Source organism: Paraburkholderia bannensis (assembly GCF_014200455.1).
Taxonomy (GTDB): Bacteria; Pseudomonadota; Gammaproteobacteria; order Burkholderiales; family Burkholderiaceae; genus Paraburkholderia; species Paraburkholderia bannensis_A.
Map to the genome: position 1 here is coordinate 1 of NZ_JACHBW010000022.1, position 105031 is coordinate 105031.

Annotated in this window: 96 protein-coding genes; 54 read left to right on the forward strand and 42 right to left on the reverse strand. The window is 64.8% G+C overall.

Annotation, left to right across the window (positions count from 1 at the left end):
• The 5 genes from F4827_RS28870 to F4827_RS28890 all read right to left on the reverse strand — a co-directional run.
• On the reverse strand, positions 1-206 hold a 206-nt coding region (locus F4827_RS28870), incomplete at its 3' end, for an NAD(P)-binding protein (protein WP_183730453.1).
• Positions 203-847, reverse strand: coding sequence for a HutD family protein (locus F4827_RS28875; RefSeq protein WP_183730456.1), 645 nt, complete (start codon positions 845-847; stop codon positions 203-205). The genes F4827_RS28875 and F4827_RS28870, both read right to left, overlap by 4 nt.
• Positions 844-1794 carry an electron transfer flavoprotein subunit alpha/FixB family protein gene (locus F4827_RS28880; protein WP_183730459.1) on the reverse strand — a complete coding sequence of 317 codons (951 nt, stop codon included), beginning with the start codon at positions 1792-1794 and terminating at the stop codon, positions 844-846. The genes F4827_RS28875 and F4827_RS28880 overlap by 4 nt, the downstream gene beginning before the upstream one ends.
• A gap of 2 nt (positions 1795-1796) precedes the next feature.
• Positions 1797-2570: an electron transfer flavoprotein subunit beta/FixA family protein gene (locus tag F4827_RS28885; RefSeq protein WP_183730509.1), complete on the reverse strand. Its 774-nt coding sequence runs from the start codon at positions 2568-2570 to the stop codon at positions 1797-1799.
• 22 nt (positions 2571-2592) lie between these two features.
• Positions 2593-3780: an FAD-binding oxidoreductase gene (locus F4827_RS28890; RefSeq protein ID WP_183730512.1), complete on the reverse strand. Its 1188-nt coding sequence runs from the start codon at positions 3778-3780 to the stop codon at positions 2593-2595.
• A gap of 177 nt (positions 3781-3957) precedes the next feature.
• On the opposite strand from F4827_RS28890, the gene F4827_RS28895 reads away from it, so the two are divergent.
• Both F4827_RS28895 and hutG read left to right on the forward strand, forming a co-directional pair.
• Entirely contained in the window at positions 3958-4926 is a 969-nt protein-coding gene (locus tag F4827_RS28895) for a LysR family transcriptional regulator (protein WP_183730515.1), read from the forward strand.
• A gap of 587 nt (positions 4927-5513) precedes the next feature.
• Complete coding sequence (gene hutG, locus F4827_RS28900; protein WP_183730518.1) at positions 5514-6323, forward strand: N-formylglutamate deformylase; 810 nt, start codon at positions 5514-5516, stop codon at positions 6321-6323.
• A 221-nt stretch (positions 6324-6544) separates the two neighbouring features.
• Here the strand turns inward: hutG and F4827_RS28905 are convergent, their stop codons facing one another.
• Positions 6545-7147: a helix-turn-helix domain-containing protein gene (locus tag F4827_RS28905; RefSeq protein WP_183730521.1), complete on the reverse strand. Its 603-nt coding sequence runs from the start codon at positions 7145-7147 to the stop codon at positions 6545-6547.
• Between the two features lie 260 nt (positions 7148-7407).
• Between F4827_RS28905 and glnT the strand changes: the two genes are divergently transcribed.
• The 6 genes from glnT (at position 7408) to F4827_RS28935 (ending at position 14238) form a co-directional block, all read left to right on the forward strand.
• Entirely contained in the window at positions 7408-8796 is a 1389-nt protein-coding gene (gene glnT / locus F4827_RS28910) for a type III glutamate--ammonia ligase (protein ID WP_183730525.1), read from the forward strand.
• An 11-nt stretch (positions 8797-8807) separates the two neighbouring features.
• A complete protein-coding gene (locus F4827_RS28915) occupies positions 8808-9716 on the forward strand; it encodes a class II glutamine amidotransferase (RefSeq protein ID WP_183730528.1) in 909 nt (302 codons plus the stop codon).
• Positions 9704-10393 (forward strand): protein glxC, encoded by a 690-nt coding sequence (locus tag F4827_RS28920; RefSeq protein ID WP_183730531.1) that lies wholly within the window; start codon positions 9704-9706, stop codon positions 10391-10393. Before F4827_RS28915 ends, F4827_RS28920 begins: the two co-directional genes overlap by 13 nt.
• 45 nt (positions 10394-10438) lie before the next feature.
• Entirely contained in the window at positions 10439-11800 is a 1362-nt protein-coding gene (locus F4827_RS28925; RefSeq protein WP_183730534.1) for an FMN-binding glutamate synthase family protein, read from the forward strand.
• A gap of 112 nt (positions 11801-11912) precedes the next feature.
• Complete coding sequence (locus F4827_RS28930) at positions 11913-13385, forward strand: ammonium transporter (RefSeq protein WP_221303856.1); 1473 nt, start codon at positions 11913-11915, stop codon at positions 13383-13385.
• Between the two features lie 166 nt (positions 13386-13551).
• Complete coding sequence (locus tag F4827_RS28935; protein ID WP_183730539.1) at positions 13552-14238, forward strand: GntR family transcriptional regulator; 687 nt, start codon at positions 13552-13554, stop codon at positions 14236-14238.
• Between the two features lie 18 nt (positions 14239-14256).
• On the opposite strand, the gene F4827_RS28940 is transcribed toward F4827_RS28935, so the two are convergent.
• Together F4827_RS28940 and F4827_RS28945 are read right to left on the reverse strand one after the other, a co-directional pair.
• Positions 14257-14808, reverse strand: coding sequence for a GNAT family N-acetyltransferase (locus tag F4827_RS28940; protein ID WP_260184669.1), 552 nt, complete (start codon positions 14806-14808; stop codon positions 14257-14259).
• Between the two features lie 13 nt (positions 14809-14821).
• Positions 14822-15088 (reverse strand): hypothetical protein, encoded by a 267-nt coding sequence (locus F4827_RS28945; RefSeq protein ID WP_183730546.1) that lies wholly within the window; start codon positions 15086-15088, stop codon positions 14822-14824.
• A gap of 306 nt (positions 15089-15394) precedes the next feature.
• Here F4827_RS28945 and F4827_RS28950 point away from each other — a divergent pair, with 306 nt between their 5' ends.
• The 6 genes from F4827_RS28950 (at position 15395) to F4827_RS28975 (ending at position 21141) form a co-directional block, all read left to right on the forward strand.
• On the forward strand, positions 15395-16366 hold the full coding sequence (locus F4827_RS28950) for a flavin reductase family protein (protein ID WP_183730548.1): 972 nt from the start codon (positions 15395-15397) through the stop codon (positions 16364-16366).
• 100 nt (positions 16367-16466) lie between these two features.
• Positions 16467-17498 (forward strand): ABC transporter substrate-binding protein, encoded by a 1032-nt coding sequence (locus F4827_RS28955; protein ID WP_183730551.1) that lies wholly within the window; start codon positions 16467-16469, stop codon positions 17496-17498.
• A gap of 123 nt (positions 17499-17621) precedes the next feature.
• The gene (locus tag F4827_RS28960) at positions 17622-18506 is read left to right on the forward strand and encodes an ABC transporter permease (RefSeq protein ID WP_183730554.1); all 885 of its coding nucleotides are present in this window, start codon (positions 17622-17624) and stop codon (positions 18504-18506) included.
• Between the two features lies 1 nt (position 18507).
• Entirely contained in the window at positions 18508-19314 is an 807-nt protein-coding gene (locus tag F4827_RS28965) for an ABC transporter permease (RefSeq protein ID WP_183730557.1), read from the forward strand.
• A 25-nt stretch (positions 19315-19339) separates the two neighbouring features.
• Positions 19340-20428 (forward strand): ABC transporter ATP-binding protein, encoded by a 1089-nt coding sequence (locus F4827_RS28970; RefSeq protein ID WP_183730560.1) that lies wholly within the window; start codon positions 19340-19342, stop codon positions 20426-20428.
• Positions 20425-21141 carry a GntR family transcriptional regulator gene (locus F4827_RS28975; protein ID WP_260175474.1) on the forward strand — a complete coding sequence of 239 codons (717 nt, stop codon included), beginning with the start codon at positions 20425-20427 and terminating at the stop codon, positions 21139-21141. The genes F4827_RS28970 and F4827_RS28975 overlap by 4 nt, the downstream gene beginning before the upstream one ends.
• Positions 21142-21177: 36 nt before the next feature.
• Here the strand turns inward: F4827_RS28975 and F4827_RS28980 are convergent, their stop codons facing one another.
• Positions 21178-22689 (reverse strand): CoA-acylating methylmalonate-semialdehyde dehydrogenase, encoded by a 1512-nt coding sequence (locus F4827_RS28980; RefSeq protein WP_183730563.1) that lies wholly within the window; start codon positions 22687-22689, stop codon positions 21178-21180.
• Positions 22690-22894: 205 nt separating this feature from the next.
• On the opposite strand from F4827_RS28980, the gene F4827_RS28985 reads away from it, so the two are divergent.
• On the forward strand, positions 22895-23836 hold the full coding sequence (locus F4827_RS28985; protein WP_183730566.1) for a LysR family transcriptional regulator: 942 nt from the start codon (positions 22895-22897) through the stop codon (positions 23834-23836).
• A gap of 3 nt (positions 23837-23839) precedes the next feature.
• Here F4827_RS28985 and F4827_RS28990 read toward each other — a convergent pair whose 3' ends face one another.
• The 7 genes from F4827_RS28990 to F4827_RS29020 form a co-directional block, all read right to left on the reverse strand.
• Complete coding sequence (locus F4827_RS28990) at positions 23840-25066, reverse strand: cyclopropane-fatty-acyl-phospholipid synthase family protein (protein WP_183730569.1); 1227 nt, start codon at positions 25064-25066, stop codon at positions 23840-23842.
• Complete coding sequence (locus F4827_RS28995) at positions 25063-25854, reverse strand: DUF1365 domain-containing protein (RefSeq protein WP_183730572.1); 792 nt, start codon at positions 25852-25854, stop codon at positions 25063-25065. Before F4827_RS28995 ends, F4827_RS28990 begins: the two co-directional genes overlap by 4 nt.
• Entirely contained in the window at positions 25851-27191 is a 1341-nt protein-coding gene (locus F4827_RS29000; protein WP_260175475.1) for an NAD(P)/FAD-dependent oxidoreductase, read from the reverse strand. Before F4827_RS29000 ends, F4827_RS28995 begins: the two co-directional genes overlap by 4 nt.
• A gap of 107 nt (positions 27192-27298) precedes the next feature.
• Positions 27299-28396 carry a cyclopropane-fatty-acyl-phospholipid synthase family protein gene (locus F4827_RS29005; RefSeq protein ID WP_183730575.1) on the reverse strand — a complete coding sequence of 366 codons (1098 nt, stop codon included), beginning with the start codon at positions 28394-28396 and terminating at the stop codon, positions 27299-27301.
• A complete protein-coding gene (locus F4827_RS29010) occupies positions 28393-29208 on the reverse strand; it encodes a DUF1295 domain-containing protein (protein WP_183730578.1) in 816 nt (271 codons plus the stop codon). The genes F4827_RS29005 and F4827_RS29010 overlap by 4 nt, the downstream gene beginning before the upstream one ends.
• Before the next feature lie 140 nt (positions 29209-29348).
• The gene (locus F4827_RS29015; RefSeq protein WP_183730581.1) at positions 29349-30098 is read right to left on the reverse strand and encodes an anti-sigma factor domain-containing protein; all 750 of its coding nucleotides are present in this window, start codon (positions 30096-30098) and stop codon (positions 29349-29351) included.
• Positions 30095-30700: a sigma-70 family RNA polymerase sigma factor gene (locus tag F4827_RS29020; protein ID WP_183730584.1), complete on the reverse strand. Its 606-nt coding sequence runs from the start codon at positions 30698-30700 to the stop codon at positions 30095-30097. Before F4827_RS29020 ends, F4827_RS29015 begins: the two co-directional genes overlap by 4 nt.
• 412 nt (positions 30701-31112) lie before the next feature.
• On the opposite strand from F4827_RS29020, the gene F4827_RS29025 reads away from it, so the two are divergent.
• Entirely contained in the window at positions 31113-31490 is a 378-nt protein-coding gene (locus tag F4827_RS29025) for a DUF4148 domain-containing protein (protein WP_183730587.1), read from the forward strand.
• Positions 31491-31788: 298 nt separating this feature from the next.
• On the opposite strand, the gene F4827_RS29030 is transcribed toward F4827_RS29025, so the two are convergent.
• Positions 31789-32517: a YceH family protein gene (locus F4827_RS29030; protein ID WP_183730590.1), complete on the reverse strand. Its 729-nt coding sequence runs from the start codon at positions 32515-32517 to the stop codon at positions 31789-31791.
• 348 nt (positions 32518-32865) lie between these two features.
• On the opposite strand from F4827_RS29030, the gene F4827_RS29035 reads away from it, so the two are divergent.
• Positions 32866-33093: a hypothetical protein gene (locus tag F4827_RS29035; protein WP_311674709.1), complete on the forward strand. Its 228-nt coding sequence runs from the start codon at positions 32866-32868 to the stop codon at positions 33091-33093.
• A 244-nt stretch (positions 33094-33337) separates the two neighbouring features.
• Here the strand turns inward: F4827_RS29035 and F4827_RS29040 are convergent, their stop codons facing one another.
• Complete coding sequence (locus tag F4827_RS29040; protein WP_183730593.1) at positions 33338-34123, reverse strand: DUF2182 domain-containing protein; 786 nt, start codon at positions 34121-34123, stop codon at positions 33338-33340.
• An 8-nt stretch (positions 34124-34131) separates the two neighbouring features.
• The gene (locus F4827_RS29045) at positions 34132-34896 is read right to left on the reverse strand and encodes a thioredoxin family protein (RefSeq protein WP_183730596.1); all 765 of its coding nucleotides are present in this window, start codon (positions 34894-34896) and stop codon (positions 34132-34134) included.
• 170 nt (positions 34897-35066) lie between these two features.
• Between F4827_RS29045 and F4827_RS29050 the strand changes: the two genes are divergently transcribed.
• The 14 genes from F4827_RS29050 (at position 35067) to F4827_RS29115 (ending at position 51212) form a co-directional block, all read left to right on the forward strand.
• A complete protein-coding gene (locus tag F4827_RS29050; protein WP_183730600.1) occupies positions 35067-36326 on the forward strand; it encodes a helix-turn-helix domain-containing protein in 1260 nt (419 codons plus the stop codon).
• On the forward strand, positions 36323-36994 hold the full coding sequence (locus F4827_RS29055) for a glutamine cyclotransferase (protein WP_183730603.1): 672 nt from the start codon (positions 36323-36325) through the stop codon (positions 36992-36994). The genes F4827_RS29050 and F4827_RS29055 overlap by 4 nt, the downstream gene beginning before the upstream one ends.
• A 260-nt stretch (positions 36995-37254) precedes the next feature.
• Positions 37255-38076 carry a transporter substrate-binding domain-containing protein gene (locus F4827_RS29060; RefSeq protein WP_183730606.1) on the forward strand — a complete coding sequence of 274 codons (822 nt, stop codon included), beginning with the start codon at positions 37255-37257 and terminating at the stop codon, positions 38074-38076.
• Between the two features lie 4 nt (positions 38077-38080).
• Complete coding sequence (locus F4827_RS29065) at positions 38081-38815, forward strand: ABC transporter permease (RefSeq protein WP_183730609.1); 735 nt, start codon at positions 38081-38083, stop codon at positions 38813-38815.
• Between the two features lie 10 nt (positions 38816-38825).
• Positions 38826-39593 (forward strand): ABC transporter permease, encoded by a 768-nt coding sequence (locus F4827_RS29070; RefSeq protein WP_183730612.1) that lies wholly within the window; start codon positions 38826-38828, stop codon positions 39591-39593.
• Positions 39594-39642: 49 nt separating this feature from the next.
• Positions 39643-40584, forward strand: a complete 942-nt coding sequence (locus F4827_RS29075) for a homocysteine S-methyltransferase family protein (RefSeq protein WP_183730615.1) — start codon at positions 39643-39645, stop codon at positions 40582-40584.
• Between the two features lie 159 nt (positions 40585-40743).
• Complete coding sequence (locus F4827_RS29080) at positions 40744-41574, forward strand: ABC transporter ATP-binding protein (protein WP_183730618.1); 831 nt, start codon at positions 40744-40746, stop codon at positions 41572-41574.
• A 184-nt stretch (positions 41575-41758) separates the two neighbouring features.
• Complete coding sequence (locus F4827_RS29085) at positions 41759-42703, forward strand: TauD/TfdA family dioxygenase (RefSeq protein WP_183730621.1); 945 nt, start codon at positions 41759-41761, stop codon at positions 42701-42703.
• A gap of 90 nt (positions 42704-42793) precedes the next feature.
• Positions 42794-43882 carry an ABC transporter substrate-binding protein gene (locus F4827_RS29090; protein ID WP_183730624.1) on the forward strand — a complete coding sequence of 363 codons (1089 nt, stop codon included), beginning with the start codon at positions 42794-42796 and terminating at the stop codon, positions 43880-43882.
• A gap of 17 nt (positions 43883-43899) precedes the next feature.
• Positions 43900-46257 (forward strand): TonB-dependent receptor, encoded by a 2358-nt coding sequence (locus tag F4827_RS29095; RefSeq protein ID WP_183730628.1) that lies wholly within the window; start codon positions 43900-43902, stop codon positions 46255-46257.
• Positions 46258-46289: 32 nt separating this feature from the next.
• Positions 46290-47921, forward strand: coding sequence for an ABC transporter permease (locus F4827_RS29100; RefSeq protein ID WP_183730631.1), 1632 nt, complete (start codon positions 46290-46292; stop codon positions 47919-47921).
• A 32-nt stretch (positions 47922-47953) separates the two neighbouring features.
• A complete protein-coding gene (locus tag F4827_RS29105; protein WP_183730634.1) occupies positions 47954-49576 on the forward strand; it encodes an arylsulfatase in 1623 nt (540 codons plus the stop codon).
• Between the two features lie 169 nt (positions 49577-49745).
• Positions 49746-50573: a Crp/Fnr family transcriptional regulator gene (locus F4827_RS29110; protein WP_183730637.1), complete on the forward strand. Its 828-nt coding sequence runs from the start codon at positions 49746-49748 to the stop codon at positions 50571-50573.
• A 93-nt stretch (positions 50574-50666) separates the two neighbouring features.
• Entirely contained in the window at positions 50667-51212 is a 546-nt protein-coding gene (locus F4827_RS29115; protein WP_183730640.1) for a glutathione peroxidase, read from the forward strand.
• 20 nt (positions 51213-51232) lie between these two features.
• Here the strand turns inward: F4827_RS29115 and F4827_RS29120 are convergent, their stop codons facing one another.
• The 3 genes from F4827_RS29120 to F4827_RS29130 all read right to left on the reverse strand — a co-directional run bounded on the left by F4827_RS29120 (position 51233) and on the right by F4827_RS29130 (position 54041).
• Positions 51233-52651, reverse strand: coding sequence for an MFS transporter (locus tag F4827_RS29120; RefSeq protein ID WP_183730643.1), 1419 nt, complete (start codon positions 52649-52651; stop codon positions 51233-51235).
• A gap of 91 nt (positions 52652-52742) precedes the next feature.
• On the reverse strand, positions 52743-53549 hold the full coding sequence (locus F4827_RS29125; RefSeq protein WP_183730646.1) for an alpha/beta hydrolase: 807 nt from the start codon (positions 53547-53549) through the stop codon (positions 52743-52745).
• Positions 53550-53780: 231 nt separating this feature from the next.
• A complete protein-coding gene (locus F4827_RS29130) occupies positions 53781-54041 on the reverse strand; it encodes a DUF1488 domain-containing protein (RefSeq protein ID WP_183730649.1) in 261 nt (86 codons plus the stop codon).
• Between the two features lie 201 nt (positions 54042-54242).
• On the opposite strand from F4827_RS29130, the gene F4827_RS29135 reads away from it, so the two are divergent.
• The gene (locus tag F4827_RS29135) at positions 54243-54557 is read left to right on the forward strand and encodes a hypothetical protein (protein WP_183730652.1); all 315 of its coding nucleotides are present in this window, start codon (positions 54243-54245) and stop codon (positions 54555-54557) included.
• Between the two features lie 96 nt (positions 54558-54653).
• On the forward strand, positions 54654-54908 hold the full coding sequence (locus tag F4827_RS29140) for a DUF6723 family protein (protein WP_183730655.1): 255 nt from the start codon (positions 54654-54656) through the stop codon (positions 54906-54908).
• A 36-nt stretch (positions 54909-54944) separates the two neighbouring features.
• On the opposite strand, the gene F4827_RS29145 is transcribed toward F4827_RS29140, so the two are convergent.
• Positions 54945-55115, reverse strand: coding sequence for a hypothetical protein (locus tag F4827_RS29145; protein WP_183730659.1), 171 nt, complete (start codon positions 55113-55115; stop codon positions 54945-54947).
• A 150-nt stretch (positions 55116-55265) separates the two neighbouring features.
• Here F4827_RS29145 and F4827_RS29150 point away from each other — a divergent pair, with 150 nt between their 5' ends.
• The gene (locus F4827_RS29150) at positions 55266-56579 is read left to right on the forward strand and encodes a cation:proton antiporter (protein ID WP_183730662.1); all 1314 of its coding nucleotides are present in this window, start codon (positions 55266-55268) and stop codon (positions 56577-56579) included.
• 54 nt (positions 56580-56633) lie between these two features.
• Here F4827_RS29150 and F4827_RS29155 read toward each other — a convergent pair whose 3' ends face one another.
• The 3 genes from F4827_RS29155 to F4827_RS29165 form a co-directional block, all read right to left on the reverse strand.
• A complete protein-coding gene (locus tag F4827_RS29155; RefSeq protein WP_183730665.1) occupies positions 56634-58190 on the reverse strand; it encodes a methyl-accepting chemotaxis protein in 1557 nt (518 codons plus the stop codon).
• A 331-nt stretch (positions 58191-58521) separates the two neighbouring features.
• Positions 58522-59658 carry a porin gene (locus F4827_RS29160; RefSeq protein ID WP_183730668.1) on the reverse strand — a complete coding sequence of 379 codons (1137 nt, stop codon included), beginning with the start codon at positions 59656-59658 and terminating at the stop codon, positions 58522-58524.
• Positions 59659-59935: 277 nt separating this feature from the next.
• Positions 59936-61519: an MFS transporter gene (locus F4827_RS29165; RefSeq protein ID WP_183730671.1), complete on the reverse strand. Its 1584-nt coding sequence runs from the start codon at positions 61517-61519 to the stop codon at positions 59936-59938.
• Positions 61520-61687: 168 nt separating this feature from the next.
• Here F4827_RS29165 and F4827_RS29170 point away from each other — a divergent pair, with 168 nt between their 5' ends.
• Entirely contained in the window at positions 61688-62596 is a 909-nt protein-coding gene (locus F4827_RS29170) for a LysR family transcriptional regulator (protein ID WP_183730675.1), read from the forward strand.
• Positions 62597-62722: 126 nt separating this feature from the next.
• Here F4827_RS29170 and F4827_RS29175 read toward each other — a convergent pair whose 3' ends face one another.
• Positions 62723-64405 (reverse strand): tannase/feruloyl esterase family alpha/beta hydrolase, encoded by a 1683-nt coding sequence (locus F4827_RS29175; protein ID WP_183730678.1) that lies wholly within the window; start codon positions 64403-64405, stop codon positions 62723-62725.
• The gene (locus F4827_RS29180; protein WP_183730682.1) at positions 64402-65511 is read right to left on the reverse strand and encodes an OpgC domain-containing protein; all 1110 of its coding nucleotides are present in this window, start codon (positions 65509-65511) and stop codon (positions 64402-64404) included. Before F4827_RS29180 ends, F4827_RS29175 begins: the two co-directional genes overlap by 4 nt.
• Positions 65512-66159: 648 nt before the next feature.
• On the opposite strand from F4827_RS29180, the gene F4827_RS29185 reads away from it, so the two are divergent.
• Complete coding sequence (locus tag F4827_RS29185; RefSeq protein ID WP_183730685.1) at positions 66160-68250, forward strand: bifunctional diguanylate cyclase/phosphodiesterase; 2091 nt, start codon at positions 66160-66162, stop codon at positions 68248-68250.
• Between the two features lie 146 nt (positions 68251-68396).
• Here F4827_RS29185 and F4827_RS29190 read toward each other — a convergent pair whose 3' ends face one another.
• The 7 genes from F4827_RS29190 to F4827_RS29220 are packed head-to-tail and all read right to left on the reverse strand — an operon-like array spanning position 68397 to position 76564.
• Complete coding sequence (locus tag F4827_RS29190; protein ID WP_183730688.1) at positions 68397-69593, reverse strand: efflux RND transporter periplasmic adaptor subunit; 1197 nt, start codon at positions 69591-69593, stop codon at positions 68397-68399.
• Positions 69593-71164: an efflux transporter outer membrane subunit gene (locus F4827_RS29195; protein ID WP_183730691.1), complete on the reverse strand. Its 1572-nt coding sequence runs from the start codon at positions 71162-71164 to the stop codon at positions 69593-69595. The genes F4827_RS29190 and F4827_RS29195 overlap by 1 nt, the downstream gene beginning before the upstream one ends.
• Positions 71161-72117, reverse strand: a complete 957-nt coding sequence (locus F4827_RS29200) for a glycosyltransferase family 2 protein (RefSeq protein WP_183730694.1) — start codon at positions 72115-72117, stop codon at positions 71161-71163. Before F4827_RS29200 ends, F4827_RS29195 begins: the two co-directional genes overlap by 4 nt.
• A gap of 31 nt (positions 72118-72148) precedes the next feature.
• Positions 72149-73711, reverse strand: a complete 1563-nt coding sequence (locus F4827_RS29205) for a DHA2 family efflux MFS transporter permease subunit (RefSeq protein WP_183730697.1) — start codon at positions 73709-73711, stop codon at positions 72149-72151.
• Positions 73708-75030, reverse strand: coding sequence for a glycosyltransferase (locus tag F4827_RS29210; RefSeq protein WP_183730700.1), 1323 nt, complete (start codon positions 75028-75030; stop codon positions 73708-73710). Before F4827_RS29210 ends, F4827_RS29205 begins: the two co-directional genes overlap by 4 nt.
• A gap of 16 nt (positions 75031-75046) precedes the next feature.
• Positions 75047-75616, reverse strand: a complete 570-nt coding sequence (locus F4827_RS29215) for an isoprenylcysteine carboxylmethyltransferase family protein (RefSeq protein ID WP_183730703.1) — start codon at positions 75614-75616, stop codon at positions 75047-75049.
• 39 nt (positions 75617-75655) lie between these two features.
• Entirely contained in the window at positions 75656-76564 is a 909-nt protein-coding gene (locus F4827_RS29220; RefSeq protein ID WP_183730707.1) for an alpha/beta fold hydrolase, read from the reverse strand.
• Positions 76565-77644: 1080 nt separating this feature from the next.
• On the opposite strand from F4827_RS29220, the gene F4827_RS29225 reads away from it, so the two are divergent.
• Together F4827_RS29225 and F4827_RS29230 are read left to right on the forward strand one after the other, a co-directional pair.
• Positions 77645-79570 carry a hypothetical protein gene (locus tag F4827_RS29225; RefSeq protein ID WP_183730710.1) on the forward strand — a complete coding sequence of 642 codons (1926 nt, stop codon included), beginning with the start codon at positions 77645-77647 and terminating at the stop codon, positions 79568-79570.
• A 199-nt stretch (positions 79571-79769) separates the two neighbouring features.
• Positions 79770-80396, forward strand: coding sequence for a hypothetical protein (locus tag F4827_RS29230; RefSeq protein ID WP_183730713.1), 627 nt, complete (start codon positions 79770-79772; stop codon positions 80394-80396).
• Between the two features lie 45 nt (positions 80397-80441).
• Here the strand turns inward: F4827_RS29230 and F4827_RS29235 are convergent, their stop codons facing one another.
• On the reverse strand, positions 80442-81362 hold the full coding sequence (locus F4827_RS29235; protein ID WP_183730716.1) for a 3-hydroxyacyl-CoA dehydrogenase family protein: 921 nt from the start codon (positions 81360-81362) through the stop codon (positions 80442-80444).
• Positions 81347-81487 carry a hypothetical protein gene (locus tag F4827_RS29240; protein ID WP_183730719.1) on the reverse strand — a complete coding sequence of 47 codons (141 nt, stop codon included), beginning with the start codon at positions 81485-81487 and terminating at the stop codon, positions 81347-81349. Before F4827_RS29240 ends, F4827_RS29235 begins: the two co-directional genes overlap by 16 nt.
• Between F4827_RS29240 and F4827_RS29245 the strand changes: the two genes are divergently transcribed.
• The gene (locus tag F4827_RS29245; protein ID WP_183730722.1) at positions 81486-81845 is read left to right on the forward strand and encodes a hypothetical protein; all 360 of its coding nucleotides are present in this window, start codon (positions 81486-81488) and stop codon (positions 81843-81845) included. The genes F4827_RS29240 and F4827_RS29245 overlap by 2 nt on opposite strands.
• 243 nt (positions 81846-82088) lie before the next feature.
• Positions 82089-83558, forward strand: a complete 1470-nt coding sequence (locus tag F4827_RS29250; RefSeq protein WP_183730725.1) for a hypothetical protein — start codon at positions 82089-82091, stop codon at positions 83556-83558.
• A gap of 9 nt (positions 83559-83567) precedes the next feature.
• Here the strand turns inward: F4827_RS29250 and F4827_RS29255 are convergent, their stop codons facing one another.
• The gene (locus tag F4827_RS29255; protein WP_183730728.1) at positions 83568-83975 is read right to left on the reverse strand and encodes a DUF934 domain-containing protein; all 408 of its coding nucleotides are present in this window, start codon (positions 83973-83975) and stop codon (positions 83568-83570) included.
• On the reverse strand, positions 83972-85762 hold the full coding sequence (locus tag F4827_RS29260; RefSeq protein WP_183730732.1) for a nitrite/sulfite reductase: 1791 nt from the start codon (positions 85760-85762) through the stop codon (positions 83972-83974). Before F4827_RS29260 ends, F4827_RS29255 begins: the two co-directional genes overlap by 4 nt.
• A gap of 215 nt (positions 85763-85977) precedes the next feature.
• Between F4827_RS29260 and F4827_RS29265 the strand changes: the two genes are divergently transcribed.
• The 7 genes from F4827_RS29265 (at position 85978) to pdeM (ending at position 94270) form a co-directional block, all read left to right on the forward strand.
• Positions 85978-87180 carry a phytanoyl-CoA dioxygenase family protein gene (locus F4827_RS29265; protein ID WP_183730735.1) on the forward strand — a complete coding sequence of 401 codons (1203 nt, stop codon included), beginning with the start codon at positions 85978-85980 and terminating at the stop codon, positions 87178-87180.
• Positions 87181-87233: 53 nt separating this feature from the next.
• Complete coding sequence (locus F4827_RS29270) at positions 87234-87683, forward strand: MarR family winged helix-turn-helix transcriptional regulator (protein WP_183730738.1); 450 nt, start codon at positions 87234-87236, stop codon at positions 87681-87683.
• 77 nt (positions 87684-87760) lie between these two features.
• Entirely contained in the window at positions 87761-88090 is a 330-nt protein-coding gene (locus F4827_RS29275; protein WP_183730741.1) for a hypothetical protein, read from the forward strand.
• 175 nt (positions 88091-88265) lie between these two features.
• The gene (locus F4827_RS29280; protein WP_183730744.1) at positions 88266-89315 is read left to right on the forward strand and encodes a ligase-associated DNA damage response exonuclease; all 1050 of its coding nucleotides are present in this window, start codon (positions 88266-88268) and stop codon (positions 89313-89315) included.
• Positions 89312-90979, forward strand: a complete 1668-nt coding sequence (locus F4827_RS29285) for an ATP-dependent DNA ligase (protein WP_183730747.1) — start codon at positions 89312-89314, stop codon at positions 90977-90979. The genes F4827_RS29280 and F4827_RS29285 overlap by 4 nt, the downstream gene beginning before the upstream one ends.
• Positions 90976-93615, forward strand: a complete 2640-nt coding sequence (locus F4827_RS29290) for a ligase-associated DNA damage response DEXH box helicase (RefSeq protein ID WP_183730750.1) — start codon at positions 90976-90978, stop codon at positions 93613-93615. The genes F4827_RS29285 and F4827_RS29290 overlap by 4 nt, the downstream gene beginning before the upstream one ends.
• Positions 93605-94270 (forward strand): ligase-associated DNA damage response endonuclease PdeM, encoded by a 666-nt coding sequence (gene pdeM, locus F4827_RS29295; protein WP_183730753.1) that lies wholly within the window; start codon positions 93605-93607, stop codon positions 94268-94270. Before F4827_RS29290 ends, pdeM begins: the two co-directional genes overlap by 11 nt.
• 123 nt (positions 94271-94393) lie before the next feature.
• On the opposite strand, the gene F4827_RS29300 is transcribed toward pdeM, so the two are convergent.
• On the reverse strand, positions 94394-94843 hold the full coding sequence (locus F4827_RS29300; RefSeq protein WP_221303858.1) for a DUF2628 domain-containing protein: 450 nt from the start codon (positions 94841-94843) through the stop codon (positions 94394-94396).
• A 134-nt stretch (positions 94844-94977) separates the two neighbouring features.
• A complete protein-coding gene (locus F4827_RS29305; RefSeq protein WP_183730757.1) occupies positions 94978-95820 on the reverse strand; it encodes a DMT family transporter in 843 nt (280 codons plus the stop codon).
• A gap of 119 nt (positions 95821-95939) precedes the next feature.
• Here F4827_RS29305 and gcvA point away from each other — a divergent pair, with 119 nt between their 5' ends.
• The 5 genes from gcvA to F4827_RS29330 all read left to right on the forward strand — a co-directional run bounded on the left by gcvA (position 95940) and on the right by F4827_RS29330 (position 102206).
• The gene (gene gcvA, locus F4827_RS29310; protein ID WP_183730760.1) at positions 95940-96839 is read left to right on the forward strand and encodes a transcriptional regulator GcvA; all 900 of its coding nucleotides are present in this window, start codon (positions 95940-95942) and stop codon (positions 96837-96839) included.
• Positions 96840-96991: 152 nt separating this feature from the next.
• A complete protein-coding gene (locus tag F4827_RS29315; RefSeq protein WP_183730763.1) occupies positions 96992-98299 on the forward strand; it encodes an MFS transporter in 1308 nt (435 codons plus the stop codon).
• Between the two features lie 179 nt (positions 98300-98478).
• The gene (locus F4827_RS29320; protein WP_183730766.1) at positions 98479-99693 is read left to right on the forward strand and encodes a porin; all 1215 of its coding nucleotides are present in this window, start codon (positions 98479-98481) and stop codon (positions 99691-99693) included.
• Positions 99694-99749: 56 nt separating this feature from the next.
• On the forward strand, positions 99750-101174 hold the full coding sequence (locus tag F4827_RS29325; protein ID WP_183730770.1) for a M20 family metallopeptidase: 1425 nt from the start codon (positions 99750-99752) through the stop codon (positions 101172-101174).
• A gap of 84 nt (positions 101175-101258) precedes the next feature.
• Positions 101259-102206: a LysR family transcriptional regulator gene (locus tag F4827_RS29330; RefSeq protein ID WP_183730774.1), complete on the forward strand. Its 948-nt coding sequence runs from the start codon at positions 101259-101261 to the stop codon at positions 102204-102206.
• 158 nt (positions 102207-102364) lie between these two features.
• On the opposite strand, the gene F4827_RS29335 is transcribed toward F4827_RS29330, so the two are convergent.
• Complete coding sequence (locus F4827_RS29335; protein ID WP_183730795.1) at positions 102365-104098, reverse strand: methyl-accepting chemotaxis protein; 1734 nt, start codon at positions 104096-104098, stop codon at positions 102365-102367.
• A gap of 217 nt (positions 104099-104315) precedes the next feature.
• On the opposite strand from F4827_RS29335, the gene F4827_RS29340 reads away from it, so the two are divergent.
• Together F4827_RS29340 and F4827_RS36040 are read left to right on the forward strand one after the other, a co-directional pair.
• Positions 104316-104537: a hypothetical protein gene (locus tag F4827_RS29340; protein ID WP_183730777.1), complete on the forward strand. Its 222-nt coding sequence runs from the start codon at positions 104316-104318 to the stop codon at positions 104535-104537.
• 344 nt (positions 104538-104881) lie between these two features.
• Positions 104882-104950 carry a hypothetical protein gene (locus F4827_RS36040; RefSeq protein WP_409258870.1) on the forward strand — a complete coding sequence of 23 codons (69 nt, stop codon included), beginning with the start codon at positions 104882-104884 and terminating at the stop codon, positions 104948-104950.
• The last annotated feature ends 81 nt before the right edge of the window (positions 104951-105031 follow it).

Sequence of the window (105031 nt, forward strand, 5' to 3'; positions counted from 1 at the left end):
TCCATGACGGCGCCCGAGAGGATATGCGCCCCGATTTCAGAGCCTTTTTCCAGCACGCACACGCCAAGGTCGGCGCCTTTTTCGGCAGCCAACTGCTTCAGGCGGATTGCCGCCGACAGCCCGGCCGGGCCGCCACCGACGATCACGACGTCGTATTCCATCGACTCGCGTGGGCCGTATTGTTCGATGAGGGCTTGCGTCGTCATCGCCTGGCTTCTCCGGTGACCGTTTCGATGGCGATCGACGCGAGTTGCGCGCCGGGTCCGGACGGCCGCAGCGCGAGTTCCTCCGCGCGTGCGCTGATCCAGAGCGCGTGCAGCGGCGCCAGCGTCACGCCGCGCAGCAGCGTGCTCTCGACGTGCCATTGACCGGCGAGACTCACCAGCAGATGCGTGGCGGCGGGTGTTACGTGCATCGAATGCGAAGCCACGCTGACCCGGGCGCGCGCCGCACCGCGTTTGCACATGACATTGAGCACATTCACGGGCCGCGCAGGCAGATTCACCCACACATGCAGATCGCCGGAAAACTGCACTGGCTGACCGGCACGCGCGAGCAACTGACCGTCCTGCGAACGCAGGTCGATCAGGCCGTCGTCGATGGGCAGCAGCGTGCGGTCGTAACCCGGGAATTGCGAGAACTTCGCCGCTCCTTCGAGCGTGGCGATGCTCACGCGCCAGGCCGCCCCTGCACCCTGATCAGGACCGCGCGCAAGCGTGCGCGTCACGCCGCCGCCGTTCGCCCACGGCTCGCACGCAAGACGTGTGCTGTCGATGAAGCGCACTGCCGCGATGGCGTCGATGGCATGCATGGGGTCCGGCGACACGGCTGGCTGGCGGGCGTTCATGCGCGCGCCTCCTGGGCGGCCAGCCGCGTTTCCAGCGCGCCGACCACGTCGAACAGATCGCCCACCAGACCGACGTCGGCCACCGAGAAAATCGGCGCATCCGGGTCCTTGTTCACGGCGACGATGAACTTCGAGTCCTTCATGCCCGCGAGATGCTGGATTGCGCCCGAGATGCCGAACGCCACATAGACATCGGGCGCGACGCTGCGGCCGGTTTGCCCGACCTGCGCGGCATTGGGCGCATAGCCTGCATCGACGGCGGCGCGCGAAGCGCCGAGTGCCGCGCCCAGCGTATTGGCCAGACGGCCCAGCCGCGTCATGTTGTCGGGCGAGGCGAGACCGCGACCGCCCGCGATGACCACGCGCGCGCTGCCCAGATCCTGGCCGCTCTGTTCGGCGGCACGGCGCTCGACCAGGCGCGTGCGCGTGAACGGCTCCAGCGGCGCGAGCGCGACGATCTGCGCCGCGCCGCCTTCGGCGGCAACGGGCGCGAACGAGGTGGGACGCACCGTGGCGAACGTGCAGCTAGTTGCGCTCGCAACAGTCGCGATCACGCTACCCGCATACAGACCGCGCACGAATTGCGCACCGTCGTGCAGGGCGATGACATCGGCGAGAAAGGCGCCGCCCGCGAGCGCCGCTGCGCGCGGCAATGCGGCGCGAGCGCGGGCGCGGTGCGGCGCGAGGATCGTCGAATACTGAGTCGCCAGCGCCTGCAATTGCGCTGCCACCGTCTCCGGCGCGAGCGTATCGGCGTCGCCCGCCGACGCGCTCAACACGCGCGCCACGCCGCTTGCCTGCGCGGCAGCCGCCGCGCTCGCCGCGTCGAATACCAGCAGATCGACGGGGTGTCCCAAGGATATCGCCGCGCCGATCACCCGCAACGTTGCATCGGAAAGAACGCCATGCGCGCCCACTTCACCATCGGCCAGAACCAGCGTTCTCATCGTCATGCTCCTGCGGCTTCGAATACACGTTGAGCGGCCAGCGCATCCAGCAGCGCGCCGATGCCTTCCACCTTCACGCCCGCTTCGCGCACCGGCGGGTCGCTGAGCGCGATCACGCTGCTCTGTGCGGCGAGCGATGCGCCGATCGCGCCCGCCTCACGCACGGCGAGCGGCTTCTGCTTCGCCTTGACGATGCTGGGCAGCGTCACGCGGCGCGGCTCGGCCAGACGCAGATCGGCGCTGATGACGGCAGGGCCGTCGAGTTGCCAGGTGGAGGTGCCAGCATCGTCGCCGCAAACCACGCGCCAGCCGCCCTCCACCGCGTCGAGCGCGCTCGCGTTGAGCGCCTGCGGCCAGCCCAGCAGCGCCGCGAGCATCGCTGCGACGCCGCCGATATCGCCGTCGATGGCCTGTTTGCCGCACAGCACGAGACCGTAATCGGCATCGCTCATATGCGCCGCGATCAGACGCGCCACGGCCAGCGAATCGAGAGTGGACGTGGCCGCGCCGGTGTCGATCAGCACCGCGTCGTCCGCGCCCATGGCGAGTGCGGTGCGCAGTACATCCTGATGCGTGGGCAGGCCGCAGGTGAGCACGGTGACGTGCGCGGCCACGCCCGCTTCCTTGAGCTGCAGCGCTTTTTCCAGCGCGCATTCGTCGAAGGGGTTGAGCGACATCTTCAGCCCGGCGGTATCGATCGCACCGGCGGCGTTCAGGCGCACGCGCACGTTCGGATCGACCACACGTTTGACGGGAACGAGAATGCGGATAGTCATGTTGTTTCCTTTGCGTCTGACTTCAGGACACCGCGCCCAGACCGTATTTGCCCGTCAACAGCGCGCCGCTCGCGAAGCGCGAGAGCGCATAGGGATCGAGCGAAACGTCGGTCGGCAGACCCAGCGCATGTTGCGCGAGCAACTTGCCGATGCCGGGCGAGAGCTTGAAACCGTGACCCGAAAAGCCGAAGCCCACGGTCAGCCCTTGCACGTCGGCGACGCTGCCCAGCACCGGGTTCCAGTCGGGCGTCACGTCGTACACGCCGGTCCACGATGAAGCGAGGCCCGCCGTCTCGTAAGCAGGGAAGTGCTCGGCCACCTGCGCGCCCACTTCGGCCACATAGTCGAGCGAGATTTCGCCCTGTTCGGTTTCGGGCGCGTTGAGCGTATCGCCCACCACGCCTTCCGACACCAGCATCTGCGCGCCGCCGTAGCTGCGGAAATACAGCATCCCCGCCGACCCGAGGTCCTTGAACGCGGGCATGGCGAAGGTATAGGGCGCGGCCTCGCATTCGAGTGCAAGCACGGTATGACGCTCGGGCTTGACGGGTAGATCCACGCCGATCCATTGCGCGAGTTCCGGCGTCCAGATGTTCTGCGTGCTGATGAGCGTGCCGCAGCCAAAACGGCCCGCCGAGGTTTCGACGCCCACCACGCGGCGGCCTTCGCGGATCACACCGTTCACCCGCGTGTTTTCCATGATCTTCACGCCACGGCGGCGCGCGGAACGCGCGAAACTCGTCGCGACCAGATAAGCGTCGGCGAAACCGGCCTCGGGTTCGAAGCCAATCAGCGCGGCGTCGTCGAAGGTGGCGATGGGCAGACGCGCCTGAGCTTCCGTGCGGTCGAGCAACTGCACCTCGATGCCCATATCCTGTTGTGCACGCAACGAAGCGGCGAGCGGATCGAGCTTGTCGCCCTCGGGCGCGGCGATCATGTAACCGCACTTGACGAGACCGCAGGAGGCTTCGTCGTCGCCGAGGTAATTGGCGAAATTATTGAACGCCCACCAGGAAGCGCGGGCGAGTTCGACATTCTGGCGCACCGAATAATGGGTGCGCAGCAGCCCGGAGGACTGCGAGGTGGTGCCGGCGCCGATCGTGCCCTGATCGACGACGAGCACGCTTTTCGCGCCTAGCGCGGCGAGGTGGTGGGCAACGGACGTGCCGATCACACCGGCGCCGATCACGACAAAGTCATAGTGGCTCATGGGGCCCCCGTGGGTGGACGATGGAACGCATTGTGGATCGGCGGTGCGCCACGCTTTTTTGTATTAGGCAAACTTATGGACAACGAGCGCGATTGCTCATCCTCGGCGCGAACGGTGCAGGGCGCGGCATGATGGTGCCCGGTGCGGTGCGCGTCTGGTGGTTTATCTGGAGTCGACATGAGACGCACTCAGGCCCCTATCGATCTGAATGCCTTGCAGGCTTTTCTTGCGGTGTGCGAAACCGGCTCGATGACGGGCGCGGCGAAGCAGCTCGGCGTGAGCCAGAGCGCGGTGAGCCAGGCGATTGCGACGCTCGAACGCGATCAGGGCGTGACGCTATTCGATCGCGAAAGCCGGCCGCCGCGGCCCAATCTTGCGGGGCGGGCGTTGCTGGAGCTGGCGGGGCCGTTGCTGGAGCATGCCCAGATGGTGAGTACGCGCATCGGCGATGCGTCGAATGCGGGGACCTTGCCGGTGCGGCTGGGGTGTGTCGATTCGTTTGCGGCGACGGTTGGGCCGGAGTTGATACGGGCGGTTTCAGGATCGGCGCGGCAGATTGCACTGTGGTCCGGCTTGACGCCGGGGTTGAGCAAGCAGTTGCATGACCGGGAACTGGATCTGGCCGTGTGTACGCAGACCACGCTGAACGATGCCCGGATTGTCGAGGTGCCGATTTTTTCTGAGGCGTTTGTGGTGGTGGTGTCGAAGGGGTGGCTTGCGGAGCGGCGTAATGTTGTCGATTGGCGGACTTTGGCGCTTGAGTTGCCTTTGATCCGGTATACGGCGCGGTCTGTGATTGGGCAGCAGATTGAGCGGTATGCGCGCCATTTAGGCATTAATAGCCCGCGGCGGTATGAGTTTGATGCTACCGATCCTTTGTTGAGTCTTGTTGCTGCGCGGCTTGGGTTTGCTATTTCTACGCCGCTTTGTTTGTGGCAGGCGCGGCATTATCTGGCTGATATTGCGGTGCTGCCGTTGCCTGCTGGACGCCTTGGGCGGCGTGATTTCTTCTTGCTGCATCGGCAGGGGGAGTGGGATGCGTTTGGGCAGGAGATTGTGGCGCTTACCCGGCGGGTGATTGATGCGGCCATTCGGCCGGCGCTTGGGCTGGCTTTGCCGCAGTTGGGGGAGGATGCGATTTTGTAGTTTTTGCTCTTTTTGCTGTTGTTGTTGGCATTTCCTTGATTTCGTGTCGGTCTATTAGCGTTGCCCCTGTGCGGGGCGGCACCCCCTTTTCTTTGCCGCGGCAAAGAAAAGGGGGGAAAAGAAAGCCGCTCAAACCGCCAGTGCTTCGCGGTACACCCACAGCCTATCAACAGAGTGGCGCCCGGGCAGCGCCCGCACCACGCGCCCAATATCGGAGTGGTGACGCCCGCACATCCGGGGGCGCAAGCGCCCCGTGGGGCATAACGCAAACGCAAACCTTCGGTTTGCGCCTTCCCTCGCATACCCAACCGTTGCGAGCGCAGCGAGCAGCGGGATGTATGACTGCCTTGTCACTTCGTTTTACGGCGCGTGGTGCGAGCAATGCCCAGTTACCACTCTGCTATCAGGTTAGTGGTGGACGGCGTCACATTAGCGGTGTGAGCGGCTTTCTTTTGCCTACTTTTCTTTGCCGCGGCAAAGAAAAGTAGGTGCCGCCCCGCACAGGGGCAACGCTAATAGACCGACACCAAATCAAGGAAATGCCAAGCACCCAAAACACGTCAAAAAAACCGCAAGGATCCAATCAAATGACCGAGCTATACACACTGGAACGCGGCACCGCACCGTTAATCATTTCAATCCCCCATTCAGGCACTGAAATCCCGCCGCACCTGCGCCACCTGTACACAGAAGAAGCACTACAACGAGCAGACACAGACTGGCACCTCGACCGCCTCTACGACTTCGCAAGAACCCTGAACGCAACGGTAATCGGCGCAAAAATCTCCCGCTACGTCATCGATCTAAACCGTCCTCCCAACGACGAAAGCCTCTACCCAGGTCAAACAACAACCGGTTTATTCCCCACCGAAACCTTCCGCGGGCAACCGCTCTACCACCCCAACTGCGCCCCCAGCGAATCAGAACGCACAACACGGCTAGCCGACTACTGGCAGCCCTATCACAATGCATTGCACACCGAACTAAATCGCCTGCGCGAGCGCCATGCTAATGTCCTGCTCTGGGAAGCCCACTCGATCGCCAGCATCCTGCCGCGCCTGTTCGAAAACAAACTTCCCGATCTCAATCTGGGCACCCAGGACGGCCGCACCTGCGCGCCAGAAGTACAGCAAGCCATTACCGAAGCGATGAGCGCCAGCCCATACACCGCAGTCGCCAACGGCCGCTTCAAAGGCGGCTACATCACGCGCAGCTTCGGCGCGCCATCCAATGGCATTCACGCAATCCAGCTGGAAATGTGCCAATCGACCTATATGAACGAAAACCCGCCATTCGATTACCAGAGCGAAAAAGCCGAAGCCATCCAGCCCACCTTGCTCAGCATGGTCAACGCCGCCCTCGACGCTGTATCGAAACTCGCCCCAACGCTTGCATAAGCGTTGCTGATACTGGAGCGTAAGCGGTCGTCCCGTTTCAGTGCAGAAACGCGCCGCGCTCAGGAATAACGCGCACCGTTCGCAGGCAAGCAGTCGCGCACCACCGGCAAGACCCGATTCAACCCCATCCCCGAACCTCGCGCCAGATGTTTATCCGCAGGAATTTTTGATTCACACAGATAAACATGGCACGGAGGTTGCATAAGAGGAAACCGGGAACTTCATTCCGTGCTGCCCGGCGGGTAAATGAAGATCGACAGGAATTGAATCGGTGTCTTGATGAGGCGCTCGGGGCCGTGGGGTATGTCGGCCTGGAATGTGAGCGTGTCGCCGGGATGCAGGACGTAGGTGTGCTGGCCGTGGCGGTATTCGAGTACGCCCTTGAGCATGTGGATGAACTCGGTGCCCGGATGTTCGAAGGTGGGGAAGCGTTCCGCTTCGTCATCCATGGTGATGAGAAAGGGTTCGAAGGCTTTGCGCGGGCCCTGGTCGTAGGCGAGCAGATGGTAGGTGTGGCCGCGTTTGGTGCCTTTGCGTACCACTTCCATGCCGGTGCCCTTTTTGACGAGTTGCGCGCCGCCCTGCGGGACGTCGAAGTGGCGAAACAGCGTGGAGAGCGATACGCCCAGCGTCTGCGCAATGCGGTTCAGGACGTCGAGTCCAGTCGAGGTCTGCGCGTTCTCGATTTTCGAGAGCATGCCGCGGCTGATGCCGGCCTGGTCGGCAACCTGCGCGATGGTCAGGCCGTGGCGTAGTCGCAGTTCGCGCAAGGTCGCGCCCAGGTAGCGTTCGAGTGGGGTTTTGTTGTCGTCCGCGATTTGCATGGTCGGTTTCGGCTCAAGGGTCGCCAGATAGCGGGTTGCCAGATTTAGCGGTCAGGCTCCCGGCGGCAACGACTTCGCGCGCGCCAGGGGTTTAACCGCAGGAAGCATTGTTGCATGACAGGAAAGGCAGTTCCAGAAATCGTCGTACCTGATCTCAGCCGGCGTCCCCGCAATGGCGCTCAGGTCGAAGCAGCGTAACAGCCGTGCGCCTGGCGCACGGCCTCTTTCAACCGCCAATGCAGTTGTTGCAAGGAGTAGCGATGAATCTGAACGATGCGGGCAAGCTGCCGCTCAACGAGCCAGCCGGCGTGCCGCGCTTTGCCTCGGCCGAGGAAGCGCAGAGCTGGCTCAGCCAGCAGGGCGTGAAATATGTATTGGCGCAGTTCGTCGATATTCACGGTGTCGCCAAAGCCAAATCGGTGCCGCTCGCGCATCTGAAAAGCGTGCTCAAGGCCGGTGCCGGTTTCGCGGGCTTCGCGATCTGGGGCGTGGGCATCGAGCCGAATGGTCCCGATTACATGGCTGTCGGCGATCTCGCCACCCTCACGCCGGTGCCGTGGCAACCGGGCGTAGCGCGCATCGTCTGCGACGGTCATGTCGATGGCGAGGCCTGGGCCTACGATTCGCGCGTCACGCTCAAGCGTCAGACCGCGCGCCTCGACGCGCGCGGCTGGACCTTGTTTACCGGGCTCGAACCGGAATTCTCGCTGCTGCGCCGCTCGGCCTCGGGCACGCTGGAGCCGTGCGATCCGAGCGATACGCTCGCCAAGCCCTGCTACGACTACAAGGGCCTGTCACGCACGCGCGTGTTTCTCGAACGCCTTACGGAATCCATGCGCGCGGTCGGTATCGATGTCTATCAGATCGACCACGAAGACGCCAACGGTCAGTTCGAAATCAACTACACGTACACCGATTGCCTGACTTCCTGCGATCACTACGTGTTCTTCAAGATGGCGGCCTCGGAGATCGCCAACGATCTGGGCATGATCTGCTCGTTCATGCCGAAGCCGTTCGCGAATCGCCCCGGCAACGGCATGCATATGCATATGTCGATTGGCGACGGCAGGCGCAATCTGTTTGCCGATTCTGGCGACGCGCTGGGCATGGGGCTTTCGAAGCTCGGCTATCAGTTCACGGCGGGGCTGCTCAAGCACGCGCCCGCGCTCACGGCGCTGTGCAATCCCACCGTGAATTCGTACAAGCGCCTGGTGGTGGGCCGCTCGCTCACGGGCGCGACGTGGGCGCCCGCCTACGTGAGCTATGGCGACAACAATCGCTCGACCATGGTGCGCATGCCCGGCGAGCGCATCGAACTGCGCCTGCCCGATGGCGCGTGCAATCCGTATCTGGCGACGGCGGCGGTGATCGCGGCGGGTCTGGACGGTGTCGACAGCGATCTCGATCCAGGCGCGCCCTCCAACGAGAACCTTTACCAGTGGTCGAGCGAAAAGCTCGCGGAACACGGGATTGCGGTGCTGCCGCAGAACCTCGAACAGGCGCTCGACGCGCTGGAGGCGGACACGCTGATCTGCGAAGCGCTCGGTCCCGTCGCGCAGGAATTCATCAAGCTCAAGCGCATGGAGTGGCTCGAATACATGCGCCATGTTTCCGACTGGGAACTCAAGAGCTACCTCGAATTTTTCTAAGGAGAACTTTTATGTGCGGAATCGTAGGCTTGCTGGTGAAAACGCCGGCGCTACGCGAGCGGCTCGGCGAACTGATGGTGCCGATGCTGATCGGCATGACCGAGCGTGGTCCCGATTCGGCGGGCCTCGCCGTGTTCGGCAAGGAACTCGACGCGAGCCAGCGAAAACTGAGCCTGTACTCGGGTTTCACCGAGGAAGGCGCGCAATTCCCGTGGCAGGCGCTGCTGGACAAGCTCAATAGCGCGATGGATGTGACCGCGCGCATCGAAGCAAAATCGAATCACGCCGTCCTCACGCTGCAAGGCAGCGCGGAAAACGTGAAGGCGTGGCTCAACGAAACGTATCCGAAGCTCTATCTGCTTTCGACGGGCCGCTCGATCGATCTGTACAAGGACATCGGCTCGCCCGCGGAAGTGGCCGGGCGCTACGACTTTTCGAAGCTCAAGGGCTCGCATCTGGTCGGCCATACGCGCATGGCGACGGAATCGGCCGTCACGCCCGACCGCGCGCATCCATTCACGGCGGGCGAGGACTTCTGTCTCGTGCACAACGGCTCGCTGTCGAATCCCTATGGCGTGCGCCGCAAGCTGGAGCCGCTGGGCATTCGCTTCGACACGGACAATGACACGGAAGCCGCGTGCCGCTTTCTCGAATGGCGTCTGCGCGAGGGCGACGCGCTGCCTGAAGCGCTGCAAAAGGGCTTCGAGGAACTGGACGGTTTCTACACCTTCCTGATGGGCACCGCGAACGAACTCGCGCTGATCCGCGATCCGTTTGCGTGCAAGCCGGCCGTCGTGGCCGAAAACGACGACTACGTGGCGATTGCTTCCGAGTTCCGCTCGCTCGCGCATCTGCCCGACATTCGCAACGCTAAGGTTTTCGAACCCGCACCCGAGGAGATGTACGTATGGAAGGCGTGATTTTCGATCTGGAGCAACAGGGCGTGCGGGAACTGAACCAGTACCTGCATGGCGACGCCAACGCACTGCAAGGCCAGCAAATCAGCGTGAGGTCGCCCAATGGCGCGCACAACATCGCCGTGGGCGTGGACGCGGACGTCGAGGTGCGCGTCGAAGGCCATGCGGGCTATTACGCGGGCGGCATGAACAAGCACGCGACCATCGTGATCGAAGGCAGCGCCGGCACCGGCGTGGGCGAGAACATGATGAGCGGCAAGGTGCATGTGCGCGGCTTTGCGTCGAATGGCGCGGGCGCTTCGGCGCACGGCGGCCTGCTGGTGATCGACGGCGATGCGGGCCTGCGCTGCGGCATCTCGCTCAAGGGCGGCAACATCGTGGTGGGCGGCTCGGTGGGCAGCTTCTCGGCCTTCATGGCGCAGGCCGGTCGCATGGTGATCTGCGGCGACGCAGGCGACGCGCTGGGCGATTCGCTCTACGAAGCCGTTTTGTATGTGAAAGGGGCAGTGAAGTCGCTGGGCGCGGACGCGCAATTCGAACCGATGACCGCTGCGGATGTCGCCGCGGTGCGCGAACTGCTCGACGCCGCCGGTCTCGACCACGATCCTGCGCAGTTCCGCCGCATCGCCTCGGCCCGCACGCTCTACCACTGGAACGCCGACGCGGACCAGGAATATTGAAGCCTCGTCAGGCTCCGCTGAACCTTATAGATCGAGAAGGTCCCCATGGAAACCAAACCGGTTCATTTCGCGCGTCTGCAACAGGAAGAGTCCAGCACCTTCGACCGCAAGACCATTGATTACATCCACACCGCCGCGCAGCGCGGCCTCTATGAAATCCGCGGTCTCGGCTCGAAGAAGACGGTGCCACACTTCGACGATCTGCTGTTTCTGGGCGCCTCGCTTTCGCGTTATCCGCTCGAAGGCTATCGCGAGAAATGCAGCTCGCAGACGATTCTCGGCACGCGCTACGCGAAGAAGCCGATCGTGCTCGATACGCCGGTGACGATCGCGGGCATGAGCTTCGGCGCGCTCTCGGCGAACGTGAAGGAAGCGCTCGGGCGCGCCGCGACGGCGGCGGGTACGTCGACCACCACGGGCGACGGCGGCATGACGCAGGAAGAGCGCCAGTCGTCGAAGACGCTGGTGTATCAGTGCCTGCCGTCGCGTTACGGCTTCAATCCCGACGATGTGCGTCGCGCCGATGCCATCGAAGTCGTGATCGGCCAGGGCGCAAAGCCGGGCGGCGGCGGCATGCTGCTGGGGCAGAAGGTGAATCCGCGCGTGGCGTCGATGCGCACGCTGCCCGCGGGCGTCGATCAACGCTCGGCGAGCCGTCACCCCGACTGGACCGGCCCCGACGACCTGGCGATCAAGATCCAGGAGCTGCGCGAAATCACCGATTGGGAAAAGCCGATCTACGTGAAGGTTGCCGCCACGCGCACGTTTAACGATGTCAAGCTGGCCGTGCACGCCGGCGCCGATGTGGTGGTGATCGATGGCATGCAGGGCGGCACGGCTGCTACCCAGAGCTGCTTTATCGACAACGTGGGCATTCCCACGCTGGCGGCGGTGCGTCAGGCCGTGGACGCGCTCGAAGACCTCAACATGAAGGGCAAGGTGCAGCTGATCGTGTCGGGCGGCATCCGCACCGGCGCCGACGTGGCGAAGGCGCTGGCGCTGGGTGCGGATGCGGTGGCGATCGGTCAGGGCGTGCTGATGGCGCTGGGCTGCAATAGCGAAAGCTATTTCCAGAACGGCGCGCTGCATTCGGCGGTGGCGGACTACGCGGCGCTCAACACCGCGCCGGGCTTCTGTCACCACTGCCATACCGGCAAGTGCCCGGTAGGCGTGACCACGCAGGACGCTGTGCTCGAAAAGCGTCTGGAGCCGGAGGAGGGCGCGCGCCGCGTGCGCAACTACCTCAAGACGCTGACGATGGAGCTCACCACCATCGCCCGCGCCTGCGGCAAGCAGAACGTGCATCACCTGGAGCCGGAAGATCTCGTGGCGCTCACCGTGGAAGCAGCGGCGATGGCGCGTGTGCCGCTGGCGGGCACTTCGTGGATTCCCGGCCTGACGCGTTGACGCCCTGCGATTTATTTTGAAAAGCAGTCCGTAGTAAATCGGCGTGATAGAAAAGAGGCCGCTGCTCTCAAGGCCGCAGCGCGCGCATCGTTGAAGCAGCTTTCATGCAGCGATGCGTGCGCCATTCATTCGAAGCAGTCCACCACACCAGGCCGTCGCGGCGCTGCCCGAGGCCTTTCTACAGGATCGTGCAATGAAGAGCTTGAGCAAACTACTCGCACTGATCAGTGCGCTGGCGCTGGCGCTGCCCGCGTGGGCGCAGGGCGCAGCCGCGCCGGTGCCGAACAAGGGCGACACCGCCTGGATGATCGTCGCCACCTTGCTGGTCGTGATGATGGCCGCGCCTGGACTGGGCCTCTTTTACGGCGGCATGGTGCGCGCGAAAAACATGTTGTCCGTGCTGATGCAGACGCTGGTGATTTTCTGTCTGCTGGGCGTGCTGTGGGCCGTCTATGGCTACAGCATTGCGTTCACCGAAGGCAATGCGTTCTTCGGCGGCTTTTCGAAGCTGTTTCTTGCGGGCGTGACGCCCGACACCACGGCCGGCACTTTCAGCAAGGGCGTGGTGATTCCCGAATACATTTATGTATCGTTCCAGCTGACGTTCGCGGCCATCACGCCCGCGCTCATCATCGGCGGGATTGCGGAGCGCGCGAAGTTTTCGGCGGTGCTGGCCTTCATGGTGCTGTGGTTCACGTTCTCGTATCTGCCGATCGCCCATATGGTGTGGTACTGGCCTGGCCCGGACGCCTACACCAGCGCGGCCGCTGCGGATAAAGCCAACGCCACGGCGGGCTTCCTGTTCCAGAAGGGCGCGCTCGACTTCGCGGGCGGCACGGTGGTGCACATCAACGCAGGCATCGCGGCGCTGGTGGGCGCGATCCTGATCGGCAAGCGCACGGGTTATGGGCGCGAGCACATGGCGCCGCATAACCTCACGATGACGATGGTGGGCGGCTCGCTGCTGTGGGTGGGCTGGTTTGGCTTCAACGTCGGCTCGAATCTGGAAGCAAACGGCGCGGCAACGCTCGCCTTCGTCACGACGTTGCTGGCGACCTGCGCGGCCACCGTCGCGTGGACCTTCGTGGAGTGGGCGTTCAAGGGCAAGCCCTCGATGCTCGGCGCGGTCTCGGGCGCGATCGCGGGGCTGGTCGTCATCACGCCCGCTTGCGGCTTCGTCGGGCCGATGGGTGCGATCGTGATGGGACTGGTGGCGGGCGCACTGTGCTACTGGGGCGTCAACGGCCTCAAGCGCATGCTGGGCGTGGACGATTCGCTCGACGTGTTTGGCGTGCATTGCATCGGCGGGATCGCCGGGGCGTTGCTGACGGGCGTGTTCGCCTCGCCGCGCCTGGGCGGCACGGGCGTCTACGACTATGTGGCCAACAAGGTGGGCGACTACGACATGGCCAGCCAGATGATCTCGCAATGCTGGGGCGTGGGCACCTCGCTGGTGTGGTCGGCGGTGGTGTCGTTCGTGGCGTTCAAGCTGGTCGACAAGGTGTTCGGGCTGCGCGTGGATCAGGAAGGCGAGCGCGAAGGGCTCGACGTCAGCTCGCATGGCGAGACGGCTTACCACGCATAACGGGCAAATGAATCGCCCACGGCGGCCGCCGCGCTCGCGCGCGGTTGGGCGGCAGGGCGGGAGAAGGCATAATATGGCATGCCATGGGCAGGCGGGCGCTCCGCGCGTCTGCCGCCGATGGAGTGTGCCATCGTTCTTGCCAACCCCTACCCGCCTTCCGCCGTCCATGTCCGACCTGAAAATCGACCGTAATGCCAAGACCCTGCGCGAACTCACGCTCGACAAGTTGCGTGGTGCGATCGTGCAGGGCTACTTCCGTCCTGGCGCGCGTCTCGTCGAGCGCACGCTGTGCGACGAACTCGGCGTGAGCCGCACGGTGGTGCGCGAAGTGCTGCGCCATCTGGAAACCGAAGGGCTGGTGGAGACCGTCGGCCGCCAGGGGCCGGTGGTTGCGCGTCTCGATCCGCAGCAGGTGAGCGAGATCTACGAACTGCGCGGCCTGCTCGAAGCGCATGCGGCGCGCGCCTGCGCCGAACACTCGACGCCTGAGCTGGTGAAGGAACTGCGCGAATTGCGCGCGGTGATCGAAGCGGCGTTTGTCGATCAGGACCTGCCACGCGTGCTCGACTACACCGAACGTTTCTACGACGCCCTGTTCCAGGGCGCGGGCAAGAGCGTGTCGCTGGGCGTGGTGAAGACGCTCAATGCGCGTATCAACCGGCTGCGCGCGCTCACCATTGCCACGCCTGGGCGCAGCAATGATTCGAACCGCGAGATGAACGCCATGCTCGACGCCATCGAACGGCATGACGGCGATGCGGCGGCGGCGGCGTCGTCGGCGCATATCCGGCGTACTGCGGAACTGGCGATGGCCGCGCTGGCGGGGCTCGACGAGGGCGATGGGGAGGCGTGATCGCTTCAGGCGCGAGCGTCAGCCGCCCGCACGGCGGTCGCTGTGCAGCAAGCCATAAAGCGCGCTATCGGTGACTTCTTCGCCGACGATCCAGCGCTCGCGCAGCAAGCCTTCGCGCCGGAACCCGAGCCGTTCCAGCACGCGCGCAGAAGCCAGGTTGCGCGGATCGATATCCGCTTCGATGCGATGGAGTTTGATCGTGTCGAAGGCGTGATCGACAACGGCTGCCGCTGCCTCGCTCATCAAGCCCTTGCCCCAGTGCCGGCGCTGCAGGCTGAAGCCGATTTCCGCGCGGCGGCACTGCTCGTTCAGATGAAACAGATCGCAGGTGCCCAGCACTTCGCCCGAGTCGAGCGCGGCGACGGTGCAGACCAGATTCTTGCCCGCTGACGAAGGCTTGAGCGTGTTGTCTACGCGCGCATGCGCTTCGTCGATATGACGCATCGGCGCAAACGAGAAATAGCGCATGGCTTCGGCGTCGGACCAGATCGTAAAAAGCGCGGGCGCATCGTCGTGACGAAGCGCGCGGATGCGCAGGCGCGCGGTGCTGAGCGAGACGGGTTCGAACATGTGATTGGTCATTTCAGCTTTGGCCTTCGTGCCTGAAACGCTTGAGCACGAGCACGCACAGCGCGGGCACATGGACCACGCCCATGCCGCCGAAAAGCACCACCCAGGGCGGCGCAATGCCCCCGGACAGCATCGCCGAGATCGTGCCGAACGCCAGACCAACCAGCAGCAACACGGCATGCGCGATCAGGCGCTTGCGGCGCGTGTCGGTGAAACGCGGGATGCTCACATGAACGTAGATCATGATGAGCAGCGAAACGGTGGCGATGAAAGCGAACATGGTATGCGGAGCGCCTGGGCGCGTGGTGATTCCTGACGATGGTCGCGATGTTACGCGAGGCGTGTTTTTTCTGTGGACCTTGGGGACGCGCGGGCCGCTTTGAATCGATCGTTCTCTGACCGCTCACGCTATCGCGCCCCAATATCCCGATCTTCATATCTATCATGGTATTCCATAATATTGACGGGCTTTTTGTCCGCTATAACATGGCATACCATAATCTCATGCAAGATGAGTCACCGCCCGGGCCAGCAGCAAACCGGGTGAGCAGCGGAACGCAGCCCGGCCGCCCCTAAGGAGTACGAGATGACCCGCCCCAATACCGACACCTTCGATACGACCGGCTTTCGCCGCGCACTCGGCGCGTTCGTCACCGGCGTCACGGTCGTGACCACGATCCAGGCCGACGGTACGCCGCGCGGTTTCACCGCGAATTCGTTCACGTCGGTGTCGCTCGATCCGCCGCTGGTGCTGGTCTGCGTCGCCAAAAGCGCGTCGAGCTACGAGGTGTTCTCGCAGGCGCCGCAATTTGCCGTGAGCGTGCTGGCCGAAGACCAGAAGGATGTATCGGGCGTGTTCGCCTCGAAGAGCCCTGATAAATTCGCGAAGGTGGCGTGGCAGACCCGCGCGACAGGTGCGCCCGTCATGCACGGCGCGGCGGCGCACTTCGACTGCGCGACGCAGCAGGTGATCGACGCGGGCGACCACGTCATCCTGCTTGGCCGCGTGCTCGATTTCGCGCACACGGGTCTCACGCCGCTGGGTTACTGCCGCGGCGCGTACGTGAGCTTCAGTCTTTCGCAGGACGCCGTCGCGGCGAGTGCTGCGCGCGGGCACGCCCAGGTGGGTGCGATCCTCGAAAACGCGGATGGCGTCGTGCTGCTCGACACGCCGGACGGTCTGCGTCTGCCGCGCGGTACGCGGCTCGAAGCGGCCAACGATCCGTCGAGCCTGCGCGGCGTGCTCGCAAGCCTCGGCCTGGTTGCGCATCTCGACTTCATTTTTGCCGTGTTTGAATCGACCCAGGCACGCGAGCAAGGCAACAAGCCGGACAACGGCGTGCGCATCTTCTACCGTGGCCGCGTGGTCGCGCAACGCGGCATGAGCGCGCCCGAACTCCATTTCGTGCCGCTTTCGCAGGTGCCCTGGGACGAAATGAGCGATCCCGCCGAGCGCTCGATGCTGCAACGCTACGTGAAGGAGCGTCACGAGGACGCTTTCGGCGTCTATGTGGGCGACAGCGAAGCCGGCACCGTGCAGACGCTCGCGCTGACCTGAAACCGGACCCAGCCCGAATTCCGGCGCGCGCCACCCTCAAGCACTCGCGCCATCGTTGTCATGCAGTCAACTCGCAGTCATTTGATCCGTGGAGAAAGTCATGAGCAGCAGATGGACCCTGTACGCCGCGCCCTTGATCGCGGCAGGCGCGCTGATGCTGGCGGCCGCGCCCGCCCTCGCCGCCGATCCGATCGTGTTCACCAGCTGGGGCGGCACCACCCAGGCGTCGCAGCAGAAGAACTGGGCGCAGCCGTTCGCGCAATCCTCGGGCATCAACGTGCTGATGGATGGCCCGACCGATTACGGCAAGTTCAAGGCGATGGTCGAAAGCGGCAACGTCAACTGGGACGTGGTGGACGTTGAAGGCGACTTCGCTTACGCCGCCGCGAAAGACGGCCTGATCGAGCCGATCGACTACACGGTGGTGAAGAAGGACGAACTGGACCCGCGTTTCTCGTCGCCGCAGGCGGTGGGCAGCTTCTATTACTCGTTCGTGCTGGGCTACAACAAGACGGCGTTCAAGGGCGCGCAGCCCTCCACCTGGGCCGATCTGTTCGATACGAAGAAATTCCCGGGCAAGCGCACGTTCTATAAATGGTCCGCGCCGGGCGTGCTGGAAATCGCGCTGCTCGCCGACGGCGTGCCGGCCAGCAAGCTCTATCCGCTCGATCTCGACCGCGCCTTCAAGAAGCTCGACACCATCAAGAGCGATATCGTCTGGTGGAGCGGCGGCGCGCAATCGCAGCAGTTGCTCGCTTCGGGCGAGGCTTCGATGGGCATGTTCTGGAACGGCCGTCTGCACGCGCTGCAGGCAACGGGCGTGCCGGCAGGCATCTCGTGGAACCAGAACCTCACGGCCGCCGACATGCTGGTGATCCCGAAGGGCGCCAAGCATCGCGATGAAGCGCTCAAATTCCTTGCGGCCGCAACGAGTCCGCAAGCCCAGGCGAAGTTCGCGACCGATACCGGCTACGCGCCGATCAACGTGAAATCGGCCGCGCTGATGACGCCTGCCGTGGCGAAGACGCTGCCCGACCAGTACACGCAGTCGCAGATCAACCTGGACATGAAATACTGGGCCGCCAATCGCGATGCCATCGCCAAACGCTGGTACGCATGGCAGGCAAAGTAAGCATTCCCAGGAAACTGGTTTTGTAACGCGAAACACGGCGCGTACGCGCGCCGTCCTGTCTCGCAGACCCTAAGCAAGCCCAACGCAAGCCCAACGCAGACCCCACGCGGATCGGGAGAGATCATGCCTGAAGTTCTGAGCACCGTCGCCCATGCGCCGGTCGACGCGCCGCCGAAGCGGCGCAACTGGCGCAACGCGAAGCTGCTTGCGCCCGCGCTAATACTCCTCGCGATCTTTTTCGTGCTGCCGGTGCTGTCGCTGCTGCTGCGCAGCGTGATGGAGCCGAGCCCCGGCCTGCACAACTACGCGCAACTGCTGGGTTCGAGCACTTATCTGCGCGTGTTCGGCAATACCTTTCTGGTGGCGGGCGTCGTGACCGCGGTGACGGTGGCGGTCGGCTTTCCGACTGCCTGGCTGCTGGCCATCGCGCCGCGCTGGCTCAGCACCACGCTGTTTTCGATCCTGCTGCTGTCGATGTGGACCAATCTGCTCGCCCGCACCTTTGCCTGGATGGTGCTGCTCCAGCAGACCGGCCCGATCAACCGCCTCTTGATGGCGCTCGGCATCATCGATCAGCCGCTGACGCTCGTGAACAACCTGATCGGCGTGACGGTAGGCATGACGTACATCATGCTGCCGTTTCTGGTGATGCCGCTGCACGCCACGTTGCGCGGCATCGATCCCGCCACACTGCGCACCGCCGCCGTGTGCGGCGCAAGCCGCTGGCAGGCGTTCTGTCGCATTCTCGTGCCGCTCGCGATGCCGGGCATCGCCTCGGGCGCGCTGATGGTGTTCGTGATGGCGCTGGGTTACTTCGTGACGCCCGCGCTGCTGGGCGGCCCGTCCTACATGATGCTCGCCGAACTGATCGCGCAGCTGGTGCAGGAGCTGCTGAACTGGGGTCTGGCCGGCGCGGCCGCATTCGTGCTGCTCGCCGTGACGCTAGGCCTCTACGCGCTGCAACTGCGTTTCACCGGCGGCGCGCGCCAGATTCCTGGAGGACGCTGACATGTTGCTCGACTTCGATCGTCTCGGCGCGGTGCGCGCGTTGCTCGTCGCCATTGGCGCGGTGGTGGCCCTGTTCCTGCTGCTGCCGATTGTTTTCATCGTTGCGCTGTCGTTTGGCGATTCGCAATGGCTCGCGTTTCCCGCGCCGGGCTGGACGCTGGAGTGGTATCGCCAGCTTTTCACGGACGCGGGCTGGCTCGATTCGCTCATGACCAGCATGAAGCTGGCCGTGATCGTCACCGTGCTTTCTGTCGCGCTGGGCTTTCTCGCCTCGCTGGCGCTGGTGCGCGGCAAGTTTCGCGGCCGCGCCGCCGTGCAGGCCTTCTTCCTCACGCCGATGGTGCTGCCGGTGGTGGTGCTGGCGGTCGCGCTCTACGCGTTCTTCCTGCGCATCGGTCTGGCGGGCACGATGACGGGCTTCGTGATCGGCCACCTGATCATCGCGCTGCCGTTCTCGATCATCGCCATCAGCAATTCGCTTTCCGCCTTCGATACGGCGCTCGAAGACGCCGCGCTGATTTGCGGCGCGTCGCCGCTCGCGGTGAAGTGGCGCGTGACGCTGCCCGCCATTCGCCTGGGTCTCGCGGCGGCGGCGATCTTCTCGTTCCTCGCTTCGTGGGACGAAGTGGTGGTGTCGATTTTCATGGCGAGCCCCACGCTGCAGACGCTGCCCGTGCGTATCTGGGCGACGCTGCGTCAGGACCTCACGCCCGTGGTGGCGGCGGCGTCCTCGCTGCTGGTCGCGCTCACCACCGTGCTGATGCTGGCGAGCGCGCTGCTGCGCCGCGCCCGCCAGGCCATCCAGTAATCGAATCGATCCGGAGACGTAAGCCATGACTGCCGCATTCCTGCAAATCCAGCGCCTGCGCAAGACCTACGACGATGTGGTCGCCATCGACAGCGTGTCACTCGACGTGCGCAAGGGCGAGTTCATGACCTTCCTCGGGCCGTCGGGATCGGGCAAGAGCACCACGCTGTATATCGTCGCGGGCTTCCAGGAGCCGACCGAAGGGCGCGTGCTGCTCGACGGCAAGCCGCTGCTCTCGGTCGCGCCGAACAAGCGCAATATCGGCATGGTGTTCCAGCGCTATACGCTGTTTCCGCATTTGACGGTAGGCGAGAACGTGGCGTTTCCGCTGCGCGTGCGTCATCGTCCGGAATCCGAAATAAAGGCGAAAGTCGAAAAGATGCTCGCGCTTGTGCATCTTTCCGAATGTCGCGACCGCATGCCCGCGCAATTGTCGGGCGGCCAGCAGCAGCGCGTGGCGATCGCGCGTGCGCTGGCCTACGATCCGCCGGTGCTGCTGATGGACGAGCCGCTTTCCGCGCTCGATAAGAAGCTGCGCGAGGAAATCCAACTCGAACTGCGTCGCATCCATCAGGAAACGGGCGTGACGATTCTGTATGTGACGCACGATCAGGAAGAGGCGCTGCGTTTGTCGGACCGTATCGCCGTGTTCAACAAAGGCCGCATCGAGCAGGTGGGTAGCGGCGAGGAGTTGTATGCGAATCCGGCTTCGCGCTTCGTGGCGGGCTTTATCGGCAACTCCAATTTCCTGCCGGTGCGGGTGACGGCGAGCCGCGACGGGCTGGCGAACGGCGTGTTCCCCAACGGTCTCGCACTGGCCTGCGGCAACTTCAATCCGTCGCTCGCCGCGGGCGATGATGGCACCCTCATGATCCGTCCGGAGCAGATGCGGCTGAGCGCGCAGCGCGACGGCACGGCTGCCGGGCTGCCGGTGACCGTGCGCGATATCACCTATCTGGGCGACGCCATGCACTATGCGGTGGCCACGCCGTGGGCGCAGGAGATTTCGATCCGTCTGCCCGCCGCGCAGCGCCACGATAGCGGTCTGGCGGTGGGCGCGCAGGCGGTCGTCGAGTGGGATGCCGGCGATACGCGCCTGTTCGCGCAGCCATGATGAGCGATCTCGGGCAAGCGCCGTCGTCGCCGCCGTCCTCACGTTCCGCGCAGGCGACGCTGCGCGTGGAGCGGCCCTCGGCGACGCTGCGCGAACTCACCTTGCAGAAGATGCGCCAGGCGATTCTCGATGCGCATTTTGCGCCGGGCGAGCGGCTGGTCGAGCGCACGCTATGCGAGGAACTGGGCGTGAGCCGCTCCGTGGTGCGCGAAGTGCTGCGCCACCTCGAAGCGGAAGGCCTCGTCGATACGCTGCCCAACCAGGGGCCGATCGTGGCGCGCCTGGACGCCAGCACGGCGGCGCAGATCTACGAGATTCGCGCGCTGGTGGAAGGCGATGCGGCGATGGCCTGTGCGTTGCGTGGCGACGCCGCGACCGTGGAGCGCCTGGCCGCGTGCGTGGCGCAGATCGAGCGCGCCTTCGCGGCGCACGATCACGCGGCGGTGCGCGAGTTCACCGGGCGGTTCTACGAGCAGATGTTCGGCAGTGGCGCGAAATCGGTGGCGTGGGAGATCGTGCAGAGCCTGAATGCACGCATCACGCGTTTGCGGGCCTTGACGATTGCCTCGGACGATCGCGGCCGCCAGGCCGTGGCGGAGATGAACGAGATCGTCGCGGCGATCCGCGCGCGCGATGGCGAGCGCGCAAGAGAAGCGGCGACGGCGCATGTGATGCGCGTCGCCGAGATTGCGGCTGCGTTGCTGCCTGCTTGAGGGTTTCTCAAGCAGGCGGGGGCTTGCCTCGCCGATTTACCTGGCAACCGGCATCGTAAACTCAGCACCCTTTTCGGTGCTTTCCGGCCAGCGCTGCATGATCGACTTCTGCTTCGTATAAAAGCGCACACCTTCTTCGCCATAGGCGTGCATGTCGCCGAACAGGCTGCGCTTCCAGCCGCCGAAGCCATGCCATGCCATCGGCACGGGAATCGGCACATTGATGCCCACCATGCCCACTTCGATCTGGCGGCCGAATTCGCGCGCCACGTTGCCGTCACGCGTGAAGCAGGCCACGCCGTTGCCGAACTCGTGGTCGTTGATCAGTTGCACCGCTTGCGCGAAGTCGTGCACGCGCACGCAGGCCAGCACCGGGCCGAAGATTTCCTCCTTGTAGATGCGCATCTGCGGCGTGACGTTGTCGAACAGCGTGCCGCCCGTGAAGAAGCCCTCTTCGTGACCCGGCACCTTCAGGCCGCGCCCGTCCACCACCAGCGTTGCGCCTTCCTCGACGCCGCTCGCGATATAGCCTTCGATACGCTCCAGCGCCTGGCGCGTGACGATCGGGCCCATTTCGGCATCGGCTTCCATGCCGTTTTTGATCTTGAGCGTGCGGGCGCGCTCGGCCAGACGCGGCACGATCTTGTCGGCCACATCGCCCACCAGCACGGCCACGGAAATCGCCATGCAGCGCTCGCCAGCCGAACCGTAACCCGCGCCGATCAGCGCATCGACGGTCTGCTCGATATCCGCATCGGGCATTACCACCATATGATTCTTCGCCCCGCCCAGCGCCTGCACGCGCTTGCCGTGCTTCGCGCCGGTCTCGTAGATGTAGTTCGCGATCGGCGTGGAGCCGACGAAGCTCACCGCCTTCACATCGCGATGCGCGAGCAGTGCGTCCACCACGATCTTGTCGCCCTGCACGACGTTGAGCACGCCATCGGGCAGACCGGCCTCCTTGAGCAGACGCGCCATGAACAGCGACGCCGACGGATCGCGCTCGCTCGGCTTGAGGATGAAGGTGCAGCCGGCGGCCAGCGCGACCGGGAACATCCAGCACGGCACCATGCAGGGGAAGTTGAACGGCGTGATCCCGGCCACCACGCCCAGCGGCTGGCGCACGGTCCAGTTGTCCATGCCGGTGGAGACCTGCTCCGTATAGTCGCCCTTGAGCAGTTGCGGAATGCCGCAGGCGAATTCGATCACGTCGATGCCCCGCGCCACTTCGCCTTGCGCATCGGCGAAGACCTTGCCGTGCTCGGCGGTGATGATGGCGGCCAGTTCGTCCTTGTGGCGGTTCATCAGTTCGAGAAAACGCAGCATGACGCGTGCGCGGCGGATCGGCGGCGTGTCGCGCCAGGCCGGGAACGCGGCTTTCGCGCTCGCCACGGCGGCCTCGACGTCTGCCACCTCGCCCAGCACCAGACGGCGCGCCGCGGCGCCCGTTGCCGGGTTGAAGATCGCCTGGGTGCGCTCGCCCGCGCCGCGCTCTGTCTTGCCACCGATGAAGTGGACTACGTCTGCGGAATCGGTAAAGGCCTGCATGTCATCTCCTCGGGGAATGGGGTAATCCGGCTTGTTCCGGGTGCTTCAATCGCTGACGGCCAGTGTACGAAGCGCGCGCGGCCCTGCAAAGACACGGCGGCTGAATTGATTGTTTTCCATCGTGAACAATCATTCGTGGAAACCCTGAAAGATGGCGGGATGGGGTGCTATCATCGGCACGCAATCAAGGACGCTGGAACCCGCTATGGATACGCACAAAGCCGAATCGCTCTGGACCCATCTGCACTGGCTCAATGTGCTCGCCAATCAGGGCAGCTATACGGCGGCGGCCACGCGGCTGGGCGTGAGCAAGGCGGCGATGAGCCAGCGCATCGCGGAACTGGAGCGCGTGGCGGGGGTGGCGCTGGTGCAGCGCACCACGCGCAGCGTGCGCTTCACGGAAGCCGGGCAACGGCTCGTGGAGGAAACGCGCGGCGAATTCGAGCGCATCGCCGCGAGCTTCGCGGGCGTGCGCGAGATGGCCGATGTCGCGCGCGGCACCGTGCGCGTGACCGCGCCGGTGGCGTTCGCGCGCCAGCAATTGGTGCCGCATCTCGCGCAGTTCGCGCGTGCCCATCCCGAGGTGCGCGTGCAACTTGAAATGTCGGATCGCCTCACTTCCATCGCAAGCGAAGGCTTCGATCTGGCGATCCGCCATAGCGCGCAGGTGCCTGAAACGCATGTGGCATGGAAGCTGTGCGACACGCGTTCCGTGATCGTGGCGACGCGCGCGTATCTGAAGCAGCGCGGCACGCCGCAAGCGCCCGCCGACCTGGCGCAGCACGATTGCCTGTTTTACCCGCGTGCGCTGGGCTCGGGCGCGTGGTCGTTCGAAAAGATCGGGCGCCGCGCCGAAAATACGCGTGTCAACGTGACGGTGAACGGGCCGTTCTCGGCCAATAACAGCGAGGCGCTGCGCGACGCCGCGCTCGAACACCTGGGCATCGCACTGTTGCCCGACTTCAGCGCGCAGGCGGCCTTGCAGGCGGGCAAGCTCGTGCGGGTGCTGCCCACCTGGCGGCCGGTGGGCGCATTCGCTTCGCAACTGCATGTGGTGCGTCCGTACGGCGCGCATGTGCCGCGCGCGGTGTCGAGCTTCGCCGAATTTCTGCGCCAGACGTTCAAGGCGGGTTTCCCGCTCGAATAATGTTCAGGTTCGCTCGACGATGAAATGCATGACGTCCGTGCGTCCTTCGTCGAAGGCCGCTTCGCAGTAGGCAAAATACAGCCGCCAGATGCGGATGAATGCCTCGTCGAAACCGAGGGCGCGCACGGCTTCGAGCTGCGCCTCGAACGACGCGCGCCAGACCCGCAACGTCTGTGCGTAATCGCGGCCAAACGAGAACGTTGCGCGCGCATCGAGCCCCGCACGCCGTGCCGCCCTATTGAACTGCGCCGGGCTGGGCAGCATGCCGCCCGGAAAAATCGTCTCGCGGATGAAGTCGCTCGATGCGCGATAGTGCTCGAACAACTCGTCGCCGATGGTGATCGACTGGATCAGCGCGCGTGCGCCGGGTTTCAGGCAGCGCTCGAGCGTGGCGAAATAGCCCGGCCAGAACGCCTCGCCTACCGCTTCGAACATTTCGATCGAGACGATCGCGTCGTACTGGCCCTCGGCGTCGCGGTAATCGCATAGCTCGACTTTGACGCGATCGCCTTGCGCCGCCGCCATCACGCGTTCGGTAGCCAGCGCATATTGCGCCTGCGAAATCGTCAGCGCCCGCACCCGGATGCCCTGACTCGCCGCATGCAAGGCGAAGCCGCCCCAGCCGCAGCCGATCTCCAGCACGGTCATGCCGGCGCGCAGACCGAGCGTGTCGATCACGCGCTGATATTTGGCCGCCTGCGCATCGGCGAGCGGGCGTTGTAAATCGCCGTCGAAGCACGCGCTCGAATACGTCCAGCTACGGTCGAGCCAGAGTGCGTAGAAGTCGTTGCCCAGATCGTAGTGTGCGTGAATATTCTGGCGGCTGCCATCGCGCGTATTGCGCCGCAAGCGGTGACGCAGCGCGAACCACAGGCGCGCGAACAGACCACCGTGCAGCGTCGCGGCGGCGGCCGCTTCGTTGCGGATCGCCAGGCGCAGCAGCGCCACCAGATCGGGCGAGTCGACCCATTGCTCGCGCAGCGCCTGGGCAAAGCCGATATCGCCCGCATGCAGGATCGCCCCGCAGGCGCGCCAGTCGTGCAGATGCAGCGCCGCGCCACGGCTGTCGTGCAGATCGCCGAACACATGCCGGTTGCCATCGGGCGTCGTGAGCGTGAGATGGCCGTGACGGATGCGGCGCAGCAGCGCCAGAAAAACGCGCGCGGAGACTCTCGGTGAAAGCGGGATCGGACTATGCGAAATGCCGGGCAACAAGCGCAACAGGGTCATGGACGGGCCTCGTGTCGGGGATGCGGCGCGCCTGCGCCGGGCGTCTTGCCGAGGAAGGGCACGCGCTTGAGCCAGAGGCGCAGCGCCTGCCAGTGGATGCGAATCAGGACATTGGCGGCATTGCCGGGCGCGCGCGCCAGCGCGGCAAACGCACGCGACGCACAAAGCGGCGCGGCTTTCATGGCAAGCGCGGTACGCAGCAATAGACCTTCGGCATCCTGATAATCAATACGAACGGCCAACGTGTCGCCGCGCTGGATCACGCGGAATGCGTAGCCTCCTTCGACGCGGCAAAACGGCGAAACATGCAGCACCTTGCGGCAGACGAGCGCGGTTTGCGCGTTGATGACAGCGTGTCCGGGCGCGCTCAGCAGATAGCCGTGATGGGCGCCAAAGGTATTGCGTACATCCGCGTAGAGCGCACGCAGATGGCCGTCGCGGTCGTGGCAATACCAGAAGCTCACGGGATTGAAGGCGTAGCCAAACAGGCGCGGCACGGTTTGCAGCCAGATCGCCCCGTCGGCGGGAAGTCCGGCTTCGGCCAGATGCGCGCGCATCCACGGCGCGAGCGCGCTGCCGTCGCGCGGGCCGTAGTCGCGCGAAGCAAGCGAGAACACGCGCCAGCGGTCCACGCCGAACCACCAGCATGCCAGCGTGTCGAGGCGGTCGAGGTCGCAGCAAAGCTGGAACAGCGGATACGCGAACGCGTGGCGCACGGGCCGCAGGCGCTCGTGAACCACGCGGCCCGTGAGCAGCAGGCCCGCATGCGCGGTGTCGAGCGCGTTCATAGTGCGGCCCACGCGGGCGTGACGCCGAAATCGCGCGCAACGCGCAGTGCGGACTTCAGCCCGTCTTCGTGAAAGCCGTAGCCCGTCCACGCGCCCGCGAACCAGGTGCGGCGGCGGCCCTGCAGGCCAGGCAGACGCTGCTGCGCGTCGATGGCGGCCAGATCGAGCAGCGGATGCTCGTAGACATAGCGCCCGAGCACGGTATGCGGCGCCGGCGCATCCACCGGATTGAGCGTGACGACCACCGGCGTGCGAAACGGCAGCGGCTGCAACTGGTTGATGAGGTAGCTCACGCACACGGGCTGGGTGTCGCCGTGCGCGTGCGCGCCCCGGCTCAAGTAATTCCACGCCGACCAGACACGGCGGCGGCGCGGCAGCAAGGCCGCATCGGTATGGAGCAACGCGACATTGCGCTGGTAACGGACCGCGCCGAGGGTGGCGTGTTCCTCGGCGTCGGCGTCCGCGAGCAGGGCCAGGCTCGTGGGCGCGTGGCTCGCGAGCACCACCGCGTCGAAGCGCTCGGGGCCGGCGGCATCGGTGACGACGGTAACGCCTTGCGTGACATCGTCGCGGCGGATCGAACGCACGGGCGTGGACAAGCGCACATCGTCCAGTCTGGCGATCAGGCGCGCCACGTACTCGCGCGAACCGCCCGCGACGGTCCGCCAGGGCGGCCGCTGGTTCACCTGCAATAGCGCATGATTGATGCAAAAGCGCAAGAAAGTGGCGGCGGGAAAGCGCAGCACATCGTCGGCGGCGCTCGACCAGATGGCCGCGGCCATCGGCAAAAGATAGTGGCGCTGGAACGGCGCGCCGTAGCCGCCCGCCACCAGCAACTCGCCCACCGACAGCCGCTCGCGGCGCGCGGTCTCGTAGTTGTGCGCGGCGGCGGCGTTAAAACGCAGGATGTCGCGCAACATGCCGATAAAGCTCGGCGAAACCAGATTGCGGCGCTGTGCGAATACGGTGTTCAGATTCGTGCCGGCCCATTCGAGCGCGCCTTGACGTGCGCCCTGGTCCACGGAAACCGAAAACGACATATCGCTGCGATGCGTGGCCACGCCCAGTTCGTCGAACAGCGCGAGCAGATTCGGGTAGGTGCGGTCGTTGAACACCAGGAAGCCGGTATCGACGGGATGACGCTGGCCTTCCAGTTCGACGTCCACGGTATGTGCGTGGCCGCCCGGATAATCGGCGGCCTCGAACAGCGTGACCCGGTGACGCTGCGCGAGCAGCCAGGCGCTTGCCAGACCGGCGATTCCCGCGCCGACCACGGCCACACGCTGGCCGGGCGGCAGGGCGGTGGGTGCGTCGAGCGTGGCGTGCATCGCGTGCATGTAGATGGCCTCCCTGATTTTTGCGTTGTCGTGTTGTATTTGTCGGTTCCCCAATGCAGGCATATACGCGCGGCGGCGCCGGACGGATGCAGGCGCCGCCGCGCGCGTCACAGCCGCTTGCGCATCCGTAGGTGCGCGACGCCCCACTCCTGGCCGCGCGCATAGCCGAACAGCTCCGCCACCGCCATATAGAACATGCGCCAGCGTTGCAGCGCCTGGCGGGCATCGCCGTTTGCCGCGAGCAGCGGCAGCACCTGATCGCGGGCGTCGTCGAGCGCCGCGAGCCAGTGGTTTGCGGTGCGCTCGTAGTGGCGTCCGTCGAGCCACCATTGCTGCGTCACGCACAGGTCGTCCTGAAAGCGCAGCAGCAGATTCGCCGAAGGCATCGTGCCGCCGGTGAAGAAGTGACGCGCCATCCAGTCGCTGCCATCGCGCGGGACGAAGTGGTACGCCAGCAGACGGTGCGCGAAGTGATGCACGAAAAGCTCGCCATCGTCGGCGAGCCAGCCGGCGATCTTCGCGAGCAGCAGGCCGTAGTGCTTCATGTGCTCGAACATTTCGATCGACAGCACGCGGTCGAAGCGCGGCGTTTCAGCCGGAAAATCGAAGCTCGCTACATCGCCGGTGACGATGCGCAGGTTGGACAGCCCTCGCTCGGCGGCGCGTTGCAGGATAAAGGCGCGCTGACCGTGCGAGTTCGAAAGGCCGACGATCTGCGCACGCGGGAAGCGCTCGGCGAGCCACAGCGAGAGCGCGCCCCAGCCGCAGCCCAGGTCGAGAATGCGCTGGCCGTCCTCGATGCCCGCGCGCTGCGCGTACAGAGCGAGCATGCCTTCCTGGGCCTGATCGAGTGTTTCGTCGCCGCGCGGATAGTAGCCGCACGAGTACTTGAGGTGCGCGCCCAGGTGCGCCGCGAAGAAGGCTGCGGGGACTTCGTAGTGCTGCGCATTGGCGTCCTGGGTGTGCAGGGCGATGGGACTGGCCCGCAAAGTCGCGACCAGGGCTTCGAAGGCGTTGGCGCTGAGTTCGCCGTCATCGGCGTGTTCATCGGCCAGGCGCTGCCGGATCAGCGTGCGCATCCCCGCGCGGATCAACCAGTCGGGCAGCCAGCCGCGCTCGCAGCAACGGATCGGCCAGCTTTCCTCATAGGGCGCGGAGGGCGCGGCGGACGGATTGTGCTCGGGCCGGGTCGCGGTGGTGGTCATGGGTGGGGTCTCCGCTCACTGTTGTGATGTTGTTCTTCCCGGCGCGGCGGCCAGGGAATGAACGCGCTGGTGGTGCGCATGTATTCGCGATATCCGGCGCGGCTGTGGACGAGGCGCGCTTCGAGCATGGGCACGCCCGAGACCTTGAGCAGCAGCCACGCCATCGCAAACGGCGGCGCCAGCGTGGCCCAGCCCCAAGGCAGCCCGATCGACCAGAGCGTGTAGGCGCACCAGTGCAGCGATTCGAAGAAGTAGTTCGGATGCCGCGAATATCGCCACCAGCCGCTGGTGCAGACGCGGCCGCGATTGGCGGGGTCGGCGATATGACGGCGCAGCTGGCGGTCGGCAGCGGACTCCCCGAGCACGGCGGCGAGGCCCGTCGCCAGCGCGGCGACGACGAGCGGAATCGCGGGCGTGGCGACGCTCCAGGCAGGCACGAAGAACGCTATCGACAGGATCATCGACGCGCACGCCTGCATTAGATAGAAGGCGAGCATGCGCGGCGCGGCGGCGTCGCCCCACTGCGCGCGCAGTGCGGCGTAACGCGGGTCTTCGGGCTGGCCATGGTTGCGCCGCCACAGATGCAGCGCGAGCCGCGCCCCCCACGCGCCGCCGCCGAGCGCCACGGCGACGCGATTGATGCCTGCGCCCGGCCCGACCGCCGCCGCGAACACGGCGACGAGGCCGAGCGTGGCCGCCCAGAGCGGATCGATCATGCCCGCATTGCGCGTGCGCAATTGAACCATCCACGCGATGCTGAAGGCGATCACGAGCGCGACGAAGGCTAGAGCGAACGCGGCGGCGAAGGGCATGCGGGCTCCCTCAGGAGGTCAATGCCGGAGATACGGATGAAGTGCTCGATCGGATGCAGGCGCGCGGCTGCGGGCGAGAGGAAACCCGCGCTGCCGCGACCGAAGTTGGCGCTAACTTAATTGAAGCGCCTGACGCAGTGTCAAACCGCAAGTTTCATCGGACCGGTCGCGACTACCGGCCCGGTCGGCTGACCGGTCGGCGATCCGCCGGGCGGTTCGATCGAGACGGCGAGCACTGTACGCGCGTTCACGCTCGCGGCGACGTTGGCGGTTAGCGTCAGGGTGGCAGGCGTATTGGCGGGGAACACGCCTAGCGACACCGGCTTCTCGCCGGGCTGGATCAGCCAGAGCTCGGTGGCGCGGCCCGCCTCGATGGTCGGCTTCACGGCGGGCACGAGCACGATGTCCTTGCGGCGCTGGTCGAAGGTCGCCGTCCAGTTCGCGACGCCGTCTGGGCGGGCAATCGTCGCGACCATGTAGGGGTTGGCGCTCGCCACCTGGTTCGTGACCGGCGTCGCGCGCATCCACACGAGGTTGACGGCGGCCAGCGCCAGCGCGGCCACGCTCGCGCCGATGCCGACGAAGCGCCACAGCCGCAGATCGTTCCACCAGCCCGCGGCCGCAGCCGCGGTGGCCGCCGCGCCGGGCTGGCGCGTGGGCAGGAAACCCAGATCGCGCTCGATGCGAATCCACACGCGCGCGGGGGCGGCGATGGGCGCCAGGTCTTCGGCCAGCGGCGCGAAGCGGCGCTCCCAGCGGGCGAGCGTGGCGGCGAGATCGGCGTCGGTGCGCACGGCCTGTTCGAGCGCCGCGCGCTCGGGAGCGTCAAGGACGCCCAGCGCGTATTCGGCGCAGCGCAGTTCAGGGTCGTGGTCGGCGGGCGTGTTCATCGCTCAAGACAGATTTTGAGTTGCATCAGGCTGCGCCGGATCCAGCTTTTCAGCGTACCGAGCGGCACGCTCAGTTGCGTGGCCAGTTCGCTATAGGTCGCGCCGCCGAAGAACGCCTCGCGCACCGCACGATGCTGCTGCGGCGCGAGCTGTTCCAGACAAAGTTCGAGGCGGCGGCGGTCTTCGCTTGCCTCGGCGAGCGCGGCGGGAGTGGGGTGATCGTCGGCGAGTTCGAGCTCGCTGTCTTCCTCCAGTGGCGTTTCGTGGTGCTGGCGCAGGCGGTCGATCGTGCGGTTGCGCGCCAGCGTGATCAGCCAGGTCATCGCGCCGCCGCGCCCCGGATCGAACAGATCGGCGCGTCGCCAGGCGGTGGTGAAGACTTCCTGGAGCAGGTCCTCGGCTTCGGCGCGGTCGTGGACCATGCGCACGATGGTGGCGAACACGCGAGCGGAGGCGAGCCGATAAAGCTCGGCGAAAGCGCGCTGATCGCCCTGGCCCACGCGTGTGAGCAAGTGGTTCAGATGCGCGCGACGTGCCGCCTCGCGCGCCGGGTCGGGTGCGGTGGGGTCGATGCTTTGTGGATTGCCGGCCGTGTCGGTCATACGCTCGAAGGGGCGTGGCACGCCCGCGTCAAAGGGACGGAAGGTTCCGACGAAATATAGCATTGCCGGCGTCAGGTGACGCGGCGGCTGGCACAGCGGCAGGGGCAAAGGCTTCATGAGAGGCGGCGCAGCCTCGGCGCGAGCCGAGGCATACAGGGCATTGGATAGACCGATATACGCGCGAATCGCGCGGCCGGACGCAGCGCGGGCGGCGAGTTTTGTACCGCCATGTGTCTGCGCGGCCATCTGAAAAACGCGCTTGCAATAAGCCGGGGTCGTGGAAACAAGCGAGATACCTGCGGGGCGTCAAATACATCCAACGCAACGTTGCAGCCGGACAAGTCCAGCGCAACCCGGCGTGCAGCACCTAATCCGATCATTCAGGACCAAGTGTCCGTTACTGGAGAAAGTCATGAACCTCGTTCGCTCCCTCGCCGCCGCCGCTGTTGCCGTTTCTGCCGCCGTGCCCGCTCTCTCGTTCGCCCAGGACGCTACGATCACCCGCGCCGAAGTGCGCGCCGAACTGGTCCAGCTTCAGCAAGCCGGCTACAACGCGGCCAGCGACCACAATCAGTATCCGGCCAACCTGCAAGCCGCGCTCTCGCGCATCGCCGCAAGCCAGGACGCGAACGCCGCTTATGGCGGCAGCGTCAACGCATCGGCCGCAGGCGAACCGGCAGCCGTCGCGCCGATGCAGCATGTATCGCGTGAATCGCACGTATCGCATGGCGGCCGCACCGGCGATCCTCAGGATGTGGTCGGCCTGGAACCCATCTACGCCCATTCGTAATACAGGGCAGCGGCCGTCGCGGGCACCGCCTCGGCCAAGCCCTAGCCCTCGGCCAAGCCCATGCTCAATACGCACCGGGATGCCACGCATGCGCGTCGCGTCGAAGTGAATCCTCGTCTTTCGCACCAGGATCGCCGCATCCATCAGGCAGTGCGCGAAGGCGAAATGTCTCACGTCAGCCGCCAGATCGGGCAGTGAGCGATAAGCCGTAAAAGACAAAGCGGTCGAACGGGTTGTTCCGTTCGACCGCTTGAACGATGGTCAATCGAATTGCTTAGTCTAACGAAGCAACGCTGCCTTATTCCTCGCCTTCGAGTTTTTCGATTGGCATGCCCAGTTCGGCGGCCATGCGCTGCACGAGGGTTTGCAGGCGCGCGACTTCATCGGCCAGACGCTGTTGTTCGACGCGCAGCGATTCATAGTCGGCGCTGGAAATCGCGGCCGCGCCCGACGCACTTGAGCCCGCATAGTCGCTGTCGAAGTTGCCCGCTGCCGGCATGCTCACTTCGCCGCACAGCAGATGCATCCAGCGGCTTTCACGTTCGCCCGGCGCGCGCGGCAGCTTGACGACGAGCGGCGGCTCGCGCTCGGCCAGCTCGGCGAGGAAGGCCTCGACCGACGACACATCCGCGAAACTATGCAGGCGCGCCGAATTCAAACGCAATTCCGCCGCCGTCTGCGCGCCGCGCAACAGCAGCACGGTCAGCAGGGCGACGGCCTGGCCCGGCACACCCAGCACGCGATTGAGGTTGTGCTCGAAGCGGGGCACGCGGCTACTGCTGCCTTCGAACACGAGACTCAGATGCTTGAGGTCCTCGATGGCGTTGAGCACCTCGGCTTCACTGACGTTCATGACCGGCGTGCGCGCGGTCTTCTGGTTGCAGCCCGACGCAAGCGCATTGAGCGACAGCGGATAGGTATCCGGCACCGTGTGCTGCTTCTCGATCAGCACGCCGACGATGCGGGCCTCCAGCGGCGTGAGCGCGCGCAGCGCGCGGGGCGAGGGAGCATCGACAGGGGTATTCATAAGCGGGTCAGGCGGAGTTTTCACGGGATTCCGATCATACCCGCTCGTCGCCCCGCTGCGCAGGGGCCGGGGCGCCCGGGGGAGACGGCCGCCGATTCTCCGATGAAGCGCATTTCAACAGAACTTTTCCCCACGAATTATTAGTATCTTTTACCCACAAACCCTGAAAGCGACTAACCGAACCCGAAATTACCTATTTGTGTTCAAAATCCGGGATTTTCCCGGGTTAAAAAATATCTGGATAGAGATTAACGCTTATTGCACTGCAACACGCCAATGCCTACACTGCTCAAAGTTGTCAGACGTTCCGAACCTGCTTCGGAATTTTTTCGAAAAGGAGGGCGTGTCGTGAGCGCATCCCAATCGCCAATATTCCATTCGGCCCTAAAGCTGCATGTCTTCGAACAGGAAGGCGGCTGGCACTGGGGCATTACCATTCCGCGCGCTGCGGGCGGTGGCTTCAAGGTCATTGCCTATAGCGATACGACGTTTGCCGGCGAGAACGAAGCTCGTCGCGACGGCGATCGCGTGCTCGACAGCATGCCGGACAGCCAGGCCGCGTCGCTCGCCTTCTGAATACGTCGCCGAAGGCGCCGCCGCCTTCGGCCATCCTGCCAGTAGATCTTGCCCTGCTCGGGCGGCTCAAAATCGTTCCACGTAAAGCGCGCTGATTCGGCTAGAAGGTCGAGGGCTGCGCGTCGGCGTTGGACTGCACTGCATGTTGCGTCGAAAACCCCACATAAGCAGTGAGCGGCATTGCGTTCGTGCGATTGACACGGGCAGGACCGCGTAACCGGGACAATCACGAATCGCCGTGTCGTCAATGCGATCGCGCAAACTTTAAGATCGCATGCACGATCAGCAGGCCGCCGGCAGCCATGCTTGCTACGCCGACCAGGCGCACGAGCGCTCCGCGCGAAGCCGCAACGCGCTCAATCGCAATGGCCGCGCTCACGATCAGCGTGCCCTCCCGGTCCATCACGCCGGTCGCGAGCAGCACGGCCATCCAGTTGCCGCAGCAACTCGCGCAGTGCAGGGCCAGGCGTATGCCGATGCGCACCGCAGAAGCCGCATCGTGGCACTGAAGGATCGAGTGGCAGGATTGCAGGCGTCCGGCCTTCCATGACGTGCATTGAAGAACGCCCGCCGCCATCACGACTAACCCTGCCGCAATCGGTGCCGCATGTGCAATCGACGGCACGCGCATGTCGAGCGACGCTATAGCTGCACCGAGCGGAAAGATCGCGATGCCTGCAAGCAACCAGACCATGAAATAACCGATCGCATTAAAAATAATTAGCCATCCAGAACAATTCGCCAGCGTGCGGCGCTCGCGCCAGAGCACGGGCGCGAGCGCGGGCAGCATCATCGCGGGCATCATGCTGGCCCACATCGATACAAACGACATCGCGGTTCTCAGCCATGTTCCCCCGCACAGCGGCAGCCAGGCGGCGGACAACGACCAGCCGCCGGGCATGGGCGTGCCGCTCATCGCGGTCATCGACATGAATCGCAGCGCCGTCATAGTCGCGCTGCCTGCGAACAGCAGCGCAGCGAAGACGGCGACGACGGCGAAGACCGCGCGCCTGGGTGCGACGGGAAACATGATCGGCCTCAGCGCGCGGAGTATTCATCGTGCCGCTTCCACCAGATGCCGGTCTCGTTGCGGCCAAGTGGTGCGCGGTCGAGCCACTGATACATGCCCCAGATCGCATCGAGCCCGCGTGCGTAGGTCGAATACGTGTGCCAGATTGCGCCGTCCTCGCGCACGAAGGCGCTCAGGCCCGGCCGGTCGCGCGCGTAGGTCGCGGCATCCGTGCCGCAACTTGCCGCGAATTCGGCGAGGGGCGCGGGCGGCGGATCGGCGTCCATCGCGTGGCGGCCGCGCGCGTAGTTGTATTCGACGCTGCCTTCGCGCTGCTGCCCGGCAGTGAACGAGACGTTGAAGTCGAAATTGAAATCGTTGCCCTGCGACGAGGCCCACGGAAATTGCCAGCCCATGCGCTCGCGGTAGGCCAGCAGCTTCGCAAGCGGTGCGCGCGAGATCGCCATCAGCGTGACGTCGTGATGGGCGAGATGCGCGACGTTGCCGTCGAAGCCATCGGCGAGCGCCGAACAGGACGGGCAGCCCGCCGCGTAGTCGGGGCCGAACATGAAGTGATAGACGAGCAGTTGCGAGCGTCCTTCGAAAAGATCGGCGAGCGAGGCGCGGCCCTGTTCGGTATCGAAGGCGTAGTCCTGGTCGACGCGCACCCAGGGCAGTGCCTGGCGTTGCCGGGCCAGCGCGTCGCTGCGCCGCGTGAGGTCTTTTTCGGCGGCCAGCAGTTCGAGCCGTGCGGCGAGCCATTGCTCGCGGGTGCCTGTTGCATGTGTGGTCATCGTTTGCTCCTGTGGGGGCTGCCGGGGCTCGAAAACTGGCGGCTCGGGCAGTGAACGGCGGGGGGAACCGTGCTGTGACTGCCGTGTTAGATTAGGTCCGGACTGCCGAACGAGGGAGTGACAAGCGTGTCGGGATTCAAAGCGGCATGTGCGTCTGAACCAGGCCACGCATGGACTCGTTGATTACCGCCGCGGCGCGCGCGCTGGCCGCCGGGGATCCACTGGGCGCGCTGAACCGCGTCGCGCTGCGTGACGACGCGCCTGCGCTCGCGCTGCGCGGCATCGCCATGGCGCAACTGGGCGATCTCGAACGCGCGAAAGCGCTTTTACGCAGTGCCGCACGCGGTTTCGGCGCGCGCGAGGCGGTGGCCCGCGCGCGCTGCATCGTCGCTCAGGCCGAGATCGCTCTGGCTGTGCGCGATCTGGGCTGGCCGGCGGCGGCGCTCGACGCGGCGCGGCAAACGCTCGACGCACATGGCGACGCACTCAACGCCGCGCACGCGCGCCATCTGGCGATCCGCCGTCTGCTGCTGATCGGCCACTTGAACGAGGCGGCGCAGTTGCTCGCCGAGATGAATCCCGAGCCGCTGCCACCTGCGCTCAGGGCATCGCACGAACTGATCGCGGCGGGCGTGGCGATGCGCCAGATCCGTCCGCAGGCGGCCCGCAAGGCGCTGGCCGAGGCGGCCCGCGCTGCGCGCGTGGCTAACATCGCGCCATTGGCCGCCGAAGTCGCGCAAGCGGCGCAAGCGCTCGATGCGCCCGCCGCGCGCCTGATCGCGCGAGGCGAAACGCGCGCCTTGCGGCTCGATGAAGTCGCAGCCTTGCTGGCCTCGGACGCGCTGGTGATCGACGCCTGCCGCTACGCGGTGCGCGAAGCCCGCCGCGTGGTGCCGCTCGCCCGCAGGCCTGTCTTGTTCGTGCTGATGCGCGCGCTCGCCGAAGCCTGGCCCGCCGATGCGCCGCGCGATCTGCTGATCGCGCGCGCCTTTCGCATGAAGCACGCGGACGAGACGCACCGGGCGCGCTTGCGCGTCGAGATCGGCCGTCTGCGGGCCTTGCTCGGCGATCTGGCTGGCATTCACGCCACGCCGCACGGATTCGCGCTCGCGCCGCGCCGGGCGAGCGAGGTCGTGGTGCTGGCGCGCCCCGTCGAGGAGCCGCACGCCGCCGTGCTGGCGCTGCTTGTCGACGGCGAAGCGTGGTCCAGCTCGGCGCTCGCGCTGGCGTTGAGCACGAGCCAGCGCACCGTGCAGCGCGCGCTCGACGCGCTGGCGGCAGCGCACAAGGTGCAGCCGGTGGGCGTGGGCCGCGCGCGCCGCTGGACCATGCCGCCGCTGCCCGGATTCGCGACGGCCTTGTTACTCCCCGCGCCGCTGCCAGGCGAGCAGGATGAGCGCATGAACCGACCGGCAAGGAGCAATCGATGAAGCATTCCACAGCCAGCATCCTGCGCGAATATGGGCCCTTCGAAGGCGTCGGGCAGGTGGGCGGCGTCACGTGGGATGGCAGCCGCGTGTGGTTCGCGGCGGGCGACAAGCTCGCCTCGCTCGATCCACAAAGCGGCCAGACCGGGCGCGCGATCGACTTGCCCGCGCATGCGGGCACTGCCTTCGACGGTCAGCATCTGTTCCAGATCGCCGAGGCGCAGATTCACAAGATCGACCCCGAGAGCGGCCGCGTGCTCGCCACGATCCCGGCGCCTGGCAACGGCGGCGATTCGGGCCTCGCGTGGGCCGAGGGCACGCTCTGGGTGGGCGAGTATCGCGCGCGCAAAATCCATCAGATCGATCCGCAGACCGGCGCGATCCTGCGCACGATCGAGTCGAGCCGCTTCGTGACCGGCGTGACCTGGGTGGATGGCGAGCTATGGCACGGCACCTGGGAAGGCGATGAAAGCGATTTGCGCCGCATCGATCCGCAGACGGGCAAGGTGCTGGAGCGCCTGGAGATGCCTGAGGGCACCGCCGTTTCCGGGCTTGAGTCGGACGGGGGCCAGCGCTTTTTCTGTGGCGGCGGCAATAGCGGCAAGATCCGCGCGGTGCGCAGGCCACGGCGCGATGCGGCGGAGAATGCGCCCGACGAGGCAGCGACATAAGCGCGCTAAAACCGCTGGTGTAAAGCGTTATCGGATCCCGATGGCGTTTTGCCCTGCAGCCCGCAGGTTCCACCATCGTCATGCCCGGGCGGCGTGGCCCGATACCTTTTGAACGCTACGGAGCCCGAACATATGCAAACCACCAATGATTATTTGGCGGTTGGCGCGCGGGCCGCTAAAGTCCCTTCCTCGCCGATCCAGGCATGGTTGCGGACTTCGCTCCGATTCCCGCTCACAACATTTCACCTCCGGATTCCGATATGCGCGTTCGCATTACCCGTCTCGTCGCAGCCTTGCTGTCTCTCACCGCCGCTTCGTTTGCCGCGAACGCCGCGAATGCCGCTACTGCGGCCACCGCCGCGCAGCCGACGCTGCGCATTGGCGTGGATGCCGAATCGTATCCGCCGTTCTTTTCGAAGGATGCATCGGGTAGCTGGAAAGGCTGGGAAATCGATCTGCTCAACGCGGTCTGCACGAAAATGAATGTGCATTGCCAGTTGACGGACGTGGCATGGGACGGCCTCGTGCCCTCGCTGCAAAACGGCAAGATCGACGTGATCTGGTCGTCGATGACGATCACGGGCGAGCGCCAGAAAGTGATCGACTTCACCCGTCCGTACTACGAGTCGCCCACGGTTTTCGTCGGCGCGAAAAGCGACCGGCGCAAGGTGGACTGCGCCGTGCCCGCGACCTTCAAGGGTCGCGTGATCGGCGTGGAGGCGGGCACCAACTTCTCCGCGTTCCTCGACGCGCGCTTCAAGCACGATGCGCAGATCAAGTCCTTCGACAAATTCGATAACGCGCTGGCCGATCTCGTGGCGGGCCGCGTCGATTACGTGCAGGAAGGCAAGGGCCTCTTCACGGCTTTCCTGAATTCGCCGGACGGCAAGGACTACGAGATCAAGGGCGTGTGCAAGGACGATCCGGTGCTGGGCCTGGGCGTGGGTGGCGGCGTGCGTCGCGGCGATGCGCTGCGCGCGCGTCTGTCCGACGCCATCGCCCAGGTGCAGAAGGACGGCACGTGGGACGCGATCACCGCGCGCTATCCGAAGCTGCAAGGGACCATCGAAAAGAGCAACTGAGCCCGTGCTGATCGATACATCCGTCTTCGCGCTGCTGTCGTTCGGCGACGGTGGCTATGGCCGCGAGTTCGCGGCGGCCTTCGCGCAGACGGTCGCGGTGGCGGCCGGCTCGTTTGGCGTGGGCGCGCTCGCGGGTCTGGCGGGCAGCGGCGCGAAACTCTCGCGGCATGCCGCGTTGCGCCTGGCCGGCCAGGGCTATACGACCATCGTGCGCGCGTTGCCGGAACTGCTTTGCCTGCTGATCGCTTTCTATGCACTGGCGCCGGCGCTTGAAAGCGCCTTGCATGCCAGCGGGCTCGTCACGCCCGGTTTCGCGTTCGATCCGCTCGCCGTGGCGATCTGTTCGCTGGGCTTCATCCAGGGCGCCTATCTCACCGATATCTTTCGCGGCGCGCTCATCGCGGTGCCCGCGGGCCAGTTGGAGGCGGCGAGCGCTTTCGGCATGTCGCGCGCGCAGGTGTTCCGGCGTGTGCGTTTGCCGCTCGCGCTGCGCCTGGCCTTGCCGGGCGTGAGTAACGTCTGGCTCAACGCGACCAAGGATGCTTCGTATATCAGCGTGCTCGGTTCGTTTTCCGATCTGCTCAAGACCAGCCAGCTCGCGGCGGGCGCGACGCGTCATTACCTGTTTTTTCACCTCGTCACCGCAGCGCTGTTTCTGCTGCTGAGCATCGGCTCGATGGCCGTGTTCGGCGGCCTCGAAAAGCGCGTGAATCGCGGCGTGCGACTCGCTTCGCTCTGATCTCGCTCCGATGTTCTCGCTCGCGTTCCTCACCGGCACTGTGATGCCGAAGCTCATCGAAGCGGTGCCCACCACGCTCTCGCTCACCTTTGTTTCCGGCGCGGCGAGCCTCGCGATGGGCGTGCCGCTCGCCCTGGCGGCCGGTGCGCGCAAGATGGTGTGGCGCTGGCCCGCGCGCACGTGGATCACCCTGATTCGCGGCACGCCGCTGCTGGTGCAGATCTATCTGCTCTACTACGGCTTCGGCCAGATCTTGCCGCGCGAATGGATGCGCGATAGCTGGGCCTCGCCCTTTCTGCGCGATGCGTGGTGGTATGCGGTGGTGGCGCTCGCCATCAACGAAAGCGCCTACGTAGCGACGATCCTGCGCGGCGCGATTGCCGGCGTGCCGGCGGGAGAGGTGGAAGCGGGCTACGCGTTCGGCATGTCGCGCTGGCGTGTGCTGCGCAGCATCGTCGGGCCGCGTGCGTTGCGCCTCGCGCTGCCTGCGTTGATCGGCGAAACCATCCTGCTGATGAAATCGACCGTGCTGGCTTCCACCATCACGGTGTTCGACGTGCTCGGCACGGCGAATACGCTGCGTTTCGAGACCTTGCGCGTCTACGAACCGCTGGCGGGCGCGGCGATGGTGTATGTGGTGCTCGTCGTGGCGCTGACGTGGCCTGCGTCGCTGCTGGAAAAGCGTCTCAATCGCTACCTCGTGCGCGACGTCGCGGGCGGCAACGCCCGGCGCGCGCGACGCGGTGCACGCGTGGACGCCTTCGGCGTATTGCGCTGAGGGCTGACATCACGTTTATCGATATCCAGACAACTACTTCCTGTTCACGATGATCCGAATTCTCGACGGCGGCATGGGCCGCGAACTCCTGCGCATGGGCGCGCCCTTCAAGCAGCCGGAATGGTCGGCGCTTGCGTTGATCGAAGCGCCCGACTACGTGCGCGCGGCGCACGACGCCTTCGTGCGCGCCGGTGCCGATGTGGTGACGACCAACTCCTATGCGGTCGTACCGTTTCATATCGGCGAAGAGCGCTTCGCGCAGCAGGGCGTGACCCTGGCCGACCGTGCGGGCCGCCTGGCGCGCGAGGCCGCAACGGCCGCGGGTGGGGCGCGCGCCGTGCAGGTCGCGGGTTCATTGCCGCCCGTGTTCGGCTCGTATCGACCCGATCTGTTCGATGCGCAGCAAGCTGCGCCCTTGCTCGACGCGCTCGTGCGCGGGCTGCAGGCGCACGTCGATCTGTGGCTGGGCGAAACGTTGAGTTCGACCGCCGAGGCGCGCGCGGTGCGCGAGGTGCTACGGGGTCGCGGCGAAGATGAGCGCCCGCTGTGGCTGTCCTTCACGCTCGACGATAGCGGCAATGTGCAGGCGATTGCCGAAGGGCGCGAGCGCGCGCATCTGCGTTCGGGCGAGACGGTGGAAGCGGCCGTCGAAGTGGCGCTTGAACTGGGCGCGCAGGCCTTCCTGTTCAATTGCAGCCAGGCGGAAATCATGCGCGCCGCCTTGCAGGAAGCGCGCGACGTGCGCGAGCGCAAGGGCGCATCGCTGGAGCTGGGCGTGTACGCGAACGCGTTCGAACCCGAGCGCGAATCGATGGCGGCCAACGATGGCTTGAGCACCTTGCGCGCCGATCTGGAGCCGGACGGCTATGCCGAATTCGCGCGCTCATGGGCGCAGGCAGGCGCGACGCTGATCGGCGGATGCTGCGGGATCGGCCCTGAACATATCGAGCGGCTGGCTAGCGTGGTGAGGGACGGCGCGACGTCCACCTAAGCATTCAACCATTCCAGGAATATCGATATCGCTGGATCGCCGGGTAATCTGACCACTCTTTGACAGACAGCCCGGCCGGGCCTTTTGATAATGGATGCCTTGAGCCGTCGCCGCGCGTGCAGCGTGCCGACGCCCATGGCCCCCACAATCAGGCTCCCCATGAACTCTCCCGCATTGGCGCCGCATCGCGGCGGCGCACTCGATTCCTTCGTGCGCCTGCGTGGCGTGAGCAAGCGTTTTCAGGTCGCCGGTGATACGCGCGCGATTCTTGCCGATCTCGATCTCGACATTCGCCGCGAAGCGTTCATCGCCATTCTCGGCGAGAGCGGCTGCGGCAAATCCACCTTGCTGCGCTTGCTGTGCGGGCTCGACAGCGCCTATGATGGGCAGATTCTCGTCGATGGCGTTGCGCCGAAGATCGGCAACGACGAGGCGGGCATCGTGTTTCAGGACCCGCGTCTGTTCCCCTGGCTCACCGTCGAGCAAAACATCGCATTAGGTCTCGCGCGCTTCGGTCTCGAACGCGCCGAGGTGCGGCAGCGCGTGCGCGAGCATATCGCGCTGGTGGGTCTCGCGGGCTTCGAGCGCGCGCTGCCGCATCAACTCTCGGGCGGGATGGCGCAGCGCGTGGCGCTCGCGCGCGCCATCGTCGCGCGGCCTGCGTTCTTGCTGCTCGACGAGCCGTTCAGCGCGCTCGATGCGCTTACCCGCTCGCAGATGCACGATCAATTGCTGCGCATTCGCGCCGCCGCCGATCTGACCATGCTGCTGGTCACCCACGATGTCGAAGAAGCGGTCTATCTGGCCGATCGCGTGGTGGTGATGGCGCCGCGTCCGGGGCCGCTTCGCGCCAGCGTCGAGATCGATCTGGACTATCCGCGCAATCGCGCCGATACCGCGTTCCAGCGCGAGCGTGAACGTCTGCACGCGCTGCTGGGTCATGGTGCGCATTCCACTCATTCCACTCTTTCCGTGCATTCGCATAGCTGATTGTGTGCTTTGGACTGTCAAGGCATAGACAGATATTCGCGCGGCATCCCGGTAGCATGGTTGCAACGGTCGTGATCGAGCACATCAGAGCAAGGGTGACGGCCTGAATGACGGGGAAAGCGAATTTCGATGTTCGTCTTTCCGTTCCTTTTCATAAGGATTCCTTTTTTATTCGAGAAAGCAAATGTCGAAACTCAACGTAGTGGAAAGCGGTGAACTGTCGATCCATCCGATCACGGGCCGCATCGGCGCGGAGATTCGCGGCGTGCGTCTGTCCGGCGATCTGCAACCAACGGCGCTGGAAGCCATCAATGCGGCCTTGCTGCGCCATAAGGTGATTTTCTTTCGCGATCAGACCCATCTGACGGATCAGGAGCAGGAAGCGTTCGCGAAGCTGCTGGGCGATCCGGTGGCGCACCCGACCGTGCCGGTGCGCGAAGGCACCGAATATCTGCTGGAACTCGATTCGCTGCATGGCGGCCGCGCCAATTCGTGGCACACGGACGTGACCTTCGTCGATGCCTATCCCAAGGCTTCGATCCTGCGCGGCGTGACGAATCCGGAAGTGGGCGGCGACACCGTCTGGGCCAACACGGCCACCGCTTACGACGACCTGCCGGCAACGCTCAAGACCCTGGCCGAACAGCTCTGGGCCGTGCACAGCAACGATTACGACTATGCCGCCGCGGCGAGCTACGCGCGCGACGCGCTCCCGGAGCAGGCCAGGGCCGCTTACGAACGTTATCGCGAAGTGTTCGTCTCCACGCGCTATGAAACGGAGCATCCGCTGGTGCGCGTGCATCCGCAGACCGGCGAGAAGACGCTGGTATTGGGCCACTTCTTCAAACGCTTCGTCGATCTGCCGGGCTCGGCGTCGAACCATCTGTTCGAAGTCTTCCAGGGCTATATCACGCGTCTGGAGAACATCGTGCGCTGGCGCTGGCAGAGCGGCGATGTCGCCATCTGGGACAACCGCGCGACCCAGCACTACGCCGTGAACGATTACGGCGATGCGCGCCGCGTCGTGCGCCGCGTGACGCTGGCGGGCGATGTGCCGGTGAGCGTGGACGGGCGCAAGAGCGTCACGCGCACGGTGGAAAAGAATCCGAAGCTCGCCGCCGCGGCTTGAGCAGGCCAGGCAATGCGCCGCGCTGCCGCGCGTGTTGAACGGCAGCGTCCGGCGCGGGGATGGAAAACGCTTTATTTGTGGGGGTTTCTCGTGGGACGTCGATTTTTCGCACAGTTTTACGCCGCTTGTCTTGTCGCGTTTGCGCTGCTGGCGCTGGTTTCTCCGTATGCCCGTGCGCAGAACGTGATCCGCATCGCGGTGCCCGATATCGGCGCGGCTTCGAAGCCCGCGGGCGGCGGCGTGGTCGACGTACTTTACGCGAACCAGACGCTGGAAAAAGCCTTTCTGAAAGACGGCGTGAAGATCGAGTGGACCTTTTTCAAAGGCGCGGGTCCGGCCGTCAACGAAGCCTTCGCGAATCATCAGGTCGATCTGGCGTTTCTGGGCGATCTCGCGGGCATCATCGGCCGCGCGAACGGACTGGATACGCGTCTGATTGCGGCGCTGGCGCGCGATATCAACGGTTATCTCGCCGTGCAGCCGGGGCAGGGCATCAAGGATCTGAAAGACCTCAAGGGTAAGCAGATCGCGCTCTTTCGCGGCACGGCGCTGCAATTGTCGTTCGACAGCGTGCTGCGCAGCGAAGGCCTGACCGAGCGCGATTTCCGCATCGTCAATCTCGACCTCAATAGCGCCGCCGCCGCGATTGCCGCGCATCGCATCGACGCCGTATGGGGCGCTTCTTCGCTGTTCATTCTCAAGGACAAAGGGCTGGTGGATATTCCGGTGAGCACGCGTGGCCGCGATGGCATCGGCACCTTCAAGGCGGGACTGGTGGCATCGAATGACTTCCTGCGTGCCCATCCCGAGTGGGCGCAGCGCGTGGTCGCCAGCGTGCTGGAAGCGTCCAACTGGGTGTCGGACCGCAAGAATCTGGACGCCTGGCTGCAACTCGAACAGACCCGCGCGGGCACGCCCACTTCGGTGTGGCGCAATGAAATCGGCGACAGTGATCCCGCCACGTTCTTCTCGCCGCTGCTCGATCCGTACTACGTCAACGCCTTCAAACGCGATGTGGATACGGCGAAGCAGCTTGGCATGATCCGCCAGGGGTTCGATGTCGATCACTGGATCGATGCGACCTATCTGAATCAGGCGCTCGCACAGACGAAGCTCGCTGGCCGCTGGCAACCTTATCGCACCTTCGGCGAAGCCGAAAAGACGGCAAAAGCGAATTAAAAGGCATCTATAACAATATGAAGGACCACCACACCTTTTATCGGCTGACGGCGTTTGCCGCAGCGGTTCTGGCCACCACGTCCGCATGGGCGCAGGACGATAGCGCCACGAACACCACGAGCGCAACGAACACCACGGCAGCGCCGCAAACCAAAGCCGAGAACCCGGTGCAACTGAAGGAGTTCACGGTCACCGCTCGCCGCCGCTCCGAAAGCGCGCAGAAGGTGCCCGCGCCGATTTCCACGGTAAGCGGGCAAGAGCTGGAGCGTCAGCGCCTCTATCGGATCCAGGACCTGCAGCAGAGCTTGCCGAGCCTGAATGTCTCGTTTATCAATCCGCGCCAGTCGAGCATTTCGATTCGCGGCATCGGCAACAATCCGGCCAGCGACAATCTGGAGCCGAGTGTCGGCGTTTATCTCGACAACGTCTATCTGGGCCGTCCCGGCATGGCGGTATTCGATCTGCTCGATATCCAGCAGATCGATCTGCTGCGCGGCCCGCAAGGCACGCTGTTCGGCAAGAACAGCACGGCGGGCGTGCTGAATATTTCGACGCGCCCGCCGCAGTTTCACACCGAAGGCTATCTGGAGCAGTCGGTCGGCAACGACGGCTATGCGCAGACCAAGGCGCATCTGAGCGGGCCGCTCTCGGAAACGCTGGCGGGCACGCTCGATCTGGAACACACGCACAGCGACGGCAGCGTGACGAATCTCCACAACGGCAGCCAGTTGAACGGCGTGTCGAATTACGGCGTGCGCGGGCAATTATTATGGAAACCGAACAATGATCTGAGCGTGCGTTTTATCGCCGATTACAACACGCAGAATTCGAATACTGGCGCGATGCTGCTCTACGGCGTGCCTGCGCACGGCACGTTTCTGTCACGCGCAGCGCTGCTGGGCGTGACGCCGGTGGTCAATCCCTCGCAGTTTCAGGTCAACACGGATACCACGCCGCATATGAACGTCCACCAGGGCGGCGTATCGACCGAGGTGAATTACAAGCTGAATTCCGGCTATTCGCTCACCTCGATCACGGCGGCGCGCTTCTGGGACTTTTCACCCTCGAATGACGGCGACAACCTGCCGGTGCCGGCGATCAGCAACGCGGGCGTGCGCGTGGACGATCACCAGATTTCGCAGGAAGTGCGCCTCGCCTCGCCCACGGGCGGCCCGATCGACTGGGTCGTGGGGGCGTTTTACTTCTACGAGCAGACCAACACGAACACTTTCACGGCCTTCGGCCCGGACGCGGATCTGTTCCAGTACGGCGTGAATCGCGGCATCCTGAACGGCGTCACGGCGATTTCGCCCGCTTCGGTGGAAACCAATAGCGCCGCGCTGTTCGGCCAGGCGACATGGCACATCGATACGCGCGCCGATTTGACGGCGGGCGTGCGCGGCACCTACGAGGACAAGACCGGCTACGTGAACCGTCTCGCGCCTGCGGGCGGCGCCGCACTGTCGGGTTCGCTGCTCGCGCTGCGCAATGCGGCGGTGGGCGCGTATCAATCGGGGCAACTGGGGCAGCACGGCATCAGCCCGTCGATGATGCTCAATTTCAGCTACAAGCTCACGTCCGATGTGCTGGCCTACGCGACGCTCTCGCATGGCGAGAAGTCGGGCGGCATCAATATGGCGGTGGGTTCCGCGCCCACGCTCGGCGCGAATTCGCTGCTGTTCGGCCCGGAGCGCGCCAACGATGCGGAACTCGGCATCAAGAGCGAGTGGCTCGACCACCGGCTGGTGCTCAACGCGAATCTGTTCTGGACGCAGATCAACGGCTATCAGGCGACGACCTACGTGACGGTGCCGACGAGCGGACTCGTGACCCAGGTGCTCGCCAACGGCGCGAACGTGCGCTCGCGCGGCGCGGAACTCGATCTGCGCGCGCGGCCGCTGCGCGGGCTGACGCTGGGCCTGAACGCGTCGTATGTGAACGCCACCTATAGCTCGTACACCAACGGCCCGTGCGCCGCCGAAACCACCCTCGCGACGGGCGCGACCACCTGCAATCTCACGGGCAAGCCGGTGTCGGGTGCGCCGCGCTGGATCGCCAATCTGAGCGCGCAATACGAGTTCTCGCTGGGTCACGACGTCGATCAATACGTCACGGGCGTGTGGTCGCTGCGCTCGAACCAGTACGGCACGCTCGACGATTCGCGCTACGGCCGCCTGCCGGGCTACGGCATCTTCAATCTGGCGACGGGCTGGCGACTGAACAGCGGCGCGCACAAGTGGGACCTCTCGATCTGGGCGCACAACCTGTTCAACCGCCACTACTACCTGGCCTCGTTCGCGAGCGTGCAGAACACCTATACGGCGATGGCGGGCGACCCGCGCATGGCCGGCGCGACGCTGCGCTTTACCTACTGATCCATCCTGATTGCACTTGCGGCGAGGCTCACATGCTCAACACGGCGAATTCGACGATTCTCGACGACGCGGCCCGCGCGCCACGCGCGAAGCGCATCGGCGGCCACGCGCTGAGCTGGTCTGCGCTGCTGCCGTGGGCGCTGCCCGTGTTCGTCTATCTGCTCTGGTGGAAGGCCGCTCACGCGGGCTGGATGTCGGCGCAGATCCTGCCCGCGCCCGAACTCGTGTGGGACAGCGCGCGCGATCTGCTGCGCGACGCTCTCGCGTCGAATCTGCTCATCAGTCTGGAGCGCCTCGCGATTGGCTTCGTGCTCGGCACGCTGGGCGGCGCATTGCTCGGTGCGCTGATGGGAGCGAGCGTCGTCGCCGAAGAGATCGTCTCGCCGCTGTTCTACGCCATCGCGCAGGTGCCGCCGCTCGCGCTGCTGCCGCTGCTGATGGTGCTGCTCGGCATCGGGGAGGCGCTCAAGCTCGTGCTGATCTTCAAGGCCGTGGCGATTCCGGTGGCGATCCACACCCAGGTGGGCGTGCGCGCGATGCCGTGGCGCCTGCGCGAGGTGGCGGGCGCGCTGCGTCTGTCCGCCTGGCAGCGCGTGCGCGTGCTGGTGCTGCCCGCCGCGCTGCCGGCGTTCCTGACCGGCGTGCGCCAGGCGCTCGCGCAGGGCTGGCTCACCTTGATTGCGGTTGAACTGCTGGCTTCATCCGAAGGGATCGGCTACCTGATGGTGTATGGGCGGCAGATGTTCCAACTCGACGTGGTGTTCGTTTGCATCGTCACGATCGGGCTGACCGGATTCGCGATCGACCGGGGCGTGCAGCGCCTCGACCGCTGGCTCGTGCGCTGGCCGCATGAAGCGCCGGGCGCGCGCGTATCGCCCAACCTCACGGCGCGGCGCGGCCTGCAACGCGAAGTCTGCCGATACGCGCGCGGCGCGCTGCTGCCCGCGCTGATCCTCGCGATCTGGGCGCTGGCCGCGCATCGGCATATCGTCGATGCGAATCTGCTGCCCGCGCCAGGCGTCGTGTTGCACAGCGCGATGGATGATTTCAAAAGCGGCGCGCTGCCGGTGCCGCTCGCGCATACGCTGGCCCGCGCGGGCGAGGGGCTGGCCGTCGGCGCAGTGGCCGGTCTCGTGCTCGGCATCGCGCTGGGCGCGGTGACATGGGTGCGGCGCGCATTCGGCCCCACGCTCACGGCCTTGCGGCAGGTGGCGATCTTCGCGTGGATTCCGCTGCTGAGCGCCTGGGCGGGTCTTGGCGATCTCTCCAAGGTGATCTTCGTGGCGCTGGCGGCGTTCTTTCCGGTGGTGCTGGCGACCAGCCGCGCCGTGGAGGGTCTGCCGCCCGCGCTCGTCGAAGTCGCGCTCACGTTGCGCCTGAATGCGTGGCAGCGGCTGCGCTGGCTGATCGTCCCGGCGATCCTGCCCGGCGTGTTCGCGGGGCTGCGGCTGGCGCTGGTCTATGCGTGGCTCGGCGCGATCGGTGCGGAGTATCTGATGCCTTCTGGCGTGGGTCTGGGCACCTACATGATCGACGCGCAGCAGCTCTTTCGCACCGACCGCCTGCTTGTCGCCGCGGTCACGATCGGCGCGCTGGGCGCGTTCTCCGGCTGGCTCGGCAGCCGTCTGGAAGCCTCGGCCACGCGCTGGCGCACGCGCGATTGAGCGCCTCACTGGAACCTCACGGATAACCCATCATGTCAAAGCAAGCCGGCAAGCGGCCCAACTTCCTCGTGATCGTCGCCGACGATCTGGGCTTTTCCGACCTCGGCGCATTCGGCGGCGAGATCGCCACGCCCAACCTCGATGCGCTCGCGCTCGCGGGCGTGCGTTTCACCGACTTCCACACGGCTTCGGCCTGTTCGCCCACGCGCGCGATGCTGCTCAGCGGCACCGACCATCACGTCGCGGGCATCGGCACCATGGCCGAAGCGCGGCCGCCCCATCTGGCCGATAAACCCGGCTACGAGGGCTACCTGAACGACCGCGTCGCGGCACTGCCCGAACTGCTGCACGACGCCGGCTATTTCACGGCGATGGCGGGCAAATGGCACCTGGGCCTGACGCTCGATCGTGCGCCCTCGGCACGCGGCTTCGAGCGCTCTTTCGCGCTGCTGCCGGGCGCGGCCAACCACTACGGTTTCGAGCCTGTTGGCGAGGACGACGAACAGCCGCGCCTGATGCGCTCGACGCGCGGCCTTTATGTGGAAGACGGCCACTATGTCGAAGATCTGCCGGATGACTTCTATTCCTCGGACGCTTTCGCCGCGAAGCTGATCCAGTATCTGGACGAGCGCGCAGGCGACGACGACCGCCCGTTCTTCGCCTACCTGCCGTTTTCCGCGCCGCACTGGCCGCTGCAGGCACCCGCCGAGATCGTCGCGCGCTACCGCGGCCGCTACGACGCGGGCCCCGACGCGCTGCGCGCCGAGCGTCTCGCGAGGCAAAAGGAGCTGGGCCTGCTCGACGCCGAAGTGACCGCTCACCCCGTGGTCGCGCCCACGCCCGAATGGGACGCGCTCACGCCGCAAGCACGCGCGTTTTCCGCCCGCACGATGGAGGTCTATGCGGCGATGGTCGAACGGCTCGACTGGAACGTGGGCCGCGTGATCGACCATCTCAAGCAGACCGGCGAGTTCGACAACACCTTCGTGCTGTTCCTCTCCGATAACGGCGCGGAAGGTGCGCTGCTCGAAGCGTTGCCGATCTTCGGCCCGGATCTGCAGCGCTTCATTCGCGACTATTACGACAACAGCCTGGAGAACGTCGGGCGCGGCAATTCCTATGTCTGGTACGGCCCGCGCTGGGCCCAGGCGGGCACCGCGCCCTCGCGGCTCTACAAGGCCTTCACGACCGAGGGTGGCATCCGCGTGGTGGCGTTCGCTCATCATGCGGCGCTGGCGCGGCGCGGGATTGGCGATGCCTTCGCAACGGTGATGGACGTCGTGCCAAGCGTGCTCGAACTGGCGGGCGTCGAGCATCCGGGCACGCACTGGCGCGGCCGCGAGATCGCCGCCGTGAAGGGCCGCTCGCTGCTGCCGTATCTGCGCAACCAGGCCGACGCCGTGCACGACGCGACGCACGTCACCGGTTGGGAGCTGTTTGGGCGGCGTGCGGTGCGCCAGGGCCACTGGAAGGCGGTGTTCATTCCTGTCCCGGCGGGGCCGGGCGTCTGGCAGCTCTACGATCTCGCGCGCGACCCCGGCGAAACCCACGATCTCGCCGATGCGCAACCGGCCAAGCTTCAGGCGCTGCTGGCGCACTGGGAACGCTATGTCGAGGAAAACGGCGTCCAGGCGTTCGAATTCGCGCCGGTTTGACGGCCCGGCGGCGATTGCGACGATTGCGACGAGGCGCGGGGCGAGCCGCGCAGCTATCCGCACGGCGTTATTGCTGCGGCCTGGATATGGATAGCAAAAAATCATGGTTTGGGCGGGTGGGGATCGGATGCTCAAATGGACCGGACACATCATCCCCGGAGAACGAATCATGGCCGCCTTAGCCACGCCAGCGCAGCGGTTTTCGTCGCCCGAGCGCCGCGCGACGCATGCGCCGCCCGCGTCTTCGACCTACGCGGCGTCCTCGCACGACGCGCTGTTCCGCCGCGCGCTCGACCCGGTGACGCGCCAACGCGTCATCAACGCCTTTCTCACCAATCCGAGCCTGCTGCACTGGTCGGCGGGCGCGGCGGCCACGCTCGTCGATGCGGGCTACGAGAAGACCTGGCTGCAAGGCGAACTCGTGGTGCCGTATCAGGCCGACTGCAAGGAGATCCTGATCGTGCTGGCGGGGGCGCTGGAGGCGAGCTGGGTGAGCGCGTCGGGCGCACGCGTGATCGGCGAATATATCCAGCCCGATTCGGTCATCAACATCATCCCGGCGCTGGACCGCAAAGGCTCGCTGTGTGACCTTTATGCGCGCGGAACGGTGCGGCTGTACCATATCCCGCGCGAGGCCATGCTCGACCTGTTCGAGCAGCAGCCCGCGCTGATGCGCGGCTTTTTCGAGCTGATCTGTTCGCGCAACCGCGAACTGAACAAACGGTTCCGCTTCTCGCGGCTGGCCGATTTCAGTGCGCGCGTGGCCGAGCGGCTGCTGAGTCTGGCGGAGCGTTATGGCAATGCCGTGGATAGCGGCGTGCAGATCGGCCTGAAGCTCTCGCAGGACGATCTGGCGGCGCTGCTGGGCGTGTCGCGGCAAAGCATCAACAAGGAATTACGGGCGTTCGCGGAGCGCGGCTGGATCGAGATCCGCTACGGGCAGATCACGATCGTCGACGGCGCGGCCTTGCTGACGGTGCGTGAGGCCTGCGAGTAGGTCGGGGAAGGCCGAGTGGTCGGTGCGCGGTCGCCGCGTGGTCGCAAGATAGTTACCGTTTAGTGCAATAACCCATCGGATAAGGAAAGAAACATGAGCACGATTTACGACATTCCCGTCAACGCCATCGACGGCGCGCAAACCACGCTGCGCCCCTACGCGGGCAAGGTCCTGCTGGTGGTGAACGTGGCGTCGAAGTGCGGGCTGACGCCGCAATACGAAGGGCTGGAAGCGCTCTATGAAGGCAAGCGCGCCGAAGGGCTTGAAGTGCTGGCCTTTCCCGCCAACAACTTCAAGGGCCAGGAGCCGGGCACCGATGCGGAAATCCAGGCGTTTTGCAGCGGCACCTTCGGCGTGAAATTTCCGCTGTTCTCGAAGATTTCCGTGGTGGGCGACGACCAGCATCCGCTCTATCGTTCGCTCACGCAGGCGCAGCCGCAGGCATCCGGCGACGGCCCGTTCCGCGCGCGCCTGGAAGGCTATGGCATCCAGCCCAACGCCGCACCGGACGTGCTGTGGAACTTCGAGAAGTTTCTCGTGAGCCGTTCCGGCGAAGTGGTTGCGCGCTTTGCGCCCGATACCGCGGCGGACGATCCGAAGCTCGTCGCCGCTATCGACGCGGAACTGGCGAAGGCTTGAACGCCTTTGCGTGACTCGCGCTACTTCGGCTTCTGCGCGACCAGCACCCGGCTGCCCGCATTCGCGGGCAGCATCATGCTATCGACGGTGGCCAGCAGCGCCACACACGCGATCATCCCGAACGCCAGCTGAAAATCGCCCGGCGTTGGGTGGCCCGCAGGCGTGCCATGCCACTGCCCGGCAATCGATAGCATCAGCGCGCCCACCGCAATCCCCATCCCCGCATTCATCTGCTGCATCACCGAGAAAAGCGTGGTGGCGTCGCGCATCTGCGCTTGTGGCACATCGGAGAAACCGATGGTGTTGAGCGCGGTGAACTGCATCGAACGCGTCATGCCCGTGAAAAACAGCAGCCCGCATACCAGCCAGTAGGGCGTGGCCGCGCTCAATTGCGCACAGGCCGCGAACCCGGCCGCCACCAGCAGACCGTTGACCAGCAGCACCGTGCGAAAGCCGAAGCGATGCATGATGCGCGTCGTGCCCGGCTTCATCGCCAGATTGCCCGCGAACAGCCAGAGCAGCAGCGCGCCCGCCTGCACGGCGCTGTAACCGAAGCCGATCTGGAACATCAGTGGCAGCAGAAACGGCGCCGTGCCGATGGCGGTGCGAAACAGCGAGCCGCCCAGCGCCGTCACGCGAAAGGTGGGAATGGTCAGGGGCGCGAGGCCGAAGAGCGGCTGCGAGGCGCGGCGCAGATGCCACACGCTCAGCGCCAGCAGCGCGATGCCGCTGCCCAGCACGCCCAGCGATACGCCGCGAGACACGTCGGCGCGGCTCACGGCTTCGATGCCCGCCATGAAGAGGCCGAAGCCCAGAGCGCTCAGCACGAAACCGGCGATATCGAAACGCTGCGCGAGCGGCGTGCCGTTGCGCACCAGCAGGCGCGCGGCCACGAACGCCGCCACGCCCAGCGGCAGATTGAGCAGGAAGATCCAGTGCCAGCTCCGGTGCGTGCTGATCCAGCCGCCCACCGGCGGCCCGAGAATCGGCGCGACCAGCGCGGGCCAGGTGAGCAGGGCGATGGCGCGCACGATGCCTTCCTTGGGCGTCTCGCGCATGACGACGAGGCGCCCGACCGGCACCATCATCGCGCCGCCGATGCCCTGCAGCACGCGCGCGGCGGTGAAGCTCAACAGGCCCTCGCTCAGCGCGCAAAGCAGCGAGGCGAACGTGAACACGGCGATGGCAAGACTGAACACGCGGCGCGCGCCGAAGCGGTCGGCGGCCCAACCGCTCACGGGAATGAAGACCGTGAGCGCGACGAGATAGGCGGAAACGCCGACCGACAGATACGCGGGCGCGGTGCCGAAATCGCGCGCCATCGCGGGCAGCGAAGTGCCGATCACGGTGGCGTCGAGATTCTCCATGAAGAACACGCCCGCGACGAGCAGGGCAATGGCGAGACGCCGGCGAGCGGCGAGTGGGGACGTGGCGTTCATGCGGGTGCGTCGGGTGCGTGATTGAAGCGACCCGGGCATCTTAGACGAGTGTTCCGCGCGACGTGCATCGAAGCGCAAGGCCAGGCGCATGTCACGCGGCCTTCAACCACCGCATCACCTGCTGCCAGTCCGCCGCCGTCATCGCGCCGAACCAGTCGTCGTGATCCGCGCTGCCAAGCATCAGCAGATGCGCCTTGTCGTGCGCATGCGCGAAGCGCTGCGCATGGATCACCGGAATCAGTGTATCGGCCCGCGCGCCGACGATCACGAGCGGCCCGTTGTAATGCGCGACGGCGGCGATCGAATCGAAGCCGTCGTGCAGCAGCCAGCGCACCGGAAAGATCGGGTACTTTTCCGCCGCGAGATCCGCGAGGGAATCCCAGGGCGTGATGAGCGCGACCCCTGCAATCGCAGCTTCGTTGCCCTTGACGACCTGCGCGGCCATGCCCGCGCCCAGCGATTCCCCCACCAGCCAGATCGGGCCGCCCCATTGCGTGAGCGTCGCATCGAACGCCTCGCGCGAGGCCGCGAGCGCGGCCTTCATGGTGCGCTCGCCCGCTCGGTTGCCGTGCCCCGGATACTCGACGATGACGGCGCGATAGCCCGCGCGCACGAACACATCGGCGAGCGGCAGTTTGGTTTCGGCGGATTCCTCGTTGCCGTGATAAACGAGGAAGGTGCCGCGCGGCGTCTGCCCGGCGGGCGTGACGACGTAGCCCGCATATCGATCGCCCACGTGCCACACGCCAATCGTGTCGCCCGTGTGCGTGAGCGAGCGCAGATCGGGCGCTGCGGGCGTGGACGGCAACAGCAGGCGGTCCTGCATCAGATACAGCGCCAGTGTTGCGAACAGCCAGGCGGCGACTGCGAAGCGTAAGCCATGGGACAGCAGCCGCATGCTCGATCTCGCGCGTTCGGATTCGTGGAGGGATCGCGCCAGTATAAGGAGAATCGCAGGCCGTACTGTGTCAGTTCAGCCTGCGCGGCCGTTCGGCATTTTACGGTCTGTTACGCGACGAGGCCTCTCGCGCAGCGAAAGGCGGCAGAAGAACCGATTCGACCGTGAAAACAGGGGCCAGGACACACGTTGAGACTCAGCGCACTCGCGTGAACCTGGCCCCGACGAACCTTACTTGAAGTCGTTCGTTTCCAGTTCGACCGACTGGCCGCCGTTCCTGGAGAGCGCGTTGCGCGCGGCCTTCTCGATACGAACCCGGTTCGCATCGAATGCGCTCAGCAGCGCATGGGACGACGTGCCCTCATTGTCGAAGCGATTATTGAGCGCATCGAGCGACACGCTGCACCATACGGGCCGATCGTCCACCTGGGCTTCGAATGCAATGCGCGAAGCCGCCACGGCGTGACGGCGGTTCGTAAATTCGATCCTCATCTGAATCCTCCATGCGTGAATTGCAGGACAGCCGGGCGTTATCGACCCGGCCGGTTCGGGTCAGCAAGTCATGGTCCTACCAATGTCCGCCGCAATCAAGCGAAACGAAGCGCGACGACAATCGCGCCGCTCGGGCCCGCCGATTGCGCATGCCAATTCGCATCGACACTGCATGACCCTGCATTTAACCGGAGAACCGCAATGGCCCACCGTGCTTCCCTGATGATTGTTAGCGTCACCGCCGTCTCGTTCATGTTGATGGCGGCACAGGCCGGCGCGCAGACCGCGCCGGGCGACACGTCCATGTCGAACGACGCGGGCGCAAGTGCCATGAGCGCAAGCTCGACCAAGGCGCAGCGCAAGGAGGCCCGCAAGGCGGCGCGGGCGCACAGGAACGCCGAGTTGAAACAACTGGAGAAGAACGGCTATAACCCGTCGAGAAATAACGTCAATTATCCAGACGATATCCAGAAGGCGGAGAAAAAAGCGGGCGCAGCCGGTGGCGCGAGCCAATAACGCCAGCTAAGCGTTCAATGTCACTTTCATTCACGACAATCCGCCGCGAGGCGCGATATTCGCGCCTTGCGACTAGCGGTTACCGGTCGAGTGGACATGGATAAATCGACGCATTCAGCCGGCCGCTTTGGGCCTGACGATTACGAGGTGATTTGCGGGCAAAAGGTGAATGGGCTTGGCCGCTATATCGGTTATCTGCGTGTTCGCAGGAAGCCCGATGGCAAGCTCATCTATCCCTTCGACGGCTGCGAGGTGCCGGGACCGTTCGCGACTGGCGAAGAAGCGCGGCGCGCGGCGTGCGAGATGGCGGAGGAATTTGTGAGGCTGGATATCGCGAGCCCGGAAGCCTGAAACTCAGCTGAGCGCAGGCCAGTGATCCTAGTCGAATCACGGTGCGTCCTTGATGCGCCCGCCGGTCACATTCAGCGCGAAGCATTTGCGCTGCGCATCGAGCGCAAGCGCGACTCGCGGCAGCGCCAGCATTGTGTCGCCGATATCGGAAAATCCGACGCTCGACATCACTGCATAGACGTTGCGGCCCAGCACGACGTCGTGCATGACTTCCTTGATTTTGCCGATCTATTCGGTATCCGAGCTATATATTTTATCGCCTTGCAGTGTGCTGGCAAACGAAGCGGCACGGCCATTGCGCATTGGCGTGATCGCGCCGCGCGGTGCGCAACCCATAAAAGGAGCAGCCGGGAAGCAATGCCACAAGAAGCACCCTGGTTTTTAATCGTCGGTGTGCTGCTGATGTTCGTGGCGCTCGCACGCGGCCCGATCGCGCGGCTGCCGCTGACCGGCGCGATGATCTATCTGGTGGCTGGCGTGATCGTCGGCCCCGGCGTGCTCGGCCTTGTGCAGGCGGACCTTGCTCAGTCGGTGCGCACGCTAACCGTGGTGGCGGAGGCGGGGCTGGTGGTGTCGCTGTTCTCGGTGGGCATGCATCTGCGCGTCCGGTTGCGCGATCCGTTGTGGCGGCTGCCGTTGCGGCTTGGCGCGCTGGCGATGCTGTTCAGCGTCGCGCTGATGTTTGCTTTCGCATGGGCAACCGGCTTGCCGGCGGGCGTGGCGCTGTTCCTCGCCGCCGCGCTTGCGCCGACCGATCCGGTGCTCGCCAACGAACTACGCGTGCATGAGGCCGGCGATGCCGATCCGGTGCGCTTTGCGCTCTCGGGCGAAGGCGGTCTGAACGACGGCGCGGCCTTGCCGTTCGCCGTGCTCGGCCTCGCGCTCTGTGGCGTATCGACGCCAGGCACGCAGGGCGCGTGGCGGTTCGCCTTAGCGCTGGTCTGGGGCGTGGCGGGCGCGCTGCTGATAGGCGCAGTGCTGGCGACCTTGTGCGTGCGGCTCGTGCTGCATTTGCGCACGCGCTACGGCGAGGCAGTGGGCCTGGACGGCTTCATCGCGATCGGGCTGATGTCGGTGACCTATGGCGCGGCGCTGCTCGCGCACGCCTATGCTTTCGTGGCCGTCTTCGCGGCGGGCGTCGCGCTGCGTCACGCGGAACTTCGTGCCACCGGCGAGCAGCGCCGCCCCACGCAGGAACTGGAAACGGTGCAGCTAGGCGAGCGCGAGGAAGTGGCTACCGATCCACGTCGCGCCCATGTGTGGCTCGCCGAAGGCATGACCGGATTCACGCTGGAAATCGAGCACTTCGCGGAGTTTTCGCTGCTCCTCATTATCGGCTGTGTGATTTCCGCGCACTGGCGCGACATGCTGGAACCGCATGCGCTGGTGATCGCGTTGGCGCTGATCTTCGTGGTGCGGCCGCTCGCGGTGATGGGCGCGATGATCGGTGCGCGTGCTAACGGCCAGCAGCGCCGTCTGTTGGCATGGATGGGCATACGCGGCGTGGGCGCGTTCTATTACGCGGTGTGGGGCATCGATCAGGCGGGCGATACCTTGCAGCCGGTGCTTGCGGCGGCGCTCGACGCGATTGTCATTTCCGTGGCGCTGCATGGATCGACGGCGGGGTATCTATTGGCGCGTTACTATCGGCGCGCGCGGCAGACGGCGTAGGCGGATGCACGATACGCGGCGCGCATGAACGCCGGAGATCAGAGCTGCGTGATGTCAGCTTGCCGCAACGCCTTCGACCTTGAACGCCGCCACCAGCGTATTCAAGGAACTCGCGTGATCGGCGAGTGACGACGCAGCGGCCGCGCTTTGCTCCACGAGCGCCGCGTTTTGCTGCGTGACCTCGTCCATCTGCGTGACGGCGATTCCAACCTGCTCGATGCCGTCGCTCTGCTCGCGCGATGCGCAGGCGATTTCGTGAATCAAGGTAGCAACGCGTGTGGTCGATGTCTGGATCGCTTCCATCGCGCCGCTTGCCTCGGTCACGAGCGTTGCGCCGCTCGCGACCCGTCCCGTCGACGCCGCGATCAGCGTGCCGATTTCCTTTGCAGCCGCCGAGGCGCGCTGCGCCAGGCTGCGCACCTCGCCCGCCACCACCGCGAAGCCGCGGCCTTCCTCGCCCGCGCGCGCGGCTTCGACGGCCGCATTGAGCGCGAGAATATTGGTCTGGAATGCGATGCTTTCGATGGTGCCGATGATGTCGGTCATCTTCGACGAGCTCGCATGAATCTCGTGCATGGTCTGCTCCATGCGCGTGACCGCGTCGCGGCCGCGTTCGGCCACATCGGCGGCGCCCAGCGCCAGATCGCGCGCCTGCTGCGCGTTGAGCGCGTTGGCCTGCACCGTGCCGATCAACTCTTGCATCGCCGACGCCGTTTGCGCGAGCGACGAAGCCTGTTCCTCGGTGCGTTGTGACAGATCGAGATTGCCGCTCGCGATCTGTTGCGTGGCGGTGGCCATCGCGTTTGCGCCCGTGCGCACCTGCTCCATCGTTTCGCGCAGGCGTGTCTGCATCGCCGCGAGACCGTCGAGCAGCGCGCCCATTTCATCGTTGCGATGTGCGCTGACGCGCGTAGACAGGTCGCCTGCCGCAATCGCCTCGAAGTGCGCCATCGCCGCGCGCAGCGGGTCCATCACCGCCCGGCGCAAGCCACGCCAGCTGATGAACGCAATCAGCAGCGCCAATGCGATGGTCGCGCCGCAGATCACGCCGAGGGTGTGAAAGCGCGCGCCGGAATCGGCATCGGCCTGGCGCGCGGCATCGTCGAGGTAGCGTTCGAGCGCGCCCTGGCTCGCGTTCATCGCCGTGTAGAGACCGATCAGTTCGGCGGCGCGGCGCTCGTCCATCCAGCTCGTGTCGCCGCTGCGGATCGCCGCGATCAGGCGGTCGATCGCCTCGCGGCGCACGGCGGTGCGTTTGGTGTCGAGGTCGTCGGTGAGGGCTTGCAGTTCGGGCGTCCTGGGCAGTTCGCGGAACTGCTGCCACCAGCGGTCGGAATCGGCGAGCAGCGCCTGCGCGCGGTCCAGTTGCGGGCCGAGTTGCGGCGAATGGGGATTGGCCATGGCCCAGTCGAGGCCGAAGCGCGCACGCGACATCGCCGTGCCCGATTTGCCGAGCGCCACCGCCGAGGCGAAATGCATGGTGTAAGCGTCATGCTGCGCGCGCCGGGTCAGGTCCATGCCGAACAGGCTCACCACGCCCATCGCAATGACCAGCGCCCCAAGCGTCACCACCGTTAGCGCGAGGCGAAGATTGATCGTCAAGCTTTTCATTATTGTTCCATATGCGAAACGATACACCGTATATGGAAAGTATAACGGCAGCGGACGACGGAAAATTAATCGTGTCCCGGGCGGTGTTTACCCGTAGGGCGCCTTCAGGCGCGTGTTCGAGCTCCAGAAACAAAAAAACCCGTCCTGAACGGACGGGCGAAGGGATGTAGTGTGCGATATGCTTTCTCGCCGCCGTGAAAACACGTAGCGATCCTGAATATATCCCGCACTCCATCCGGAGAAGAATCACCCACATCGCAAGGGCAACGGCAACTTCGCCAAAGCGCGCACCGTTGCCCTGCTACAGCATGACTAGCGCATCAGAAGCACATCAGAAGCGCGTCAGCATGCCGACAGCGCCCATCACCTGGTTGCCCGTGGACGAAGCGCCGCCCGAGTTGTACATGTTGGCGACGTTCTTGTTGCCGGTCGCGTGCTGGTACATCGCTTCCGCGTAGATTTCGGTACGCTTGGACAGCGAGTAACGCGTGATCGCGTTCACCTGGTTCCACTTCGGATCGGCGCCGTACGAGGTCGCGCCGTTCAGGTGGCCGTCGGTGTACGTGTACGACACGCCGGCCTTGAGCGCGGGCGTGATGTTGTACATGCCGTTGACTTCATAGTTGTCGAAACGCACCGAGCCGCTGCTCAGACCGAAGGCGCTGGTGCCCTGGTACTGGCTGTGCGAATAGACGAAGCCCACCACGGCCGGGCCGAATGCATAGTTGACGCCCGCAGCGGCGGTGCGCTGCACGTCGGACGTGAGGTTGCCCTTGACTTCGGCCTGATCGACTGCGCCCGCGGTGTTGGTGAACGTCGTGCCCGTCTTCGAGCCCGAACCGTTCGTCTGCAGGTAGCCGGCAGCGGCCGTCAACGGACCGTAGGTGTAGCTCGCGGCAGCGCTGTATGCGCGGCTCACGGCGAATCCGGTGCTGTTGCTGAACGCATACATGCCGCCAAACTTGAAGCCGTCGTAGTTGAGGCTCGTGTACTTGACCGAGTTGTTGAAGCGTACGCTGTGCTGAAGGTTGTCGTTGTCGTACGGGTGCGCGAAGCCCGAGTCGCCGAAGGTGCCGGCGGTGGCGGACAGCGGCGAAACGAAGTCGACCACGTCGTCGTACTGACGGCCCAACGTGAGCGTACCGAAGGCGTTGCTGCTCAGGCCGACATACGCCTGGCGGCCGAACATCCGGCTGTTCTGGCCGAGCTGGCCGTTGTTGACGCTAAAGCCGTTTTCAAGCAGGAAAATCGCCTTCAGGCCGCCGCCGAGATCTTCCGCGCCCTTCAGGCCGAAGCGGCTGCCGCTGATGTTGCCGCTCGCGAGCGCAACGCGGCCGCTGCCGCCAACGTTGTTCGTGTAGGCGATGCCGGCATCGACGAGACCGTACAGGGTGACCGAGCTTTGTGCGTGTGCGGATGCGGCGGCGAATGCGGTCAGGCATGCAGCTGCGATCGAGATTTTTTTCACCGTGAGACTCCAGTTCTATAGGTACGCTGGGTTGAGACGACCGCGAGTATAGAAAAGGACTTTGACGAAAAAGTGTTACGGCGCGCACACGGTCTCTTCCTGAAAATGGAAGAATAGTTTCAAAAAACTGAAATAAATCGCGCAAAGGCAGATGTAATAAGGCTCGCGGAGCCTTTGGCCGTCGCGCCTGCTCGATGCGCCGCGAAGCAGCGCGATTTTCAGTCGCGTTTGAGCAACATCGCGGCGCGCAATAATCAGCGGAAATTTCGTCCAGGAATCAGGACGCGATTGATTTCCCGCGGAAAATGCAGAAGCTCGCTACGCCCAGCAGACTCACCGCGATCGCGCCATAAAGCATGAGGCCACCGAAGCCATGAATCAGCGCATTGCGGCTAATCGCCTCGAATTGTGCGGCGCTCATGGCGGCGGCATTCATGATCGCGGCGGCCTGCGCGGGCACCAGCTCACCCGCCGCAACACGGCTGGCCAGCGCATTCCAGGAAACGTCTGCGGAATGTGCGCCCAGCGCCGCCTGCAATTTCAGCGAAACGCCTTCCACCAGTAAAAAGCCCATCAACGCAATATTGATTGCAAGCGTGATCATGCGCGCGCTCATGTCGATGCCCGATGCCATGCCGGCGCGGTCGGCGCTAACGGAACCGGTTGTGGTGTTCGTCACCGGCGTATTGGTTAAACCCAGCCCCGCACCGGCCAGCAGGCAACCCGGCAGCACGGCCAGGGCACCCGCATGGCCCGTGCGGCTGCCGACCCACATCAGAAAGAAGCCCACGCCGATGGTGAGCAAGCCCGCCGGAATCAGCATCGCGGGGCGGTAACGCAGCGCGAGCCGCTCGCCGATCGGCGGAAACACGAGCGTGGGCAACGTATAGGCGAGCAGCGAAAGTCCCGCAGCAACTGGCCCTTCGCCGAGCGCACGCTGGAAATAAATCGGCAGATAGATGATGAAGGCCCAGAAGCTGAAGTTCATGCCCACCGATCCCAGCAGCGCGCCCGAGAAATTGCGCACCCTGAACACGGAGAAGTCGAACATGGGGTGCGCGATGTGCGTTTCCACCGTGTAGAACAGCGCAAGGCTCAAGGCGCTCGCCGCTAGAACGGCGAGACCGGATGCGCGGGTGAAGCCGCCATCCGCGCCTTGCGTGATGAACCAGACGAAGCCCAGGATCGCCGCCGAGAGCGTGGCCATGCCCCACCCGTCGAGCCTGCGCGCCTGCGGGTCGCGCGATTCCTGCACGCCGATCACGGCGAGCGCGAGCGTCGCCGCGGCGAGGCCGACGTGAATCCAGAACACCCATTGCCAGTTGGCGAGCGCGATGATTGCACCGCCCACCAGCGGCCCGAAGCCCAGCCCAATACCCAGAACGATGCCCCAGGCGCTGAATGCCCGCGCACGCTGCGCACCTTCGGGAAACTGATGCGACAGTACGGCGACGAGGCAAATCAGCATCGCGCCACCGCTCGCGCCTTGCAACACGCGGCTCGCGATCAGCACGGCGGAATTCCACGCCAGACCGCACAGCAAAGAGGCCACGCCAAACAACAGAATCGCGCCGATGAAGATACGCTTGCGGCCAAAGCGGTCGGCAAGCGTGCCGGTTGCCATCAGCACGGTGGTGCAGGCGATGGTGTAGGCGTTCATGATCCATTGAATCTGTTTGAAATCTCCGTGCAGCACGACTTCGAGTGTCGGCAGAATCACGGGGACGCTGGAGATTTCCAGCGCGAACATCATCGCCGCCAGACAGACCGCGATCAGGGCGATGGTATTTCGTTGCGGACGCAACGGTATGGCTACGGCGGCGACCTGAACTGCGTCGCGCTCGATTTCACTGGCCTGCATGAGCGACTCCCGAAAGTGGAGGTGATGCCGCTGCGCTGGTGCGCGGTGTGATGAGCCGTGCCTGACATCAGCGGAGTTTCCGGAGCAGTTTAGAGGAATATAATTCCCTTATTGACGCGTCTGGTTCCCACGATAGATTCCGTTGAGGAACCAATAACCGGGCAGGCTATGAAAGACAATCTCGACGGAGTGGCCACTTTCGTTCAGGTGGTGGAGGCAGGCAGCTTCGCGCTGGCGGCCGAGCGCATGAACCTCACCCGCTCGGCGGTCGGCAAGGCCATCAGCCGGCTGGAGGCGCGGCTTGGCGTGCGGCTTCTTCATCGCAGCACGCGTAGTCAGTCGCTCACGACAGAAGGGCAGTCGTATTACGAGGGCTGCGTGCGGGCGCTGGCCGAACTCGACAACGCCGAGGCCGCGCTCGACCACAGCGGCATCGAGCCCAGCGGCCGCCTGCGCGTGAGCGTGCCGGAGGCTTTCGGGCATCTGTGCGTCGCGCCTGTGTTGCTCGATCTCGCGCGGCACTATCCCAAACTGCAGATCGACCTGTCTTTCACGGACCGCGTGGTCGATCTCGTGGAGGAGGGCATCGATCTGGCCGTACGGATCGGCGAGTTGCGTGACAGCGCCACGCTGGCGGCGCGGCGTCTGGGTACGCAACATGTGGCGATCGGCGCGTCGCCCGCGTATCTCGCGCAGCATGGCACGCCACGGCGTCTCGACGATCTTGCCGATCACGTCGGCATTGCCTATTCGTGCGGCGGCAACGTGGCGCCTTGGTGGGGCGCATCCGGTGCCGCGAAGCCCACGCCCACGGTGCAGGTGCGCTCGCAGATCAGCATGGACGATATCCAGGCGATTGCGGCCGCAGCGATCGACGGCTACGGGCTTGCGTGGCTGCCGTGCTGGCTGCTCACGCGTTTCGTGCAAAGCGGGGCGCTCGCGCCGGTGCTGGGCAGTTACCGCGTGCGTTCTCAGGAGATTTACGCGGTCTGGCCGAAGGAGCGTCATTTGCGCGCCAAGACGCGCGTGGCCATCGACGCCTTGAAGGCGCGCATTCCGGCGATGATCGGCGAGTAGAGAAAGTAGCGAGAGTGGCGAGAGCAAGCGCACTTCACCCGGCATCGGATCGTGACGTTCGGGATTCCAGATCAATAAGGCCGTCACCACCCTGAGCATCGATGTAGCAGTCTAGCGCGGCGTGTATCACGGCGTCGCGCATTCAAAGCTGCTCGCGCGATTGATATTGCCCTTGCCGGTATAGCGTGGAAACGCGGGATAACGGCACAGCGGACGCGTGCGCCCGTTGCTTGCCTGTGCGATATCGGTGGCGATCAGCGTTTGCGGCGCGATGCCACGCGAGACCCAGCCGTCAAGCGCACCCAGCAGATCCGCCGACGGAATGAACACGCCATTGCCGTGCTGAAAACCCGGCACCATGTAAAGGCGCATGAAATCGTCGACGCGTTCTTCGCCATAGCGCGCGATCAGGCCGTTGTAATAGGCGATGGTCTGGTTCGGGCTAATGACCTCGTCGGCGAGACCTTGCAGCGTGATGAGCTTGCCGCCGCGCGCGAGATAGCGCGAGATGTCCGGGTTCATCGCGCCGATGGTGGCCGACAGCACATAGAGACGCTGTTGATAGCGCCCCGGACGCGTCACGTCGAAGCCGATCGCATCGAAGGTCGGGTCGTGCGTGACGAAGTATTTGATGTACGCATCGCCTTGTGCGAACAGATAGCCATTGCCGAAGAAGGCGGGTTGCGGCAGACGCTCCGGCGAATGCGCAAGGCCGAGCATGCTCGTGAAGCGCACGCCCTGGAATACGTTGTAGCCGCGATAGCGCTCCGCATTCCACGCGAGCGCATAGGGCAGGTGCATGCCGTCGCGCAAGCGTTCGAGGGTGGCCAGTTGCGCGGGCGTGAGGCATTCGTCGGCAACCGCCACGGCACCCGCTTCGTGCGTCGGGCAGCGCAGCGATTCGATGATCTGCGCTTCCTTCGCGCGGCAGCCTTCGACGTCGCTGATGATGCCGTCGGCCGCGCCGTCGAGCGTATCGCAGGCCTGCATGGCGTGCGCGTAGACGAATTCCAGCAACTGCGGCGACAGATAGCCACCGGGCGTGCGGTATTCGCTCTGGCCCACCATCACGCCCAACAGCCGCACGCCGGAGAAGTTCAGCGCGGGCGCGTTGGCGATCACGCCGTCGTAATCGTCGGGGTAGCGCTGGATCACGGTGTAGCCTTCGCGTCCGCCGGTCGAGCCGCCCGCGAAATACATGTGCTCGGGCGTGCGGCCATAGCGCTGCTCGATCAGCGCGAGCGCCGCGTCGTGCACTTTCTTCAGATGCAGATAGCCGAAGTTGGTCACGGCCTCGTCGAGCAGGCCAAAATTCGCCTGCGAGGAGTCGCCGCGATGGCCCGAGTCATCGCCGAAGGTGGCATAGCCACGCGCGAGCGGGGCGCGGTCGGGCGAGAAGGGCGTCGGCCCGGTGCCGGTGATGACGACGCCGTTATAGCCGCCGCCGCCAAACTGCACTGCGCGGCCGTTCCAGCGGCTCGGCAGATTCAGCTCGAAATGGATATCCGGCGTGCCGGAAGTCTGCGCGCGGATCACGCCGGTCAGGCGGCAGAAGTCGCCGTCCTGGTTGCCGACGGCGGTCGCGGCGATCATCACGGCGCTTTGTACCAGCGCCCCGCCAGTGGGCGCGTCGATGCTGGCGGGAGGCAGCAGCACGCCGGCGAGATCGGCGCAATGGAGCGGCAGCGCGGTGGTGCGCTGCGCGAGCGCAGGCAAGCTTGCGGCGAAGCCACCCAGCAAGGCGAGCAGGACTGCCGCGCGATGGCCTGCTTTCCTGCGTACCGGATTCTGCGCGCCGCCCCCGCTCATCCGCACCCAGCGCCGTTCACGGCGGCGCGCGCTTTTTGCCGGCCGGCCACGCCGCGCCAGGCGCGCGCAAGCATCAGCATGGCGCCGATCGCCACGGCATCGCCGGCCAGCGCAGCGCCGAAGGCAGCCGCGCCGTGCAGCGCATGCGGCGTAGCGGTATCGACGACGACCGAAATCAGCGTCCCGCCCACGAAGCACACGAGCCCCGTGCGGCCCACGGCCACCACGGACGGCAAGCGCGCGGCCAGACGCGCGACGGTGCCGCGATGCACGAAATACGCGGCAACCATCGCAATGGCGATGAAGTTGACGACGCGCGCGAAGGCCAGATGCTGTTTCATGGCTCCAGGCAAAGGTTGATTCAGGACGAACAGTTTTACCGCGGCGAATACCGCCACCGCCGCGAAAGCGAAGCGCACCAGCCAGCGCGCGGCTTCCGAAGCCTTGAAATCGGCGGGAAGCGGATGCAGGCGGCACAGCATACCGAACACGAACATCAATTGCCAGGCGAACGGATTGAACGACCAGTCGGCCACGTGGTTCGCGCTAAAGAGCGCGGCGAGCTGCGGCGCGACGACCCACATCAGCAGACTGACGGCCAGCGTCGGCAAGGGCGCGCGACGCGCGAGCGGCACGGCGCCAGGGACGCATAACGCAAATATGACATACATCGGCAAGACGCTGGACAGATAGGGCTGGCGCGTGAGCACGAGGATATGCAGCGTCTCGCGGACTGGATGCAGCGCAAACGGCGCCCAGCCGCTGAGGTCGGCGGCGAGCGGATTCAGATGGAGCGCAGCAAGCAACGCGCCCGAGAGCAACGTGAGCACGGCGGTCAGCAGATACGCGCGGTAGATTTCCCAGCTGCGCCGTAAAAAGCGCTGCTTCGCGGCACCGGTGCCGCGATGCGCGTGCACGGCCATATATGCGGCCGCCGATGCGTAGCCGCCGAGAAACACAAACACCTCGGCGGAATCGCACAGCGCGTACGCGTGCAGCATCAGATGCGAAAGCGCACTGCCGGGAATGTGATCGAGCACGATCACGATCAGCACGATACCGCGGAAAAAATCGACTTCGATGGAACGCCCCTGACGCGCTTGCATGTGTCCCTCGCCGGCCTCCGGATCGCGTGGCGAATGAAGCGCGATCGTTCGATGAAAGGTATCGAGGGCAACCTGTCACGTTGCCGCCCATGTCGCTACGAGCGAATCGAAGCAGCAACGTTCCCGGCGAAATGCGCGTGCAAGGCATACGAAAGCGTAGATGACGGGCCCGCCATGTCGAAGCCAGCGGCGCGCCAGTTTCGCACCCGGATGTTGAGCCGGGCAGCGTCAGGCAGCGTCAGGCTAGCGTTCAAGCGCCTCGCCGGATGAGCGCTTTGCGCTCGATGCGCTGTATTCGTCGCGGCGGCATGCTTCGGCGAAGGGTGCGTGCATGTCTGGCGTTCATTGTCAAGGTGACGGGGGCGCAGGCGAGGGATGTGGCGTGATATTGAGGCCAGCAGGCGCGGTTGCGGCCACGGATCGTCGAAATGAAACGTTTGCGCGCCCACAACTGCTTTTTAACCATTGCGCGCCCTGCTATGGCGCATATATTCTGAGCGGGCATCTCGCGAAACCGATCAGATACTCGAAAAAAATGAAAACTGAGCAAGCTGGCGCCTGCGCAAGGACGGCGCGCAACTCTGGGCGCATGTCTTCACCGATCATGGCGACGGCGGCAATGGCGAACTGCTCAGGTTCTTCAAGTCAATGAGCGATCGTAACGAGGAGCGCCCGCTGGACAGGCAGGCGCGCGACCATGAGCGCAGCCTCAGATTGCTGGTGGAAGGCGTCACCGACTACGCGATCTACATGCTCGACACGAACGGCGTCGTCTCGAACTGGAACGCCGGGGCGCAACGGGCCAAAGGCTACCGGGCGGCCGAAATCGTCGGCAAGCATTTCGCCTGCTTTTACGAACCCGCGGATCGCGATCGCGGTTTGCCGCAACACGGACTCGAAACGGCGCGTCGAACCGGCAGGTTCGAGGCCGAGGGCTGGCGTGTTCGCAAGGATGGACGCCGGTTCTGGGCCCATGTGGTGATTCAGCCGATCTATGACGACGCGGGCGTCCTGTTCGGCTTCGCCAAAATTACGCGCGATTGCAGCGAACAGCGCAAGATCTCGCTTGCGCTGGAGGAGACTACGCGCAATCTGGATCTCGCGCTCGACAACATGTCGCATGGATTATGTCTGTTCAATCGCCGCGGACGGCTCGTGCTGGCCAACCGCCAGTTCTCCCGCATCCTGTCGCTGCCTGACGATGCCTTGTTCAAAGGGATCCGGCTGGGCGCGCTGCTACGGCGCATCGGCGAGCGTGCCGGCATGGCGCAGGAGCAAACGGCCGCGTGGGTCAGAACGGTGCGCACGCAACTGGTTCACCGGTTTGAGGCGGATCAGCAACAGGCGGCGATCGAGGTTGCCTGTCTGGGGCGCAGCATCTCGGTCGTGACGCGCCTGCTTTCGCATGGCGGCTGGGTGTCGACGATCGAAGACATGACCGAGCGGCGCATCGCGGAAGAACGCATCACATATCTCGCCCATCACGATCACCTGACCGAGCTGCCCAATCGTCTGCGCTTCCAGGAACGCTTGTCCGAACTGGCGGCAAACGCATCGGCCGAGCGGCCGTTTGCCCTGCTGTTTCTCGATCTGGATCGATTCAAGTCCGTCAACGACACGCTCGGTCATCATGTCGGCGATGAACTGCTCAAGGCGGTGGCGCGACGACTGCGCGGCATCGTGCGCGCGAGCGATCAGCTGGCGCGTTTGAGCGGCGATGAGTTCGCGATTCTGCAGGTACCGTTCCGAAGCGTGAATGACGCGGCGGAACTCGCGCAGCGATGCATCGAGAAACTCTCCGAGCCGTTCGAAATCGCGAGCAATGAAATTAGCGTCGGCGCGAGCGTCGGCATCGTCATTCACGCCCGCGCGGGGATCGATGCGGGGACGGTTCTCCAGCGGGCGGACCTGGCGCTCTATGCGGCCAAACGCGACGGCCGCAACTGCTTTCGCCTGTACGAGAGCGGCATGAACAATCCGATTCGACTGCGCAACGAACTCGAAGACGATTTGCGGCGCGCCCTGCGCGCCAATCAACTGGAATTGCATTATCAGCCGATCGTCGACGCGCATAGCGGATTCACCACCGCATGCGAGGCACTACTTCGTTGGCATCACCCGAAGCGTGGCCCCATCTCTCCCGCCGAATTCATCCCGGTTGCGGAGGAGCGAGGCCTGATGCCGGAGCTCGGTGCGTGGGTGCTGGAGAAAGCGTGCCGGGACGCGGTGCTCTGGCCGTCGCATATTCGCCTGAGCGTGAACGTTTCGCCGGCCCAACTGATTCACGCGGACTTTACGCAGATCGTGGCGAAAGCGCTCAAGAAAGCGGCGCTGGCGGCCCATCGGCTGGAAATAGAAATCACGGAAACCGTTCTGCTTGAATCGTCCGGCACGTCGTCGCGCATCCTGAACGAAATTCGCGCGATGGGCGTGGGTGTCGCGATGGACGATTTCGGCAAGGGCTACTCGTCATTGGGCTTGCTGCAGAGCGTCCCTTTTACACGGGTGAAAATCGATCGCGGTTTCGTGAATGGATTGGGCAACAATCCAAAATCGGCGGCCATCATCCATGCAATTACCGAACTATGCCGAAGTCTCGATCTGCCGATTACCGCCGAAGGCGTCGAAACCGGACATCAACGGCAGGCATTGCTCGACGAACGCTGTCACGAACTGCAAGGCTTCTTCTTTGCGAGGCCGGCACCGGCCATGGCGCTTGAGCGCTATCTGAACGCGTAGTGCCTGGACGTCTCGCAGGTAGACAATCGGGCGGGGCCTGGTACGTTTTTCGGGCGTAGTCGTCTTTTAGCGTACAAGCTCATAAAAACATACAAAAGAGGGGACGCCCGGGCCAGCGGTGATGAAGGCCACACGCATCAAACGGCTCACCCGCCCCGATTATCGCGAATCACTTTCTCCGCCGCCGCCTGTGCTTCACTCGCCATCCCGTCATGCACGCGCGTAGCCAGCGCGGCGAGCGGCGTATCCGAATCGAGCAGATGCCCATCGCGTTCATGCGTATCCACGCGCACCCGCATCGATAAGCCGATCCGCAGCGGATGCGCGGCCAGATCGTCCGGATCGATCGAAATCACCACCGGCACGCGCTGCACCACCTTGATCCAGTTCCCCGCCGCATTCTGCGGCGGCAGCATCGAAAACGCGCTGCCCGTGCCCGCCGAAAATCCCTCCACGCGCCCGCGATAATTCACCTTCGATCCATAGATATCCGAATTAATAACAACGGCTTGTCCCACGCGCATATTGCGAATCTGGCCCTCCTTGAAATTCGCCTCGACCCACAGACCGTGCAATTGCACGATCGACATCAGCGTCAGCCCCGGCCCAACCTGCTGGCCAACCTGCACGGTGCGTTGCCCCACTACGCCGTCGATGGGCGCGACGATGGTGGTGCGCTTGAGATTGCGCCACGCCAGCTTGAATTGCGCGACCGCCTGAATCACCCCCGGGTTGTCCTCCACGGCCAGCCGGCTGCCGAGCGCGCGCGCCGCGTCGAGTTGCGCCTGGGCCGCCCCTAGTTGGGCCTGCGCGCCCGTCACCGCGGCGCGGGCGCGAGCCAGTTCCTCGGGCGACACCACTTCAACGGAAGCATGATCGCGCGCGGCCAGTGCCCGCTGCGCGAGGTCGAGGTCGGCTTGACGCGCCTTCACCGCTTCGGCGTACATCGTCGCCGAATAGCGGGCGTTGGCGGCCTGCCGCACGGCTTGGGCGAGCTGCGCCCGGGCTTGCGCGAAGGCAACGGAGGCTTCGGCGTCGTCGAGCTGGACCAGCGCCTGGCCGGCGCGCACGCGCTGCGTATCGGCGGCGGCGACGTCGATCACGGTGCCGGCCGTTTGCGCGGCGATCTGCACGACGTTACCGGCGACGTACGCGTCGTCGGTGTCTTCGCGAAAGCGCGCAGTGGTGTACCACCACGCGGCCGCGGCGAGCGCGGTGACGGCCGCTACGGCGCCGAAGATCGCGAAGCGCCGCCGCCGCGTCGCGCGTTTGCGTTCGAGCAGGGCGGCGTTCGCGGCGAGCGTGGCCGGATCGGGGTGCAGGTTGGCGTGGTCGTGGTGCATTAGTTGAAATGCGCGCTGGTGAGTCGATCCGTGAGGCGATCGTGTGAAGGGAAGGCGACGTCGAAGCGCGAGATTGCCGGCCCCGGCAGCGTGCGCTCGTCGAAGCCGCCGCCGAGCGCGCCGATCAGCGCGACGCGCAGCGTGCGCTGCTGCGCCTGCAAATCGATCAGTTGCGCGCGCTCGTCATAGAGCGTGAGCTTCGCGGTGTTGACGTCTTTCTGCATCAGCAGGCCGCGCCGGTGTCGTTCTTCGGCGATCGAAACGTAGCGCTGGGCGGCGTCGGCGGCGTCGCGCTCGCCGCTCACGAGCCGCTCGAGCGTCGAGAGCGAGACCAGCGTGCGCGCAACGTCGCCCAGCGCGGAATCCACGGTCTTGTTATAGAGGCCGATGGCGACGTCGGCGTTGGCGGCGTCGCCGGAGAGCTTCGCCTTGAGGCGGCCGCGATCGAAGATCGGCAGTGAGACGGCGGGGCCAACCGATGCGGCGAGCGCCTGGCGCGAAAACATCGCGCCGGGTGTGAGCGCGAGCAGACCCGCGAAGCCTACGAGATTCACGTCGGGATAAAACTCCGCGCGGGTGCCGTCGATGGCGGCATAGGCGGCCTCGACGCGCAGGCGCGCTGCGACGATGTCGGGCCGCCGCCCGAGCAGATCGGCGGACAAACGAGTGGGCAGGGGTTGGTCGGCCAGACTCGCGAGGTTGGCGGGATGCGGTCGCGTGAGCGCGAGGCCTCGCTCCGGGCCGCCGCCCGAGAGCACGCCCAGTTGCAGTTGCGCCAGACGGATGCGTTCGTCGGCCAGTTCGATCTGCGCGATCAGCTTGTTGCGGCGCACGGCGGCATCGTCGGCGTCATAGCCGTTGTCGATGCCGCGCGCGGCGCGCTCGCGCAGCACGGCGGTGATCTGGTCGCTCGCGTCGCGCTTCTCGATCCAGAGGTCACGCAGCGCATAGGCCTGATCGAGATCGCAATAGAGCGAGACGATGGCGATGGCGAGGGTGAGACGCGCCTGTTCGGCGTCAACCCGCGCCGCATCGCGCAGCGACAGCAGCCCGCGCGTGGCGGCCGCGTTGCGCCCCCAGAGATCGAGTTGATAGTCGAGGCCCAGAAATATCGACGATGGCGATTGCACAGGATTGCCGAACAATTGCACCGGCACTTCGTAACCGTTGGCGGAGACGTTGGCGACGCCGCTCGACTGCGGCATGCGCGCCTTGTTGACGCTCGCGCCCGCCGTGGCCGTGAGTCCGGTCAGCGACGAGAACTGCTGCAGTTGCGACTGTGCGATGCCGATGCGGGCTTTCGCGACCTGCAGGTCGGGGTTATGTGCGTAGGCTTGCGCGACTAGCTGGTCCAGTTGCGGATCGCCGAACTGGCGCACCCAGTCGGGCGCGGGCCAGGCGGTGGCGCTGGCGGACTGCGGCACATCGGCCAGCGTACGCGTCAGCGCGTTCGCATCGGGCGTGCGCGGCTGCAAGGCGGGGGTGATCGTGGGCGCGCAGCCGCAGGCGAGCAGCGTCGCCGCGCTGAAAGCGGCGACCCTCGCGAGGCGCTCGAAGGTGCGCGTGTTCATCCGCGCCGCTCCTGCACTGTTGCGCGCGCTGCCCAGCGAGGATGCGCGTCGTCCAGCGGCCCCATTCGTCCCGCGAGACCGTCGAACAGGCCGTAGAGTATGCCCTTGATCTTGGCGCGTTTGTCCTGCTCGCCCAGCACCACCTGCACGATCTGCCAGAGCGTGAGCAGATTCGGCACCAGTGCCACGGGAAAGCGCGGGCCGTACTGGATCGCTATCTGCATGGCGTTGCGCGCACTGTAATAGCGGCGCGTCCATGGGTGATTCATGGTCGATATGTCGAGCGGCCCGATGCGCTTGCGCACTTTCTCGCCGATGCGATGGCGCAACACCAGCGCGGGCACGAGATAGAGCGGCACATTGCGCGCGAGTGCCCGAAAACAGTACTCGGTATCGACATGATCGATGAACAGGGTCTCGTCGAAACGGCCCAGCGCTGCGTAAGCCTCACGCGAAACGAAGCTGCCTGACGAGATCAGGAAGGCGCAGCGCACCGGCGGCGAGGCGGCGGCCGTGCCGATATCCAGTTCCAGACGTCTCACGCCAATGCCGTTGGTCGCGAGTTCGGGCAGAAAGCGGCCGTCGTTCTCGTCGAAAATGCGCGGTCCGGCGATAAAGGGCCGCCCCGCGAGTCGTTCGCCGAACGCGCGCATCGCCGGAAAATAGGCGCCCGGCACCACGGAGTCCTGATCGAATAGCGCGACGGCGTCGATCTTCTCGTCCAGCGCGAACAGATGCGCGAGGCCCGCGTTGTACGCACCCGCAATGCCGCCGCGATTGCCGTGATGAATCAGCGTGTAGCCATCGCGTTCGGCGGCTTCGCTGGCGGCGGCATCGGCATGGGGCGTGTTGTCCACCACCGCCAGCGCGTCGCAGCCGTTGCGCAACGCGCTCAACCGCGCGAGCTGGGCGCTGCTCGGGTAATAGAGAATGACGAGTGCTGCTGTGCGCATCGCGTGGTTCCTCTTTTTTATCGTTATGTTGTCAATGCCCGAGCGTCATTGCTGCGCCGCGCCGGGGACGGGTGAGCCACATGAGCGCTGCGAGCACGACGCAGGTGACGCACGCCATGAAGAACATGTCGCTGGTCGCCATCATGTAAGCCTGCTGCATCGTTATCTGCTGGAGCGCGCCGGCTTCGCGCGCGCCGCTCACGCCTGCCGCATGCAGCGTGGCGACAACGTGCTGCGTGCCGCTCGACTCCCTGGTCACGGATTGCGCGAGGGTCGCATAGTGAAACGTCGCGCGATGATCCCAGAGCGTCACGCTCATCGCCGTGCCGAATGCGGCGGCGAGCGTGCGCAGGAAATTCGACAGGCTCGACGCGGCGGCAAGCTGATGATCGGGCACGCGCGAGAGGGTCGCCGCCGTCAGCGGAATAAAGAAACAGGGCAGGCCGATGCCCTGAATGAGACCCGGCGTCACGATCTGCGTGAAGGTCATCGTCAGCGTGAAATGCGTGTCCCACCAGAGCACGCTGGCGAACACCAGAAAGCCGAAGGTCGCCAGCACGCGCGCGTCGAAGCGGTACGCGTAGAGGCCGACGAGAATCGAGAACACCAGCGCGAGTATGCCGAGCGGCGCGGTCGCGAGGCCCGCATGGAAGGCGTCGTAACCCATTACGGCCTGAAGCCAGAGCGGGAACACCACGCCCACCACCGAAAAACTGGCCATGCCGAGCGAGATAATCAGCACGCAGAAAGAGAAGGTGCGATCGCGAAAGAGGCTCAGGTCGAGCACGGGCTGCGCTTCGCCGGCTTCCCAGAGCAGCAGCGAGACCAGCGCGAGCGCCGCGACGATGGCGAGCGTCACGATCAGGGTGGAGTCGAACCAGCCTGCGTCGTGGCCAAGATCGAGCATAGCCTGCAACGCGCCCACGCCCACCACGAGCAGCGCAATGCCGATCAGATCGACGGGAACGTGTTCGCCTCGCCTGGCGTCCTGGCGCAGCATGGTTGCGCAGACAACAAATGAGAACAGACCGATCGGCAGGTTGATGAGGAAGATCCATTCCCATGAAAGGGTGTCAATCAGATAACCGCCTACTACCGGGCCGAAGATCGGCGCAAGCAGCACGGTCATGCCCCAGAGCGCGAGGGCGAGCGTGCGTTTGGCGGGCGGGAAGGTGCGCAGCAGAATGGTTTGCGAGAGCGGCACCATCGGCCCGGAACAGAGTCCTTGCAGTGCGCGGCAGGCGACCAGTACGTGCAGGTCGGCAGCGAGCGCGCACATCAGCGAGGTGAGCGTGAAGAGCAGTACCGCGCCCACGAAAAGGCGCGTTTCGCCCAGGCGGCGAGCGAGCCAGCCCGTGAGCGGCACGGCGATCGCGGCGGCGACCGAATACGAGCTGATGACCCAGGTGCCCTGGCTGTTCGCGACGCCCAGGCTGCCCGAGATGGCGGGCACGGCCACGTTCGTCACGGTTGAATCGAGCACTTCGATGAAGGTGGCGAGCGACAGCGCAAAGGTGAGCAGCGCGAGACGCGCGCCGCTGATTTCGCGCGCGGCGTGTGCGTCCGGCAGGGCAAAAGGCGAGGCGGTGCTCATGCGCTCGCCGCCTTGAGTGTGTACGCGGGTGCGATATCCTGCACGGCGTTCGCAATGGTTTGCGGTACGAAGCGCTCGATATAGCGTGCGGCTTCGACACAGCCATCGGGCGAGCTTGCCAGCTTCGCGCGCATCTGCGAGCAACGCGTGGCGATGAGCGGATCGCCCAGCACGCGCGCGAGTGCGCGCGCCAGCGCGGCTTCCTTGATTGGCGCGTCGAGTCGCACGCCGCAGCCTGCGTCGGCCACGCGCTGTGCATTGTCGAACTGATCGTGGGCGAACGGCGTGACGAGTTGTGGAATGCCGGCCTCGATGGCCAGCGACGCCGTGCCGATGCCGCCGTGATGCACGAGCGCACGGCAGCGCGGCAGCAGCGTGCGCATCGGCACATAGCGACGTTGCAGCAGACGCTGGCGCGGCATGTCGCGGCCGCGTTGCACGTCGTCGAGTGTCGCTTCGGCGCCTAGCAGCAGACCGCGCGCGCCGGTGGCGCGCAACGCGTGCAAGACCGCGCGTGCGTAGTGAGCGCTATCGATGAGCGTCGAACCGGCGGTGAAGACCACGGGCGGCTCGCCCGCGTCGAGGAAGGCCTTGAGTTCCGCGTCAGGCGCGCCTTCGTCGAGATCGTTGAACAGCGGGAAGCCGCTCTGCATGTGCCGGGCGGGCCAATCGGGCTGTGCGGGTGCGAACCAATCCGGGAACAGGCAGAGCACGCCGTCGGTGGAATGCAGCCAGCGGCCCAGGATACGTTTCGCGGGCGGCAGCGCCAGCGACGTGCGCAGCGCGTTCAGGCGCGGGCCGCACACGGCGTCGAGCACCGCGCGCTCGATCAGCGTCATCAAGGCGGCCTTGAGCGGTAATGGCAGGCTGCGTGGAATCGTGAGGCGCTTGTGCGTTGGCGGCGCATGCGCGGAAAGCAGCGTCGACGGCGAGACCTGCACCGACACGTAGGGCGTGCCGTAGCGCTCCTGGATCAGCCGCGCGGAGAAGGCCCAGAGCGTGCCGACCAGCACGGTATCCGGGTTGCGCAATGCTTCGAGCGCTTCGTAATGCGGTTGCAGCACCGGCGCGATCAGAGCCCACAGCGTCTTGAACGAGGTACGCGGATGCCAGAGCGCGGGATTGGCGAGTGCGGCGGCGTAGTCCTCGGCCCGACCGATCGCCACGAAGGCGAAGCCCTCGCGCCGCGCGGCCGCTTCGAATGGCGGGTGCGTGCAGAACACGACGCGATGGCCGCGCGCCGCGAGTGCCCGGCCGACCCCGAGCAGCGGATGCACGTCGCCCGCCGAGCCTATCGCCGTGATGATGATCTGTGCCATCTTGCCGCCGCGCGGTTCAGTAGATGCCCGGAATCAGCGCGGCGACTTCGCGCCGGTAGCGCGCATAGGCATCGCCGAAATAGCCGGTGAGCCAGCTTTCCTCCACGCGCACCTTGAAGGCCAGCGACGCGAAGATCAGCACCACGCCCAGCGCGCCGCGCCATGTCCCGCCGATCATTGCCGAGCCCACCAACGCAATCAGGCATCCCGTATAGATAGGATGGCGAACGAGTGCGTAAGGGCCGCTGCGGATCAGTTCATGGCCGTCCTTGAGCGTGACCGAAACGCTCCAGTTCGTGCCGAGATGCACACGCGCCCACACCGAAAACAGCAGCCCGGCGGCAACGACCGCGAAGCCGCCGAATTGCAGCGCGCCCAGATGGGTCAAGTCGGGCAGCAGCGATGCGCGTGCGGGATCAGGCAGTATCACGAGCGCGCCGCCGACGATCAGCGGCAGTGACTGCCAGGTGCGGGCGCTGCGCGCTTCCTTGCGCGCGGTAGTCTTGACGGCCTGCGCGGTTGCGATCCAGTAGGCGAGCCACAGGAGCCACGGAACCACGATGGCGATGCTTTGCACGATATTCATGATGAGATCTCGACAATGAGTGGACGTTGCGCGAGCGTTTCAGGACAGCGCGGGCACCTCGAACGGCAGGCGCTGCGGCTTGCTGGAGTTCGCGATGCAAGCGTGCGGCGTGTACGTCTCGCGCTCGCCGCAGAAGAAGTCGCACAGCACGGTGCGCATCTGTTCCTGCTGCACACGCCCTTCGAGATCGAGGAAATGGCCCGCGCCGCGGATCGTGGCGAATTCGGCGCGCCGCACGTAGTCGCCCAGGCGGCGCACGTCGGCGGCCGTGGTGTATTCGTCGAGATCGCCGTTGACGAACTTCACGTCGCAGCCAATGCGGCGGAATTCGTCCAGATAGCGCTCCGGTTTCATCGCCAGAATCTGGTCGACGTGAAACGCCACCTGATCCTGCTCGTCGCGCGGCAGGCGCGTGAGGTAGCGATAGTTGTAGAGCTTCATGATGCGCGGCAGATGGCGGCCCACGGTGTCGTTGAGCAGTTGCGCCGCCTGCAGGTTCTGGCCCGCCGCGATGTGGTCGCGGGCGCGCGTGACGTAATCGGTCATCGCCGCGTTGAGGAACGGCGAGAACGACGCGATGGCGGCGCGTCGCACGCTTGCGCAGCCGCGCGCCAGCGCGAACAGCGACGCGACGCCGCCCCAGGAGACGGACAGCAGATACGCCGGACGGAAGCGATCGGCGAGATGCATGAGGATGTCGATCTCGTCGTCCTTGGTGAGCGCGTAGTCGCATGCGTTGTGCTGGCGCGACTGGCCCGCATAGGGCAGATCGAAACAGAGCGCGTTGAGACGTTCGCCCAGATAACGGATGGTCTGGCCGAACGATGCCGTGGTCGCCAGCGCGCCGTTGACCAGCAGCACGGTTTCGAACGACGGATCGAAGCAATGGTGCTCGACATGAACTTTCAGGCCACCCGGCAGTGGCAATACCAGCTTCTCGACTGACATGAGATTTTCCCCCGCGTGTGATGCCATAAGAGCGAAAAAGGAGCAAAAAGCGCCAAAGGACTAACGCACCCTCGCAGCCGCCGTGGGTTCGCCAGGACTGCTGCATTCGATTTCGCCAGGGCCGCGCCTGCGCCGATCTCGCCGATGCGCTGCGCCGCCTTCAATATTTCGGCCCGTGGCTTGACGGTGTCTCCTCCGGGCTCGTGATCGGGCGCGGCCGTGAGAGGCGGCCGCTTGCGCCTTGTACCGGCGCTTGCCCGATTTGCTGCACTGCTTCTAATGCAACAGGTGTGCCATTCGGTAGACGAATTGACGTTTCGGGCTTACGCAGACGGCCGGGATCGTTGCAGGACGGGCCTCAGGAGGAGATCGCCGGATTGCGTTTGTGCGGGGTGGGTAAAGCCGATGTGCGCGCAACGAACGTAACGATGCGCGGGACATCGGGCGTAACGTAATAGCCAATGGGGTACGTTACGGAACAAGCCGTAACGCCTGCAGTCGCTGTAATGAAATTCGAAATTCAGAACGGATTTTTTTACGAACGACAAACGTTGGGCCGCGGCTCTTTAACGTGATATCGCATAGACGCGTTCGAGCAGATTTTTTTGACGCGCGTGAGTCAGCGCGAGTGGTCTTTATGACCTGTTCATTCGGGTAGGTTGCGTGCGAATAAAGTTGCGATCATCCTGTGCGACCAAAGGGGGCGGGTGCGTTCGCGCGTCATGACGAGCAAACACTCGGTTATCCTTTTTAATGCGTGTGAGGCGAAAGTGTTTTTTTAAAGAGCACTTCGCTTTTTTGTGCCTCGGGATGGATTTCCGTCTTCGCGCTTGATTGGCTGCCCATGCAGCTTTCCAGCGCGCTCATGTCACGTTACGCAATTTCGTAACGCTGGTCTTTTCCCCTGTTACGTCTAATCAATCGGCATCGCTTTTCGTGCGATGCGTTTTGCGCATGCCCCGACGCTGCGGGGTTGTGCCCATTTGTTCGAAAGTTGGCACGGTCTCTGCAGTATTGGCTATCGCAGCCGGGGGCGCTGCGATAACCAAACTGAAGAGAGAGCTAGCGATGGGGAACAACGTGAAGACGCGAATCACCACGATGGCGTTGTGCACCGCGGCGGTTTTCGCCGCTGCGGCCAGCGCAACGGCACGTGCGGATTCGACACAGCCGGGGGGCGTGGCAGTAGGGGCGGCAGCAGCAGGAGGCGCAGCGCCGGGGGCGATCGTGTTGGGCGGCGGGATCGGCGGCGTGGCGACGGGCAAAGACGTCACCATTGCGGTAGGCGGTGCGGCCGGACTTGCAGTCGACTTTGGCGGACAACCGCTGGCACAGCTCGGCGGGTTGGTGGGCGCGTTGCAGGGCGCTTCGGGTGGCGATCCGCTGGCTCCTGTGACGGGCGCGGTGAATACGATTACCGGTGCGCTGTCGGGTGCAACGGGTACCGATCCGCTGGCTCCTGTCACGGGCGTGGTGAACACGATTACGGGTTCGCTGTCTGGCGCTTCGGGTAGCGATCCGCTGGCTCCCGTGACGGGCGCGGTGAATACGATCACGGGGGCGCTGTCTGGTGCTTCGGGCGGCAATCCGCTGGCTCCTGTGACGGGCGCGGTGAACACGATCACTGGCGCGCTGTCTGGCGCTTCGGGTGGCGATCCGCTGGCTCCTGTGACGGGTGCGGTGAGCACGATTACGGGCGCGCTGTCTGGCGCTTCGGGTGGCGATCCGCTGGCCCCTGTGACGGGCGCGGTGAACACGATCACCGGCGCGCTGTCTGGCGCTTCGGGTGGCGATCCGCTGGCTCCTGTCACGGGCGTGGTGAAGACGATCACGGGTGCGCTGTCTGGCGCTTCGGGCGGCAATCCGTTAGCTCCTGTGACGGGCGCGGTGAACACGCTTACCGGCGCATTGTCGGGTGCAGCGGGCAACGACCCCCTCGCTTCCGTGACGAACGTGGCGAATGCCGCGACGAGCACGCTTGCCAGTGCTGCGAATGCCACCACCGGCAATCTGACGAATACGGTCAACGCTGCAACTGGCACGCTGACTAATGCGGTCAATGCCGAAGTGGCGGCACTGAGCACCGCATCGGGTTCGACGACGGCGAACGTGGCGAATACGGTCGACTCGACCACGGGCATTGTCGCCAACGCGTTGAACTCTGGCACGAGCACGCTGGCTGGCACGCTCAATTCGCTGACTGCTGCGGCATCGAGTGCGGCCGGCAGCGACCCGCTGGCCCCGGTGACGAGCGCAGTGAACACGGTCGCCGGCACGCTGGCCAACGCAGCGGGCAGCGACCCGCTTGCTCCGGTCACGACCGTAGTAAATGACGTCACCGGCACGCTGGCAGGTGCAGCGGGCAGCAACCCGCTTACGCCGATCACGAGCGTCGTCAACACGGTCACCGGCACACTCGCCAGCGCAGCGGGCAGCAACCCGCTCGCCCCGGTCACCAGCGCCGTCAACTCGGTGACGAGCACGCTGGCAGGCGCAGCAGGCAGCAACCCGCTCGCTCCGGTCACGACCGCGCTCAGCAGCGTCGCCGCGCCGGTCACCTCCGCAGTGAACACGGTCACGGGCACGCTCGCCAGCGCCAACCCGATCACGCCGATCACCGGTGCGCTCGGCGCGGTCGCGGGCACTGCCGGCACGTTGACCGGCGCGCTCGGCAACGTTGCGAAGAGCAACCCGGTGGTGCCGCTCGTCAGCGCGGCGACCGGCGCACTCGGCTCGACGCTGGCCTCGGCCGGCACGGTGACGGCGACGGTCACGGCCGCAGTCGGTGCGGGCGTGAGTGTCTCCAGCACGGCTGCCAACGGCGGCACGGCAACGGCGGGTCAGTCGGCCGGCACCGCGGCTTCGACGGCAACCGGCGCACTCGCACCGGTCACCGCCCTGGTCGCTTCGATCGGCTCGACGGCAACGCACGCGGCTGGTTCGGGCAGCGCGCTTTCACCGGTCACGAGCCTGCTCAGTTCGGTCACGGGCGCGTTGCCGAAGTGAGGCGATCGATCACGCCAGCGACGATGCAAGCTACAAGTTAGTCGAGGAGAAATGGGCCAATACGCAGTGACACAAAGAAAGCGCCCGCATGTAGTACCCGGAAGCCGGCCTCGCGCCGGCTTCTTCTCTTTCAGCGCCGCTCACCGGCCTGAGCTATGATCCAGCGAGGCATTCACCCGATCTGGATATTCACGCCGCGATGGGCAGCTTACGTTTGCATCTCTGGTCGATCCTCGGCACCGTGCTGGTCTATCTGCTGACGCTCTGGGTCGACGAACTGCTGTTTCTACACAGTGGTTTTCCGCGCTTCGTCGAATGGATTTATCTGCCCACCGGCATTCGCCTGCTGAGTACGCTGCTACTGGGCATGGACGGCGCGATCGGGCTGCTGATCGCCGCGCTGCTGGTCGACTTCTGCCATTATTTTCCGCACGATCCGGTGCGGGCCATCGCGGGCGCGATCATCAGTTCGGCGGGACCTTACGCGGTTTATCGTCTGGCGCTCGAACGCTATGGCCTCAAGGCTACGCTCGCGAATCTCACGCCGCGGCGTCTGCTTGTGCTGGCGTTTGCAGTCGCTTTCACCAATGCCACCTTGCATCACATCTGGTTTGCGCTGGCGGGCGCAACGCCCGATCTGCTGGAGAGCTACAGCATGATGTTCGGCGGCGATCTGCTCGGCGCGCTGATCCTGCTCTACATCATCAAGGGGCTGCTCAGGCTGCTGCCCGCGCATTCAGGGCACTCGCGCGCGAGCAAAGGTTTGTTCCGCGTGCGGCTGGCGCTCGACAGCGCCTATAACAACCCGTGGCGGCTACGCGCGTGAACGGGTCGCACCCGTAGTCGATATCAGCGCGATTTCATTGCGATATCAACCGCCCGCAATCAGCTTGCGCCGCGCCGCTTTCACCCGCGCGAGCCGCGCTTCATCCCACTCATAGAAACCCGCGCCGCTGCGCACGCCCACGCGTCCGGCGTCCACCTGTTCGCGCAGCAGATCGATCACCTCCTCGTCTTTCGCGAGTTCGGGCATCAGATGCGAAGAAATATCGACGAAAGTATCCAGGCCGCCCATATCGGCGCTTTCGAGCGGCCCGACGATACTCCAGCGTCGGCCCAGCGAAGCCTTCATCACACGGTCGACCACCTCGGGACTGGCCGCGCCCGAACGTACGATATTGAGCGCTTCGCGCAGCACCGCGAATTGCAGCCGGTTGCCGACAAAACCTGGAATCGCCTTCGCAAGCACCACCGGCTCCATGCCGATCTCGCGCATCAGCGCTTCGGTGCGCGCCGTGACGTCGGGCGCGGTGGCGCTGCCCGGCACCACTTCGACGAGCGGAATCATATGCGGCGGATTCCAGAAATGCGCGATCACGAAACGTTGCGGCGCGCTTAGTGCTTGCGCGAGTTTGTCGGGCTCGAAACCGCTGGTGTTGCTGGCGAGAATCGCATCGGGCGCGAGCACGGCGTCGAGTTGCGCGTAAAGCCGGTGTTTGAGGTCGAGTACTTCGGGCACGGCTTCGAAGACGAATCGCGCCTGCCTCATGACGTCGAGTTGCGCGCTGGTTTCAATGCGCGCGAGCGTCGCCTCGCGCGCGGCGACGTCGATACGTCCGGCGTCGATCAGTTCGTCGAGCACCGCTTGCGCTTTTCCATTCACGTCCGCCAGACGCGCGGGATCGACGTCATGGACGATCGTGCGCAGACCGTGCAGGGCGCATTGCGTTGCGATCCCCACGCCCATCAAACCCGTGCCGATCACGCCCGCCACTGTCACTTTGCCGTCCATGCCATGTCTCCTTGAATGCCCGAATAAAACGCAAGCGAGCCGCAAGCATACCGCGTCACGCCCGCGCCCGATTCGGCCTCCGCCACGGCGATGAAATAGCGCGCGCTCTTGACGGAAAGACTCATGCGGCGCGAACCGGCATCGGGTTTTTGGGTTGGCGAGGTATCGCCCGCAGATTTGCCGGCAAATCAAGAGCCCTTTATAGGGAAATCGAAGCTCAATCCAATACGCAATTCGATGCGCAATTCGATGCGCAATGGTTGCGGACTTTCACACGCCCTGTTTTCGTGTGACCATATTCGTCGATGCACCTTGCCTCCACGCCATCCGGAAACCTCTGTGATCTATTTGCCTACGCGCCGCAAACTGTCGATCGGCTTTCCCATGCTGGCGGGTGCGATCGATGTTCACGCAACGTTCTCGCAGGGTAGTGCTCCGCTTGCTGATATCGAACACCGCCACGGTGGCCGGTCAGGCGTTTAAGCCCTCGATACCGGCGCGGGCCGCACGCTCGAACATCGCGGGGGTGAGCGCTTTCAGCCGCAGACTGGCAGGCAGCGGACCGGCCCGGCACGAGCGTCGAGGACGAAACCAACGACTACGCGCTGGTGCGCCCGCCAGGTCGCGCGCGAAGCGGGCAAGGTGTTCGTGCAATGAGCAAGCGCGGCTGCGTGACCGGGTTCGCCGTGCTTCGCATGCTGGAACCGTCAACATCGGCAATATCGATTGAGGGAGGCCACTCTGGACATCACGATCGAGTCGAAACAGCGTACGCCGCTCGCCTGGTATCGCGCCTCGTTTCCGTACGCCGCTGCGCTTGCCGCTGCCGCGCTGGTGCTGTTCGCGCCGGCCGTGCTCAACGATCCCGATAGCTGGTGGCACGTTGCGGCGGGCACGTGGATGCTCGCGCATCTGAGCGTGCCGCCCGTGGACCCGTTTTCATTCTCGATGGCCGGGCAGCCCTGGGTGGCGCACGAATGGCTGGCCGAAGTGGCAATGGCGCTGGCCTATGCCGCGCTCGGATGGAGCGGCGTGGTTGCATTGTTCGCGGCGGCCGTTGCGGTGATGACGGCTTGCCTCGCGCGCTATCTTGCGCGCCATCTGCGGCCCCTTGCGGCGAGTGTCGTGCTGTTGCTGGGCGTGGCGTGCGTCGGGCCGAGCCTGCTTGCGCGTCCGCATCTGCTCGCGCTGGCGCTGCTGGCGCCGTGGCTCACGGGTCTGTTGCGCGCGCACGAACAAGGCGAGCGCCCCCCGAGCCCGCTACTGCTTTTGATGGTTGCTTGGGCCAATCTGCATGGCAGCTTTATCTTCGGCCTCGCGCTGGCCGTGCCGATCGCACTGGAGGCGATGCTCGACGCCAGGCGCGAGAACGGCCGCGCGCGTGAGGATGCGTCGCGTATCGTGCGTGGCTGGACGATGTTTCTGGTCGCTGCGGTGCTGTCCGCGCTGATCACGCCGCATGGCGTCGAAGGCCTGCGCCATCCGTTCGAAATGAGCGCGATGAAGCATATCGTCAGCATCGGCGAATGGCAGCCGCTCGATCTGCGACAGTTGCATCCGATCGAGATTGCGCTCGTGGCGCTCGCGTATGCGCTTGTCACGCGCCGCGTGCGCATCTCTGCGCCGCGCCTGCTGATCGTCGCGGGCCTGGCGTGGCTGGCCTTCGCGCACGGACGCCATGAGATGCTGGCGGGCGTGGTGGGCGCCGCAGTGCTTGCCGAGCCGCTGGGACGGGCTTTGGGCAGCACGCCGCAAACGCTTGAGCGGCCTGGCTGGCGCGTTGCCGCGCTCTGGCTGGCTGGCGCGGCGCTGCTGTTCGGCTTGCGTTTTGCACAGCCGGTCGCGCGCGGCGATAGCCCAACCTCGCCCGTCACGGCGCTCGCGCATGTTCCGGCCAGTCTGCTGGAGGAGCCGGTTTTCAATAGCTATGAGTTCGGCGGCTACCTGATCTTCCAGCATGTGCGGCCCTTCATCGACGGACGCGCCGATATGTACGGCGATGCCTTCATGTTTGCCTTCCTGGACGCCATGCGGCCCGATCGCGCGGCGTTCGAGCGTCTCGTTCAGCAGTACCGCATCCGTTGGGCCTTGCTCGACGCGCGTGCGAGCGCCTCGGCGATGATCGCGACGATGCCGGGCTGGCGACGCCTCTATGCCGATTCGACTGCCGTGGTGTACGTGCGTGACACGCCTTGAGTCTGGTGCCTAAACGTCTGCCGCCGTGCCCGACTTCCATGGCGCGGCTCTATGCACATCGGCCTGATAGAACGAGGCGAAGCGTTCGAGCTGACGCTCGGCCTCGGCGCGATCGACGCCTTCGTGAAGGACCGCGCTGGAGAAACCGGTGCGCTCCATCTGCAGCAGTTGATCGGCGAGCACGTCGCCGGTCGCGCGCAAATCGCCCTTGAAACCCAGACGCCGCCGCACGAGCCAGGCCTGGCTGAACGCGCGGCCATCGGTGAAGGTGGGGAACTGCAATTCCACGCGCGCGGCGCTCGCGATCTCCAGCGCGTGCGCCAGCAGGTCGGCGTCGTTGGCCAGGGTGAGGACAGCGCCTTCGGTATCGGCCGCGTGTTCGTGTGCGCTCAAAAGACGGATGCGTTGTGTTTTCATGCCGTGGCCTCCGCGCTTGCGCGCACGCTGTCCGCCGCGGCTTTGAATGGGTCGAGCCCCACGCGCTGCACGGTTTCGATAAAGGTTTCATGACGCGCGCCGCTGCGCTCCCGCAGCGCGAGATAGCGCGTGAGCAGCGCGACGACCGCGTCGCACACTTCATGCGCCGCGAACGATGGGCCGATCACTTTGCCGGGCCGCGCCTCGCCGCTGCGCGCGGAACCGTCCGCGCCGCCGAGCGTGATCTGATACCACTCCGCGCCATCCTTATCGACGCCCAGAATGCCGATGTGGCCGCTGTGATGATGGCCGCACGAGTTGATGCAGCCGCTGATATGCAAATCGATCTCGCCGATGTCGTCGAGTTCGTCGAGATCCTGGTAGCGCTCCATGATGCGCTGCGCGATGGGCAGCGAACGCGCATTGGCGAGCGCGCAGAAGTCGCCGCCGGGGCAGGAGATCATGTCGGTGAGCAGATGCACATTGGCGCTGGCCAGCTGGGCGGCCACGGCCGCGTGCCAGAGCGGCAGCAGATCGTCTACGTGTACCCAGGGCAGCACGATGTTCTGCGTGTGCGTGACGCGCGCTTCGCCTGCGGAAAAGCGCTCCGCGAGATCGGCGACGCGTTCGAGCTGTTCGGCTGACGCATCGCCTGGCGCTTGCAGCAGGCGCTTGAACGAAAGCGTGACGATGCGTAGCGTCGGTTCGCGATGCGGCGCGACGTTGCGTTCAAGCCAGCGCGCGAATTGCGGCGAGCGCGCGGCCTGCGCTTCTCGCGCGGCAGTGGCGGCGGGATCGGCCACGCGTTGCGCGTAAGCCTGCGCCGGCACCTGAAAATAAGCGCTCACGCGTTCCAGCTCGGTTTCGGGCAGCGTATGCGGGCCGCCGTCGCATTCGACGATCTGGCGGAATTCCTCTTCGACTTCATCGATAAAACGCTGTCCCTCTGTCTTCACGAGGATCTTGATGCGCGCCTTGTACTTGTTGTCGCGGCGGCCAAACTGGTTGTACACGCGCACGACCGCTTCGATGTAGTTCATGATCTGCCGCCACGGCAGGAATTCGCGCAGCACCACGCCGATCAGCGGTGTGCGTCCCATGCCGCCGCCCACCGCGACGCGAAAGCCCAGCTCGCCCTGTTCGTTGCGCACGAGACGCAGGCCGACGTCGTGCCAGTCGGTAGCCGCGCGGTCCTCGGCAGCGCCGCTGATGGCGATTTTGAACTTGCGCGGCAGATACGCGAATTCGGGGTGCAGCGTGGTCCACTGGCGCATGATTTCCGCGAACGGGCGCGGGTCGGCAATTTCGTCGGGCGCAACGCCCGCACGCTCGTCGCAGGAAATATTGCGGATGCAATTGCCGCTGGTCTGGATGCCGTGCATATCGACGGTGGCCAGCAGATCCATCACATCGGCGGCTTTTTCCAGCGCAATCCAGTTGAACTGCACGTTGGTGCGCGTCGTGAAATGCGCGTGATGCGTGGGCAGATGAGTGGTGCCAAGCTTGCGCTGCGCTTCCAGGGCGCTGCGATAGACATCCTCGTGGGGCGCATCGTATTCCCGCGCGATACGCGCGAGCACGCGCATCTGCGCGCTCGACAGTTCGCCGTAAGGCACGGCCACACGCAGCATGGGCGCGTGGCGCTGCACGTACCAGCCGTTTTGCAGACGCAGGGGGCGAAACGCCTCCTCGCTGAGCGTGCCGCGCTGCCAGCGCCCGATCTGGTCGCGGAATTGCGCGGCGCGGCTCGCGACGAAGGCCTTGTCGAATTCGTTGTAGCGATACATGGTGACTACCGGGAAGCGCCGGAAGATTACGGAGACGGGATCGTCAACGGTATCGCGGCGCGGGGCGCGCTCCAAGCAGCAGTTGATGCAAAAACGGGCGCAGCAGAGCGATTATTTGCGGCGCTTGAGGGATTTTTGATGTGTTTGGGTGCCCGCAGGGCGTGCGATTGGCGCTATCTTCAACGCACGAATCCGACCCTCGCCACGCAGACGCCATGCAGCCAGATCGCCACCAACGCCACCATCGCCACCATCGCCACCATCGGTACTTTCGGGAAGAGGATTGCTCGCTCGCCGATTTTATCGACGTCGTGGAGCGCAACCGTGACGCGGTGCGCACCACGCACGCGCAGAGCGTCAACGAGCATGTGCCGTTCTACGATTGCGCGAGCCTGAACCGCACGCTCGACGATCCGCTGCGCCGCATGGCCTTGCAGCAGGAATGGGCCGACGTGCTGGAGCAGGGCGCGGGCGTGTTCGTGCTCAAGCGCGCATACGCGGATACCGCGACGATCGACGCCGCGAGCGCCGTGTTCGAAGCCATCATCCACCACGAGCGCGGGGCCGGCAGCGCGCCGGCCGACCACTTCGCGAAGGCGGGCGCGAATGACCGCATCTGGAACGCACAGCAAAAGCTCTGTCTGCGCGCGCCCGAGGTGTTCGCGCGCTACTACGCCAATCCGATGCTGGTGGCCGCGTCCGAAGCCTGGCTTGGGCCGTGCTATCAGATGACCGCGCAGGTCAATGTCGTGCGGCCCGGCGGCGCGGCGCAGCAGGCGCATCGCGACTATCACCTGGGTTTTCAGACGGCCGGGCAGGCCCAGCGCTATCCCGCGCAAGTGCATGCGATGTCGCCGTTTCTCACGCTGCAGGGCGCGGTGGCGCATTGCGACATGCCGGTCGAAAGCGGCCCGACCAGACTGCTGCCGTTCTCGCAGCGCTACGCGCCGGGCTATCTGGCATGGCGGCGGCAGGACTTTCGCGATTATTTCGAATCGCATCAGCGGCAATTGCCGCTGGAAAAGGGCGATGTGATTTTTTTCAATCCTGCGCTCTTTCACGCCGCTGGCGAGAATCGCACCGCGCACGTACAACGCATGGCGAATCTGCTGCAGGTTTCGTCGGCGTATGGCCGGGCGATGGAATCGCTCGACCGCGTGGCGATGTGCGAGGCGCTTTATCCCGTTCTGCTGGAGCGGATCGCGCAGGGCGCGCTGACGCAAGCTCAAACCGATGCCGTGATTGCCTCGTGTGCGGAGGGTTATCCGTTCCCGACCAATCTCGACAGCGATCCGCCGCAAGGCGGTCTGGCGCCGGAAAGCCAGCAGGCGTTATTGCGTCGCGCCTTGAATGAAGCATGGCGGCATGAGGATTTCGTCGCGGCGATTCGCGTGCAGGATAGGCGACGATTGGCCTGAAATGCGTACAGTCTATATGTACAGTTTAGCTGTATATATGCTATGGTTCGGACATGAATCCTCCATCGCCTGCCGAATCTGTCGATCTTGCCGCGCTCGCCGGCCAACTGCGCGTGAGCGTCGGCAAACTGCTGCGCCGCGTGCGCGAGCATTCCCAGTCTGATGGCCTGAGCGCCGCGCAAAAGTCCGTGCTCCTGCAACTGGAGCGCGGCGGCCCGGCCACGGTGTCCGCATTGGCGCGCGCGGAGGGCGTGAAGCCACAATCGATGCGCATCACCGTTGCGGCCCTCGAAGCGCAGGGCGCGGTCAAAGGCAAAGCCGATCCCCACGACGGCCGCCAAACCCTCATCGACACAACGCCGAAATTCCGCAAGGCCTTGCAGGCCAGTCGCGCGGCCAAGGAAGACTGGCTTGTGCGCGCACTGCAGACGCAACTTTGCGCGCGCGAACAGGCGCAGCTCGCCGCGACGGTGGGCTTGCTGCAACGCCTTGCCGACTTCTGATCCCTGATCCCTGATCCCTGATCCCTGATCCCTGATCCCTGATCACTGTTTCGTGTTTCGTACAAGGAGCGTTTGCGATGCCCTGGTTGCATGCTGTTGCGTATTGCTTCGGTGGCGCGCTGCTCACCAATGCCGTGCCGCATTTTGTGCGCGGCGTCTCGGGTGCGCCGTTTCAGAGTCCGTTTGCGAAGCCGCCCGGTAAAGGGCTCTCGTCGTCCACGGTCAATGTGGTGTGGGGATTCGTCAATCTGGTGATAGCGTGGCTGCTGTTATGCCATGTGGGCGATTTTGCTCTCAAGGCGACGCAGGACGTGTTGCCGTTCGGACTCGGCATGCTGGGGATGGGCCTGTTCATGGCCCGGCATTTCGGCGGCTTGCATGGCGGGAATGCACCCGAAAGGAGCTGATTTCAAATTGCTGTTGAAGCGTCAGGCGAAGTTTGCAATCGTCAGATGAATTCACCCTGATTGCCTTTCCACTTCGCGTACGTCCGGGAACGGTTTTCGCTTGCGGCGTTAAGCTGCCGTATTGGCGGGACCCGACCGGACCCAGGTGAATACAGGTGAATACAGGTGAACACAGGTGGATAGCGCTTCCGATCTCATCATCGCCCGTTCCGAGGGACTCTATTGCCCGCCTGGCGGTTTCTATATCGATCCGTGGCGGCCGGTCGAGCGCGCCGTCATCACTCACGCGCACGCCGATCACGCGCGCTTTGGCCATACCCGCTATCTGACCGCCCAGGCAGGCCTGGGCGTGCTGCTTTCGCGCCTGCCTGGCATCGACGTACAGGGGCTGCCCTACGGCGAAACCATCGATATCCAGGGCGTGCGCGTGTCGCTCCATCCCGCCGGGCATGTGCTCGGTTCCGCGCAGGTGCGGGTCGAACACGCCGGTCGCGTGTGGGTGGCGTCCGGCGATTACAAGGTCGAGCCCGATCCCACCTGCGCGCCGTTCGAGCCGGTGCGCTGCGATACCTTCATCACCGAATCCACCTTCGGACTGCCAATCTATCGCTGGGAGCCATCCCAGACCATCTTCGACGGCATCGACGCCTGGTGGCGCCACAACGCCGCCGCGGGCCGCGCATCGGTGCTGTTCTGCTATGCGTTCGGCAAGGCGCAGCGCGTGCTGGCGGGCGTGAATCGCGGCATTGGGCCGATCTTTTGCCATGGCGCGGTGGAACCCTTGAACCGCGCCTATCGCGACGCCGGAGTCGATCTGCCGCCAACGCGGCTGGTCAGCGAGGTGCCCACGCGGGACAAGGGCGCATTCAGCCAGGCGCTCGTGATTGCGCCGCCGTCCGCGCAAGGCAGTACGTGGATGCGCCGCTTCGGCGACTATAGCGATGCGTTCGCCTCGGGCTGGATGCGTCTGCGCGGCACGCGGCGCAGACGCGGCGTGGATCGCGGCTTCGTGCTATCGGATCACGCGGATTGGCCGGGCTTGCAATACGCGATTGGCGCGAGCGGCGCGCAGCGGGTCATCGTCACGCACGGGCAGATCGAGCCGATGGTGCGATGGCTCACGGAGCAAGGTCTGGATGCCGGCGCTTTCGCGACCGAATACGGCGATGAAGCAGTCGAAGCCGATGCCGCGCAGGTCGCGAGCACGCCGGAAGCCTCGCAATGAAACGCTTCGCCGCGCTCTACACCGCACTGGACGCCACCACGTCCACCAACGACAAGCTGGAAGCGCTGATCGCCTACTTCGCAAGCGCGCAGCCCGAAGATGCCGCGTGGGCGGCGTATTTTCTGGCGGGCGGCAAGCCCCGGCAGTCGGTGCCAACCCGCGTGCTGGTCGAATGCGCGCGCGAGCGCGCCGGTCTGCCGCCGTGGCTTTTCGAAGAGTCGTATCAGGCCGTGGGCGATCTGGCCGAAACCATCGCGCACGTTCTGCCGCCTGCCACGCGCGAAACGGAACTGGGACTCGCGCAGTGGATCGAGGAGCGCGTGCTGACCTTGCGCGGCCTCGACGCGATTGCGCTGCGTGAACGTCTGGCCGCCTACTGGGACGAACTGAACTGGGGCGAGCGCTTCCTGCTGACCAAGCTGATCGGCGGCGGCTTTCGCGTGGGCGTGTCGCGGCAACTGGTGGTGCGCGCGCTCGCGCGCGTGGCCGGCGTCGATCACAAGCGCATCGCGCAGCGCATGGTTGGCTGGACCGATTCGCGTCAGGCGCCCAGCGCCGCGCGCTATCTGCGGCTGATCGCGCCTGCGGCGGAGGGCGACGATGCCGATACGCCGCACGAAAGCGATATCGGCCTGCCGTATCCGTTCTTTCTTGCGCATCCCTTGCAGGCCGATCCCGCGACGCTGGGCGCGGTGTCGGACTGGATCGTCGAGTGGAAATGGGATGGCATTCGCGCGCAACTGGTCAAGCGAGCGGGCCGGGTCTGGATCTGGTCGCGCGGCGAGGACCTCGTGACCGAGCGCTTTCCCGAACTCGTTGCGCTTGGCGAGGCCTTGCCCGACGGCACGGTGATCGACGGCGAGATTCTCGCGTGGGAGCCTGGCGCGCTGGCGCCGCTGCCGTTTGCGCGTCTGCAGCCGCGCATCGCCCGCAAATCGCTGACGAAGAAGGTGCTCGGCGAATCGCCGGCGGCGCTGCTCGCCTACGACTTGCTCGAAATGCAGGCGCAGGATTTACGCACCGAACCATTGGCGCAAAGGCGCGCGCGGCTCGACGCGCTGGCGCAGTCGCTGGCGGTCTCGGGCGTGCCGGACTTGCTGCGGGTATCGCCGCTCGTGAGCGCGAGCAACTGGGACGAGCTGGCTGCGTTGCGTGAGCAAAGCCGGGCGCGCGGCGTCGAAGGGCTCATGCTCAAGGAGCGCGCATCGATGTACGGGGTGGGGCGCACCAAGGAAGCCGGGACGTGGTGGAAGTGGAAGATCGACCCGTATTCCATCGACGCCGTGTTGTTGTACGCGCAGCGCGGCCACGGGCGGCGCGCGAGCCTCTATACGGATTTCACCTTCGCGGTCTGGGACGAAGCCGGTGGCGTGCGCACGCTGGTGCCGTTCGCGAAGGCCTATTCGGGTCTCACCGATGAAGAAATGCGCAAGGTCGACGCGATCGTGCGCAAGACGACGATCGAAAAGTTCGGCCCGGTTCGCAGCGTCACGCCGACGCTGGTGTTCGAGATTGGCTTCGAGGGGATACAGGCGAGTCCGCGTCATAAATCGGGCATTGCGGTGCGCTTTCCGCGCATGCTGCGCTGGCGCACCGACAAACCCATCGAAGATGCCGATACGCTTGCCATGCTCAAGGGCTTTCTGAACGAGGCGCAGACATGAATGCGCCGCGACCGCGCCGGATTCCGCGCACGCGCGAGGCGCAGGCAAAGCACGATGCCGCCGCCGCCGGACAGTTTCATCCGGAGCCCTTCGACTACGACGCAAGCGGTGCGCAGACCCCGATCGAGCAACGCATCGCGCAGTGGTTCGATGAGCGCGGCTGGCGGCCCTTCGATTTCCAGCAGGAAATCTGGCGCGAGATCGCGCGCGGCGCAAGCGGCCTGTTGCACGCCACGACCGGCGCGGGCAAGACGTGGGCCGTGTGGATAGGCGCGCTGGCGGCCTACGGGGGTTCAACCGCAGGTTCAACCGCAGGTTCGACCGCGGCCGCGCCCGCGCCCGTGCGGCGCGCTGCCTTGCCCGCACCGCTCACGGTGCTCTGGATCACACCGATGCGCGCACTCGCCGCCGATAGCGCGCGCGCCTTGCAGAGCGCCGTGCAGGGCCTCAACGTGCCGTGGACAGTGGGGTTGCGCACGGGGGATACGTCGTCCACCGAGCGCGCGCGCCAGAACCGCCGCATGCCTTCCGCGCTCGTGACGACGCCCGAAAGCCTGACGCTCATGCTCACGCGCGCGGATGCACGGGAGGCGCTCGCGCACGTGAGGCTCGTGGTGGTCGACGAATGGCATGAGTTGCTGGGCAACAAACGCGGCACGCAAACGCAACTGGCGCTTGCGCGTCTCGCCCATTGGCGACCCGAGCTCCAGGTGTGGGGGCTTTCGGCGACGCTCGGCAATCTCGCGCTGGCACACGATGCGCTGCTGCATGCCGTGCGCACGCCGCGCGTGATCGTGCGCGGCGCGCAGCCCAAGACGCTGATCGTCGATACGCTGATTCCCGCGACGATCGAGCGCTTTCCCTGGGGCGGGCACCTTGGCACGCGGCAGGTGGGTGCGGTCGCCGATGAAGTCGAACAGGCGCAGAGTTCGCTGGTTTTCACCAACACCCGTTCGCAGGCGGAGATCTGGTATCGCGCGCTGCTGGAGCGGCGGCCCGATTGGGCGGGCATCATCGCGCTGCATCATGGATCGCTCGACAAGGAAGTGCGCGACTGGGTCGAATCGGGCCTGAAAAACGGCCTGCTCAAAGTGGTGGTGTGTACGTCGAGCCTCGACTTGGGGGTGGACTTTCTGCCCGTGGAGCGTGTGTTCCAGATTGGCTCGCCCAAGGGCGTCGCGCGCCTGATGCAGCGGGCGGGCCGCTCCGGGCACGCGCCCGGCCGCACCTCGCGCGTCACCATCGTGCCCACGCACGCGCTCGAACTGGTGGAGGCCGCGGCTGCGCGCTGGGCCATCGAAGGCGGACGCATCGAAGGGCGCGATATGCCGCTCAAGCCGCTTGACGTGCTCGTGCAGCATCTGGTGACTGTCGCCATTGGCGGCGGCTTCACGCGCGAGGCGATCTATGACGAAGTGCGCACGGCCTATGCCTATCGCGATCTGACGCCAGCGGAGTTCGACTGGGCGCTGGCCTTCGTCGAGCGCGGCGGCGCGTCGCTGGCGGCCTATCCCGACTTCCATCGCGTCGTAGCCGATGCCGGCGGCGTCTATCGCGTCCCGCGCGATGACCTGGTCAAGCGGCATCGCAACAACGTCGGCACCATTGTTGCCAACGCAACGATCAATGTTGCGTATCTGTCCGGTGGCCGTATCGGCACGATGGAGGAGTCGTTTATCTCGCGTCTGAAGCCCGGCGATGTCTTCACGTTCGGCGGTCGTTCGCTCGAACTGGTGCGGGTGCGCGACATGACGGCCTATGTGAAGCGCGCGACGTCGTCGCGTGGCGCGATGCCTCAATGGGCGGGCAGCAAGATGCCTTTGTCTTCCGAACTGGCCGAGGCCGCGCTGGTGATGCTCGCCCGCGCGAACGACGGCATCTACGACGAGCCGGAAATGCGTGCAATCAAGCCGCTGCTGGATCTGCAGGCCGAATGGTCCGCGTTGCCGGGGCCCGGTGTGCTGGTGGCCGAGCAGGTGCGCTCGCGCGAGGGACATCATTTCTTCTGCTATCCGTTTGCGGGGCGCATGGCGCATATCGGGCTGGGTTCCTTGATCGCCTGGCGCGTCGCGCGCGATCAGCCCAGCACGTTTTCGATCTCGATGAATGACTACGGGTTTGAATTGTTGTCTGCGCAACCGTTCGACTGGCTGGCGATGATCGAAGCGGGCCTGTTTTCTCCGCATCAACTGGAACACGATATTCTCGCCAGCCTCAACGCTTCCGAACTTTCCGCGCGGCGGTTTCGCGAGATCGCACGGGTTTCAGGGTTGGTTTTTCAGGGACATCCGGGCCAGCAGAAAAGCGCTCGGCAGTTGCAGGCATCGAGCGGACTTTTTTACGAGGTGTTTCGCAAGCACGACAGCGCTAATCTGCTGCTCGAACAGGCCGATAACGAGGTGATGTTGCAGGAGCTCGAACTGCAGCGCATTCGTGCGGCGCTGGAGCGTATGAGCGAGAGCCGGCTGGTGCTGACGCAACCCAAGAAACCCACGCCTTTTGCGTTTCCCTTGATCGTTGGCAGGCTGCGCGAAAAGGTCACCACCGAGAAACTCGCCGACCGTGTCGAGCGCATGCTTGCCGAACTCGAAAAGGCCGCGCAGCGCCAGGGCCGCGAGGGCAATCATGCGCGCTGAAACGTTGACCATCGATGTGAACGGACATGCGCTGGTGCTTTCCGCGTGGCGCGCGGCGTTCGATCCCGCGCTCGGCAGCCTGTTCGTCGCGGATGTGCATCTGGGTAAGGACGCCGTGTTTCGCGCGCGCGGCATCCCGGTGCCGGTGGGGTCGACGGGCGAAACACTCGGGCGTCTGGACAGGCTGATTGCTGTTCACCAGCCCGAATCGATTGTCTTTCTCGGTGATTTACTGCACGCACGTGAATCGCACGCCGAGGAAGTGCTCACTGCGTTGCGTCGATGGCGATTGAAGCATCGCAATCTGCGTCTGGTCCTGGTCGAAGGCAATCACGATAAGCACGCGGGAGCGCTGGCGGCGGAGTTCGATGTGGAGACCGCGATCGAGCCCTATCGGCTAGGGCCGTGGGCGCTTTGTCATCATCCGCAGACGGTTGAGGGCGCGTATGTGCTCGCTGGGCATGAGCATCCCGTGATCAGGCTTGCAACTGGCTTCGATCGCGTGCGTCTGCCCTGTTTCAGGCTGGCTGGGCGTGTGGGTGTGCTGCCGGCATTTGGGGCGTTTACGGGCGGCTTCGAGGTGCGTGCCGAAGCAACAGGCGACGCTATATATGCCGTGGCGGGTGAACGTGTGGTGCGGGTGCGGAATAGATAAAAAAAATCTCGCGAAAAGATCTTCTGCTGCTGCACATGTTCTCAAACCACGCATTGTTCTTTATGCGACGTGCAATTCCTTACCGATTGATCCGCGCGCGTGGGTCGCGTCCGCCGCTTCACGCTAGCGCCAGCGCAGACCCTTGAAAGGGTGCCAGCCGTTGTCGCCTTTAATTTCCTTCAAGTAATAGGAGTAGTTCACGCTCATCGCGTAGAGCACGCCGAGGCCGCCGTTGATGCCCCAATCCACGTAGCTGGGAATATCGATGCCCGTCGTCGCTTCGAAAAGCATTTCGATGACGATGCTCGCGAGCATGATGCCCCATAAGGTTACCGCTCTGCGCCACATGCCCAGACTGAGGAAATAAAATGGCCCAAAGAAGAAGCCCAGCCAGCTCATATTGATCAAGCGTTGCTTGCCGCGCGGTAACGCCTTGAAAGCTTCACGCGCTTTGGGTGACGTAAGCGGCCCATTGGCTTCGAAGAACGCGAAACGCTCGCGCCACTTGGGCCTGGTTTCGGGGCTATTCATAACTGCTCTGTAGCGATCTTCGCTGGTGGTGATGGCGTCCAACGACAATCTCCCGGGGATATCGGCAGGAAACGAAAGTGCGTATGCGATACGGGTTTTCTCTGTGCGGCATTGGGCGGCCGCAATGATACCCCGGGCTCCAGATTCTTTTATGAAGAAATGAAAATGGCTGGATTTCAAAGTCCCAGACAAACCGCTCCGGCCGCGACCACCACGCACGCAAGCCAGCGCGCTCCGCTCACCGCTTCCTGCAGCACCATCCGCCCAATCAGCACCGCAAACACCACGCTGGTTTCGCGAAGCGCCGATACCGCGCCCATCGCACCGGATTGCAGCGCCCAGATCACGATGCCATAGGCGGCGATCGACACGAGGCCGCCAATGAGCGACGAAACGATCGAGAGCGGTTCGGTGCGCACGGGTTTCCACAGCGGCGCGAACCCGCGCACCGCGATGAACAGCACGGGCATCAACCAGTAGAACAGGAACATCCACGCGGTATAGGCGATGGATTGCCCATTGGACGCCCGCACGCCCATGCCGTCGATCACGGTGTAGAGCGCAATCGTCGCGCCGGTTGTGAGAGCGGCGAGCGCGCCGCTGCGCGATACATGACGCCCCAGCATCGCGATGGCCATGATGCCGCCCGAGATCATTACGATGCCGAGCGCGTGCAAAGGTCCGATCGCTTCATGCGCGAACAGCGCGGCGCCAAGCGTGACCAGCAGCGGCGACGAGCCGCGCGCAATCGGATACGCCAGCGCCAGATCGTTGCGCCGGTACGAGCGCACGAGACTCACGTTGTAGAAGATGTGCACCAGACCCGAGGCGGCGATATACGGCCACGCGGCGCGGGCGGGCAAGGGATTGATCAGGATAACGAATGAGGCGCTTGCGGCAATGGCGATGCTCATCCAGGTCATCGAGAGGAACCGGTCGCGATTGCCATGCAGCATCGCGTTCCAGCTCGCGTGGAGAAGGGCGGCGAAGAGGACGATACCGCCGGTATAGCTGAGCATGGGGTTTCAGTCAAAAAAGTGGGGAACGTTGGCTGGCACTACAGCCGGAAGCGTAACTATCTTGTAGGCCCGCGACAAACCAGATAAATTGCGGGTTCGCGTTAGATAATCTATTTTGGATGAAGCCGATTCTGCCTCCGCTCAATGCCCTGCGCGCCTTCGAGGCGGCGGGGCGGCTCGGCAGCTTCAAGGAAGCCGCGGCCGAATTGCACGTCACGCCCGGCGCGGTGAGCCAGCAGGTGCGTCTGCTCGAAGACTGGCTTGGCGCAGCGTTGTTCGAGCGGCACAACCGTCGTGTGGCGCTGACGCCAGCGGCGAAGACCTATCTGGAAGAAATCGGGCCCTTGTTCGAGCGGCTCGCACAGGCCACCGCGCAATACGGCGTGCCCAAAGCGGTAACGCGCACGCTCACCGTGAGTGCGCTGGCAACCTTCACGTTGCGCTGGCTGGTGCCCAGGCTGGCGAAATTCCGCGCGCAACATCCCGACGTCGAGGTCAAGGTGGACACATCGAACGAGCCGCTGGAGAGCCTGGAGGCGGACTGCGACGTCATCATCCGGGGCGGGCCGGACACGTTCTACGGCTATTCGATGCGGCCTTTCCTGTCCGAAGAGCGCCTTCCGGTGTGCAGCCCGGCGCTTTTGCAGCGCGTACCGCTGCGCTCGCCCGAGGATTTGCGGCAGCACACCTTGCTGCATACGTCGAGCCTGCCGCGGCTGTGGCCCGACTGGCTGTCGAGCGCGCGGATTCCCGCCCTCAAGCCCGCGGCCACGCTGACGTTCGACCACTTCTATCTGACCTTGCAGGCGGCCATCGACGGGATAGGGATTGCAATGGGTCCCACTGCGCTGGTTTCCGACGATCTCGCGGCAGGCAGGTTGGTCGCGCCGTTTGACGCGCCGCGTTTGCCGTCGCGCAGTTACTGCGTGTATGTGCCCAACGAGAAGGCCGACGACGAACTGGTCGGCTTGTTCTGTGCCTGGCTCGAACGCGAAGGGCGCGCGTCAATGCCTGCGTGAGATCAATGACACCGGACCGCGCGCTTCTTCACCTTGTTCGCGGGGGTGATGCAAAAAAGTTATCAAGCTAAGAAAAAGTGATTTGGCGGATGTTTTTGGTGAACGAATACTCGATTCAACCCAGACAACCCCAGATAACTTCAGAGCGCCCCATGAATCCTGTGAGCCTGCCGGCAACGCCTGCCGTGGACGCAACGCCCCTCGCCATGCCGACGCGTCCCCATGTGCGCACGATCGCCGCCTGTTCGGTCGGCAACGCGCTGGAGATGTACGACTTCACGGTTTACAGCTTCTTCGCGATGCTGATCGGCAAGCTGTTCTTTCCCACCGATAGCGCCTATGGTTCGCTGCTGCTCGCAGTCGGCACGTTCGGCATAGGCTTCGTGATGCGCCCGCTCGGGGCGCTGGTGATCGGCAGCTTTGCCGACCGTCGCGGCCGCAAGGCGGCGATGACGCTGACGATCGCGCTGATGGTGGGCGGCACGCTCTGTCTTGCGTTTGCGCCAACCTACGCGATGGCGGGCACGTGGGGCACGCTGGTGGTCGTCGGCGGGCGCATGCTGCAAGGTTTTTCGCTGGGCGGCGAGATTGGCGCTTCGACGGCCATGCTGATGGAGTCCGGCGGTTTCGGCACGCGCGGCTTCCGGATTGGCTGGCAGGGCGCGAGCCAGGGCTGCGCGGCGGTGATCGGCGCGCTCAGTGGCGCAACGCTTTATGCAAGCCTCGACACCGCTTCGCTCGAAGCGTGGGGCTGGCGCGTGCCTTTCCTGCTCGGTCTGCTGATCGCGCCGGTCGGCCTCTATATCCGCAGGCATCTCGACGAAACGCTGGAAAGCGGCGCACACGAAACGCAACCGCTCACCGAACTCTTTTCCTCGCACAAGAGCAAGATCGTGCGCGGCGTGCTGGCGATCGTCGCGAGCACGGTGGGCATGTATATCGTCGTTTTCTTCATGCCTACCTTCCTCGTGCGGGTGCTGCATCTGCCGACGTCGCTCTCCTTGATGGCGGGCTGCGTATCGGGCGCCACGATGGTCGTGATGTGTCTCGTCTCCGGACTGCTGGCCGATCGCATGCGCGCACGCAAACCGATGGCGCTCGCCTCGATCGTGCTCACCACGCTGCTGATCTATCCGGCAATCGCACTCATGACCGCCCATCCCGGCGTGCCGCTGGCGCTCGCTATCATCGCCGTGTTGACGGCCGTCGGCAGTCTGGGCGGCGCGCATCTGCTGCTGTTGCTGATGGAGATGTTCCCGGCGCGCGTGCGTGCAAGCGGGCTGTCGGTGATCTACAGCATCGGCGTGGCGTTGTTCGGCGGCACGGCCCAACTCATCGTCACCTGGCTGCTCGCGAAGACAGGCAATCCCATGTCGCTTGCGCTCTACATGATGGTCTGCGGCGTCGTGACCGTATGCGCCATTGCAAGCTTGCCCGAGTCGCGGCCACGCACCTCATGATCTTGCGCGCCGGAGCCTGACTGCAGCGGCTCCGGGCGCTTCCTGATTGATTCAACCGTTTCACGCTATTGCGATATCGCGCGCTCGCGTCTTGCGAGCGGCGGGGCGTCGCTCGCCCAGTCGTTTGTGCTGTGCCGTTGCCGTTTCCCCTTTTTCAAACACCTCAGCGGAGTTACTGAATGAAACGCACCTTGCCCGCGCTCTTCGCCGTGCTGTCCACGGGCACCTGCCTGCACGCTTTCGCCGAGGTTTCGCCGGGCTCCCCGTCCGATGCTGCAACGTCGACGACGATTACCGGCTCGCAACTGCAATCGACGTTCGCTTTCTGGGGCACGGGCCTTGGGCCGCAGACGCTCGGCGTCGCGGCCCAGCGCACTTTCGTCACGCTATACGGCACCGTCGACGAAGGTCTCAACTACACGCGCGGCGGCTCCGAGGGCGTCGTGCGCGTGCAGTCGGGCGGCGCGTTGACATCTAAGTTCGGCATTTATGGCCAGGAGTATCTGGGCAATAACTGGAGTGCGCTGTTCCGGCTGGAAAACGGCTTTATGGCGAACACGGGGGCGACGCAGGATTCGACTTCGATGTTCAATCGCGCCTCGTATGTCGGCATGCAGAATCCGTTTTATGGACAGGTGACATTTGGCCGGCAGTACACCTCGGGCGGCGCGGCTGCGCTGGGCGCCGATCCGTTTCTTGGGCCCGCGCACGAATCGGCTTACACGTATCTGCTCGCCACGTCCGATCTCGGCACGGGTGCGAATAGCGACGCGCTGGGCCGTTTGCCGAATACGATTCGCTATATCTCGCCTCGCATCGGCCACATCGGCTTCGACCTCAGTTATTCGTTCAAGCAGGATCAGGACGTGGGGCCGGCCGTGCATCAGCGTTCGGCGATGATTTCCTACGGCGGGCGGCGCGTGGTGATTTCGGCGGCATTCGGGCAAGGATGGTGCGATCCGGGCATGAGCGGCGATTGCAGCAGCACGGCCAACGATGCGCCGGGCAAGCGCACCGACACTTACCTGGCCAGCGTGCTGTTCGATGTCGGTCCCTTCGTCGCACAGGGCGCGTATATCCGCTACGTGCCGCAGGCGTCGACGAGCGCGATTGCCGATCTGTATCTGGTCGGCATCCAGAAGTGGTGGGGCGTCGATCTGCTGCGCGCTTCGGCGGCAATGCGCGATACGACGGTCTCCGGCGATTACGCCTATGGCGGCACGCTCGGCATCGACCACTTCATTTCGAAGCGCACTTCGCTCTATGGCCGTCTGGGTGTGATGCGCAACGGCCCGCATTCGAGCGTCACCTACAACTACGACAGCGGCTCGCCATCCAGCGCGCCGGGCCGCACGTTTTCGAGCATCACTCTGGGCATGACGCATACGTTCTGAAGCAAGAGCGCCAACGCCCGGTTTCATCACACAGTCGATACTATCAGGAGAGCAAAATGTCGATCGAGCTTGTCGACGATTTCATCGAAAGCAACCAGCAGCGCTACTTGACTCTGTCCGACGATATCTGGCGATATGCGGAACTTGGCTACCATGAGCAGCAATCGGCGGCTGCGCATATCGCACTGCTGAAATCGGAGGGTTTTCGCGTGCACGAAGGCGTGGCCGGAATCCCGACTGCGTTCGTTGCGCAGGCCGGTTCAGGCGGACCCGTTATCGCGATACTCGGCGAATTCGATGCGCTTTCCGGCCTCAGCCAGGAGAGTCTTGCGCTGGCGTGCTGCCCGTCCAATGAGATCGCCAACGGCAATGGTCACGGTTGTGGCCATCATTTGCTGGGGACTGCCGCGCATCTTGCAGCGGTTGCGGTCAAGGACGCCCTCGAACGTGCGGGCATCGAGGGGACCGTGCGCTTCTACGGTTGTCCCGCCGAAGAGGGCGGCTGGGGCAAGACCTATATGACGCGCGCAGGCCTGTTCGACGATGTCTCCGCGGCAATTACCTGGCACCCGGGCGTCGCCAACTCGATCATGAATATGGAAAGCCTGGCGGTGAAGCAGGCGTATTTCCGCTTCAAGGGCGTGGCCGCACATGCGGGCGCTTCGCCTCATCTGGGCCGCAGCGCGTTGGATGCGCTCGAATTGATGAACATTGGCGCGAACTTTCTGCGCGAACACATGATTCCCGATGCGCGCGTGCACTACGCCATCACCGACACAGGCGGCATCGCGCCCAACGTCGTGCAGCCGAATGCCAGCGCGCTTTACATGATCCGCGCGCCGCGCAATCGCGACGTGAACGAACTGTACGAGCGCGTGTGCAATATCGCGCGCGGCGCGGCGCTGATGACCGATTGCCAGCTCGAAATCGAGGTGCATTCCGCCTGTTCGAACCTGCTGCGCAATCACACGCTCAATGAGCTGATGCAGGCCAAACTCGTGGAGCTGGGCGCGCCTGACTACACGCGCCAGGAACTCGAATTCGCCGATTCGATGCATCGCACCACGCGCGCCGAAGAAATCGAAATGGCGGGGCGTATGCTGACGGCCGCATGGCGCGATCCCAAAGCGTTATTCGATCGCGTTGATGCGCTCGACAACGACCGCCCTTCGCGGATGCATGGCTCGACCGATGTTGGCGATGTAAGCTGGGTCACGCCAACCGTGCAGTGCATGACGGCGTGCTTCGCGTTCGGCACCTCGCCGCATTCGTGGCAGTGGGTGGCGCAGGGCAAGAGCGGCGTCGCGCACAAAGGCATGGTGCTGGCCGCCAGGACGATGGCCGCGACGGCGCTCGAATTGTTCACGAATTCGCTGCTGCTCGCGGCGGCGCGCACGGAACTGCACGAACGCCTCGCGCGGGAGCCTTACGTGTGCCCGATCCCTGAAGGCGTCGAGCCTCCGTTGCCGCGATCTGCATGACGGGGGCGTCATTTTGACCTGCCATCTGGCGTGCAAGCTGGACTGCCATGCTGCCGCAACCCGAGCAGATCCAGCGAGGGTCGCGTGAAGCTGAGACAACTTGAGGCGCTACGCGCCATCGCTGAAGCAAAGAGCCTGCATGAAGCGGCGCGCCGCCTGTTCCTGACCCAGCCCGCGATCAGCCGCTCGATCCGCGAGCTGGAAATCGAACTGGGCTTGCCGCTGCTCACGCGCACGGCGCGCGGCGCCACGCTCACGCCGTTCGCGCATCAGGTGCTCAAGCGCTCGCAGGTCGTGCAGCGCGAAGTGGGGCGGATTCTCGAAGACGCCGCCACCGCGCGCGGTGAGCTGGCGGGCCGGCTGACGGTTGCCGTCACGCCGCCCGCCGCAACGCGCGCACTGTCGGATGCGCTGCTGGAATTGGTGGCCGCGCGCCCAGGCGTGCGGCCCGAGATCATCGAGTCGCGCGCCGAAAATATCGCGGACGGTCTGGACGACGGCACGATCGACGTGGGCATCTTCACGCAGTACAGCGAGCCGCGCACGACCGCGTTCGAGTGGCGCAAGCTCTATGAACTCGACATCGTGCTGTCGATTCCCGCGATGTATCGCGGCAAACGCACACTGAGCGTCGCGGAAATCCATGCGCTGCCCTGGCTCGTGCTGGACTCGCCCGATGACGAAGCAGGATTCGTGGCGACGTTTTTCGGAAGCCACCGGCTGGCGCTTCCTCGCCAGATCATGCGCTGCACGTCGATGAATCTCTATCTCGATCTTGCCATGCGCATGGAAGCCGTTGCGATCTGGAGCTCGCTCGCCCGGCCCTTTCTGGCCGAGCGTGAGCGCAGCGGGCGGGTCATGCTGCTCGAAGTCGAAGAGCCGCTGCCGCGTATCGGCATGTATCTCGCGTATGCCAGCGAGGATCTGCTGACCGCGACGGCGCAGGACTTTATTCGCCGCCTGAGCGAAAAGCTCGCGAAGGGACCGCGCGAGCGCGCGTCTGCGGGGCTCGAATACGACGAGGCGGATTGAGCGAGCGCGTGTACCGGCGATCAGTGGCCGCGCCGACGCGTCAGATGCGAAAGAGAATTTTATGTCAGTCGAACACCCGTAGCAGTAGAAACGACAACCGATGAAGCAGTACAGCGTTTAAATAAACACTAAGCATGACTTAGCGTATGAAGGTTTCGCTAGAAGCGCTGCCAGTCGGATGCAGACGGCGTTGCAACCGGTTGAATCGGCGTGGCCCGCGATGACGTTGCACCGCGTATGTCTCTCTTGCCGCCCGCGAGCGGCTGCCTGGTGGCCAGAGCAACGCGCTTCGCGTCTGCGGTAATCACGGATGGGGCTGCGCTCAATGACGGGCTCGTCCTGAAGATCGACACCGCCGCGCGCAGCGTCTGCGCCTGGTCGGCCATCGCCTGCGCAGCCGCGGATGCCTGTTCGACGAGCGCGGCGTTCTGTTGCGTGACCTCGTCCATCTGCGTGACCGCGACGTTGACCTGTTCGATGCCGGTGGTCTGTTCAACCGACGCCGACGCAATCTCACCCATGATGTCCGTGACGCGCTGAACGGAGCGCACCACCTCGCTCATGGTCTGGCCGGCATCCTGTACGAGCGCCGCGCCCGTGCGTACATGAAGCACAGACGTCTCGATCAGATCCTTGATCTCCTTCGCGGCGCTGGCGCTGCGTTGTGCGAGCGTGCGGACTTCGCCGGCCACGACTGCGAATCCGCGTCCCTGTTCGCCAGCGCGCGCGGCTTCGACCGCCGCGTTGAGTGCGAGAATATTGGTCTGGAATGCGATGCCTTCGATCACTGAAATAATCTCGGCGACCTTCGAGGAACTCGACGAAATATCCTCCATGGTGTCGATCACACGATGGACGACGTCGCCGCCCGTTGTGGCGGTTTGCGATGCGGATGCCGCGAGTGTGCTGCCCTGGCGCGCGCTGTCGGTGTTTGCCTTGACCGTCGCAGTGAGTTCTTCCATGCTCGCGGCGGTTTCTTCGAGAGAAGCCGCTTGCTCTTCGGTGCGCTGAGATAGATCGAGGTTGCCCTGGGCAATCTCGCCCGCCGCCAGCGAAATCGATTCGGCCGATGTTTTGATATCCGTAACAATGCGGCTCAGATGCATGCGCATCGTGTCGAGCGAGGCCATCAGGCTGTGTTCATCGCCTTGTGCCAGCTTGATGGGCACCAGCAGGTTGCCGGCGGCTATTTCGCCTGCGATGTGCTGGGCGTCGCCGGGCTCGCCGCCCAGTTGACGAAACACGCTTCGAATGAGCATCACTGCGGTGAGGACCGCAACCATCAGAGCCAGTGCAACCAGCGAGCCAACGAGGATGCGCACACTCCGGTAGGTGGCAATCGCGTCCTGCTGCGCCTTGACGTTCTCGTCGTCTTCGCGATTCGCAAGCTCAACCGCCTTCGCCAGCCACGCCCGCTGGGGAGGGCGTGCCTCGGTCATGATCGTATGCGTTGCAGTTGCAATATCGTTTGCGACGGCTTGCTCGATGGCCTTGTTCATCGGCGCAACGGCGAGTGCCTCAAGAGCGTCGACTTCGGCAATCAGCTTGCGTTCGCCGTCGTTGGTGCCGGGCTCGCGCGTGAACATCTCGCGCAGTTGCCGCGCGGTGTCAGCGTAGATCTGATCCTGCTTGCGGATACGCTCGACTTCACCGAGCAGTTCCTGGTGATCCTGGAGAAACGCGAGATTGCGCACTGCGATGGCGCGATCCTGAATTGACGACTTCAGCACATTGGCGAGGCGCAATTCGGTGTTGTTGACCCGGGCGATGTCGTCGAGTCGGCTATTCAATTCGGATAAACCGTAGAACCCGACTCCCGCCACGACAATCAGCAGGAAGGTGAGGAGCGAAAAGCCTGCAATAAGGCGGGTGGATAGCTTGCTGCTGCGCATAGAGCTCCCTGTCATGGTCGAACGCCGTAGGCGAGGTGGCTATATCCATGGTTACGGCAGCATGCCGTGTTTCTGAAGGGTTGTCGAAAGCTTTGAGTCGCTTCGCGACAGGAGAACGTTTGCTTGTTCGCGCGGCACTCACGGCCGAACCAATACGCAAATCGGCGATGTTTGACTCACTTCAGTACGGGGATCTGCGTTGAAAGATGCGCGATGTATGGGTGAGCGATTGCATCTGCAACCCGGCTTTCAGGACGAGTACGCCGGCGGCAATCATTGCGTGGCGCGCCAGTGGATTGTTATGCTCGAAACACGCAAGCTGGCCGACGCGACCAACTTCATTGCGGTGGATTGCGACCATTCGCATCGGGTACCAAAGTTTTCGGTCATCCTTGACGCTTATCTCGACGGCGCTCGAACCCATTCGCGAAGGCGCTGACCTGACCGATTCGGATTTTTCTTATGTCTTTCGCGCGACGACGTCCATAGATTGTCGCCTGGCATCGACGATGTCAGCGAGCCAAATGGTCGTGTCGGGATGGCTCGCATACCCCTTTGGAGCCCGCGCAATGCGGGCTTCTTTTTAGCCTCTGTAGGCTAAAAGCGACGATTGCATGCGCAACGGATCAATATCCCTCGGACGATTCTCAAAGATGGTGAGACGTGACGTTCTTTGACACATTACAAATCTTTACGCGGTAAGAATCGAGGAATAAACGTTCTCCGGGGTTGGGTGCGATGAATCGCAGTTACAGGCTGGTCTTTAGTTGCGCGCGCAACACGATGGTCGCCGTTGAGGAGACAGCAACCGCAGCAGGCAAGACGGGGGAAACACGGGCAACGGCAGCGTGAATATCTCGGCAGGCAAAGACCTGCACGTTACGGGAAGCAACCTGATTGCAGCGCAGAACGTCACGGGAACCGGACAGAACG

What these genes read in the sequence shown, in the direction of transcription:
- hutG (WP_183730518.1), top strand. Translation starts at nt 5,514, where the DNA reads ATGACCGAGCTATACACACTGGAACGCGGCACCGCACCGTTAATCATT.
- F4827_RS29265 (WP_183730735.1), top strand. Translation starts at nt 85,978, where the DNA reads ATGCAGCCAGATCGCCACCAACGCCACCATCGCCACCATCGCCACCAT.
- F4827_RS28975 (WP_260175474.1), top strand. Translation starts at nt 20,425, where the DNA reads ATGATGAGCGATCTCGGGCAAGCGCCGTCGTCGCCGCCGTCCTCACGT.
- F4827_RS29100 (WP_183730631.1), top strand. Translation starts at nt 46,290, where the DNA reads ATGCTCAACACGGCGAATTCGACGATTCTCGACGACGCGGCCCGCGCG.
- F4827_RS28955 (WP_183730551.1), top strand. Translation starts at nt 16,467, where the DNA reads ATGAGCAGCAGATGGACCCTGTACGCCGCGCCCTTGATCGCGGCAGGC.
- F4827_RS29030 (WP_183730590.1), bottom strand. Translation starts at nt 32,517, where the DNA reads ATGAATACCCCTGTCGATGCTCCCTCGCCCCGCGCGCTGCGCGCGCTC.
- F4827_RS29000 (WP_260175475.1), bottom strand. Translation starts at nt 27,191, where the DNA reads ATGCACGCGATGCACGCCACGCTCGACGCACCCACCGCCCTGCCGCCC.
- F4827_RS29075 (WP_183730615.1), top strand. Translation starts at nt 39,643, where the DNA reads ATGATCCGAATTCTCGACGGCGGCATGGGCCGCGAACTCCTGCGCATG.
- F4827_RS29120 (WP_183730643.1), bottom strand. Translation starts at nt 52,651, where the DNA reads ATGAACGCCACGTCCCCACTCGCCGCTCGCCGGCGTCTCGCCATTGCC.
- F4827_RS29190 (WP_183730688.1), bottom strand. Translation starts at nt 69,593, where the DNA reads ATGCACCACGACCACGCCAACCTGCACCCCGATCCGGCCACGCTCGCC.
- F4827_RS28970 (WP_183730560.1), top strand. Translation starts at nt 19,340, where the DNA reads ATGACTGCCGCATTCCTGCAAATCCAGCGCCTGCGCAAGACCTACGAC.
- F4827_RS29060 (WP_183730606.1), top strand. Translation starts at nt 37,255, where the DNA reads ATGCGCGTTCGCATTACCCGTCTCGTCGCAGCCTTGCTGTCTCTCACC.
- F4827_RS29335 (WP_183730795.1), bottom strand. Translation starts at nt 104,098, where the DNA reads ATGCGCAGCAGCAAGCTATCCACCCGCCTTATTGCAGGCTTTTCGCTC.
- F4827_RS29270 (WP_183730738.1), top strand. Translation starts at nt 87,234, where the DNA reads ATGAATCCTCCATCGCCTGCCGAATCTGTCGATCTTGCCGCGCTCGCC.
- F4827_RS28895 (WP_183730515.1), top strand. Translation starts at nt 3,958, where the DNA reads ATGAGACGCACTCAGGCCCCTATCGATCTGAATGCCTTGCAGGCTTTT.
- F4827_RS28915 (WP_183730528.1), top strand. Translation starts at nt 8,808, where the DNA reads ATGTGCGGAATCGTAGGCTTGCTGGTGAAAACGCCGGCGCTACGCGAG.
- F4827_RS28935 (WP_183730539.1), top strand. Translation starts at nt 13,552, where the DNA reads ATGTCCGACCTGAAAATCGACCGTAATGCCAAGACCCTGCGCGAACTC.
- F4827_RS29205 (WP_183730697.1), bottom strand. Translation starts at nt 73,711, where the DNA reads ATGAGCACCGCCTCGCCTTTTGCCCTGCCGGACGCACACGCCGCGCGC.
- F4827_RS29010 (WP_183730578.1), bottom strand. Translation starts at nt 29,208, where the DNA reads ATGCCCTTCGCCGCCGCGTTCGCTCTAGCCTTCGTCGCGCTCGTGATC.
- F4827_RS28940 (WP_260184669.1), bottom strand. Translation starts at nt 14,808, where the DNA reads ATGTTCGAACCCGTCTCGCTCAGCACCGCGCGCCTGCGCATCCGCGCG.
- F4827_RS29040 (WP_183730593.1), bottom strand. Translation starts at nt 34,123, where the DNA reads ATGTTTCCCGTCGCACCCAGGCGCGCGGTCTTCGCCGTCGTCGCCGTC.
- F4827_RS29130 (WP_183730649.1), bottom strand. Translation starts at nt 54,041, where the DNA reads ATGAGGATCGAATTTACGAACCGCCGTCACGCCGTGGCGGCTTCGCGC.
- F4827_RS29045 (WP_183730596.1), bottom strand. Translation starts at nt 34,896, where the DNA reads ATGACCACACATGCAACAGGCACCCGCGAGCAATGGCTCGCCGCACGG.
- F4827_RS29145 (WP_183730659.1), bottom strand. Translation starts at nt 55,115, where the DNA reads ATGCACGACGTCGTGCTGGGCCGCAACGTCTATGCAGTGATGTCGAGC.
- F4827_RS28945 (WP_183730546.1), bottom strand. Translation starts at nt 15,088, where the DNA reads ATGTTCGCTTTCATCGCCACCGTTTCGCTGCTCATCATGATCTACGTT.
- F4827_RS28875 (WP_183730456.1), bottom strand. Translation starts at nt 847, where the DNA reads ATGAACGCCCGCCAGCCAGCCGTGTCGCCGGACCCCATGCATGCCATC.
- F4827_RS29170 (WP_183730675.1), top strand. Translation starts at nt 61,688, where the DNA reads ATGAAAGACAATCTCGACGGAGTGGCCACTTTCGTTCAGGTGGTGGAG.
- F4827_RS28950 (WP_183730548.1), top strand. Translation starts at nt 15,395, where the DNA reads ATGACCCGCCCCAATACCGACACCTTCGATACGACCGGCTTTCGCCGC.
- F4827_RS28995 (WP_183730572.1), bottom strand. Translation starts at nt 25,854, where the DNA reads ATGAACGCGCTCGACACCGCGCATGCGGGCCTGCTGCTCACGGGCCGC.
- F4827_RS29185 (WP_183730685.1), top strand. Translation starts at nt 66,160, where the DNA reads ATGAGCGATCGTAACGAGGAGCGCCCGCTGGACAGGCAGGCGCGCGAC.
- F4827_RS29085 (WP_183730621.1), top strand. Translation starts at nt 41,759, where the DNA reads ATGTCGAAACTCAACGTAGTGGAAAGCGGTGAACTGTCGATCCATCCG.
- F4827_RS29320 (WP_183730766.1), top strand. Translation starts at nt 98,479, where the DNA reads ATGAAACGCACCTTGCCCGCGCTCTTCGCCGTGCTGTCCACGGGCACC.
- F4827_RS29195 (WP_183730691.1), bottom strand. Translation starts at nt 71,164, where the DNA reads ATGAACACGCGCACCTTCGAGCGCCTCGCGAGGGTCGCCGCTTTCAGC.
- F4827_RS29200 (WP_183730694.1), bottom strand. Translation starts at nt 72,117, where the DNA reads ATGCGCACAGCAGCACTCGTCATTCTCTATTACCCGAGCAGCGCCCAG.
- F4827_RS29235 (WP_183730716.1), bottom strand. Translation starts at nt 81,362, where the DNA reads ATGGACGGCAAAGTGACAGTGGCGGGCGTGATCGGCACGGGTTTGATG.
- F4827_RS29210 (WP_183730700.1), bottom strand. Translation starts at nt 75,030, where the DNA reads ATGGCACAGATCATCATCACGGCGATAGGCTCGGCGGGCGACGTGCAT.
- F4827_RS29125 (WP_183730646.1), bottom strand. Translation starts at nt 53,549, where the DNA reads ATGCGGCTGCTGTCCCATGGCTTACGCTTCGCAGTCGCCGCCTGGCTG.
- F4827_RS29055 (WP_183730603.1), top strand. Translation starts at nt 36,323, where the DNA reads ATGAAGCATTCCACAGCCAGCATCCTGCGCGAATATGGGCCCTTCGAA.
- F4827_RS29070 (WP_183730612.1), top strand. Translation starts at nt 38,826, where the DNA reads ATGTTCTCGCTCGCGTTCCTCACCGGCACTGTGATGCCGAAGCTCATC.
- F4827_RS29275 (WP_183730741.1), top strand. Translation starts at nt 87,761, where the DNA reads ATGCCCTGGTTGCATGCTGTTGCGTATTGCTTCGGTGGCGCGCTGCTC.
- gcvA (WP_183730760.1), top strand. Translation starts at nt 95,940, where the DNA reads ATGAAGCCGATTCTGCCTCCGCTCAATGCCCTGCGCGCCTTCGAGGCG.
- F4827_RS28965 (WP_183730557.1), top strand. Translation starts at nt 18,508, where the DNA reads ATGTTGCTCGACTTCGATCGTCTCGGCGCGGTGCGCGCGTTGCTCGTC.
- F4827_RS29245 (WP_183730722.1), top strand. Translation starts at nt 81,486, where the DNA reads ATGCGGCGCGAACCGGCATCGGGTTTTTGGGTTGGCGAGGTATCGCCC.
- F4827_RS28985 (WP_183730566.1), top strand. Translation starts at nt 22,895, where the DNA reads ATGGATACGCACAAAGCCGAATCGCTCTGGACCCATCTGCACTGGCTC.
- F4827_RS29285 (WP_183730747.1), top strand. Translation starts at nt 89,312, where the DNA reads ATGAAACGCTTCGCCGCGCTCTACACCGCACTGGACGCCACCACGTCC.
- F4827_RS29175 (WP_183730678.1), bottom strand. Translation starts at nt 64,405, where the DNA reads ATGAGCGGGGGCGGCGCGCAGAATCCGGTACGCAGGAAAGCAGGCCAT.
- F4827_RS29110 (WP_183730637.1), top strand. Translation starts at nt 49,746, where the DNA reads ATGGCCGCCTTAGCCACGCCAGCGCAGCGGTTTTCGTCGCCCGAGCGC.
- F4827_RS29140 (WP_183730655.1), top strand. Translation starts at nt 54,654, where the DNA reads ATGGATAAATCGACGCATTCAGCCGGCCGCTTTGGGCCTGACGATTAC.
- F4827_RS29340 (WP_183730777.1), top strand. Translation starts at nt 104,316, where the DNA reads ATGGGTGAGCGATTGCATCTGCAACCCGGCTTTCAGGACGAGTACGCC.
- F4827_RS29015 (WP_183730581.1), bottom strand. Translation starts at nt 30,098, where the DNA reads ATGAACACGCCCGCCGACCACGACCCTGAACTGCGCTGCGCCGAATAC.
- F4827_RS29020 (WP_183730584.1), bottom strand. Translation starts at nt 30,700, where the DNA reads ATGACCGACACGGCCGGCAATCCACAAAGCATCGACCCCACCGCACCC.
- F4827_RS28980 (WP_183730563.1), bottom strand. Translation starts at nt 22,689, where the DNA reads ATGCAGGCCTTTACCGATTCCGCAGACGTAGTCCACTTCATCGGTGGC.
- F4827_RS29220 (WP_183730707.1), bottom strand. Translation starts at nt 76,564, where the DNA reads ATGTCAGTCGAGAAGCTGGTATTGCCACTGCCGGGTGGCCTGAAAGTT.
- F4827_RS28880 (WP_183730459.1), bottom strand. Translation starts at nt 1,794, where the DNA reads ATGAGAACGCTGGTTCTGGCCGATGGTGAAGTGGGCGCGCATGGCGTT.
- F4827_RS28905 (WP_183730521.1), bottom strand. Translation starts at nt 7,147, where the DNA reads ATGCAAATCGCGGACGACAACAAAACCCCACTCGAACGCTACCTGGGC.
- F4827_RS29315 (WP_183730763.1), top strand. Translation starts at nt 96,992, where the DNA reads ATGAATCCTGTGAGCCTGCCGGCAACGCCTGCCGTGGACGCAACGCCC.
- F4827_RS29135 (WP_183730652.1), top strand. Translation starts at nt 54,243, where the DNA reads ATGGCCCACCGTGCTTCCCTGATGATTGTTAGCGTCACCGCCGTCTCG.
- F4827_RS29025 (WP_183730587.1), top strand. Translation starts at nt 31,113, where the DNA reads ATGAACCTCGTTCGCTCCCTCGCCGCCGCCGCTGTTGCCGTTTCTGCC.
- F4827_RS29180 (WP_183730682.1), bottom strand. Translation starts at nt 65,511, where the DNA reads ATGCAAGCGCGTCAGGGGCGTTCCATCGAAGTCGATTTTTTCCGCGGT.
- F4827_RS28925 (WP_183730534.1), top strand. Translation starts at nt 10,439, where the DNA reads ATGGAAACCAAACCGGTTCATTTCGCGCGTCTGCAACAGGAAGAGTCC.
- F4827_RS29050 (WP_183730600.1), top strand. Translation starts at nt 35,067, where the DNA reads ATGGACTCGTTGATTACCGCCGCGGCGCGCGCGCTGGCCGCCGGGGAT.
- F4827_RS29240 (WP_183730719.1), bottom strand. Translation starts at nt 81,487, where the DNA reads ATGAGTCTTTCCGTCAAGAGCGCGCGCTATTTCATCGCCGTGGCGGAG.
- F4827_RS29290 (WP_183730750.1), top strand. Translation starts at nt 90,976, where the DNA reads ATGAATGCGCCGCGACCGCGCCGGATTCCGCGCACGCGCGAGGCGCAG.
- F4827_RS28960 (WP_183730554.1), top strand. Translation starts at nt 17,622, where the DNA reads ATGCCTGAAGTTCTGAGCACCGTCGCCCATGCGCCGGTCGACGCGCCG.
- F4827_RS29095 (WP_183730628.1), top strand. Translation starts at nt 43,900, where the DNA reads ATGAAGGACCACCACACCTTTTATCGGCTGACGGCGTTTGCCGCAGCG.
- F4827_RS29230 (WP_183730713.1), top strand. Translation starts at nt 79,770, where the DNA reads ATGGGCAGCTTACGTTTGCATCTCTGGTCGATCCTCGGCACCGTGCTG.
- pdeM (WP_183730753.1), top strand. Translation starts at nt 93,605, where the DNA reads ATGCGCGCTGAAACGTTGACCATCGATGTGAACGGACATGCGCTGGTG.
- F4827_RS28885 (WP_183730509.1), bottom strand. Translation starts at nt 2,570, where the DNA reads ATGACTATCCGCATTCTCGTTCCCGTCAAACGTGTGGTCGATCCGAAC.
- glnT (WP_183730525.1), top strand. Translation starts at nt 7,408, where the DNA reads ATGAATCTGAACGATGCGGGCAAGCTGCCGCTCAACGAGCCAGCCGGC.
- F4827_RS28920 (WP_183730531.1), top strand. Translation starts at nt 9,704, where the DNA reads ATGGAAGGCGTGATTTTCGATCTGGAGCAACAGGGCGTGCGGGAACTG.
- F4827_RS29165 (WP_183730671.1), bottom strand. Translation starts at nt 61,519, where the DNA reads ATGCAGGCCAGTGAAATCGAGCGCGACGCAGTTCAGGTCGCCGCCGTA.
- F4827_RS29005 (WP_183730575.1), bottom strand. Translation starts at nt 28,396, where the DNA reads ATGACCACCACCGCGACCCGGCCCGAGCACAATCCGTCCGCCGCGCCC.
- F4827_RS29155 (WP_183730665.1), bottom strand. Translation starts at nt 58,190, where the DNA reads ATGAAAAGCTTGACGATCAATCTTCGCCTCGCGCTAACGGTGGTGACG.
- F4827_RS29305 (WP_183730757.1), bottom strand. Translation starts at nt 95,820, where the DNA reads ATGCTCAGCTATACCGGCGGTATCGTCCTCTTCGCCGCCCTTCTCCAC.
- F4827_RS29115 (WP_183730640.1), top strand. Translation starts at nt 50,667, where the DNA reads ATGAGCACGATTTACGACATTCCCGTCAACGCCATCGACGGCGCGCAA.
- F4827_RS29325 (WP_183730770.1), top strand. Translation starts at nt 99,750, where the DNA reads ATGTCGATCGAGCTTGTCGACGATTTCATCGAAAGCAACCAGCAGCGC.
- F4827_RS29150 (WP_183730662.1), top strand. Translation starts at nt 55,266, where the DNA reads ATGCCACAAGAAGCACCCTGGTTTTTAATCGTCGGTGTGCTGCTGATG.
- F4827_RS29215 (WP_183730703.1), bottom strand. Translation starts at nt 75,616, where the DNA reads ATGAATATCGTGCAAAGCATCGCCATCGTGGTTCCGTGGCTCCTGTGG.
- F4827_RS28890 (WP_183730512.1), bottom strand. Translation starts at nt 3,780, where the DNA reads ATGAGCCACTATGACTTTGTCGTGATCGGCGCCGGTGTGATCGGCACG.
- F4827_RS28930 (WP_221303856.1), top strand. Translation starts at nt 11,913, where the DNA reads ATGCGTGCGCCATTCATTCGAAGCAGTCCACCACACCAGGCCGTCGCG.
- F4827_RS29105 (WP_183730634.1), top strand. Translation starts at nt 47,954, where the DNA reads ATGTCAAAGCAAGCCGGCAAGCGGCCCAACTTCCTCGTGATCGTCGCC.
- F4827_RS29255 (WP_183730728.1), bottom strand. Translation starts at nt 83,975, where the DNA reads ATGAAAACACAACGCATCCGTCTTTTGAGCGCACACGAACACGCGGCC.
- F4827_RS29260 (WP_183730732.1), bottom strand. Translation starts at nt 85,762, where the DNA reads ATGTATCGCTACAACGAATTCGACAAGGCCTTCGTCGCGAGCCGCGCC.
- F4827_RS28990 (WP_183730569.1), bottom strand. Translation starts at nt 25,066, where the DNA reads ATGACCCTGTTGCGCTTGTTGCCCGGCATTTCGCATAGTCCGATCCCG.
- F4827_RS29080 (WP_183730618.1), top strand. Translation starts at nt 40,744, where the DNA reads ATGAACTCTCCCGCATTGGCGCCGCATCGCGGCGGCGCACTCGATTCC.